We start from the raw sequence: 115,343 nt of genomic DNA on the forward strand, positions 1-115,343 counted from the left end.
GCTGTATCCGTCATCAATATCGAAGTGATCATCACTACACTCAGAAACATCTACATTTGTAAGGTTGACTGTACCGCCCCAGATCTCTATACAGTCGTCATCAGATTTGTTTACTGTGATATTTTCAACAACAGTGCCTGAACCAACACCAACCATAGACAAACCGTTCACCTCTTTATCTACTTCCATAGTAATACCGGAGTTAAGAATTTTTACATTTCTTAAAACACCTGAATTATCAGCCAAATCTGTAGAATCCGCAGTAAAAGCAGGATTTACTTCATATGGCTGTACTTGAGAATTTCCGGCTTTACCGATAAGTGTTAAACCACCCCATTGACCCCACTCGTCAGCACCACCGTCATAAGCAGTCTCACTCATAAATACAATAGGCTTGTCAAAAGTACCATCAGCAATAATTTTTGCACCTTTATCAATAATCATGTATGATGTAGCTGCACCTGTTCCTGACTTACCAATGATTACAGTTCCCGGCTCGATTGTCAATGTCGCTCCGTTTGTTACCGTTACAAGACCGTTGAGTCTCCATACTTTGTCTGCTGTTAAAGTCATATCTGCTGTAATGTCTCCTGAAAGATCCATCTTTGTTACTGTTGCAGTGTTCGGTGTTGTTGTATTCGCATCCGGTATTGTTGTGTCTGGAGCTGGTGTTGTTGTGTCTGGAGTTGGCGTTGTTGTATCTGTGGTACCGCCACCACCGCCACCACAACCACTAAAACCGATTGCTGTTGCTGTTACTAAACTAAGTGTTATCAATTTGAACTTGTTCATTGAAGAATCTCCGTAATTAAATTTATGAAATGATATACCTTCATGATTTCAGCAACATAACAATTTAGTAACGATTTGGTTACAGACTCTATTTATGCCGCATTAATGTAATAAAATTAAATGAAAATTCTTTTTGAGTAAGGTTGGAGTCAGAAGTGTCGGGACAGGTTTATGAACCAAACCCGCCCAGTATATCGTCCTGTACATCTTCAACAGGGACTTCTTTGTGATTGGAAAGAAAAAAGGACAAATCGTCAATATCCTGATCACTCAGTTTTTTCGCAAACTGAGCCATCATTTGCTGTGAAACACTGCTGGCCTTTCCTTCGCGAAAATCAATTAGTTTCTTTTTCAGGTAGCTGCTTTTTTTGTTTGCAAGTCTCGGATAGGTACTGCTTCCTTCGGCAGAGGGTCCATGACAACTTGAACAGGCATTGGCAAAGAAAAGCATTTCACCACGATTGTAAGCATCTGAATCTGCATATATTTTCGTTAGCAGGATAACAAATAAAAAAATAAACCTCATTCTCATCTCCTCTTTGCTATAATTGTATCAAAAAGTAGTGATAAATTGAATAATTTTACCTTTGAATATCCTTATGTTTTCATCCTTTTACTTTTGGTAATCTGCATATACAAATGTCCGCTTACGCTCAAAAAAATTATTTTCCCGCACATACATCTCTTTTCAAAAAAAACCTCTTTCATCAACAAGGAAAAACTGCTCTATTCTCTGATTCTCTCTTCTATGATTTTTGCACTTGCCTCACCGATTATATATGACCAAAAAAGTTCTTCAAAGCGAAAAGGAAGAGATTTGGTTTTTGCTCTTGATACCAGCGGTTCCATGGCACAAAGCGGTTTTGATCCGGACAATTCGCAAAAAAGAAAATTTGATGCACTCAAAGAGCTCTTAGCGTCATTTATATCCAAACGTTACAATGACAATGTCGGTGTAGCAATATTTGGAAGCTATGCCTACCCTGCCATTCCTTTGAGCTATGACATGAAGAGTGTTGCATTTTTACTGGATTTTTTTGATGTGGGCATTGCAGGAGAAAGCACCGCTATTGGAGAAGGACTGGCGACAGCTCTTAAAATACTCAAAAAAGGCAAAGCAAAAGAAAAAGTGATTATTCTAGTGACAGACGGCTATCAGAACAGTGGTGCTGTTTCTGTAAAAGAAGCAGTACAAAGAGCAAAAAAACAACATGTGAAAATTTATACCATAGGGATAGGAGACACCTCTTCTTTTGATGCCAATCTTCTCAAACTCATAGCAAAAAATACAAGTGCAAAAATGTTTGCGGCTAAAGATGTCAAGATGCTGCAAGAGGTTTATCAGGAAATTGACAAACTCGAACCAAGTGCCATTCGGTCAAAACATTATCTTCATAAACAAAACCTCTTTATCTATCCGCTTACTTTGGCATTGCTCCTGCTGCTGTATCTCATTGCAAAACAGAAAAAGGAAGTTTTATGACACTTTTGTATCCCTGGGTTCTTTCTTTTGTGATTCCACTCTATTTTTACTATAAGAATGATATAAAAGAAACACAGCAAAAGACAAAACGGCAAAAGAACCTGCTCTACCTTTCTCTGTTATTTATGCTCTTCGCACTCAGCCGACCGGTCATTATAAACAAACCGATCGAGCAAAAATTTGATGCACAGGATTATATAATAGCCCTTGATGCATCTTTTTCAATGCAGGCGGATGATCTGAAGCCAACACGTTATGAAGTGGCAAAAAAAAATATTGCCTCTTTGCTTAGACAACTGAATCAGGATCGGTTCAGTATTTTTGCCTTCACCTCCAATGCCATGCTCATATCACCGCCGACAACAGACAGTACCATCAGTATGATGGCCCTCAATTCTTTGGAGCCAAAATATATATTAACCAAAGGAACCTCCCTGCTCTCTTTGTTTCAAAGTATTGCCAAGACCTCCTATAAACAAAAAAATCTCATTATTTTCACTGACGGGGGCGAGGACAAAGATCTTGCCAGCCTCGTTGATATATGTAAAAAAAACACCATCATTCCCTATATCGTTGCAACAGGTTCAACAAAAGGGACCACACTGAAAAAGAACAACAAAGCTATTTTGGACAATAACGAGAACCTGGTCATCTCAAAGACAAACCCTCTTTTAAAACCATTGGCACAGGAGTGCGGGGGAAAATATTATACATTAAACAGTACAGATACAGATATTACACAAGCAATCATAAATGATCTTCAAAAACAGGACACTGCCGTACAATCAAAAACAAAAGTACTCAGCTATCAAGAACTTTTTGTTTTTCCTCTTTCTATGGCAATATTGAGTTTTTTTCTTTCTGTGACAAAACTACACCAACTTTTTGTTTTTCTGCCTCTGCTCTTCATACCTTATCCGGTTCATGCTGCATCACTGTTTGATTTTTATCATTACAAGAAAGCAAAAGAGGCATATCAACAAAAGAACTATACAGCAGCTGCACAGGAGTTTCTCAAACTCTCTCCCTCCGTAGAGAGCTACTACAACAGTGCGGTCGCGTATTGCAAAGCAAAAAACTACAAAAAAGCTGTTGCCCTTTTTTCACAGATTCACTCTCCTAATCCAAAGCTCAAACAAAACATTTTTTACAATCTCGGAAACTGTGCAGTTGCCTTAAAAAAATACAGCAGAGCTAAGCAATATTATCAAAAATCATTGGCGCTTGGATTCGACAAAGATACTTTTGACAATCTTATGCTTTTATACAAACTAGGCCTGCAGGATGAAAAAAAACTCGCACAGATGCTTCCAAAAAACAGCAAACAGCAAAAAGAGCAGCCAAAACAGAAACAGACACAGAAAAAAAATACAAATCAAAGCAGTGCATCAAATTCTCAGCAAAAAGCTTCTCAAAAAAGCAGTGGCAGTGGAAAAAACAGCAAAAAGAAAAGGGAGAACCAAAATCTTCTCCATGTAAAGAAGAAAAACAAATCAAAATACAAGCTGGGATACAGAGCTTATGAACTAATAAACAAAGGATATACAAATGAAAAACACCCTTGGTAAGATATTTTTGCTTTTTATACTTTTTGCCGTCTCACTTTTTGGTGCAGGCCAGTTGGCAACCTACAAACTTACAACCAATAAAAAAAGTGTCCATATCAAAGAACCTCTCCTCATTACCTTTGAGGCGGAGCAAAAAAACCACACTGATCATATGTTCTTTTCCTTTAATGTGCAAAAAAGCCCTGACTATGAAGTAAAACTTTTACAAAAAAGTATACAGGACAAAGGCTACCACAACACGAAGACAACCTTTAAGTTTGTTCTTTTTCCCCTCAAGGCAAAAACACTTCATATAAATTTTGATTTTATTATTCGTACCGCCAGTGACAAAGCTGTCAAGCAAAGTTACGTGGATGATCATGATGACAGTATAGCCATCAGCACCTATGATACAAAAATAGCACTCAAACCTTTAACACTCAAGGTGGAAAAATTTAAAAAACATGTTGACCTGGTAGGAGACTTTAAAATCAGCTCTGCAATTGACACCAATGAAATTGAGCAGTACGGGATTGTCAATCTGCATTATATACTCTCCGGTACCGGTTACAAAGAAACAGCGTTGAATATCCTCAAAACACAGATTGAAAATGTAAGCATATTTTCAAAAAGAAAAGACAAACTTTCCAGGCTTACGGAAAATGGGTATATTATCAATACAGAGTATATATATGCCCTCAGCGCAGCAGATGATTTTACAATCCCCTCTTTTGCGTTAGAAGTTTATTCCCCTCGCAAAAACAGCTATTACACCCTCCACACAAAAGCATATAAAGTCAAAGTAAAAAAAATCGATCCTGCACTCTTGTTAGACAAAACAAATGCACCAAAAAAAGAAACCTGGATAAATTTTACGCAGATTAAAACTTTTTTCATATACATACTGCTCTTTTTAAGCGGATTTCTTACTGCAAAGTTCACTCAAAAAAACTTTTTTTCAAAAAAACAAAAGGAAGAATTTGAAGATATTAAAGAAGCTAAAACAGCCAAAGAACTGCTGTTGCTTTTAATTATGCAGTATCCGGGCAAGGGAATGGATGAATATATTGCGAATCTTGAAGAAAATATTCATCAGAAGCATCCCCTTAATCTCAGCAAAATAAAAAAAGAGATACTCAAAAAACTTAGGTAAAAAACTCGATATAGACTTTATCAAGATATTTTTTTGCTTTTTCTGCCTTTTGAATTTTTGGTTCAAAAATCTCTTTCATTGCCGGGTAATTTTGCACATACTCATTGTATAAAGTACATTTCATATCCATATGCTTTTTAAACTGATCCACAACAGCAAGCATATCTTCGGGTGTAGCAATCCACTGCATAAAATTTTTAAACATTCTCTCACGAACATCTATTGCAAAAGATTCTCCCAGTTCAGCAGCTATGCGTTTTAAATCCCATCTTGAAAAATAGATACCGCTTTTTGCCGGAGGCATAATCTCTGCATAAATGGCCTTTAAATAGTCTGGATAGTCTTCATATTCATCTTCTGCGCAACTTCCGTCATCACAGGCAGCCTGCATTGCCTGTTTTTGCATCATTTCAAATTCGTTTCTTAATTCATTTAAATCTTTTATATCCATTATTATCTTCCTATCTTATATATTTTTCAAATATTTCTTTTGCTAAAGCTTCGCCAAGCAATGTATTGTTTTTCTCAAGATACGTTCCAATCAGTCGCTCACCGTCTCTTAGAACAAAATCACACTTGTTATACACCTGTACAAATTCATCTGCTTCGTCCAACAGTTCTACTGCACTCTCCTGGTATTCCTTTGCTATATATGCTCCGTTGACATGGGATTTTTTCATATTTGAAAGTGTATAATAAAAGTCATCTTCACGTATATTCATCGGTATCATCATGGCATCGGCATTATTTGCTTTTATCTCTTTGTTGAGTAAAACAAACAGTCTGTTTGGACTGGCATGTTCAGCAATAAGCCCAAAGAGTTTTGTCTCTTTTTTAATCCCGTCATCCGCATTCATTGTCTCGACTTCTGCCATTCTTTCACTCATTGTATCCCCCATAGTTCTTTTGCTTCTTCTTCTTCAATCCGGCATCTGTTACAGATTTTCTCTCCACCCTGATAGGCAAAAAAGTTCCCGCATTCATCACATCTTTTAATGTCAAAACGCACCAAAGTCTCAATTTTCGGTTCAAAAAAAGTGCTGAGCGAAAATGTTTTTCTCAGCGTTAAAGAATTTGGTTCACAAACATCATGACAGCTGTGACACTGTACACAGGCAAGCGGATTAAAATCAATTTTACTGCCTCTGTGATCTGAGCTTAGAGCACCGGTTGGACAGATTCTATAACACATCTGACAATTGGTACATGTAATCTCATCCAGATCCTTTTGTGAAATAAATGAGATGTCCTCTACCGAAATCGTATGATACATTTCGGGCACTTTGGCACGCTTCATAGCCATAAGCAGCAGGCTTCGCCTGTCCGGTATAGTCTTCTCTTTTATTTTCATGATATCTTTTGCTGTAACTGTATGTCTCTTTACGTTCGTATCACTCGCATCAACTTCATTTTGCAGTTGCTGTTTGATAGATATTGCAGTTTTAACACCCTCTTTTGAGAGCAGTTTGCGCCGGCTTAAAGTATCACTTTCTTTTTTTATTTCAAAATTCAATGCTGCAACACTCAGGCTTTTTTCCTGTTGCATCGCTTCAAGCAGGAAATTCACCTCCTCTGCTCTGTTGTTTATAACAGCAAGATTTGTTTTTGCTATTTCACACTCGCCACAGGGTCCCACATCCAGAGTGATTTTTTCTGCAGATATCAATGCAAGACTCAACAACTCTTCAACACTCAATGAGGCTATACAGGGAAAATTTTCATCTTTACATGTAAGCACACTCTTTTCATCTTCCAAAAACTGGAAAATATAATTCATTGGGTTAAAATCATCCAGTGTATATGCCGCAGTAGGGCAAACCGCATCACAGCCTCCACAGCCTACACATTCACTCGGTGTGAAGGAGATTGTAGAGTTTTCCAGATGAATTGTTTGGACAGGGCATGCAGTTACACATTTGTCACATATTGCAAACTTGTTTGAAGTATGCACACATTTGCTGACATCTAAAGTTAAAAGGCTCATGCTTGGTGATTGTATCCGCTGTTTTTTAATTCTGTGAGGTATTCAAAGTCACTCATAAGGAACTCCAAAGCCAAATCAGCCGCATCAAAATAAAAAGCTGTGCCTGCCTCACTTTTCACATTGAGCAAATACATTGGTGCCCACTCTAAAATATGGTCTCGCATAAAACCGTACTGAATTTGTGCAATCTCCTGTGCCACTTTGGAATTACCCTCTTCAAGTGCCTTTAGCTCTGCTCTGCAGAGTTCATACATAAATTCCAGCTCAATCGCTATATGATCTGCCGCCATAACACGTGCCTTGTCAAGCTGTACATTAAATTCAAAAGCATTAAAAATAGCTTGTACAGGGTTGTCTCCACCTGTTTCAAGCATCTGGTCATCTCTCGTGTAAAACGATTCATACGGAATAAGATGCAGTAGGAAAAGGTTAGTAAAATCAACATTCAAATATCTTTCTATCAAATCTTTTGAATCAAGCTCTTTTCTTTTTTTCCATTCTTTGAATGTTGGAAAAAAAGAGAGCATATTTTCGTCTTCTTCTATTGATTTTAATAGCCCTTCATCAATTTCACTCATCATAATTCTTGAGATAAGTGCATACAAATTTATTCTTGCAGTCTGCTCTTGTTTTAAATCATTATTCATTAAAAATGTGCCTTTTGGAAATTTTCTTATAACAGAAGTATAGTAAAGCCACACTTGAAGTGGGCTTTAACTTTGTTGTTAAACGTCTTTAATATTGAACTCGTAAGCCTTCTGGCTTGGTTTTACCGGACGTTTAATATGATATGGACGGCGTAGTTTGTCTGCCGCAGTCAACGGACGAGTCAATTGATCTCTCCATGCCTGATAGACTTTAAAGTTGTTTTCATAGTTAACTTTAATATCACCTATCTTGTCATCAGCACCTGCTTTGGTGATGATAACTTTTTGGTGCCAGCCATGATTTCCTGCAATAGGATCCGGATGACAAGGCGCTACAGCATTCTGCCATGCACCACTGAGACCATCCCACCAGATATTATCAAGATCTTTATTGTACTCTTTAAACTGCCATGCCTCATGTGGTTTGATACCCTCAGTCGGTTTCATTGTTCCGACTTTTCCGTCATCAGTCATTTCATACTTAGGAGAACCTAAGCTCATAATGCCTAACTGGTGCTCAAAACCTGGAATAGCTACAGAGTCTTTGAGTTTCCAACGACCGGCATGGTGTGAACATGCAAGAACACCAGGACGTGTTGCTTCAGTTGGTACAGCCATTGCAATAAAATAACCGCTTTTGATACCCGTAAGCGTATCCTGAATTTGAACCTTAATCGCATCACCACGTTTAATACCGAGTTTTTCGGCATCTTTTGTATAAATCCAGACAGGATTATGGTTTTGTGAAATCTCCATCAAGTGTTTGGAGTTCACAGAACGCGTGTGAATATTGTATGGCAGACGATAAATCGTATTTAATGCAAACTCATTATCCGCTTTCATGTGTTTGTGGTGTACCTGTGTTACAAGGTGTACCATTTTATCACTCTCTGCATCATTTCTTGGGTAGATTGGAATTGCATATTCCGGCCATTTCCACTCTTCTGCCAGCCACTCAGAGAAGAACTCAAGTTTTTTACTTAATGAATGAAAGCCTTCACGCAATTTTCCATCAGTTTCAATACCGATAGATTTTTTGAAATTACCGTCTTTTACCCATAATGCACCAAACTCATCTTTAGTTACTTCGTCTTTAGAATATTTATGACCGTGTGCATGGTAATATGTTCCATCAAATTCAAGTTCTTCTTCCTGAGGCTTATATACATCAGTTTTTTCTGTCCAGGCACCATGATCTCTCATATAGCTGTACACAGGAAACTCTTCTTTTGCATACAGTTTTGTCGCTTCGGCTTTTAATTTCGGTAAAAGACTCATCGCCGCATCAAAATACTCTGGAACAGTTACCGCACGAGACGGATCTTTTTTACTTGCCCAGTATTTTCTGATTCCCAATGAACCATCCGGATCTACATAATCTACGATTAGATTTGGCCAGAATTCACTCTCTTCCCATACTTCACCCAGACCAAATTTCATATGTGCTTCAAGTGTAGCACGTTCCGGTCTTTTTGCTTTCCACCCTGATTTTTCAGCAGCTACACGAAGAACAGCCTGACGGAACTCTATACGCTGTTCCGGTTTTGAAGGTGTTGACTGTTGATCATTTCTTTCACCCGCCAGTCCAACAGGCAGTACATAATCACAGTACCAGTTTGTTTCAGACCAGGTAGGAGACAGGTTAAATGACAATTCAAACTTATCTTCACGCTTGAGTGCTTCTATCCATCTGAATCCATCCGGATTAATCCATAAAGGATTGTGCATTCTTGGAATATAAACAGCCATAGACTTAGGAATCTTCAACCCACGTTTTGTCCATTTTTCATGCCACGCGTCATCCATCATGATTTGTGGCATCATATAACCCATTTCGTATGTTGAAATAGGATACTCCGGCGGCCATGCAATTTCATTCCATGCATCAGTTTTTTCAGGATGCTTCCCTGCAACTGTGGCTTTGTCACCTTTTCCTGCAACTGAAATTTCATGCCAGTGGTGCATACCCACTCCACCGATATCTCCACGCATAGCGCCAACAAAAACAAGAGGCAGGAAACCTGCACGTGTATTCATCCAGCCACCACGGTGACCAATCGGTCCTGCACGCCATAAATATGTAGCAACTTTAGCTCCTGCAGGTACAAACATTTCCCACAGTTCATCTAACTTATACTCCATGCCTTCAAGTTTACACTCTTTTGCAACAAACTCTTTTGTATACGGAGCATACAACTCTTTTGCCACTTCAATAAAAGACTCGTAACTGTCGTCTTTTGGCATTTTCGAAATATAACCATAACCAATCATCTTTTGAAGATAATCTTTGTTGGCCATCAGTCTGTCCCAGTTAACCCACTCTTTTACAAATTCATGATTGACAATATCCGAACCGTCTTTTTTCTTTTCATTTAAAATACGATTTGTCAAGTATAAGTAAAGCGCAGCTTCTGTTCCCGGCCAACATGGAATCCATAAATCTGCCATACCTGCAGAGTTACTCATTCTAGGGTCAATAACAACCATTTTTGCACCGCGTTTACGCGCTTCTGCAATCAAACCTGCTGATTGCTGGAAATAGTGACCTGCATCTGCCGCATGTGATGATTGTAAAAATATCAGATCTGCATTTGCCCAGTCTGGTGAGTTTCTGTCATCATTCGCCCATTGGATAGTTCCCTGACGGGCTCCTGCTGAACAGATATTTGTATGTGAATTGTATCCGTCAATCCCTAAAGACTGTGGTACACGCGGACCAAAACCATTTTCATTTGGACGACCGACATGATACATGATAGATTTTTTAGAAATCTCATCACCTTTTGCAAGTGTGTCATGCATTTTCTTACCAATGGCAGCCATCGCTTCATCCCAAGTGACACGAACCCACTTTCCTTCACCACGCTTGGAACCCGGCGCACGTTTAATAGGAAACGGAATACGATCCGGATCATACATTTGAGAAGTTACAGCATACCCTTTGGCACAGTTTCTACCGCGAGAACCTGTATGTAACGGATTACCCATATATTTTCTTACCGTCATAGTATCTTTGTTAACCCATGCAGTCAGACCACAACCTGCTTCACAGTTTGAACAAACTGTAGGAACGATTGTATAATTGTTTACCTGGATACCGTCAGGATTTTCAGCACTTCTTACACCATGGCGCTCAATACCGCCACGTTTCCAGTCATCTCCGTCAAGCTCCGCAAAATTGTCCCACTCTGATTGGTCAGGATAAAAAGAAATTGTATCAGGGGTGTTTGTAAACTTACTTTGGCTAACAGATTCGGCAATTGCATCTGTTGCAAATACCCCTTTAGCTATGGCTACACCAGCTACGCTGAATGCAGCACCTTTTAAAAATGTTCTTCTACTTTGTAAATACATTTATACTTTCTCCTTAACTCATTGGTAATAATTGTGGAATAACTAGCCAAACATGTTTAACTACCCACAGACCTACGATAGCCAAAATAGCTGCGAGGTTTAAAAGACTGCTACTATTACTCACTCGTGAAAGCGCAACCAGTATCATTGGTAAGATATATGCAACCCACTGTCCAATCCAGAACATTGTAGCATACTCACCATCGCCTTTAACATAGCCTAAGATAGCTGCAACTTCTTCAGCTTTCATAGCACCGAAAATGTACTCTGACATGTAAATGATAAATGCCATTAAGGCACTTAATCCTAAAATCGCTCCAAAGAAATTTTTTGTCTCATCGCTTAATTTAGAGCCGCCGAGAAGGATAATTGCCGCAGAACCGGAAAGTGTTGCTGCTAAAATCATTTGTGCTGATTCTGTCGGCATTTGCCATAATTCTCGTGCTGTTGCTTCAGCCATAATACCGGCAGTATAAAGTGTTACAGGAATTGCTAAAAGCGTCACCCAAAAAAGTGTTTTATCAAAGAACACAGTAGGTTGCTTTGTTAATAAACATTTTTCTTTTCTTATCATTACTGCAATCATAACAAATTCTAAACCTACGAACAGAGTTGCCATCCAGGCACCGACTGTAATTGCTGATGTCCAGTGAGGATAAAAGAATATATGCCACATTCTCCACATTTGGTGCAGATCCAACCATGTGAAAACCAGGAAAATATTCATAAAGATAAAAGAAGTAATCATAACAGGCGTTCTCAGTCCGTTCATTTCACTCGGATTTTTCTTCAATAAAAGAAAAAGCATAAATACCAGACCGGTACCGATACTTTTTGCCCACATATTCATTGTTACATACCAACCCCAGAATATATCAGGAATTGCAACATCTAGAGTTACTACAGCATTTGTTGCTGCTAAAGTTTCATGTACCATTAGTGATGCCCCCCTAGTGGAAGTGTTGTAATATTGTTAAACAGGTTATACCCTTCTTCTCTTCTTGATGCAAGAGGATTAAGACTCGCTTGTCCTGCTCCGACATAATAATGATGAGGATTTGTTCCCTTTTCAGGTTTACGAACCTGTACATCTCTGTGATCTTGAATATATCTTGAAATATTTGATGCAGGATCTTCCAAATCACCAAAAATATTTGCTTCTACCGGACAGGCAACCACACAGGCCGGCATCATCGACGATGCAATACGGTGTGCACAGTAGGTACACTTATCAGCAGTCTGCGTTTCAGGATCAATGTATATTGCACCGTACGGACAGGCCATAACACAACCGGCACAGCCGATACATCTCTCTTTGTCAATGTTTACAATACCATTGTCAATATAGTGAAGAGCCGATACCGGACAAATTCTTTCACATGGTGCATTTTCACAATGATTACATCTAAGAGGGGTGAATGTTCTCTTAGTTTCAGGGAAAGTTCCCACATCTACATATTTAACACGAAGTCTCCATGTACTCAGTGGAACTTCATTCTCCACTTTACATGCGATCTCACAACCTTTACAACCCATACACAGGTGTAAATCAACTAGGAAACCTAATTGCATATATTCTCCTTTGGCCTTCAGTGGCTTTTTTTAAGATTTATAACTACGACTTATTAACACTAAAAGAAGCCCTTATGCACGGCATTTCAGGCTTTTTTTACTGTAGATATATTAACGCATGAACCTTAAAGAAGTAATAAAAGAGTGATATATTTTTGATAATTTTTTCAGTATGGGTATATCGGGGAAATTAATATTTCAAAGATTTATATTAGTTATAAAATAAAATTTTATAACTAATATATTATAATCAGACTGCTTATTTATTTTAGGCGAACACGAACAGACTGTTCATGAGCGGTTAATCCTTCTGTATTTGCAATCAAAGCACACTCTTCTCCAATCTCATTGATAGCATTTTTACTAAATGAAATAATAGAACTTTTTTTCATAAAATTTTCAACACCAAGCGGTGAATAAAATTTTGCTGTACCCCCCGTAGGAAGCGTGTGGTTTGGTCCTGCAACATAGTCGCCTATAGCCTCAGGTGTGTTGTGTCCCAAGAATATTGCTCCGGCATGCTTGATATACGGCAAAAGTTCAAAAGGGCTCATCGTAGCGACTTCAAGATGTTCGGGTGCTATTTTGTTCATCAAATCAACCGCTTCATCCATATCTTTTGTCACGATGATTGCGCCTCTTTCTTCTATAGATTTTCGGGCTATCTCTTGGCGTGGAAGTTTTGTAAGCCATATTTCAATTTCGTCTTTTACAGCATCAGCCAGTTTTTGTGAAGGTGTAATCAAAATAGAACTTGCCATTTCGTCATGTTCTGCCTGAGAAAGCAAATCTATAGCCAGATGGTTGGCATTGGCACTCTCATCTGCCAAAATACCTATTTCACTCGGCCCGGCTATCATGTCAATATTGACTTCGCCGAAAACCATTTTTTTAGCCGTTGCCACAAAAATATTTCCAGGCCCTGTAATAACATCCACTTTCGGAATTGTCTCGGTTCCATACGCCATTGCCGCGATAGCACTTGCTCCACCCACTTTGTAGACCTCACGCACACCGCAAAGATGACAGGCAGCGAGCAAAAGCTCATTTGGTTCATTATCCGGTGTCGGCGTACAGATAACAATGTTTTCAACACCCGCAACCTGAGCAGGAATAACGTTCATAAGCAAAGATGAAGGGTAGGCTGCTTTTCCTCCGGGAATATAAAGCCCCGCGCTCTCAACCGGAGTCACCTGCTGTCCTAAAATCGTTCCGTTTGCTTCTGTATCAAACCATGATTTCGGTTTTTGCTTTTCATGATATGCTTTTATTCTGTCATAGGCAAGATGCAGGGCATCTTTAAGCTTTTTGTCAATATTTTCATAGGCTTTTTGCATAGATGCTGTCGTTATTTTTAAGTCTGCATCATTTTTTGGTGTCCAGTTGTCAAACTTGCTGATATGTGATCGCAAAGCCAGGTTTTTATCTGTTTTGATATCTTCGATAATATCACCTACTATGCCACTTACATGGGCAATATCCATCTTTCCGCGCGCTAAAAGCTCTTCAAACTTTCCGTCAAAATCATTATCAGTCGATTTTACAAATATCATTACTTCTTCACTCTCTTTTGGTTTGTATTAAATTCTTTTTGCACTATCTCTAATGCCTGTAAAAACACATCTTTTTTTGCATATCCTAAAAGTGGCTGAAACATGGGGTCACCGTTTGGTAACAAAAACCATATTCCCGGAAGCCCCGGAGTATTTTGTGCCAGGACAGCCGGAATATAATCTCTTTTGTCCGTCCATGAACGTACAGCAATAAAATTTTTATTTATCTTCTGCACAACTTTTTCATCTTTAAGTGTTGTTTTATCAAGGAGCAGACAATATTTACAAGAGTGACTTGAAATAATAAAAAGCACAGGCTTATGCTCTTTTTGTGCCTGAGCCATCCCCTCTTGATAATCTTTTGCCCAGTGTATCTCATCAGCCATCAAAGATGTTGTAAGTACAAATGCCAGTACCAATAATAATTTACCCATGTTTTTTTACCTTTTTTAAGAGTTCTTTTGCACATTCCTGTGCTGATTTTTCAGTCACATCTATGATGATATCTGCCAACTTCAGATACTGAGGTCGTCGTTCATCATAAAGTTTTTTTGCTTTTTTCAAATCAGCAAGCAACGGTCTTTTTTTCAACTTTCTTTTTGCATTGGGGTGTTCTTTTAATCGTTTAATGATAGCATCAAAAGGAGAATCCAATAAAACAATTGTACCTATTTTTTGTAAATTAGTCTGCTTATAAAAACCGCCGCCTGTAGAAATGAGTGTATCATGCACACTTGTTTCCAGCCATTTTGCAACCCGTTTTTCCAGTTTTCTAAAATACTCTTCACCGTTTTCTTCAAATATCTTTTTAATTTTTCTGTTTTCCATACTTTCTATAATGTCGTCAGTGTCTATCGTCATATACGAAGAATATTTGAGCGCTTCACGCGCTATGCTTCCTTTGCCTACACCCATGAAACCTATCAGTACAATGTTTTTCATTTGATATCCCATACAAATTTAAAATGATTTTATCATATTTAGCATAAAAGTTTTCCATTTATCAACTGTTGGTATAATATCTTCTTTAAAAAATCAACAGTAGGTTTATTATGAAAAACAAAAAGTTTATCACTCTAGGGTTTGCATCGGTTGCGACATCAATAGCGCTTATGTTTTCTTCTTCTTTATTTGCAGAAAGTTCCATAAAAGATGCACAGGCTTCTAGACTTCAGGCTTTGGAAAAATTCACAAAAGTCATCAGCATAGTACAACAATATGATGTTGATGATGTGACGATAGAAGAACTTATAGACAAAGCCCTTGACGGTATGATGAAAAATCTTGATGCCCATTCAAATTATCTGACAGAAAAAGATTACAAACGCCTAAAAGTACAAACAGAAGGTGAATTTGGCGGTCTGGGAATTACTGTTGGCATGAAAGACGGTGCACTCACAGTTATCTCTCCTATTGACGGAACACCGGCAGACAAAGCAGGGCTTAAAGCAGGTGATATAATTTTAAAAATTGATGACAAGTCAACCATCGGCATGACTATAGATGAAGCGGTATCCCTTATGCGGGGAAAAGTCGGAGAACCTATTGATTTACTGATAGTCAGAGAGGGAGAACTCAAGCCTCTTTCTATCCATATTGTCCGTGATATCATCAAAATAGAATCTGTACATGCAAAAGTAATTAATAATGATATTTTATACATACGCGTTGCCAGTTTTGACAAAAAAGTTGTAGAAGATGTTACGAAAGAGATAAACAAACGCAAAGCCTCCACGAAGGGTATTATTTTAGACTTAAGAAACAATCCCGGCGGATTACTCGACCAGGCAGTAGGTTTGGTTGACTCTTTTGTCGACAGCGGAGTGATAGTTTCCCAAAAAGGAAGACGAAAAATTGAAAACAAAACCTACAGCGCTCATGCGTCAAACACTCTCACAAAGGTTCCTTTGGTTGTTTTAGTCAATGGGGGAAGTGCCAGTGCCAGTGAGATTGTAAGTGGTGCACTGCAAGACCACAAACGCGCTGTGCTCGTAGGAGAAAATACTTTTGGAAAAGGAAGTGTACAGGTTGTCCTGCCTATTACAAAAACTGAAGCGATAAAACTCACAATAGCAAGATACTATCTCCCAAGTGGAAGAACTATTCAAGCCGTAGGTGTGAAGCCTGACGTAGTCGTTACTCCAGGTGAGCTTAAAACACATAAAAACGAATTTGCCATAAAAGAAGCTGACCTGAAAAAACACCTGCAAGAAGAACTTGAAAAAGTTGACGGAAAAAAAGAAGAGACTAAAGAAGATAAAAAAGATAAAAAAGATATAATTACGCCAGAAATGCTCAACAAAGACATTCAACTCAAAGAAGCCGTTGACATCATAAAAGCTCTTGTAATAATGAAAGGATAAAAAACGTGGAAAAAAAAGAATTACTTTACGAAGGTAAAGCAAAAAAACTATACGCGACAGAAGATGAGAATTTAGTCATTTCTGAATTTAAAGATGACTTAACAGCATTTAATGGCGAAAAAAAATCCAGCGAAGTCGGAAAAGGAGCACTGAACAATAAAATTTCTACAGAATTGTTCAAACTCTTAGAAAAAAATGGTATTCCTACCCATTTTGTGAAAATGCTCGATGATAATCATATGCTTCATAAAAAAGTTGATGTTATTCTCATAGAGGTCATTGTTCGCAATATTGCAACAGGAAGTCTTACTCGTAATCTTGGTATTGAAGACGGTACAGTTCTACCTTTTACTCTTGTAGAGTTTGACTACAAAAATGATGAGCTTGGTGATCCTAAACTCAATGACCAGCATGCACTGATTCTTGGACTGGTTGATTTTCAGGATGAGCTTGACAAACTTCGCCGTATGGCTCGACAGGTAAATGATATTTTAAAGCCTTATTTTGCCCAAAAAGGTTTAAATCTAGTCGATTTTAAACTTGAATTTGGAAAAGACAAAGAGGGAAATATCATTCTCATTGATGAAATTTCACCGGACAACTGCCGTTTTTGGGATATGAAAAGTGGTGAAAAAATGGATAAAGACAGATTCCGTCAAGGACTTGGTGGCGTTACAGTAGCTTACGAGCAAGTATTAAACAGAATATTAGGAAAGTAATAAATGAAAGCAATAGTAAATGTATTTTTAAAAGCAGGCGTATTGGACTCACAGGGAAAAGCTGTACACCATGCCCTTAACTCTCTACAATTTAGCAATGTTGAAGATGTTCGTGTAGGCAAACAGATCATACTCAAACTGAATGAAACAGACAAAGAAAAAGCAATGTCTGATGTGACAAAAATGTGTGAAGATCTTTTGGCAAACACCGTAATTGAAGACTATACTATAGAGCTTGTATAATGAAAGTTTCTATTTTACAATTTCCGGGAACGAACTGTGAATATGATACACAGTATGCTTTTGAAAAACTTGGTGCACAGACACAGATAGTATGGCACAAATCTACAACAATACCCGAAGACACCGATTTGCTTGTAGTAGCAGGAGGATTTTCCTATGGTGATTATCTCAGAAGCGGCGCTATTGCGAAATTCAGCCCTGTTATGTCTGCGGTAAAAGAGTATGCAGACAATGGCGGCAAAATTTTAGGTATCTGTAACGGTTTTCAGGTTTTGACAGAAGCGAGACTTCTTCCCGGCGCACTGAAGCGTAACGAAGGATTGCACTTTATTTCAAAACATCATTACCTAAAAGTAGAAAATAATGACAATGTGTTTTTAGAAAAACTAAACACTGGAGATATTGTAAATATTCCAATTGCTCACCATGATGGAAATTACTATATTGATGATGAAGGTTTGGCAGAGCTTGAATCTAATGGACAGATTCTTCTCAAATACACCGATGCAAATGGCGAAATACAAAATCCCAACGGAAGTGTTGCCGGCATTGCAGGTGTTTGCAATAAAGAAAAGAATATTTTTGGCCTTATGCCACATCCAGAACGCGCTATGGAATCTCTCTTGGGAAGCGATGACGGAATAAAAATGCTAGAAGGATTTTTAGCGTCGTGATCAAAGCACTTTTAATTGCTCTCATTTTCATCACATCACTTTTTGCAAATAAAGTGATTTATCTCAGCTATGATGAAATTCCGACAAGAGTTATTAAAGGTGAAATATTTCCCGTAACATACAAAACACTCTCAACAGTAAAAAACTTTGATGATGTTTTGTATGAGTTTTCAAATCATCAAGGTGTCAAAATCCTTGATGAAGCACCCCAGAGAGTGCAAAAAGGAAAGTATTATTTTGATACTTTCCATATGCAGGCAACACAAAAGCAGGCAAAACTGCCCGATATTGAAGCTTTTTTAATGGCACCCCATGATTACAACTCTACAACACTACAAGGTCTAAACCTTAATGTAATTACACTCAATCCCGGGGAAAACTTCTCCAATGTCATAGCAAATAGTTTTACTATTCAAGAGTATAAAACAACGGTCTATGACGATACACACAACATTGTTATATTTGTTGCCTCGGCACAAAATGCTGATCTGAATGAAATCCGTTTTAAACATGTATACAAGCAGGGGCTTGAATCAATCTCCGGTAATTATAAGGAAGGGAAGATTATATATTTTGTTATTATTGACAAAAAAATAGAAAATTTTTCTTTTTCCTATTTTAATTTGCTTAAAAATGATTATGCTTTAGTCACAATCCCGATTATAGTCAATGATGACAGTGTTACCACACAAAGTGACTTGCGACCGCGAGACCAGTCACATGATACAATCAAGATGTATACAGCAGCTGCTGTGGCATTCCTAGGTTTTATTTTAGTTCTTGTGCGTCGTAAATATTTCTATCTGATTTTTATTGTCATACCATTAATTTACATAATTTATCTGGCAATACCCCAGAAAAAAGTATGTATCAAAGAGGGAACACCTCTTTATCTGCTGCCGGTAGAGAACTCTACTGTATTTGAAACAACACAAACACAATACCATTTAACAAAAGAAGGACAGGTGCGAAACTTTATAAAAGTAAAACTGAAAAACAATAAAATAGGCTGGGTGAAAAATGAAGATACTTGCTCATATTAGTTGGGCTTATGCCACGTTCATTATCTTTACAGGGCTGACTTTTTCCATAATTTTATATCCGATTTTACCTCGTCCCTATGCAAGAAAAGCAGTAGCATGGTTTATCAGACTCACTACATTTTTCTCTACAACAGTCAAAGGAAAAGAGGATCCCGATGCACAGATGTTTTTAGTAAACCACCAAAGTGATTTGGATATCGGTATTTTGGAGACTGTTACAAATAAAGATATAACATGGGTTGCAAAAAAGTCTCTTTTTGATGTACCGTTTTTTGGTTTGGCAATGAGTATGCCGGAAGATATAGAAGTAGAAAGAGAAAGCAAAACATCTTTAATCAAACTGCTTCGTGCTGCCAAAGACAGGCTGAAGAAGAAAAGAGTCATTACAATGTTTCCCGAAGGCACACGTTCAAAAGGCAGCAAAATGCTCCCTTTTAAATCAGGAGCCAAAGTCATAGCAGATCAATACAAACTCAAAGTGCAGCCAATAGTTCTCGTAGAGACTGCAAAATGCTATGATTTGAAGCGTTTTTATTATGTTCCCCGAAATATAAAAGTAGTTTTTTTAGACTCTTTTGTCGCTGATAAAAATGATCCGGACTGGTTAAACAGACTAAGACAAAAAATGCAAAAGGTGTATGATGATGAGTTGGCAGACAATACTCGCAATAGGTAGCGGCGGATTTATCGGAGCAGTATTGCGCTCCTACATTAATGGGCTGATTTCCCACAGAGTACCACATGAACTCCCCTTTGGTACACTTGGAGTCAACCTTATAGGAAGTTTTATTATGGGTGCTCTTTTGGCATACTTCATGTATTCAACTTTTTTAACACCCCATATGAAATCTTTTCTCTCAACAGGAATTTTAGGCGCATTGACCACCTATTCCACTTTTGCCATTGAAAGTTTTTTGCTTTTAGAGGGAGGAAGTATCGCGCTTGGGCTTTTAAATATGGCACTGAATGTTTTTGGAACAGTATTTATGGCGGGAAGCGGATACTACCTTATCAACCATTTTTTCAAATCCTGATAACCTCATCTGCACACCAGGATGCCAAGTCCATGTCATGGGTAATCAAAAGCATTCCCATTGAGTCGAGATTTTTTATAAGCATTTTCATCACTTCAAGCTGAATCACATTATCAAGTGCCGATGTCGGTTCATCCAGTAACAGAAGTTGCGGTTGCATAAGCATAGCTCTTATGATAGATGCACGCTGAAGCTGTCCGCCTGAGAGTTCATGCGGCAGTTTTAAAAGCAGATCATACTCAAAACTCATATTTTCCATCAAACTGTTGAGATTATCCAAGGACGCCACATCTTTTATTTGGTGTAATAATGTATAGCTCGGATGAAAGGAACTGTAAGGGTCTTGAAAAATTTCAGATACCCTTGAGACTTTAATCGTACCGTTTTGTGGTTTGAGATTTCCAAGTATAAGTTCAAAAAGTGTACTTTTACCGGCTCCGCTCTCTCCGACTATAGCCTTTAACTCTCCCTGTTTTAAACGCAGTGAAAAGTTTTCAAAAAGGGGTTTTTTCTTTGTATAGCCAAAGCTTAGATTTTTTATCTCTAAAACAGTATTTTGCAAAAATCAGCTCTCACTTTCTGCAGGATAGGCCTGTTCAAGTTTTTTATACAGCTCATCAGGCGTCACATCAGCGTGCTCTTCCCATATTCTTTTCATTACAACGTTATCTTCTTCACCCTTCCATATTTTTATATAACTGCCCTCTTTGTATCCGTGATCCTGACGGAACTGGTTAAGTATGTTTTTTCCTACATAAAGACGATAAAGCGTCTCTAGATTCAGACCGCTCATACTGACCAAATCAAAAAATTCTGATACCAGCTCTTCTAAATCAATGCTCTCTTTTGAGACAGCAATGCGTATAAGATTTTCAATTTTCTGCATCACATCCTCCTGCGATGCAAATGCTGCAGCATCGGATTCTATACCACTGAGTGCTTTCAAAGCTGATATGTCTATCGCTATATCTTCGATGCCGCCTTTTAAATTTTTACTGTACTCTTCTATTGCCAGGCTCATAATAAAATGCCAGACATCTATAACTTCAATCTGGTGATTTTGCCAGTCAGGCTCGACATCTATACTTTTCCAATGCTTCCAGCCAAAACTGTCCACCATCTCTGCGCACTCCATATATATACAGCGTTTCCAGTTAATAGACTTGCCGTTTTTTGTTATGCCTTTTGTCCACTCTTCACCATTGGTTGCATCGTTGAGCTGATTTTGCAGTTGCAGCATCAAAAAAATTTTATTATTCATCTGTTTCCTTTTAATCTGGAAGAAATTTATTTCTTTATTTTATCTAATATGCTAGAATTAGTTACTTAAAAAGAGAGATTTATGAAAAGAATTAATTGTAGAAAATGTGAATATTATTATGTAACATGGGAGGCATCAAAACCACATGGATGCAAAGCGTACGGATTTAAATCCGTACAGATTCCCTCTATGGTGGTTTTAAACAGCAGTGGGGCTGAATGTTCTTTGTTTAAAGAAAAACAGGTTCGTAAATAGTCTTTTTCCCAAAACCCAATTTATTTTCAGTTAATTTAAAATAGCTCACTTTAATCTGCCAAAGTTTTGGCATCATAGCCAAAGCATAGGGAAAGTGCTTAAAATAGAGTTTTTTTAAAGAGCTCTCCTGCAGCTCCTGCATCTCTCCTTGAAACTGCAAACCCTCAATTTTTCCGACTTCTTGTGTCTCCAGTAAAATATTGCCTGCAATTTTTGGATTTTGTAAAATATGCTTTACATGTAAAGTATCTTCACTACTTGCTACAACAAAAGAGAACTTCTCTGCATCATAAGCATAAAAAAGGCTACAAGCACTCACTTGTTTACCATTACATGTAGCTAGACTCATAACATGATGTTTCTCTATAAAAGTAGTAATTTTTTTCAGCTCTTGGCTCATTAGTGTCTCAATATGAAATTTTCTAGCTTTTGCGCATCTGTAATCTTACGCTTGTCTAGCATCATTTTGGCAGTTTCATCATTACTCAACATCTCAAAAACTTCAAAAACATTGCTGATATTATAATAACTTTTTATAAAGTCTAAAAGTATTTCAAAGTTATCTTGTTTTGTTGTATATTTTTTATGCTCTTTATATTCCGCCCAATTTATCTCAGCCAATCTCTCTCCTTTGCAATGCCCTCTCAAGGCGCTGAACTATCTCTCTCATTTTAGCAGAGCTTACAGCAAAATTCAAGCGCATATAGCCACTCCCTTCCCTGCCAAAACTGATACCTGCGTTAAGTCCGAGCTTTGCTTCATTGATAAAAAAGGCTCGTAGTTCTTTGTCTTTTATGCCCATTCCACGACAATCTAACCATGCCAAATAGGTTGCTTCAATCGGTGTAACTTTTATATATTTTGAATACTTTTTGGCAATTTCATTAAGCATCAAATAATTGTAATACAAATGTATTTTAAGTGCTTCTAACCACTCTTTTGCCTCTCTATAAGCAGTCTCAAATGCCACATGAGACAAAACACACCCTTGTGCAAAATGTACTTTTTCATATGCCTTTTTAAACTGCTTACGTAACTCTTCATTTGCAATAGCCACCGTGCTCATGGCAAATCCGGCCATATTAAATGTTTTTCCAACACCCAGCGCCGTTACTGTAATATCTTTCGCTCTTTCATCCAAAGAGGCAAAAACAGTATGCTTAAATGGTTTATAAACTAAATCAGAATGTATCTCATCTGCAAAAACAACAATATTATGTTCTATACAAACTTCTAAAATCTCTTTGAGTTCCTTTTTTTTCCATACTCTGCCTACCGGATTATGAGGAGAGCACAAGAGTAACAGTTTTGTATTTTCATCAATTTTTGCTTTAAAATCTTCAATATCAAAGCTATATTCCCCGTATTTGTCTACATGTAAAGAGTTTTTTATCAACTTTCGGTTGAGTTGTAATACACTGTGGAAAAAAGGAGGATAGACAGGTGTTTGCACTATAACCCCATCGCCCTCTTTTGTAAAGGCTTCTATTGCTGTATGCATTGATGCTACAACTGAATGTGAATACAACATATCGTCTAAATAAAACTCCATACCATGCTCATGTTTCACCCAATCAATTTGTGCTTGGTAAGCGGATGCAGGTACTTCTTCATAACCGATTATGGGATGCTGCAGCCTTTTTTTAACAGCATCCAAAACACATGATGGGGTATCTATATCCATATCAGCTACCCAGACAGGTAAAACATCATCCGTTCCAAAAAGCTGTTTTCTCAGCACATACTTTTCTGCATTGGTGCCTTCACGCTCACTGGCTGTTTCAAAACTGTACTTCTTCAACGCTTTTTCCATACACTCACCTGTGAAACAGTATGTTGGTATTTTCTGGCTGTCTCTTTTATGACAAACTCCAAATCTTCTACATGTAAAAGCTCAAATTTATCATGAAGAATATCTTTGAGCCGCTCTATTGTTCTGACTGCATTGCCGTTTTCGTCTTTGTATCCGCCAAGCCAAAACTCTTTTTTTGTAGAGCTTTCCTGCCATGTATAGGGAGAGGTAAGCATCAGTATACCGTCTGCATTGAGTCTTTTGTCTACCGTGTCCAAAAAGAGTCTTGGGTTGTAGAGTCTGTCTATCAGGTTCGTCGCCATTATCAAATCATACGCGGTGAAACTGGGCTTCAGGTTACAGGCATCTCCCTGCCAAAAAGAGACTTTTTGCGCAAGTTCTTCATATCCCAAATCCTGCAGAGTCACTTTTTTATTGATGCTGAGTTCACCCTCTTCTTTACATGTAAACGCGACATAGCCTGCTTCTTGTAATTTGGAACCGACCTGAATGAAACGTACAGAAAAATCTATACCCTCAACTCTGTCAAATCTCTTTGCAAGCTCGAAACTGGCTCTTCCTGTTGCGCAGCCTAAATCCAGTGCTTTTGTTGTGTTTATTGCATATTTTGCAGCAATTTTTGCACAGGCTATGGCAAAATTTTCAACACCAAAATGCGTGTCACCATACTGAAATTCACAATACTGCGAAACAAGTTCATCACTCTCATAGACATCACCACTCTCATCTTTGCTGTTTTGTGTAATAACATAGCGAAAACCGGCATTTTGAAAAAAGTGTTTTCTAAATGCATACCGAGAATGTTTCATGATTAGATTTCCACTGCTGGCCCATGAAGAACCAAGTATCAAAGCATGCTTGTCATCAAAAGTAGGTACGGAAAAGTCGTCATAGGCCGCATGCACTTCAAAACCTTTAAAAGGGCGTATCGGTGTTCTGCTCCACTGCCATACATTTCCTATAACATCATAAATCCCGTTAAAACCGAATTCATCAACAGGACAGGAGGAAGCATAATGATAAAAATTGATATTTGCACGACTCTCATGCAGGGCAGGAACATCTTTAAGATTCGCTCTCTTGTATATCAATTCATATTCTGCCTCACTTGGAAGGAGGTACTCTTTGTTCTCTTTTTTACTTTTGTATCTGCAAAATGCTTCGGCCTCAAGAGCATTCACATCCACAGGCCAATCTTGCGGCATATCTATAATCTTGCTCAGGGCTCTGTACTTAAAAACTCCATTTTCTTTGACCCAAAAATGGGGATGCTTTGCATTTGATTTTTGTAAAAACGCCAACCCTTCTTCGTCCCAGTACTCTTTTGTTTCATACCCGCCGTCATTGACAAACTCCATAAATTCGCCATTGCTGACAAGGAATTGAGAAACCTGAAAATCTTTAACAACTTCTTCATAGCTGCCATATTCATTATCCCATCCATACAGATGATGATTCTTGGATTTTCCCAGAGCAACTCTGTCACCTCTGACTGTTACCATCTCATTTTGAGGCGCCTCTGCAGAGTGTGTACAGATATTGAATTCAGGGACATCTTTGATATACTCCAGAGGCATTTGACGATGCAGCACCAAAGATGTCTCTATGTGAATACGCTCATGCTCTATCCCCATCAGTATAATCCACATAGCAGAATCCTCTCGAATCGGCAGTGTAAAATCCAGGCGCATAATCAACTCATCCACAAGTTTGCGTACAGCATTTCGATAATTTCTTACTGCTGAGACTTCAGGCCATCTGTAGCGTGACTCTTCCAGATCATCCCAGCGCATTTCATCCACACCTACAGCGAACAGAGACTCAAATTCAGGATTTATTCTTTCATAAATTATTTGCATACTCATGAGTCTGTTTACAAAAAAAGTCGCTGTATGTCCAAAATAAAATATCATCGGATGACGGGTCGGTTCGCTCTTCTTGTAAAATACAGACTCATCTTGCAGCAATTCAAAAACTTTTTCAAACAGATCAAAGGTATTATGGAAGTAATCACGTATCTCTTTACGTTTTTGTTCAATACTTTGACCCTCAAGTGTAACCGGGTACATACTTATCTTACTCAATATTTTTCCTCTTTTTAGTTATAATCATTATATGAAATTTTATCAAAGTAAATTATTAAACAACTTTGCAAAACTCACACATCTCTTTACATGTAAGGAAAGCGGGAATTTAGCCTTTCATGTTCAGGATAATCCAAAAGATGTACTGAAAAACCATAAATCTTTGGCAAAAGAACTCCATTATGATTATAAAACACTTGTACATATGGAACAGTTTCACTCAAATATTGTCAAAAGAGTTGATGAAAACGACAACTTTTACAATCCTCCAGCCTGTGACGCAGTAATTACAAACAAAAAAAGCACACCTCTTCTGGTAATGGTAGCTGACTGTTCTCCTGTCCTTTTTTATGATCCCAGACAAAATGTCATTGCTGCAGCACATGCCGGCAGAGCAGGAGCCTTTGAAAATATTGTTCAAAATGTAATTAGGTGTTTTGTCAGTGATTTTTCATCTGATGTTAAGGATTTGCTTGTCACCGTCGGACCTGCAATATGTCAGAAGTGTTATGAAATAAATGAGCAAATTTACCAAGAGGCAAGAGAGAGAAAAGTCAGTTATGCGGTTGAGAAAAAAGGAAAGAAATTCTACCTGGATATCCGAGCAATACTCAAAGAACAGTTCCGTACAGCAGGTGTTTTAGCCAAGAATATTGAGATATCAGATATTTGCAACCGTTGTAACAATGATACTTTTTATTCCTACAGACATACCCGTAAAACAGGGCGCTATGGAGGCATTATCATGCTTTAGATCTCATAAAAATATGTTGCATAGGCCTTGTCAAGTTCAGAGAGCTTTACATGAAAAACAGCACGGACTTTCTCCTGAATATCTTTCCAAAAAGAGTCCAGCACAACACTTGCTCCAACATTTTGCCCTACTGCGAAAAGTTCTCCTTCCAAGGCTTCTATAATATCAAGAACGATAATATTAGAAGCATCTCTGGCCAGTTTATAACCACCGTTGGCACCTCTTATACTTACAACAAAGCCGTGCTTTTTCAAGTTTGAAAGAATTTGTTCAAGGTAACCGTGCGAAATTTGCGTCATAGCAGCTATCTCTTTTATCTGCATCAGCTTGTTTCTGGGAGAGTTGTACAACGCATGCATTGCTGCAACGCCATACAGGCTTTTTGTAGATACTCCTACCATTACACAAATCTTTTATATAAATAGTACATTTTGCATCCCAGACAGTAGTTAAAAGCAACTTCTAAAAACAAACATACAAGAAGAACACCACTCATAATATAAAACAGCACTTCTGCATGCAAGAGATCAAATAATAATATGAATACTAAAAATATCAACCCAAAATATGTAGCCAGCCTTTTAGCCGCAGCATCTTCAAATTTACTCTTTACATGTAACAGTTCTTTGGTTCTTGCAGACAGGAAATACAAAGGGCTGTAGTTTTTATTGAAAAAAAGCCGTATCATAAAATCGGCTATTAAAAAAAGCAAAATAAACTTATTGAATGTATTGAGATACAGACCAAAAAGTAAAAGAATATAAGATGCATTAATTCTGACAATATTAGCATCAACTTTGATAAATGATATAGGACAGGACTTTTGACTCATGCCGACTCCTTGTATTGATTGTTGGAATAATAATAAAGAAGTCGTTTAAAGTCAAGTAAACATAGTAGTTTGCTAGGGATTGTGATTTATGACTTTTTCTGCAAGTTGTTCAGGCAAGAGTTCTAAAGACTCTTCTACGACTCTGGTATTGCCGTGTGTGATAAATGCATCTTCGTATTCAAAGGAAACAACAGATATATTTAAAATATTTTCCTTCGCTAAAAACTCTAAAATTGCAGAACCTACACCGCCATGCTTAGCTGTATCTGAAAAAACAAACCATTTGTTGTACTTGTCTGACAAATCTCTAAGCATCTCTCCATCAAGCGGTTTTACAAAACGAAGATCGAGAATACTTACATCTTCTTTCATACATTTTGCTGTTTGATATGCCCGTCCGACACCATTTCCGTAGCCGATAAAAAGAATATTACTCTTTGCCGTTTGTAAAAGCTGAGATTTTCCAAGTTCAAATGGTGCAGATTCAGGCAAATCTGTTGTTATAAAAGAGCCCCTCGGATAACGCAAAGAACACGGATGCTCATATTTTGCGGCAAAACCCATTGCCTGATGAAAACTCTTCTCATCTCTAGGTGCAAACAGTGTCATATTTGGAATGGCCCGTAAATAACTGACATCAAATACACCCTGGTGGGTTTCTCCGTCTTCTCCGACAATTCCGGCACGGTCAAGCGCAAATACAACCGGCAGATCCATCAAACAGGTATCGTGAATTACCTGATCATAGGCACGCTGCAAAAATGTAGAATAAATACTGCAAAAAGGCTTAAATCCCTCTTTTGCCATTGCTGCCATAGAGGTCACGGCATGCTGTTCTGCAATAGCCACATCCCAAAAACGTGTCGGATACTTTTCTATCAAAGTGCTTAAACCTGTGCCACTGGGCATTGCTGCTGTAACACCGACAATCTTTTCATTTTTTTCACATAAAGAAAGAAGAGACTCGGTATATATCTGTGTAGCGCTTTTTGTTGCGGTTTTTTTGGCGGAACTTCCACTTGAAAGGTCAAACGGACCGACACCATGCCATTTTTCCTCTTTGCCTTCTGCGATTTCATACCCTTTTCCTTTAAGAGTCTGTGCATGAATTATAACCGGTTCATTGAGTTTTCTGGCTGTTTTCATAATATCTACAAGTTGTGCGATATTATGCCCGTCTACAGGACCGATGTAATTAATTCCCATCTCTTCAAAAAGTATACCCGGGGTAATAAGCTTCAAAGATTCTTCCATGCGCTTTGCGATATATCTGGCACCGTCACCAAAGTTATCTACAAAACTCTCCGTATTTTTTTTAAATCTTTGATAAAAAGGAGAGGCCATGGCAGAGCTGAGCATTCTGCTGATTGCACCAATAGGTTTTGCTATGCTCATCTCATTATCATTTAAAATAATAATCATCGGGTACTTTCTCTCGCCCAACTCATTTAATGCCTCATACACCATGCCTGCCGTCATAGAACCGTCACCGATAAGCACCACGGGAATGCGTTCATTTTGCTCACCCTTGAGTGCTATGGCTTTTGCAGCCCCTACACCTAAAGATATTGAAGTGGAGCTGTGTCCTGCCACAAAATAATCATCGCTGCTTTCGCTTGGTTTTGTATAACCGCATATTCCGTTAAACTGTCTGAGTGTGTCAAACTCTTCCCATCTTCCTGTAAGCAGCTTGTGGGCATACGCCTGGTGTGATACATCAAAAATAAAAGGGTCTTTTTGAGAATCAAATACTTTATGCATAGCCACAATTATCTCTGTAGCACCGAGAGTGGAACTTAAATGTCCGCCGTTTTTACTGACAACCTCTAAAATTCTTTTTCTGATATCTTCACTGAGAGCCTCAAGCTCTTTAACATTTTTCTCTTTTATATTCATTCTACTCACTTAAAGCTGCCTTTTTTACTCTCTCAAATCTTTTTGATATTTGTGCATCAATATTGCCTGCATCACTCAAAACTATAACACCGCCTTCACTTACTGCACTTTCAGGTACAACTTTTACATGCTCAAGTTTGCTAAAATGTTCTGCGATAGCGCTGTAATCTTTTGGATTGACCTTCAGTGTTATTTTAGAAGCACTTTGTAGTTCCTCTATTAATTCATCACTGAGTTTTTGAGCAATCTGTGAGGAATTTTCACTTACTTCAATCTGTACAACCTCTTTTGCAATGTCTATGGCCGCATGCAGCAGTTCGTTTTTTATACCTTCTAAAGCTTTTTCAAATTCACTCGCACTCTCTTCAAGTTTTTGTATGGAGTTTGTCAAAAGCTCGAGTTTGCTGCGCAGTGTTTTGTCAATCTCTTCTCTTGCTTTTGCCTCTCCGGCCTTCAAGCCTTCGGCAAAAGCCTCTTCCTTGGCTTTTTTCAGTTCTTCTTGAAACTCTTCTTCTTTGGCTTCGAGTCTCATTTGCAGTTTTATAAAGTTTGATGACATTTCATCTGTTTTTTTCATTAAAGACTCTATAAGTGAATCTTTTGAACTCGTACTCAGAGCACTCGAATCAACATCCGAAGCTCTCGCTTTTGGATTGTCTTCCTGTGTAAATACCTTATTTTCTTTTTTTTGCTCTTCTTTTGAGCCCATTGCGATAACTTTAAAACTGTATTTTTGCACATTATGCTCATTAATTTCATTTTCAGATATTATACTTGCCATTTTTTACTCTATCATCTCTTCGCTCGATCCCATTTGGATAGTTCCCGCTTCAGCCAACTGATTGACCACTTCAACAATTTTTCTCTGAGCCGCCTCAACATCTTTCATTTTAACAGCTCCCAGGAACTGCATCTCTTCTTCAAAGGCTTCACGGGCCCGTTCACTCATTGCAGAGAAAAACTTCTCTTTTAACTCTTCGGGAGCAGATTTGAGTGCCAGCATCAGTTCTGCTTTGTCTACAGCCTTTAAAACCTCTGCAATAGAATTCTTGTCCAAAGTCACAATATCTTCAAAAGTAAACATCATCTCTTTAATCTGTGTTGCCAACTCTTCATCGACCTGCTCAATATTTGCCAAAGTTGCTTTAGAGCTTTTTGCACCAAGGCGGTTAAAGATATCTGCAACCGCACGCGTTCCGCCAACTTCTACTTTGTAAGAAGCAAGAGATTCAAGTTTTGATTCAAGAACAGCAGAAACCCGTTTAATCACAGAAGGAGAGATATCTCCGAGTTTTGCCATACGCATCGCAACTTCACTTCGCAAATCATCCGGAAAATACTGCAATGTGTCAGCAGCCTCTGTAGGGTCCATGTGTGCCAAAATCAAAGCAATGGTCTGTGGATGTTCATTGATAATAAAATCGGAAAGCTGTTGCGGCTTGATTTTTGACAGGTAGGCAAAATTTTGTGTGTTTTGCATGCTTTTTGAGAGTTTGTCCAGAATCTTTTTTGCCTCTTCCGGACCGAGTGTTCTATACAGTAACTCTCTTGCATACTCCATACCGCCTGAAGTCATATACTGACCTGACTGAAATATTGCATGAAACTCTTCTAAAACAGCAGTTGCTATTGCCTTGTCAATGGTTTTGTTTGCTGCAATATATTTTGATATTTCAGTAATAGCCTCAACACCCATATTTGAAAATATTGCCGCCGTTGCGTCTTCGCCCAACTGCAGCAGAAGTATGGCAATTTTTTCTGCCATACTCATTTCATCAAGTGCGGCCTGTTGCTGCTGTGTTAAAGTAGACATACTTACTTCCTCTCTTTTGCGGGGACTTCAGACTCTTCACTCAAAAGAGCCTCCAGCAAAGAAGCCACCTCTTCGGGTGTATCTTCCGCCATAGTTTTTACTTTTTCCAAGATAACCTCATGTTTGAGGTCATCTTCATTAAAATTACTTCCCATACCAAGTTGCTCTTCAACTTTTTTACGCATTTTTTGTACTTTTTCTACCAAATCATCGCCCTCTTCTTCATCCAGCTCCAGTGAAGGGGCAACAAGCTCTTCTTCTTCTTTTGACACTTCGAGCATCTTGTCCGCAAAGGGAGCAATGACTTTTTTGTACAAAACAAACAACAGAATAAACACAAACAGATATTTCAGCAAACCGGAAAATGGCGCCAGATATGTTTCACTGAATGCGATGGCTTTATTGACGCCCTGAGCACCTCTGCTTGCAGACGCTCTTTCAAACTGCAAATTTTGTACACTGATTTGATCGCCTCTGTTTTGATCAATACCGATAGAACGGCTGGCAAGAGAGGTTAAGGCATTTATGTCCGCAGCATCCAAAGGCACATACTCCATCTCATCAGTCGGATTCCCCTCTTTGTCCAGTTTTGGTTTGTATTTTCCGTCAACGACAACTGCAGCCGTTATCCTTTTGATTCTTGCAAACTGGCTCTTTGTGGTGCTGACGGTTTTTCCGACTTCATAATTCGTTGTACCGGAGTTTTTTGAATATTTCTCTACCATTTTATTTGAGGCAAGCCCCTGTACCGGGCCGATGTTACTCACAGTTCCCGGAACTCCTCCGACTTCTTTTGGTGCGCTTCCTTCCCTTTTTTCTTCATTAACCTGTTCGCTTCGTACAACATTTTCAGGATCATATTTTTCGGAAGTAGAGTTTTTTTGCGAAAAATCAAATTCTATGGTTACCTGTGCCACAACCTTGTCACTGCCGCCTACAAAAGGTGCAATAACATCAATGATTTTTTCCTGCTTTTTTTTCTCTTCTTTTATTTTATATTTTTGCTGGGCAATGGAGAGTTCACTCATCTGTGCCATTTCATCATCATCACCAAGTGTTACGCCGTCACTGTCAATCAGCATTACATTAGAAGGTTTTAATTTTGGCACAGCTGCTGCGACAAGATTTTTAATTCCCCTTATTTGCTTGGAAGTAAGCATCCTTCCCTCAACCAACTGCACCATTACAGAGGCTGTCGGATCAACCTGTTTGGATACAAAGAGCGTCTCTTTCGGCAAAGCAAGACTCACTGTTGCTTTTTCTACAGGGGAAAGTGCACTGATAGTACGGGAAAGTTCGCCTTCCAATGCACGCAGATGCTTGATTTTTTGATCAAAGCTTGTAGCACCGAATTCCTGTTTGTCAAAAAGTTCAAATCCTACACCTCTGTTTTTTGGAATACCCAAAGAGGCAATGGAAATCCTCTCTTTATACACAATGTCACGAGGCACTTTGATAACATTGTTTGCTTCGATCTTATAAGGAATATTGTCTTTTTCAAGCTGTTCTACAACTTTTGCAGCTTCTGAGGGTGTCAAAGAATCAAAAAGTACTTCATATCTGTCAAGTGAAGTTTTTTTGGCAGTAAAAACAACTAAAAAAATCAAAAAAGCAACAATACCTATTACAGCAGCTGCTATAATCATTTTTTGCTGTTTTGTAAGTTTTGCATACAAAACTGATAATTGCGAAAAAAGTACTTTAAAATCCATCAACTTCCCATCTTAAATTTTATAATAACAGTGATGCAAGTTCAAAAAAACGGCTGTTTTGCTCTTTTGTTCCGACAGTTACACGAATTGCATTCATTCCATAACCACTTAAATCCCGTACTATCATTCCTTTACGCAATAAAGCATTAGAAATTTCTGTCGAATTTTGTGTGTTATTCAGACATAAAGTAACAAAGTTTGTATAACTCTCTATTATATCTATTTTTTGCTCATTTGCAAACTCTTCATAGCGTTTCATCTCCTGGAAATTTAAAGCGATACAATTATTTACAAATTCCTCATCTTCAAGTGCAACACTCGCAGCTTCAAGTGACAATGTCGTTATGTTAAAAGGCGGTCTCAGTTTATAAAGTTCTTTTATAATATTTTCTGACGAAATACCATACCCGACACGCATGCCTCCAAGTCCGTAGGCTTTTGAAAAAGTACCCAGATAAATGACATTTTCAAATTTTTCAACCAACTCTTGAGGCATGATTTTTTTACTTTCATCTTTATATGCGGCATATTCCATATAGGCACCGTCTACAACAACCAACGTGTCATTGTCGATCTTTTCTATAAACTCCATCAATTTGTCTGTATCTATCGCATCCCCTGTCGGGTTATTCGGTGTACACAAAAAAATTATCGCAGGATTTGTCGCTTTATAAAGCCCGTAAAACTCATCCAAATCATGCTCCTGTGATGCAGTTCTCACAATCTCTGCCCCGACATGTTTTGCATAAATCTCATACATTGCGAAGGTCACACTGTTCATCAGTATTTTGGAATTTTCATCAGCTTTTGCATGCATAATAAATTCTATAACCTGATCACTGCCACTGCCGATAATAAGATTTTTGTGTTCCAGTGCATATTTTTTTGTTAATGCATTTTTAAGTTTAAGCATACTGTCATCAGGATAAAGTGCCATATTCGGTATAATTTTTGCCACGGCGCTTTGCACTTTGGGGGAGCATCCGTACGGATTTTCATTTGAAGCAAGTTTTACAATATCTTTTGGTTCTATGCCGAATTCACGTACGACAAGTTCTATAGGCTTGCCCGCCTCATAAGTCTTGATATTTTGCAGTTTTTTATTAAATTTCACTCTTCACCCTTTACGTAACTTCCAAGCCAAGTGACTTCGTCTTTATGTTTTTGTATAACTTTTTGAATCTTTTCCTCATCTATGTGACCATAAAAGTCTATATAAAACCAGTAGCCAAAACCACCTTTGTCTCTTGAGGGACGAGACTCAATTTTTGAAAGATTTATCTTCTCTTCTTCAAAATCCTGTAAAAAACGCACCAGAGAACCAGCTTCAACAGCGTCTTTTAATCGTACCAGTATCGAAGTTTTATCATTTTCACTGACAGCATTTTTAAAATCACTTAAAATGACGAAACGCGTTGTATTGTCTATGGCATCTTCAATGTTTTCAAACAGAGTAGGCAGTCCATACAGTTTTGCTGCAATATGAGAGCATATTGCAGCTGAATTTGGCTCACGTGCCGCCAAAATGGCTGCTTTTGCCGTCGATTCTACCGGAATCAGTTCAACATTGATCAAACCGTGTTCATTTAAAAATTCCCGACACTGTCCAAACCCTTTGTCTTTTGAGTAGATTTTTGTAATATCCTCAAGTTTTTCTGCCTTTGTTGCAAAAGACATATGAATCGGCATATAAAGTTCTGCAACAATTTTCATAGAACTTTTTGCCAGCAGATCAAGTGTCTCTCCGACAATTCCGTCACGGGAATTTTCAATAGGCACAACGGCAAACTTGGCACGGCCAGATTCAAGTGTTTTAAATACAGAAGCGATAGAGTTTAAAGAAAGATAGTCACTCATAGCCCCAAAACGGCTCTCAGCCGCCTGATGCGTAAAACTCCCTTCAGGCCCCAAATAGGCTATACGTTCCGGCAGTTCCAAGTTTCTTGCCACAGCAAAAATTTCTAGAAATATCGCTTCTATCGCTTTGTAATTTAACAGTCCGCCCTCTTTTTCATTCAAAGAAACCAGTCTGTCAATAATTGCTTTTTCACGTTCGGGTCTATAGATTGCGCCACCGGTCTCTTTTTTAATTTCTCCGACTCTCTGGACAACTTTCATACGCTTATTCAGCAGTGTAAGCATCTCATTGTCTATTTCATCTATCGCTTCTCTACAGTCATCTAAAGTTTTCATTATTGCTCCATCTTGTGGCGGATTAAAATATCCTGCATATTTTTATATATAAAATCGGGGATGTTTGCTTCTTTTAAAAAAGGGACAATTTCCTCGGCACTTTTATATTTTCCGCTTGTTACAAAGAGTGTTTTCATACCAAGCTCTTTTGCTCCGCCCAGGTCACCTTTGACATCATCACTGATGATAGTTATGTTTTGAAAATCTGCGGCAGGATTTTGTCTTTTAATTCTTTTGAGGGCTTCATTGTAAAATGCCTGACTCGGTTTGCCTACAACATCATAAGAACAGCTTGTCGCAAATTCAAGCATCTTCAAAATAGCACCTACTCCAGGGTAGCGCCTGTTGTTTTTTGCATAAATAGATGTCTCATGCATACCGACAAGTTTCGCACCATCAAGTAAAAAATCTATCATTTGCGCATATTCATCCGCAGAAAAATTCTCTTTTATGGCAATCAGTACTGTTTTGGGATTTGTGTAGTCAAGTTTGTATCCCATACTTTGCAGTGTCTGCAAAAACTCTTGTGCCCCATATGCGGCTACAGCCTCTTTTTCTACACGGGATTCCAGAAGCATTAAAGGGTCAAGGTACTTTGTCGCGTCAAACTCAAAACCCAGTCTGTTCAGATATGCCAAAAAATCCTGTGATGCTTTTTTTGTATTATTCGTTATAATCATATAAGGGATATGCTCACGGTTGAGCATTTGTATAAACTCCCTGCTTCCGTCTATTGGAGATTTGTCTTCATCACTGATAAGCGTTCCCTGCACATCTATAAAATACATTTTAATCTACTAAAAATTCTTGTTCTAGACAGATAAGATCTTCAAAGCACTCTCTTTTTCTGATAAGTCTTGCTTTGGAGTTTTCAACAGCGACTTCCGCACTTCGTCCACGTGTATTGTAATTGCTTCCCATGCCAAAGCCATAGGCACCTGCACTGTGAATCACAAGCAGATCATTTCTCTTTAGCTCCGGCAGAGGATAGTTTTTCGCAAAAAAGTCACCGCTTTCACACACCGGACCGACTATGTCTACTTCTCTCACCGGATCTTTGTTCTCTGTAATCGCTTCTATCTTATGATATGCATTGTAGAGTGCTGGCCGAAGCAGATCATTCATCGCACCGTCAACAACAACAAATTTTTTGTCACCGTTTTGTTTTTCATAAAGAACTCTCGTCACAAAGTACCCTGCATTTGCCGTCAAAAACCTGCCAGGTTCACAAAGAATCGTCAAATCCAGTGCCGTAAGTGTTCCTAAAATTGCCTGTGCATAATCATATGGATTTATTGTCTCTTCATTGTCATATTTTATGCCAAGTCCCCCACCGATATCAAAAAACTTCAACTCTATATCAATAGCCTGCAGTGAACGTACCAAATCTGCAACTATTTCGGCAGCTTCTCTTATCGGCTGCAGCTGTGTCAGTTGTGAACCTATATGAAAATGAATACCGACAGGATCCAGATACTGGGAATTTTTAGCCTTGATATACATACGTTTGGCACTTGAGAGATCTACACCAAATTTATTGTCATGCAGTCCTGTAGAAATATAAGGATGTGTCTGCGGGTCAATATTGGGATTTACTCTGATACTTATGCGTGAAGGCTTGTCCAGTCTCTTTGCAATAGCCTCAACCCGCTCAAGTTCCGCTTCGCTTTCAACATTGATATATAAAATGTCTTTTTCTAGCGCTTCACGTATCTCTTCATCACTTTTGCCGACACCGGAAAATATAATTTTATAAGCGGGGATTCCTGCCAAAAGAGCACGACGCACTTCTCCGATAGAAACACAGTCAGCACCACTGCCCATTTTTGCAAAATGACGCACAACGCTTAAATTTGAATTTGCTTTTACTGCATAGGCAATAATAGACTTACGTCCTCTGAATGCCTCTTTTAACTCTGTATACTGTGCGGACATATAATCAAAATCATATACGTACAAGGGTGTTCCATACTCATCTGCCAATGCTTTAAAATCAATCATAAAAATTCCAAATATTTTTTAGATGATTTTATCTAAAATGTGCTTAGAAGTGCCTAAGACAGTAGTGCTCTGTGTCTATACCACTGAAAAAAGGCCAACAGAGCCAATATTGCAACAGGAAGGACTATCCCGATTTCACTCGGTATCACTTTATTATTTGCAAGCTTTATCAGAAAAAAGAGAATCCCCCAGGTGAGCAAAGTTGCCAGGATTGCACCAAATGTAAAAAGCGAAACATTCAAAAACCGTACACTCATTGGGACAAAGAAAAATATTATAACAATCAGACAGGGAACAAAAAAAGGATAGATAAATATTTTATAAAGTGCTGATTTGATATTATCCGTATTAATGTTTTGTTTATTGAGTAAAAGCATAGCATCAACGGCATCTATAATTGTAAAATTCACTTTTCCCTCATAAACCTGGTCAAGCATTTTAGGACGAAACCCTTCTAAAATTTTCAAATCTTTTGCTTTTGTGACTTGAATACCGGGTGAGGCAAGAGATAAATCATCAGGCTTTGTAATAATGTCAGCCTGTCTGATAAACCAGTAGTTGTCTGTGTATCTGGCTGACTTGGCAACAACGACCTCTTTTAAAGACTCATTGGTAACACTAAACACACGAATATTCTTCGCAGTTTCCTGCAGAGGAAGCAGTTTTGAAAAATATATGTACTTTCCCCTGTAGGCAAAAAAAAGATCGCGTGTGGGACTTAAATATTGTGAATTCTTTTTAATATTTCTGGAAAACTCTTCTGCTCTGGCAAAATTCGACCAGGCATGCAGCGCTATAAAAAGCACGATAACAGCGGTAGAAACAAGAACAAAGGGACGCAAAACATCTACTCTTGAATATCCCAAAGAAAAGAATGAAACAAGTGCATTGGAGCGGATAAGATATATTTTTGTAGATATCATCCCAAATACCAGTGCGATTGGCAGTAAAATATCTATGGCAGAAAATGATTTGTACACCAGATAAATCAAAATAAGATTTGCCGATGACTTGGATAAATCCTGGGCACTGCCCATATAGTCAAATCCGACAACAAACAGGACCAAAGCTGTCAGTATAATCAAAAAATATTTTATATAGTGCCATGAAATATATCTGAATGCTAACATTCCATTGCCTTTTGGGAGTATTTGCATCGTGTCTCTTCCAATGAATGTGTCAGTAAAAACTCCACTGCATCACAACATTTATCTATCCATTCCGGCAGACATTTTTGTTCTGTTGCACTAAAAGGACTCAATACATAAGAGGCGACTTCTCCCTTATTCGCTGGTTTTGCTATGCCCATTCTTACTCTGACATATTCACGGGATATTTTTGAATCTATTGATTTGAGACCGTTATGCCCGCCATGTCCTCCGCCTTTTTTAAAACGCAAGGCACCAAAGGGAAGATCCAAATCATCATGTATCACAACAACATCTTCAATTTTGTAAAACTGCTTTACTTTTACAACAGATTCTCCGGAAAGATTCATATATGTCAACGGTTTTAATAAAAAATGATTTTGAAATTTATAGAGTTCACCTTGAAATGATGAGGAGGAGATTTTGCTGGCATTATGACGACGAATCAGTTCATCTATAACCATAAAGCCGATATTATGGCGTGTAGCTTTATAGTCGGATCCAGGGTTTCCCAGCCCAACTATAAGCATATTGCTACTACTTAGCTTTGATAATACTTAGTACGGCAACACGGTCAGCATCTGTAAATTGTACATTTTCAGTTACTTCGATGTCACGAATAAGCTTAGCGTCACCAATATCCATATCTGTTACATCAATTGTAATTGCTTTTGGTAAATCTTCAATCTTGGCTTTGACTCTTAAACGTCTTTTTGAAATATTTACAAGTCCTTTGTTTTTCACACCGATTGAATCACCGACCGCTTCAACAGGAACCATATAATGTGTTACAACACCTGGCTGTGCCACCATTAAATCTACATGTAAAAGTTTTCCTGTTACCGGATGAGACTCATATGCCTGAACAACAACCTGCATCTCTTTTCCATCAATTGAAACCGGAAATGCCAATGTGTTTTTATTACGAACAGTACGGATATACTCATTTTCTTTAAATGCGGCATTGATATTTTCAAGCCCTTTTCCGTAAATATTCGCAATTAGATAACCATCACGGCGAAGCGCTTTTGTGCCCTTTTTGCCAATACTCTCTCTAACTATACCTTCTAACATATGAAGTCCTTTGTCTTTTAAAATAGGCGCAATTATACAGTTTTATGGATTAAACTTTACTTTAAATCAAAAATATCATCATCGTCAGAAGATATTTCAACTTTTGGCAGTTCATTTTCTTCAGCCATATCTGCCATTGTTCCGCTTATAAGTCCGTTCATTTTCAGCTCTACATCAGAAGCACTCGTCGCATTGTTAAGCGCTTCTTCCTTGGAAATGACACCTTCATTGTAAAGATCCAGGATAGCCTGATCAAAACTTTGTGATTTGTAATGCTCTTTTCCTGCTTCAATTGCATCACGAATTTCGTAATCTCTGTTTTCCAAAATGAGTTTTTCAATTGTCGGAGTGCGTACTAATACTTCAAGAGCAGCACGACGCCCTTCATTAAGTGCAGGGATAAGCCTCTGGGATACGACTCCCTGCAAAACACCTGCAAGTGAAAGACGCACACGGTTTTGTTCCTCTGTCGGAAACTGCGCAATGATACGGTTAACAGTTTCTTTTGCATCAACAGTATGCAGTGTTGAAAAAACAAGGTGACCGGTGTCTGCCGCATGCAGTGCAAGGTTTATCGTCTCCTGATCCCGCATTTCCCCTACCAGAATAATATCAGGATCTTCACGAAGTGCTGCACGCAGAGCCGTTCCAAAAGAGAGTGTATCCTGTCCTACAGAACGCTGATTGATGATACAGTTTCTGTCCTTGTGTACAAATTCAATCGGATCTTCAATGGTAATGATGTGCTTTTTCTTCGTAAGATTAATCTCATTGATAAGTGCTGCAAGTGTTGTAGACTTACCGCTTCCGGTAACACCCGTCACAAGAACCAGGCCTCTTTCTCTTTGTGTAAAACTTTTGACAATATCCGGCAAATGAAGTTCTTCAAATGAAGGAATTTTGATAGGAATCACACGAAATACTGCCGATACTCCGTCCATCTGAAAAAATATATTGACACGGAAACGATTGTTTTCATCATAAGGATATACCAAATCGAGCTCTTTTTTTGCAACAAACTCAGCAAAACGCCCTTTTAAAAGTTCTTTTGCAAATATCAGAGCATCCTCTTTTGTTAAAATACCACCGGAAAACTGAACAATATTTCCATTAATCCTGGCCCGAATTACAGCATTGGCCTTTACATGTAAGTCACTGCCTCCTACCTCTATCATCTTTTTAAGGTGCAGGCGTATTTTTTTTAACTGCTCAAATGTTAACTTACTGACATCAACCTCTGTATTCATAATGCCTCCAATATCTCTTGGAATGCTTTTTTAAATGCTTCAAGACCATCATCTATTTGCTTTTGCAGCACTTCATCCATTTTAACGCCGGTATCTTCTATCTGTGTAAAATGTCTGTTAATGATTTTTTTATCAATCGGCAAAGCTGCTTTTTTAGAACCATTATGTGCATGGAAAGCTTTAATGGTATCTACAGGGGCTGTATTGACACTGTTATACGCCAACAGTTTTTCGATGTAATAATAAGGCGGCAGGGAGTCGTCTTTTACTCCGGTACTGGCAAAAAGAGCTCGGCATCCCTCTACATTCATACTCTGAATCTCTTCATAGATGACAGAAGTATTGTATATGCCAGTCAATCCTGTTTCTATACCGTTTTCTTTTAAGAGTGTATCAAGTGCCCGGTCGATTCTGCTGACAAAAATACTGATAACAGTAGGCACACTTTTGCCATATGTTTCACTCCCTTTTTCAAAAGCCTGTGCACAGTATATAGCCTGAGATTTTTTAAAAATCAATGTTGCATTGACAGGAATTCCCACAGATGTCAATACCTGCATCGCTTCATACCCAGCTTCTGTGGCAGGAACTTTTATCATAACATTTTCTCTGTTGATTGCCTTAAAAAGCCTTTTTCCCTCTGCAGCAGTTGCCTGTGCATCATCACACAAAAAAGGATCAACTTCTATACTGACATAGCCGTCATCCCCTTTCTCATACAAAGGTTTTAAAATATCTGCTGCTTTTCGTATGTCATATATTGCCACTGCTTCATATTTTTCTTTTGGAGAGAGCGCATCAAGTGATGCAAGTTGCTCTTTGTACGCAGGAGAACTTAAAATTGCATTCTTAAATATAGCCGGATTTGAAGTGGCTCCGTTGATTATTTTTTTGTCTATAAGTTCTTTAAACTCTTTGTCCAGGTAATCTCTTTCTATAAAATCAGCCCATAATGAAAACTTCAAATCTTCTATATACATTTTATCTCCGCTCTTTTGTAATTTTTTTCAAAAACACCTTCACTGCCCCATTAGGTTAAGAAAATTAATGCTTTCTCGGAACCGGTACTTCAGTGCCGGCTGAGAGTGGCAAGACTATTGCAATAGCCGGCACTGAAGTACCGGTTCCAGTAAATACTTAACCTAATGGCAGTGAAGGTGCCATTCATCTATTATAACCCAATCAATCTAAAATTAAGCTAGTTTCTTTGGTACTTTAAAATGAAAGCACCACAATCCTCTAAAAACTCAATTTTAATATTTGAGCGATAGAGTCATCCAAATCCCATCTATTGTTGATGAGTTGTTCTTGTATAGATTTTGCACCATTAAGGTGTAAAATATTCAAAATCATACTTCTAAGAATAGTCATTAAAAATGGATTTAAATGACAATTATGAGCATCTTCTAAAAGTGAATTATCTTTGTATTGATGCATGGTTTCCACTTTCCAATGGTGTAAAATTTTATTGTGAAAGAATTCTGCACTTTCATGAAAATTTGCAATACAGAATTGAATTCTAGTGCTATTAGTAATCTCGCCAGTTTTATGATTTGTTGACTCTACTTTTTTTATAACTTTTATTATTGAGCGAATATGAGTTATGCCATTATGATAAAAAGTAGTTGGTTGATATACAAACACCTTCCTATTAATCCATTCATTAGATTGTTGGACAGGTTTAGCCTTGTAAATATTTGTCGGTTTTATATCTCTTGAAATTTCATCTATTTTATCAAGTAAGGTTTTTTGATTATCTTTTACCTTGGCAATATATTTTGAACCACTATTTTCGATAGCATCAAGAGTTTTTTTGGGTATTCATTGCATCAAAAGTAAAGATAAATTCATCTCCCAATTCCCCTATCATAGCCTGAAGGGCAGGTATTTCATTCGACTTCTCTGCTATTTGTTGATGAGCAATTATTACCCCTATCTCAGATAAAACAGCACCAACTACTTCTATTGATCTCTTATCTTTGTATTTGCTGCCATTCATAACCTTGCCATCTACGCTCAGGTGCTTTCCTCTTGTATCGACATAGGTTCTTATCCATTTCCTAAAAACAACTTCAACTTCTTGGCTATCAACTTTCGCTAACACATCAGAAACCAAACTTTTCTTTGGTGTTAATATAAACTCTACACCTAATAATCTTTTAACTTGTTCTTTTTGAATATGCTTCTCTATCCAAATAGATATTTGCTTATAGTCAGTTGCTCCCATCAATCCAGCCAATACTGAAAGATATAAAATATGTTCTAGTCGGTGTCTTTTACCTTGAGGTTTCCGATAGTCTGTCACCTCTGAAAACAATTTTAAAAGTTGATTTGATTGGGCTTGATCTGCATACCCTCTTATAGAACGCTTTTTCGCTAATTTTTCTCTTGTTTTTGTTGCCATATGTAATCACTTTAGTTTTTTAGAGTTTAAGCAATTATTGTTCTTCTTTTAAATTCCTGTTTTTTTAGGATTGGGGTGAAATGAAATACAGTACTGTTTTTTTCACTCTTCACCTCAATTGTTGTATGAAACTGTTTTTGCATTATCATTTGTGACATGTAAAGGCCAAGTCCTGTACCATTCTTGCCTTTTGTGCTGAAATAAGGTTCAAAAATAGCATCAATATGCTCCTTTTTTATCCCTCCCGCATTATCTTCAATTTCTAACTGCAAAGCATCTCCCAGGTTTTGAACACGAATAATTATTTTCGGATCTTTGATCTCTCTTGCAATAAGTTCATCAACGGCGTTATTTAAAATATTCAGCAGTACCTGAATAAGTTCATTGGTATATGTATTGATAACTGCACTGTTTTTTTGCATATATACAATTTTTATATATGTTTCTTTGAGTCTCGGTTTAGTAAAATTAATCGCTTTTTGTATCAACTCGTTTATCTCTATGGTACTGATCTCTTTTTTTGGATGAAAATAGGTCTGAAAATCATCAATCGTGGCCGAGAGATAAGCAATAGTATTGTTGATATCTTCAAAAGTGGTTTCATACTCTTTTTCTCTGATCTCTTTTCTCAACAGACGTTTTACCTGTAAATTTGATATATTGAGAGTAACAGTTGAGAGTGGCTGACGCCATTGGTGGGCTATCATGCTTATCATCTCGCCCATAACCGCCTGCTTGGACTGCACAGACAATATTTTATCTTTTTTCGTCAGTTCATCCAGCTGCTTTTTCAGCATATTTTTCTGCTCAATGATTAAACTTGCCGCTTCATTCATACGCTTTTGATAAAAATAGATAATGATACTTACAAGAATAAGCACAAAAGAGATATACGTCACCTGAAACAGAGAATATGATACATGTACAAAAGGCTGTAGTGGTGCAATGAGCAAGAAAAACACCATTGCCGTAACCCAAAAAAACACATGTCTGTCATTTCCAAAATAGAGCAGAACAATAGGATAGGTAAAAATCCATATATGTTTTAATTCTTCAGGCTTGCTCATATAGACCAGGAGTAAAAACAGTATACTGTACTGCAGAGTCATCATAAAAGATATGACTTTAAAATACTTTTTATTGATACGTAAAGCCAACATGAGTGCAACAGCACTCAACAATAAAACAGTTTCTACAGGAATAAGTGTCGGTGTTGCTCTGAGAATATTTGCACTGATTCCAAAAATCAATCCGGCAAAGGAGAGTAAAAAAACAATATTCACCATTTGAAATTTATTTTTCAATTCACTTTCATCTTCTTTAAAATCCCAGCCACTGGTAAAAAAGTTGTCTAACAGTTTGTTTTTCATGGTAAATATATCTTATCCTGTAGTTCTTTATACTCACTTTGCACATCGCTGTCCAAAGTAATTCCACCACCGCTTTTATAAAGATACCCCTCGGCACTCTTTTGTATAAAACGTATCATCACACCGCTGTCCAGGCTGTTCCCGTCAAACACACCAAAAACTCCACTGAAAAATCCGCGGGCATACCCTTCAATATCTTCAATAATATTGACGGTACTTTTTTTGGGTGCACCGCTGATACTCCCTGCCGGAAGAAGTGTTTGTAATATTGTACCGAGTTCTTCCTGCCAGTTTACATGTAAAGAACCGCTTATATGGGAGCTTATCTGTAAAAGTTTCTTCTCCCCGGCTTCTATGGTCTGTATATAACGAAATCTCTCTACTCTAACATCAGAAGCGACCATGGAAAGATCATTTCTGAGTAAATCCACTATCATAATATGCTCAGCCATCTCTTTTTCATCGGCTAATATTTTTTTCTCGGCATTGACTTTGGCAGCGTCAATAGTGCCTTTCATCGGAAAGGTATGAATCGTATTGTCGACAATCTGTATAAATTTTTCAGGAGAAAAGCAGAGAAATTCATCTTTATAACGCAGTTTATAATGCGCATTTGCCATCTTGAACATCTCTTTTAAAGTAAGATCTGTTTTTACAGGTGTCTGTTGGGTTAGGTTGAGGATATAGGTCTCGCCTGATTTAATCTTTTCAATAACAGCATCAAATTTTTTTTTATACTCTGAAAACTTTATGGGATCAGCTTCAAGGGTATGCAAATGTTTTTTGAAACTGTACTTTTCGTTAATACAAAATTCTATATCTTCTTTTTCCAGATCTTCAAGAAGAACTACCTCAACATTTTCCCCTTTGAAGTCGCTTATAAACAAAAACGGCTTTTTCTGTTTTGCCAAAACATTTATTTTCTCAAAACTCATGCAATCAGTTTTTTGAGTATAGCCATTCGTATATTAACCCCGTTACTCACCTGCTCCAAGACCTTGCAACGCTTGTCTTCAAGCATTGCATCACTGATATCGATATTTCGATGAACCGGCCCAGGGTGCAGGAGTATAATATCTCTGTCACCGACCAACTCTTCTGTAATACAAAAATCACTTGCATAATCTTTGAGTGAGGCATAACTTTGCGAGGAGTGTCTCTCTGTCTGTGTACGCAGACTCATAACAGCATCAACCTCATCAATAATTTCCTGCAGATAATGTGTCGTTCTCAACTGTGTTTTTGGTAAAAAATGCGGCGGTGCCACCAAAATCACCTCCATTCCAAAACGTGTTAGGAGTTCTATGTTTGAATTGGCTACGCGGGAGTTTTTAATATCTCCGACAATCGCGATTTTTTTTCCTTCAAGTGAACCAAAATGCTCCATCAGTGTATACAAATCCAAAAACGCCTGAGAAGGATGTGCATGGGCGCCGTCACCGGCATTGACAATGCTTGCCTTGGTATGCTTTGAAAGGATCTGGGGCACACCCGCATTTTCATGACGGACTATGATGGCATGCGGTCCCATAGCATCAAGATTCATTGCAGTATCTACAAGTGTCTCCCCTTTTTTTGTAGAACTTTTTGCAACATCAAGATGCACTATTTCAGCACCGAGTCTTTTTGCGGCTATTTCAAACGAACTTTTTGTTCGTGTCGAATTTTCAAAAAAAAGTGTAATAATAATTTTATCTTCTAAAATTCTTTCAAAACGGCCGTCACTGAATTTTTTTGCATCTGCCAACAACTCTTGTATCTCTTCTTTTGTAAAATCATCAGTGCGTATTAAATGCTGCATTTTTATCCTAAATCATATAATTTACAAATTATACAAGAGTTGGCTTATAGTGTCAATATCCTCTTGAATTTTCAACACACCAAATCCGCTTTTGTCAAAATAAGGCCGACTGATTTTATCAAAACCGGCCTCTTGATCCCTGCAGTTAAATCCAACGACATGCGCAATATTTTTATCTTCCAAAGCTTTTTTACTCAGCAGGGTATCATTTATGCAGCCCAAAGAGCAGTGTGTTACCAGGAGTGCGGGTGCTTCAAACTCTGCTATCAGGTCAATAATCATATATTTTTCATCCACAGGCACATACAGTCCGCCCGCCCCCTCAATTATTAATACATCACACAGTTTTTCAAGTTTTTGTACAGTTACATGTAATCTGCTCATATCAAGTGCCGTACCGCCTGATGCGACAAAAGGAGCAGCCGGAAGCTCATAAGATACAGGCACTATATCTTCTACATGTAAACCCAAAAATTCAGGATTCAATTCCTGCACTGTTTTTAACAATTCACTGCCATCAGGGTAAAAGCCATCAACAACACCCGTTTCTATCGGCTTCATCACACCAACACGCAAACCGCGTGAAGCAAATGACTCCAATAATAGTTTTGTAGTGTATGTTTTGCCTATATCGGTATTGGTGGCTGTCACAAAAATACGTTTTGCCAAATGTATCTCCTTTTTTCAAATTATATCATAGAAAACAAAACTCTATATTGATAACAACTATCAATATTAATATATATTTAAGAAAAAGCATGCTACAATTTCAAAAATTGATACTTATTATCATTAAAAAGGTTTCTTATGTCAGATACAATACTAAAATCAAAAATACAGGCCCTGCTGCATCAATCTGCTTATGACAAAAGTGTTAAACTCATTTGTCCTATTGTTAAAATACTTTCCATGAGATATCCATATCTTTCAAAAAATAAAATTTATACACTCACAAAGTCTCTTGTATAACATGAAGATAAAAGAATATATAGGTTCTATTATAGCAAATGAAAGGTATGGTGTCTGTTATGAGCCGATAATAGAGCTAAAAAATATGGAAATATTTGCTTATGAGGCATTAAGCCGATTTAAATACGGAAATACTATTATATCTCCCTGTGAATTTTTTAAGAGTATTCATCAAAATATTGAACTTTTTTTTTATGTTGAAACAGTTTTGAAAAAATTTCAGTTGCACCATCAACCTCTTGGGAAAAAACTGTTTTTAAATCTGGACCCTGATGTTGCAATCAGTGATCATCATGTTGCATTTTGGATTGATTTTTTTCAAAATACCAACAATATTGTTGTGGAAATTATTGAAAATTCTGACGAAGAAAATGCTCAGGATGTTGAAAATTTTATGGACTGGATGAATGAATATGAAATATCCTATGCCTATGATGACTTTGCCAAACCAAACAGTATATATTTTACCTCTCTGTTATGCAGAGCGGATGTTATTAAACTGGATATAGACGTTTTAAAGAGAATCAAACAGCATCCCGCATATATAGAAGTGATGAAAGGTGTTGTCAACTATGCAAAAATTTCATCCAAAAAAACGATTTTGGAAGGTATTGAAAACAACAACGATTTAAAAATAGCACAGGAGATGGGTGTTGACTATATACAGGGATATCTTTTTAAAGAGAAGTTTATAAATATTTGGAAAAATGACGAAAACAGCTGTAAATAATTAGAACTTCACCCAAAGAGAAGATTTAAAAGTTTTCACTGAATAGAGTCTTAAAAAACTCTCATAAAAACTAAAGATTTTTGTTTAATGTGCTTTAGATTTGAATGTTTTTGTAAAAGAGTCTACTGAAGTAGCTGACTGCACAAATCATTCAAAGATGAAGTGCAGTAAGCAAAAAGATTAGTTTTTATCTTGGTCTACTATTTTGTTGGCTGATATCCACGGCATCATTTCGCGTAGTTTCACACCAGTCTGCTCGATCAATGAAGCACGGGCATTACTTCTTTCGGCATTCATACGAGGGTATCCTGCCTGACCTTCAAGTATAAAGTCTTTTGCAAATCTACCGTCTTGAATCTCTTTAAGAATCTCTTTCATTGCTTCTTTTGACTCTTTATTGATAACACGCTTACCAGAAACATAGTCACCATACTCAGCAGTGTTAGAGATAGAGTATCTCATATCGGCAATGCCACCCTCAAACATCAAGTCAACGATGAGTTTGAGTTCATGAAGACACTCAAAGTAAGCCATTTCAGGAGCATATCCGGCTTCTGTCAATGTTTCAAAACCGGCTTGCACCAAAGAAGTCACACCACCGCAAAGAACAGCCTGCTCTCCGAAAAGGTCAGTTTCTGTTTCGTCTTTGAAAGTTGTCTCGATGATAGCAGTACGCCCGCCACCGATTGCAGATGCATAAGAGAGTGCCAACTCTTTTGTAGTCCCTGAAGGATCATTCTCAATAGCAATAAGATCCGGAATACCACCGCCACGTACAAATTCTGAACGTACAGTATGTCCCGGAGCTTTTGGTGCAATCATCGTAACATTGATATCTCGTGCAGGAATAATACTCTTATAGTGAATGTTAAAACCATGACCAAAAGCAATCGTATCGCCCGCTTTGAGGTTTGGCTCGATCTCTTCTTTGTAAATTCTTGCCTGATCTTCATCCGGAAGAAGGATCATAACAACATCTGCTTTTGCAGTAGCTTCAGCAACTGTTAAGACCTCAAATCCTTTTGCTTCGGCTTTTGCCCAGCTAGCGCCGCCTTTACGAAGACCAACAACAACATCTACACCGCTGTCTCTTAGGTTTTCAGCGTGTGCGTGTCCCTGAGAACCAAATCCTATCATTGCAACTTTTTTGCTTCTGATTATATTAATATCACAATCTTTATCATAGTAAACATTTAATGCCATTACATTTCCTTGAGCTTCATGGGGTTATCCCTTGAAAAATTTGTCGCATTATACTCTATAAATAGTAAAACTTTTATTATACTAAACTTATAACTTCTGTTAAATTATCTGAGTTAATCTCATACTCTGTATAATATGAAAAAATTTGGAGAAAAAATGAAAAAATTCAACCTTTTTAATGAGATTATTACAGTTGACAAAACGGAACTCCTACAAGCAATAAATTCTGCTAAAGAGTATGGCATCAATATAAGAGGAGCAATCAAATATGCGCCTTTTGACGAAAAAGAGATTCTTATTTATCAAGGAAAATACACACCACAGCCTGCAAACGCCCTTGTCAAAGCACAAGCACCAACACTTGCAGAGATATTTGGAAGAAATTATCAAATTATAGAAAATAAAAACAAAGTTCTTATTAAGGCATTTTCCAATTGGCAGGAGTTGATTAGAGTTAATACACCCCGTGCCTCTTATGATGATACCACAGGCGACGGTGTTGACAAGTTTGCTGATGAAGCACTTGAAGAGATAGGCTGGAATGCAACAGAATTTGACATAAACTACAGAACGCTTGTTGATGTCCTTGAAAAAGAGTGTGAGGGAACACTGCTGTGTATAGAGCAGGAAGATCCGTATAAATTTAGCGGACTGGGTTTTTTGGATGATGACACACATGCAAAAGAAGTGCTTTTTTCCTACTGTCAAAATGAGATTAAAAAATTAATGCGCGAAGATCCTTTATACACAACAGAAAAACTTACTGACGATGAAAAAGAAGCAGCTGAGTATTTCAAATGTCTTTAAACAAACAAAAGATTACTATAGAGTATAAATACAGAGGATCGATAGAGTTCCCCGATACTCCTGAAGCAAAAGATATTTTTTTTAAAACAAAGCAGGCCTATGCAAATCATGAAAAGATGAGTATAAACCTTCTGTTTTGTGATGCAAAGCTGGCAAAACTAAAAAAGTATCAAAAAGGCGGCGCAGAAAAAGAGCTGCTGAACCTGGATTTTTATATACACCTGGGGGAAATTCTGGGTTTTTTCACAAATGACGCCCAACAGTTAAAAAAGCGTATTCAAATTATCAACGATACGGCACATTCAAGTTTCAATATTACAAAAAGGCTCAAACTTATCAACAAAAAACAAAAATCACAGGCCGAACAAAGTTATCTTTTTTGGGATATAGAAAACTTTTCAAGTATTGCCTCGATTTTCAATGATATTATCGAGCCTTACAAAATTTCTGATACCAATGTTTTTTTAGCAGCAAACCCTGATTCCCTCTATCTTAAAAGAGCAGAGTGGGAGGCAAATTTATACGATTACGGCAAAACACTCAACTCATTTAATTTTATAAAGTGTGATCATGGAAAAAATGTGGCAGATGATGTTTTACTGCAGAATTTTCAAGATGCCGGATTAAGAAATACAAATGTCTTTATTTTGACTTTTGACAGAGAACTAAAAGAACGTTTCAGCGAAATAGCCCATCCAAGCAATAATCTTTTCATAATGGCTCAATAAGCTTTTCCTGTGGTTCACCAAGGTAGTACCCCTGCGCATACTCTATACCGATTTCTCTGACAACATCCAACACCTCGGCAGAGTGCACAAACTCTGCTATGACTTTTTTCCCAAGTTTTTTTGCAAATACAACAATTGTTTCGACAATCAATCGCGAATTTTGATCCTGATGGATATTTTTAATCAGTGAACCGTCTATTTTCATATAATCACATGAAATATTTGTCATGTATTGAAAATTGGCAAATCCGCTTCCAAAATCATCAATGGCAATGGATGCGCCTGATGCATAGACTTCTTTTGTAAAATCGTTTACGATATTTTCGTTCGTATACTCCTGTGTTTCCAGAATTTCTATTGTTAACTGCTTTGCTATATCATACTCTTTGATTTTTTCAAAAAGAAAATTTCGCATTTTTTCGCTGAATATGTCACTGAAAGAGAGGTTGATGCTAAAGTCCAAACCGTTGCCGGCAAAAAAAGAAAATGTTTTTTCTATCATAATTTCGGTTATTCGAGGATAGAGTCGTATTTTTTCACTGATTTCAAGGAAAAAATAGGGAGAAAGAATTTTTCCGTCAGCTTTTCTCAGACGCACAAGTGCTTCATATTTTTCAATTTTTCCTGTTGCTATATTAAAAATAGGCTGATAGTACGGAATAATGTCATCATTCTCTATCGCTCTTTTAATCTCATTTGCCATTTGCAGATTTGACTCATATTTTTTTGCAAGTTCTAAAGATTTATTGAAAATCAGATAGGGTTTATGTGCTTTTTTTGCAGCTTTGAGCACCATATCGGCATTGGCAAGACCCGTTTTTTTCTCATTGATATATGCTGCAGAAACAGTCACCGAGACATGAATAACCTGATCTTTTACCAAAAACTCTTTTTTTTCTATAGTGCTTATAAGCTGTTGAATTGTATTTTCTATAACGCTGTAGGTTTGCTCCTGATTTGAAATAATCGCAAATTCATCCGAAGGCAACTTAAACAACTCCATTCCTGCATTTTGGGTAAATTCATGTAAATACTGCGACATTTTTACCAATACAGCGTCGCCTACAGCATGCCCGTAAAAATCATTTATAGTAGTAAAATCATCAATATTTACCAAAAAAACTGTTTCACCCACACACTCATCTATCCTGTGAAGCAGACTCAATCTGTTTGGCATCTCTGTCAATTTGTCAAAATATGCCTGTTTGTAGATAAACTCCGCACTTCTTTGCACTCTTTTTTCAAGTTCGGCATTTAACTCAGCCAACTCCTGTGATACGCTGTTTGCCAGGTTTGCAAGGGCATATTCTGTACTCACTGCAAAATCTTTTTTGTGTATAACACTTTTTCTGTGGACACTCTCAAGTGTTTTATTGCTTTCGCTGAGACCAAGCAGCGTAATGGATTCATTAAGCAAATCACTTTTTTGATTAGAAAAAAATTCTCCATAGGTAAAAAAACCACTTATGCCACCAAGCGTAGAGAGCCCTTCTAATTCATACTCTATATATTTTTCCATAAAACGTCTTCTTGCCATACAGGAGTAAATAAATACAGCTTCGGGCTGGAATTGAAGTCTGTCAAATATTTTATCCAGCTGATATTCACCGCTTTTTAGCAGATTGTCAACATTGCCTACACCAAAACGGACCTTCTCACCCTCTTGCAGATTGCCGGCAAAGGTTAATGAACCGTCTTCATGTTTAAAGAGTACTGCCCTGCCTATGTTCACCCCGTCTTTTTCAAATATAAGTGGAAATTCTATACCGATTTGAGGAAGGTTTTGAGCCAGTTCTTTGCCCATATATTTTGCATACATATCTACGGCACTTATACCGTCTATCTCATATACTCTGTTTTTTACCGCTTTTGTAATTGTAAGCTTCTTGCCTATAGGTGTCCAGTCAAAACTGTAGTGGGTAAAAACATTCAATACATCAGAATTCAAAGTAACACCGACTGCTCCATTCTCGGTAATATGAGTATTGTTAAATACAAAAGTTTTTTTGAGTTCTCCGTTGTCACCGGCCAACCCGCCTGAAACCACGATGTCTGGATTAATACTGTTGATGCCTTTTAAAAACTCTTCCCCGTTTGTGTGGAGTCCGTCAGCAAAACTGATGAGTGCTTTTGTATTGGGGCGAAGAATTTTTCTTAATAATTTTTTACCGCAGATATAGCTCATTTGTGTAGAATCGGTATGTTCTACAATGGTAGAGTGCAACTCTGTCTTTTCAAATTTTGTAAAGGTTGCGACATGCTTTGATGCAATGTAAATATCTGTATTGTGCAAGGCACCGTCTGTTGTTGTCCCGATAATTGTAGCCTGGGGATAAGTTGCTGTAAAATAGTTTTGTATCTCTTTTATCTCTTGAAGATTATTATCTGCACAAAATATCTGTATAAGTGTTTGGGAGTCTGAAGCAAAAGGCTTCATTTTTTTTAATTCTGATATATTTTTAAAAGTTATAGTTTTATTTATCATTCTTATATTTTAGTGAACTGAAGCTTTAATATCATTGATACCATAGCAAAGCAGTAGGAATATTGCTGTTTCAGGCTTACTTTGTGTTAAGTTGTAAAAATCTTTGTAAAATAATCATTGCTGAAAGAGAGTCCACCCGACCATCACGAATATATTTTATTTTACCTTTCATCATTTGCTCCGCTTCAAGTGAGCTGCCGGCTTCATCCTGATAAAAGATTTCTCCCTCAAAATCAACCAGATTCATAAAATGCTCAATCCGTCTGCGCATCTCATCTTCACTGCTTCCGCCAAGAGGAATGCCTATGACAACCGCATCAACTTCCCACTCTTTTATGGCTTTTTTCACTTCTAAAGAAGCCTGGTTGCGGTTTTTTCTTATAATGGCGGGAAGAGGCGTAACGATCTCTTTATGTGCTGAATATGCCAACCCGATACGTTTGAGCCCCAAATCTATTGCAATATATTTCAAAACTATTTTCCAAGACAAAAAGAGCCGAACATTTTATCAAGCATTTCATCATTTTCAAACGGACGGGTAATGCCTGCCATTGCTTTTACAGCTTCATTGAGATGAAAAGAAAATATTTCCAATTCCTGATCTTTGAGCGGTTCAAAAGCCTCTTGTATATTTTGCATTGTCGTTTCAACTGCAGAAATTTGACGCTCAGAGATAAGCATAATCTCATCACTTACATTGTTTCTGTCCATAATTTCTTCAAGTTTTTTGACCAAAGCCGTCACATCACTCTTGGAATTCAGTGCCAAATCAAAAGTCAAACCCGGCAAGTCAAATTTTTCTTCCAGATCTATTTTATTTTTAACAACAAGTATCTCTTTTTTTTCTTTGTTTGACGCAATAAGTTTTACTATCTCTTTGTCCTGTGCATCTGCAACGCGCGAAGCATCAAACAAAGCTATAACAATATCACTTTCATGAATTGCCTCAAGACTACGCTGTATTCCGATACGCTCTATTTCATCGTTTGATTCACGTATACCGGCAGTATCTACAATGCGTATAAGATGTGTGCCTATTCTGACCTGCTCTTCGATTGTGTCACGCGTTGTACCAGCTATATCACTGACTATCGCACGATTGTAATTGAGCAGGGCATTTAAAAGTGAACTTTTTCCGACATTTGGCTTGCCTATAATAGCCACCTTAAATCCTTGCATCAATCCCTCTCTTGACTTTGAAGCTATAAGGGTTTTTTCGAGCAGTGCATAGAGTTGCTTAAGTTTTGACTCTATCTGTACTACCAAATCCTGAGGCAAATCTTCTTCTGCATAATCTATAGTAACCTCACTGTATGCCAGTATATGGATAATCTCATCTCTGACCTGTTCTATAAATTCTTTCAAAGAACCTTTCATCTGAGAAGCAAGAATTTTTGCCGCGTCTTCACTTTTGGCCTCTATAAGCTGTGCTATGGCTTCTGCTTCACTCAAGTCAATTCTTCCGTTTAGAAAAGCCCGTTTTGAAAATTCACCGGCATTGGCAAGACGAGCTCCTGCTTTGAGTGCTGCTCTGAGAATACTCTGTGCAACTATAAAACCACCGTGACACTGAATCTCTACAACATCTTCAGCAGTAAAAGAGTATGGTCCCTGAAAGTAAATAACTATCGCTTCATCAATAAGCTCATTTTCGTTATTGTAAATATTTGTGAGTGTGGCATATCTGGGGGTGAAATTTTCTTTACATGTAAGCTGTTTTGCTATACTCAGAGCTTTTTCACCACTCAGACGAATAATAGCGATAGAGCCTATGCCATTGGCTGTTGCAATGGCAGCTATAGTCTCATTCATGGTCTAGTTGTTGTGGTAGTCATTAATGATTATGTATTTCAGACCGTCTTTTGTGGAACGGATGACTACGTATTTGTCCGGATAGCGTTCACGCAACTCTTTGAGTGCAATTTGTACCAGCACACCGTCAAGTATTTTTGTCTGTGCCCGTCCGTCTCTGTCAATATTTTCATAAACATTCGTTAAGTATCTGCCAACTGATTCTTCCTGGTTTTTTAAAAACTCTGCTATCTCAAGACGTATCTGCAAACCATATTTTGTATTAATCCAATTAAACAGCATATAAGAGAGTGCCTTGTACCTGTAACCCTCTTTCCCTATAAGAAGCGCGGCATCTTCACCCTTAAACTCAATCAAAAGTGTTTCTTTGTCATAGGCGGAAACTTCAATTTTTTCTATATCAAAACAGATAAGAGCAAAGAGTTGGTTAATATCTTTTTCAATCTCTGTAACAATTGTTTCTATGTTTGGTGTCTCACTCACTTCTTCTATTGCTATGTCATCATATTCATCATCATAGTCTGCCGTATATGCAAGCCCACTCGCCAGATCTTCTTCAAGTTCATCTTCATCCTGATCACTCACAAACGACGCGGGCATAATTGTATCGTTGAGCATTGTATGCTGCTGTATATCATCATTTTTATCTGGCAAAATCTCCTGAGCCTTTTGAGAAGTCTTTTGTGGTTCTTTTTCTTCTTTGGAAATCTCATTTTTTATCGTCGCAACAATTATGGCTTTCTTTTTAAAAAAGCCTAAAAAGCCACTGCTTGGAGCCTGTACAACTTCAACAGCCAACTGCGTCACAGAGCAGTCCAGCGCAGTAGCGGCATCTTTGAATGCACCTTCCAGGGTTACTGCCTCAATCTTAATCATTATTTTTTCTCACTGCTTTTTTCAATTGCCGCTTTTGCATCTTTGGCATTTTTGAACTGCTGATTTACAATATACTGCTGTGCAATTGAGAACAGGTTGTTTGTAAACCAGTACAGCACCAGTCCCGAAGGAAAAGTTACAAAGAAAAATGTAAATATGACAGGAAGATATTTAAATACTTTTTCCTGCATAGGGTCTGTAAAGTTGTTTGGTGTCATTCGTTGCTGTAAAAACATAGACGCACCCATTAAAATCGGCAGCACATAGTACGGATCCATACGGGAGAGATCGTTAATCCACAGAATCCATGGCGCACCCTGTAACTCAACAGCATTCAAAAGTGTTCTGTAGAGCGCGAAAAACACAGGAATCTGCAATATCATAGGAAGACATCCGCCCAATGGATTGGCACCGTGTTTCTTGTACATTTCCATCGTAGCCGCATTGAGACGCTGCGGATCTTTTTTGTATTTTTCTTTGAGCTCTTTGAGTTTCGGTGCCAGTTCTTTCATTTTTTGCATAGAAACCATACCTTTGTATGTCAAAGGATAGAGTACAATTCTGATAATAGCCGTCAATGCAATAATAGCCCATCCCCAGTTGCCAAAAATTCCGTGCAGCCATGAAAGCAGTGCAAAAAGAGGTTTGGCAGCAAAAGTAAACCAGCCATACTCTATAGCATTTGTCAGCATCGGATCAATTGATTTGAGGACTTTATGCTCTTTAGGCCCTATGTATCCATGAATATTTTCATCTTTGTCTGCTTCAAAGTAGACAACAGGATTATCATCTTTTCCGCGTTCAACAATTACATTGGTCTCTTTTTTAAATCCATAGAGTATAATCGCAGTGTACTGGTCAAACGCAGAGGCAAGTTTCACACCCTGAAATACTTTTCTGCCCTCGGCATCACCGTCTTCGATAATATGCACCACATCATCATCTGTATATATCAGTGCTCCGGCAACTGCCATAAGTTTTTTAGAAACCTGCGGTCTGTCTCCGAGATAAACATAATGTCTGATATCCTTCGATGTAGATATTTTTGCATCATAATGCCCATCTGCATAAAATGTCAATACTTTGGTAACAGTAAGATTTGACAACTTTTGTGTCAGCGTAACAGTAACCGGCTTATTAGACAGTTCCACACTGCTTACATTTGCACTGTATGCCACTTTTGTAGCTTCATCATTAAGAGCATCATCACTGAAACGGATATAGAGCGGTTTTGTTCCAAATTCCGGAATAACCTGTGCGTGAAGATTGTCATCATTTCTGAATTTCTCTTCAAGCAACTCTTTTGAAGATATACGTCCGAGCGTATCAATCTTTAAAATAAAATTTTTGTTTGTAATTGTAACAATAGTATTTGAGGTACCGTTGTTGACTTTTTCCTGCTGAGAAACAGCATGTCCCGAAGCCTCTTCTACGCGTGATGCAACATCTTTGTTCTGTGTATCTGTTAAAGATGCAGCATTCTCTGTTTTAGCATTTTCTGCTACCTTTTGTTCTTTTGGCGGAAATATCGCAGTATAGCCTACGAAAAAAATTATTGACAATAGTACGGCGACTATCAGTCTTTGGTTTGGTGACATTTTGTCTAACACAAATTACCCTTTATATAAAAAATTTTTTATGATGTAATAGCGGTTTTTTTTATTTGGAACCAACCAATATTTTACAGTACCAATTTCAAGTTTAGCGGGGTCTAAAGAAAGCTTGTCCAGGAGTGGATACTCTATTCCGCCATCAAAAAATTGATTGCAACGTAGTATTCTAGTAAAAGAGTGGTAAAAAGCACTTGAAATTGAATTATTTTCGAAATTTATTCGTGCATATTCGCTACATGTAGGATAATAGCGGCATGATCCATAGCCGATAAGTGTAAAAAATTTCTGATAGAGCCATAAAAGCTTAAGTAAAAGTTTTCGCACGGGTTAATACTTTATGGAAATCACTGGTGAGTTTTTCAAATGGTGCATCAAAGATTGCCGCTTTTGCAACAAAAACATAGATACCGTCTTTTAGAGAATGGGAGTATTCACAAAAAAGCGCACGAAGACGACGCTTCGCCCGATTACGTTTTACTGCATTGCCAAGTTTTTTGGTAGCAGTAAAACCTACTTTGCGTACTCCTGGTTGAGGAAGGAAAAAGAGGACAACACTCTGAGAGTGTTGGTTTTTTCCTTTGTTGTAAACATATTGAAACTCTTTATGGAGTTTTAATGTGTTGAATCCGCCTATACTGTCAATTTTTTACGACCTTTTGCACGACGACGGTTAATGATATTACGACCATTTTTAGTAGCCATTCTGGCTCTAAACCCGTGTGTTCGCTTTCTAGGTGTATTATGTGGCTGGTATGTTCTTTTCATTCGACATATCCTTATCTGATTTAAGTTCGGAAGTTTACAAAAACTTTACTTAAAGCGTGGTTAAGGTTCCTAGGAAACCTTAACTTCCACCTCTCCATTGACGACAGTAAATTCAACGTGAGATCCCTCTTTCACTGTACCTTCAAGAATCAAGTCAGCCAAACGGTCTTCAACAATTTCGTATAATGCACGTTTTAGCGGACGTGCTCCGTATACAGGATCAAATCCGGCTTCTGCAATATACTCTTTTGCCTCTTCACTAAGAACAAGCTCAATATTTCTCTCTTTGACTTTGTTCACAATTTCATTAAAGAATATGTCAACAATGCCTTTAATCTCTTCTTTGCCAAGTGCATTAAATATAACAACTTCATCCAGTCTGTTTAAGAACTCAGGTTTAAAAGCCTTTCTGAGTTCAGACATAACCATACCTTCAAGTTCAGGACTTCCTGCATGTGTCATAATCTTGTCACTTGCAATATTTGATGTCAAGATGATAATAGTATTGCTAAAATCAACTGTAACACCCTTGTTATCTGTCAAACGACCATCATCAAGTACTTGAAGCAGCATGTTAAAGACATCCGGGTGTGCCTTTTCTACTTCATCAAAAAGTACAACAGAATACGGTTTTCTTCGCACTGCCTCTGTAAGCTGTCCGCCCTCTTCGTAACCTACATACCCTGGTGCTGCCCCGACAAGACGTGAAACAGCATGTTTTTCCATGTACTCACTCATATCAATTCTGATGAGTGCATCTTCAGAGTCAAACAAAAACTTCGCCAAAGTTTTTGCAGTCTGTGTTTTACCGACCCCTGTAGGTCCAAGGAACATAAAACTGCCTATCGGTCTGTTCTTATCACTCAGACCCGCTTTGTTACGCTTGATGGCACGCGCTACTGCATGTGTAGCCTGTGATTGTCCTACAACAGTTTCATTGAGCACATCTTCTACATGTAAGATCTTGTCTTTCTCACTTTGAAGCATTTTGTTTACAGGAATACCTGTCCATCTGCTGACAATAGAAGCAATTGATTCTTCATCAACAGAATTTTTCAAGAGAGTACCCTCTGCCTGCATTCTGTTCCACTGCTCATTCAGGGCTTTTTCTTCTTCTATGAGTTTTGGAATTTCTCCATACTCAATTTCTGCAGCACGGTTAAATTCGGAACGGCTTTTTGCAAGTTCTGCTTCACGGCGTTTTGCTTCTATTTCTGCTTTTATTGCGGAAATTTTCTCAAACACCTCTTTTTCCGTTTGGAACTGAGACTCAAGCTTTCTTACTTTTTCTTCAATGTCAGCCAACTCTTTTTCTATCTCTTCAAGTCGCTTTTTATTTGCCGGTGTCTCTTCCATTTTCAGTGCTTCTTTTTCAACCATCAGCTCTGAAAGTTTGCGTTTTGCCGCACTGAGTTCATTTGGCTCAGACTCTATTTGCATTTTAAGTTCCGCTGCCGCTTCATCAATAAGGTCAATCGCTTTATCCGGCAAGAATCTGTCTGCAATATATCTGTCAGAGAGTTTTGCCGCAGCCACCAAGGCACTGTCTGCAATACTCACATTATGGTGTGCTTCAAGTCTCTCTTTGATTCCGCGAAGAATTTGCAGTGATTGATTCACACTCGGCTCATCCACAGAAATCGGCAGGAAACGACGTTGCAGTGCAGCATCTTTTTCAAAATATTTTCTGTACTCTTTGAGCGTCGTTGCACCGATTGTATGCAGTTCTCCACGGGCAAGCGCAGGTTTTAGGATGTTTGCCGCATCCATTGAACCTTCAGATGCTCCGGCGCCGACAATAGTATGAATTTCATCAATAAACAGAATAATATTTCCGTTTTCTTTGACTTCATCTATAACCGCTTTGAGTCTGTCTTCAAACTCACCACGGTATTTTGCACCGGCTATCAATGCCGACATATCAAGCGCAACCACACGCTTGTTTTGTAAAGAAGTTGGAACATTGCCACTTTGAATTCTCTGTGCAAGTCCTTCAACCAGTGCTGTTTTACCAACACCAGGCTCCCCTAAAAGCATTGGGTTGTTTTTCGTTTTACGAATCAGAATCTGCATTGTACGCGCTATCTCTTCATCACGCCCAATTACAGGTGCCAATTTTCCCTCGGCTGCTTCTTTTGTTAAGTCAATACCATACTTCGAAAGTGCTTCTAATGTTTCATCCGCTGTTTGCGAATCAATTTTAGCACCTCCTCGTGCAGCTTCAAGCTCTTTGCTCAACTGCATGACATCAACATATTTTGGCAGTATTGTTGAAAACGGCTCTGTATTCAAGTTTGCCAATATATATGTATCTACGGCAAGATAAGAATCTCCGTTTTTTGTCATCAGACCTATACCGTTTTCAAGTGTTCGTACAAAATCCTGGGAAAGCTTGATATTCTCTTTTGTCACACTTGAAGATTTTGGCAGTTTTTCTGCCATACTTTTAATGTCTAATTCCATTGCAACTTTATCTATACCCAACTTGTTGAACATTTGGTTCAGTACAGAATCCGAATTTGTTAAAAGTGCCCACAAAAAGTGTACCGGTGTCACTTCCTGATTTTTGTTATGTAAAGCTAAAGACAACGCACTCTCAATCGCCTCTGTCATATTATGTGTTAATTTCTCAAAAATGTTATTCATCTCTCAATCCTTTTTTTTTATTTATGCTGGAATTATATACTTATCATGAAATTAATTTTGCTACTTAAGTTGCAAAATCAATTATACCTACCTGAGTCTCTGTTTGTCAAGAAATCTTAGCACAATCACTCACAAATCTTTTTTTTCTATAACGTTTCAGCATACTTTCATTGCCGCTTACTCCGCCACTGTGAATATAGATCATCTTTTCACTTGTCTGTTCAAGCAGTGCCTGCCACATTGCAGGAGCATACAAAAGATCAAACTCAATCCCCTTTACATGTAAAGCCTTGTATATCTCATAAAACTCTTTATAGGGTTTTGCAAAATGGTACTTTCTTTTTGGTTCCAGGATAACAAGATTGTTCGGAATTTCCGCCAAAGCACGCATTTGCGTTTTGAGATAGCTGCTGTCTCCTATGCAGGGTGTTGTATAAACTCTGTACTCAGGTAAAGCAAGTGCTAAAAAAAGTGCTGTTGTTCCTGTACCAGAAGGTGTTGCGACTGCCTTTACATGTAAGCCTCTGCTTTGTTCTTGTATCTCCTGCGCTAAAACTTTCAATCCTGCTTTTGCTTCTTGTACTGCGCCACCCTGATCAACAAAACAGGTTTTTGCATTTACATGTAAGCGCAAAGAAGCAATAAACTCTTTATAAAAATCATTTTCTATCTCTATGTGCTGCATACCTAATTTCAGGGCATGCGCATAGTTTCCGCTACCTCGTTCTTTTTGTGTTGCAGAGAGTTTTTTTGTATAGTAAAGAAATTTCCATTTTTTTTTCTGACATAAGGCGGCCAATGCCAGCATAGCATTAGACTGTGTTCCACCGTAGGATATCAGCGTGTCATAAATATTGTCTGGAGTATTTAGGAGTGTGTAGAGTTTTCTGTATTTGTTCCCCGCCAAACAGGGATCAATAAGGTCATCGCGTTTGACAAAAAACTCTCTCTCTTCTAAAATAATCTTAGAAAGAGGAGAGTTTTGCATGCATAACTACTTAATAGATGCTTTTTTCTGCAGTTCATCCATTTTTTTCTTCATAACAGTTTTGAATTTTTCCATTTTCAGACGCTGTTCTATAAATGCTTTGACCTCATCAAAACTTCTTGTCATTGACGGTTTTTTATCTTCCACATAAATAACATGGTATCCAAACTGTGTTTTAACCGGCTCTGATGTCACTTCGCCTTTTTTCATAGAAAAGACCTTGTCATTAAAAGCAGGGACCATTTGCCCTTTACTGAAATACCCAAGATCTCCACCTTTTGGTCCACTTGGTCCAGTAGACTCTTTTTTCGCCAATGCTATAAACTTTTCTTTGAGTTTTTCTCCGCTTAAATGTTTTAACTGCGCAATGATTTTTTCTGCTTCCTCTTTGGTTTTTACTAAAATATGACGGGCATGCACGCTCTCTTTTTCATTAAATTCTTCTTTGTTTTTGTTATAGTAATCTTTTAACTCTTTTGTTGAAATTTTAATGCCGTCGAGCAGTTTCTTCTGCCAAACCTGAATAGCAAGCTCTTTTTTCATTCTCTGTTCAAGCTTCTTGTATTCACTCTTGTACTCCGCAGAGTTGATGATACCGGATTTTTTGGCATCATCATAAATCAACTCTTTGCCTATAAGCTGTTGTAAAACCTGTTGTCTGAATGCAGCCTGACGATCAGCCGGTACCTGATTAAAACGCCCCTGTGTTGCCTGCATAAGCTCCTGGTCGACTTCTTCCTGGGTAATCGGTTTTCCGTTTACTGTCACTAGTGTTTTTGCACAGACGACTGAACCTGTCAACAACAGGGCAGATAATAGCATTGTAATTTTATTCATTATAGAGTTCCTTACTAAATTGATAAAGAGAAGTTTAATAACAATATATTAATAGTTATTAAACAGATTCATTTTCATAGCTTATTTTAAGGTATTTGTCTAAAATATACTCCAGCTTCTCTCTTGTGAGCGGCTTTGAAAGGTAATCATCAAGTCCCTCTTCCAAAAGCATCTCCTTGTCTCCTTCCATTGCCATTGCTGTCAGAGCAACAATCGGTGCCTGTGATTTTAAGAGCATCATATCTTTAATCTCTTTGGTTGCAACAATCCCGTTCATATACGGCATATCTATATCCATAAATATAATGTCATATTTTTTCTCTTTATACATTTTTACCGCTTCAAGCCCGTTAGAGGCGGTAGAAACATCTATGTTATACTCTTCCAGGAGTATTTTTATCAGACGCTGATTGATAAGATTGTCTTCCACAACCAAAGCCTCGGTTTTATCTTTGAGCGTAAGTTCATTTTTATCTTCATTGGTATATTTGTAGCTGTTTGCCATATACAGATGTTTGGCTATCACACTGGCTAGCAATGGTTTTTCTATCACTTCATCAACAATATGTGTCATCTTTGTTTGCAGCTTTTCATCTTCATCCAAAAGAAAAACAACAGGTGCCTGCTTTTTGTATGTCGCCAGATCCAGTATCCACGATGAATCACCCTGATCACCTACCACATAGAGTTCATCTATATCTGTATAAATATCATCATTGAGTTCAGAAGATTTTGTCACATTAATAGCAAAAGAACGCAAATAGGTCGTTAAGAAATTGGCATCATCCACTTTTTCTTTATCCAGTAAAAGCACTTTTGCTTTTTTATTTGGCATCATTTTGTAGTTTTGCCCTCTTGAAGCTTTAAAATCCAGAACAAAATTCACATAGGTACCATTGTCTAATTCACTTTTTATACGTAATTCTGATCCCATCAACCGTACCAGACCGCTTGAGAGGCTCAATCCTATGCCGAGTCTCTCATCTGCATGACTGCCTGCGGTAAAAGGTTCATCCATAAGGGATATTTGTTCTTGAGACATCCCCTGACCATTGTCTTTGACACTAAAACCGACAGAACAGGCTCCGTTTTGGAGTCGTTTTAAAAGTTTTACTTCTATAATAACCTTACCGCCATGCGGTGTAAACTTAATGGCATTTTGAATGATAGAACGCATAACCTGCAAAATTTTGTTTGCATCACCCTCTAGTTCCTGTGGCAATTTCGGGTCTATAAAACTCATAACCTGTACCCCGTTGTTGCTTGCTTTGTCAAAACATGTATATATGAGTTTCTCCATTGCAACAAGAAGATTGAAAGGTTCTGACTCCACTGTAAGACGTCCGCTTTGTAACTGCGCCAAATCCAAGAGACTTTCAATATTATTCATCAGGTTTTTAGAAGAATAGTCAATCATATCAAGGTATTCATTCTGATGTTCGTTGAGACTGGTCTCTTTGAGCAGCTCTATAAACCCGAGAATTCCATTCATCGGAGTTCTAAATTCATGTCCTATATTGGCCAAAAATTTTGTTTTTAGCTTTTCAACCTCTTTCACCTGCAAACGTGCTTTTTCCAACTCTGTCACATCTTTTAATTCTAATATATACAGCTTCATGTTTTTTGAATACTTGTGACACTTTGCTTCAATACTGAGAAGTTGTCCCTTTGCATCGGTCATATTTACCCTGTAACCATCGCTTTTGTACTTTTTAATATAATCCAGCCAACTTTTGTCAGACTCGGTAAAGATCTCTTCACTCTCACTCAAAAACATATCACGAATACTTTCATTGGCTCTTTTAAAATCTTTTATATCAAAATAATTCATTGTAGTGAAAAAAGTTTTATTCGCACCTATCCACCCTTCGCCTTGTAAAAAATAGAGCATCATAGTATCACTGCTGTCTGCCGCTTCAATAAAAAAATCTTTGTCCAATTGTGAAAAAAGAGTCTCCTTTTTTTTGCCTGTATCATACACATGCGTGTTTTTTTGTTTTGAAAACAGTGAAAATATGCCCATATTTTACCCCTTTTAAAAAGTTATTGCTTTGATTATAACATATAAGTTGCTAAAATACATTTATGAAAAAAGCAACAAAAAAAGAGATCCAAGAGATCCAAAAACGTTTTGTGGAGCGCTACAGTGATGCGGTCACAGAACTGCATTATAAAAATGCCTATGAACTGGTCATTGCCGTAGCACTCTCAGCACAATGTACCGACAAACGAGTCAACCTTATTACTCCTGCCCTGTTTGAAAAATATCCCACACCTCAAGATTTGGCAGATGCTGATATAGAAGAGGTGAAAAAGCTTATTAACACCTGTTCTTTCTTTAACAACAAAGCAAAAAACCTCATAGCCATGGCAAAACGTGTAGTAGAAGTGTATGACGGTGAAATCCCGATGAATGAAAAAGAGTTGCAGACGCTGGCGGGTGTGGGGCAAAAAACGGCTAATGTTGTCATGATAGAATACACCGGTGCGAATCTTATGGCAGTAGACACCCATGTTTTTCGTGTCGCACACAGACTGGGACTGAGTGATGACAAAACGGCCAAGGCAACAGAAGCCACTTTGGTAAAAAAATTTAAAACCGACTTACATGTACTCCATCAGGCAATGGTTCTGTTTGGAAGATATATCTGCACTGCCAAAAATCCAAAGTGTGAAAAGTGCTTTTTAACAGAATTTTGTAAAACAAAAGAGAGTTTTAAAGTTTAGGTATGCAAAATGCTTGGAAATCAATATGATAAAAATATATTTACTGATACTCTTTACTCTGCTTTTTAACGGCTGTGTAAACAAACACGGAATTTCCGCAAAATATTACAGTGACTGTAAAGAGTACTACGATTTTCAGGGCTATTACCACAAAGAGTGCGGAGATGATGACATCATCACTTACGAAACAATGGACAAAGAGCTGCAAAAAGCTACAAAAAAAGTAAAAAGCCTTTTTGTCAAAGAGAAGCCGCCGGTAGAAAAAAACGTCTGGTAGTGCTTACTCTTTAACAGCTATAAAGGTGGCGAAGTTTGCCCATCGCAACAACACTTCGCAGTGAGAAAAACCTGCATTTAATGCCATTTTTATATTTTCTTCTTCACTGTAAGGCACCAGTACATTTTCCAAAGCTTCGCGTTTTTGCATAATTTCATACTCGGAATAGCCCTGCTCTTTTTTAAAATCATAATAGCATTCAATCAACTCTTTATTAAGCTTCGGATGATGCGAAATAACTTTTTCGCTAAATATAAATACACCCTCTTTTTTGAGTGAAACGGCTATTTTTTTGACCAGCTCCTCACGAACAAGAGGACGAATAAACTGCAGAGTATAGTTACTGATAAAAACATCTGCCTCTTTGTAATCATAACTCAGTATATCTGCATTGCAAACTTCTATGTCGGCACCATACGCTTCACATTTTTTTCTTGCACGCGTGAGCATTGCTTCAGAATTGTCAAGACCGATAAGTTCTGCCTTGTTTGAGAGTTTTCTGTGAATACTCAGCAGTGTGGATGCGGTTGAACAGCCAAGATCATAGATTCTGCCGTTTTCATTCAAATTTTTCAGTGCAAAAAACTCAGTAATTTTTTGAGCCTCTTTGTAAAAGGGAACACTGCGCTCAAGCATATCATCAAAGACTGCTGCCACTTCTTCATCAAATTCAAACTGTTTTTTTATCGGTTTTGTAAATACTTTATCATTCATAACTGGAATTTTATCAAAATAAGCCTATAATTGAGCAAAAAAAGGATATTGATGGAACTTTCACTCTCTTCTTGGATGATGATTGCTTTTTTAGTCGGTCTTGGTCTGAGTGCATGGAAAATGTATAAATTTATGCCGACAAAACAACTCAAAGATGATGATACAACCCCTCAGGCACAGACAGAGTTAATGGATTTGATTTTAAAAATCATAAAAGGCAGTCACGGAGAACTCACAGAAAAAGAGTTGCATGAAATGGTCACACAGCACGAAGATTTTGACAAAGAGCATTTTTGGAGATTTAACGAGAACAAACTGAGACAGCTGTTGCATATACACTATGCAAAAAATCCTGATACAAAAAGTATCAAGGATATTCACAAGAAACTACACTCTTAGTTTCTATCCATTGCATTCAAGTCTTTATAGGCTTGAATAACTCGCTCGACCAGACCTTCCTGCCCGGCGCGCAGCCATTTTCTCGGATCGTAGTATTTTTTGTTTGGTTTGTCTTCACCTTCCGGATTTCCGATTTGACTCTGGAGATAATCATGATACTTTTCAATATACTGACGCACACCGTTCCATGTTGCCCACTGTGTATCTGTATCGATATTCATTTTTATGACACCATAGCTGATTGCTTCACTGATTTCTGAAGGCAAAGATCCCGAACCGCCGTGAAACACAAAGTTGACAGGTTTTTCTTTTGTATGCAGTTTCTCTTGAATATATTTTTGTGAATTGTCTAGTATTTTAGGCGTCAACTGTACATTTCCAGGCTTATACACACCGTGTACATTTCCAAATGAAGCGGCTATGGTAAAGTTTGGAGAAATTTCACTCAACTCTTTATAGGCAAGAGCCACCTCTTCAGGTTGAGTATATAAAAGTGCATTGTCAATGTTTGTGTTGTCTACACCGTCTTCTTCTCCGCCTGTACACCCAAGCTCTATTTCAATGCTCATACCGATTTTGTTCATTCTTTCAAAATAGGCTTTACATGTACCGATGTTTTCATTTAAAGACTCTTCTGAGAGATCAAGCATATGGGAAGAAAACAGCGGTTTTCCCTGTGTTTTGTAATAACTCTCCCCTGCTTCAAGCAGAGCGTTAATCCACGGAAGCAGTTTTTTTGAAGCATGGTCAGTATGTAAAATCACGGCAACACCGTAAGCCTCCGCCATCATATGGGTATGAATTGCACCGGCCACCGCACCAATAATTGCAGCTTTTTCACCATCATTGCTTAAACCTTTGCCTGCATAGTAGGAAGCGCCCCCGTTACTGAACTGTATAATCACAGGAGAGTTGGCTTTAGCAGCAGCTTCCAATACACCGTTGACAGAGTCAGTATTTACAACATTGACAGCAGGTATGGCAAAACCATTTTCTTTTGCATATTCATAGACTTTTAAAACATCATCACCAAAAAGGACCCCGGGTTTAACAATATCCAATACACCATTACTCATAATAATTCCCTAAAAAATTTAATTTTGCAATTATAATATATAGTTCATTTAAAAGAACTTTATGCTAAAATCGTAGCTCTAAAGGATACTGAAAATGAGTAATGAAGCAGAAATCAATACTGACATTGTTTTGATAGATATCATTAATTTTTCAATGCTTACTATACAGCAGCAGTATGAAATCATCAATTTTTTGACACGCAGTTACAAAAAAATCATACAACGTCTGCTTGAAAGTGCAAAACTTCCTGTAGAAGAACTTGTTTTGGGTTATATCCCGACAGGAGACGGGTTTTACTGCATACTCACACCAAAGTTCAGAGGCTACGGAACAATTTTAGGGCTGAGCTTTCATCATTTTTCGGAGCAGCTTTCAAAGAAATTTTCCTATTTCCATGGCTTGCGTATAGCAGTGCATACAGGCAAAATCAATAAATTTACAGACATTTTGGGGCATCAGAATTTTATAGGCACCGGACTTAATGACTGTGCCCGATACCTGGAAATCAAAGACTTCAGTATTTCAACAGTAATGATCTCTGATGAAGCATATTACAATTTTAAACGTTTCATTACTGTGCACAAAGAGTACAACCAACTCCTGCAGGAAAGGGAATTTAAAAAGTCCACCCTCTTTGCTTTTAAGGACAAGCATGGCAATGAAAAAAAAGGATACCGTGTATGGCTGAGAAAATCAGGTATAATTATTCCTCCAATTTATAAATTTTAACACCCGGTGTTTAAGAAAGGACAGTATATGAAACTTACACTCGATGAATATTCAAAAAAATTTAAAATGTCAAAAGAGATGATCAGTTCAAAACTCCGCAGCAAAAAGTTAAATTATATCGTTGAAGATGACACTGTTTACATAATTGTTCCTGATGAAGCCTCACCACAACCGCAACAAAACACTTCGCCTGCAAAACCACGCACAACTGTTGCCATGGTTTTATCATTGTACCAAAAAGAGAACCTGCAGCTCAAAGCAAAAATTGTCCAACTCGAAGAAAAAATAGACAAACTCATCAATGACAAAGAGCAGATGCTCCGTGATGAGATGAGTAAAATAGAAAAAGTTTATGCCACCAAAGACGAGCAGTTAAAGCAGGTTTTAGAACTGCTCAACACAAAACTTCTTGCCCAAAACAGCAACACGGTCCATGATGTCGAACCTTTGCCCCAAACACAAAAAGCCATAGAGGTGGAAAAAGAAAACCAAATTGTTGAGCTGAAAACCTATTTGAAAACACTTGATCTGGAACCCTACCAGAGAAAAATCATCAAAAAAAGATTTTTAGCCGTATATGACAGTGATATCAGAGTCATTAAGCAAAACGGTAAACTGTACCTCGATTTTGCGAAGTATGATTACAGTGATTTGCTAGAGTATTAATGAATGCCAAAAAAAACAGAACACAAAATCATAAAAACCCGTCATATCAAAGAAGCATTACAAACCTTTGCACAGGAGAATTTTATTCTTCCCTCAGAGTGTGACTTTGTTATAAACAAAACACAAACATATATAAAAAGCAATACAAACGCTTCTTTTGAACTCTACAGCAAAGAGATACAGGAAAAATACAAAGATAAAGAAAAAATACTCAATGAGCATGTGGAATTTCATCAACTCTATACCATTACCCTTATGAAAAAAGAAAAAAAAGATCTTGAACTTGAATATACTATAGATTTTTCAAAATTTTTCACACATCCTTTTTTGATACTGTCGCCGGATTCAAAAATTCCCTATAAATCACACCAGCCTGTTGAGTTGTTAAAAATACTCTTTAGAGAATGCAACAAAATCAAAGCGTATCATAAAATACTTGTGAACATCTTTGATGAAGAGATGAAAAAAGCTCTGATACACCACAATCCTCTAAAAACTCAATTTTAATATTTGAGCGATAGAGTCATCCAAATCCCATCTATTGTTGATGAGTTGTTCTTGTATAGATTTTGCACCATTAAGGTGTAAAATATTCAAAATCATACTTCTAAGAATAGTCATTAAAAATGGATTTAAATGACAATTATGAGCATCTTCTAAAAGTGAATTATCTTTGTATTGATGCATGGTTTCCACTTTCCAATGGTGTAAAATTTTATTGTGAAAGAATTCTGCACTTTCATGAAAATTTGCAATACAGAATTGAATTCTAGTGCTATTAGTAATCTCGCCAGTTTTATGATTTGTTGACTCTACTTTTTTTATAACTTTTATTATTGAGCGAATATGAGTTATGCCATTATGATAAAAAGTAGTTGGTTGATATACAAACACCTTCCTATTAATCCATTCATTAGATTGTTGGACAGGTTTAGCCTTGTAAATATTTGTCGGTTTTATATCTCTTGAAATTTCATCTATTTTATCAAGTAAGGTTTTTTGATTATCTTTTACCTTGGCAATATATTTTGAACCACTATTTTCGATAGCATCAAGAGTTTTTTTGGGTATTCATTGCATCAAAAGTAAAGATAAATTCATCTCCCAATTCCCCTATCATAGCCTGAAGGGCAGGTATTTCATTCGACTTCTCTGCTATTTGTTGATGAGCAATTATTACCCCTATCTCAGATAAAACAGCACCAACTACTTCTATTGATCTCTTATCTTTGTATTTGCTGCCATTCATAACCTTGCCATCTACGCTCAGGTGCTTCCCTGTTGTATCGACATAGGTTCTTATCCATTTCCTAAAAACAACTTCAACTTCTTGGCTATCAACTTTCGCTAACACATCAGAAACCAAACTTTTCTTTGGTGTTAATATAAACTCTACACCTAATAATCTTTTAACTTGTTCTTTTTGAATATGCTTCTCTATCCAAATAGATATTTGCTTATAGTCAGTTGCTCCCATCAATCCAGCCAATACTGAAAGATATAAAATATGTTCTAGTCGGTGTCTTTTACCTTGAGGTTTCCGATAGTCTGTCACCTCTGAAAACAATTTTAAAAGTTGATTTGATTGGGCTTGATCTGCATACCCTCTTATAGAACGCTTTTTCGCTAATTTTTCTCTTGTTTTTGTTGCCATATGTAATCACTTTAGTTTTTTAGAGTTTAAGCAATTATTGTTCTTCTTTTAAATTCCTGTTTTTTTAGGATTGGGGTGGCTCTGATAGGTAAATCCCACGAAAAATAAAACAAATCTTAATCAATATAGTTTGATTCAATCAATTGAACACTAAAATCATCACGATAAAGAGCATTTCTTTTAATATCTGCCATTGTAGTTTTACCGGTTAGGAGTACCTTTTTATCTTTGTTCTCATTTAAAAACAACTGATAAAGATTAACAGTAAAACTTCTAAGAATAGCTATAGAGAAAGGCTCTTTATATGCTATATGGTCATCTTCTTCAGTAAGCATATCTAAGTGATAGTGATATGTTTCCACTCTCCAATGTTGCAGTATCTTTTGAAGAAACTCTTTTGCAGTTGTTTTAAAGTTAGCCATTAAATATTGAGTTGAAATTGTAACTTCACCAGTCTGTGCATTTGTTAATGTTTTCGTCACTTTAATGAGTGATTGAATATTTTGAAAGTTCTCATGATACATAACTAAATCAGCACTTTTATTTTGAAAAACTTCTACTTTTCGAGAGACTCTTTTGTTGTTTTCAGTTAAATAGCTATCTTCATCATCAACTCTATCTGTAGGCTGATTAAACTCTTCTATGGTCTTTATAGCTTTCTCTTTGAGGTGTTTCTGGTTATCTTTGAGTTTTGCTATATATCTGTTACCTTGCTCATCAATAGTGTTGAGAATCTCTGATTGAGTAAGCAGTGCATCAAAGGAAAATATCTGTCCTTCATTGCTAAAAATATTATCGTTTAAAACCTCTTTGAGTGCAGTAATTTCGCTACTCTTATTTTTATCTAAAAACTTGTGAGCAAACACTATTTTTATATCTTTATCCAAGATATTTAGTATTGCTTTATGTCTTTCCTGTGTGTATTGACCATTCACGTCGCTACCTCTCAGCCACTTCCCGTCAATAGCAATATTTTCTTGTGCAATGAATGGAAAAAAGAACTCTCTAAATACTTTTTCCAAAGCATTATTATCTGTGTTTATCAATAAACGATGATATGTTGATTTGGAAGGAATCGTTATCTCTTCTTTATCAAAAATCTCTTTGAGTATTGCATTGTCTTTGTTATATATCATCCATGAAAATATATCCTTAAAAGTTGTATTTCCTTTGATAAGTGCAAAAAGTGTCATGAAAAGAACTTCGTGCAATGGATATTCTATCTTCCCTGTATCTACTCTATAGTCTGGGATACTTTTTAGCGATTCAAGTAAGGCTTTTGTGCGTGTTAATTTGATGGTAAACTCCTTGTTTTAGGAGTCTAAGCAATATTTCTTCCAGTTCTTTTGAATCTATTGATTAAGATTTATTTTATTTTTCGTGGGATTTACCTAAAGCTCTGAAAATTTTAGTGAAATACATATATGCCGGCAAATTTGTCAAACGTGTCAAAATTCCTCTGTTTGAGGGAATAGAGCCTGTCCTCACACGTCCTGGTAAACTTATTTTTTGGTTTAAAGAAAAAGAACATACAGGCGAAGTTATCGAAGTCGAGGAAAACGAACTTCTTGTGGAGTATAAAAAGCCTGTATACGGACAAAACGGGCTCAATGCTTTTGGTGAATATCTAGACGCAAATTTTGCCAACAACATGGATGACCTGCAGGCAGATGTTGATGAAAAATCTATTGCAATACAGGAAAATGCAACATCAAAAAAATACATAAGCAAGATACGCGGATATGTCCATTATGACGGCAAAGAACTTCTTGTTGACAATCGCATAAAAGTCAGTGAAATCACAAAGCACAAAGATCTTGTAGAAGATCTCGAAGACAATAATATTGAAATAGTGGTGACGCAGCATGATACGGCAAGGGATACCATCAAAGAAGGGGTGACGCTTGTTTCAGAGAGAATACATGTAAACGGTTTTGTGGGAGCAAAAAGCCGTCTTGAAGCGATAACCCTTGAAATTGAGGGAGCTACCCACCAAGACTCACTCCAGTATGCGAAATATGCAACCATTAACAGGCATAAAGGTACATTACGATGCCATGAGGGGAAAATTTCTCTGCTTGAAGGTGGTGTGGTACACGCAACCGCTGTAGAAATTGACTCTTCCATAGGGGGTGCTGTTTATGCCCAGGATGTTACCATCAAGCATGTGAAAAACAATTTAAAAGTTTACGCTTCTAATTCTATTACTGTCCGGCTTGTATCCGGGGAAGACAACCTCTTTAAAATAAACTACCGTGATGTCCCGGTAGTGCAAAGCAAACTGCAGTTTATAGACAAAGATATCAAGGAGCTCAGATATAAATTAGAAGGAGCAAAAAGACACAGCTTAGGTAAAGTTGAAGAGTTGGAAAAAGAGATTACACGCCTTAAAAAAGAAAAAGAGGCAATACACAACTCCTACAAAAATGCAAAAATTACTGTCCAAGAACCTTTCAAAGGTTTAAACAACATTATCTTTACCATTGACAATGCGCATGAAATAGCCTACAAAACAGAGGCAAAATCCTATCCTCCTTTTTATCTTGAAATACAAGAAAACATCATCACCCTTCATCCTGTCGCAAAATCCATAGTTATCGAAGAAAAATAGTATTTTTTAATTTTCTTTGTCTATTCCTCAAAACTCTATACTCTTTTTATACGGAAAACCGTATATAAAATACATTAAACATATTTTTACAATATATATACAGCATATAATACACATTATTCAATATTTACCATACGATAATTATCAATTTATATTATAAAAAATGTATATTTAAGTATTTATTCCGTATAATATTTTTTATGCAAATAAATGATTTATTTAACATCCTACATAACTCAATAGAGTCTCAATACAATGGGAAAAAGATTTCCCTTAAAGATATGGCTAAAAGTCTGGGGATTTCTATGCGTACATATCAGGACTGGAAACTGGGACGTGCCAAACCGCAGGCTGCAGCAACGGTTATAAAAATGTTAGGTAAATTAGATGATGATGAAATTATCAGGGCTGTAAGAAAAATCAACAGATTAGAGGAGTAGCGGAATGGGGATACTGACTAAAAATGAAAGAGATGGTCTTGAAGATGTGTTTTTATCAATACATACATCAACAAATAAATACAAAAAAATTAAAGATTTATCAGCTTTAATTATGACGCATGAAACGACTCTAAATTTCAAAAAGCTCTTAAAACAGGCTAAATATGGACTAAAAGAAACAAAAATTTCAGATTTTCTTCTTAAATTCACCAAAAAGAAGAAAAATTTAAGCAAATAAACTATAAAGTATCTGTAGCTGAATTATTTCAGGGCAAATCTTAATCCAAGGGTAAATTTATGAATAAAGCACAATTCGTTGAGTTAGTACAAGAACACGGAAACTACAAAACTAAAGTGGAAGCTGAAAATGCAATTAAAGCTTTCACTGAAGCAGTAATCGAAGCCTTAGTAAAAGGGGAAGATGTTTCTCTCGTTGGTTTTGGTAGTTTTGCAGCAGTACTTCAAAAAGGTAAAACCGGCAAAGTTCCAGGTACAGACAAAACTTATACGACTCAAGATAAAATGGTTCCTAAGTTTAAAGCTGGTAAAGGTCTTAAAGACAGAGTGGCCGCAGGGAAATAATAGTTCCTTTGCACCTTTACCTACCGGCTTTGAATTGAACTATTAAACAGTTCAATTATTTTAGTTTATTTTACACCTAAATATTATTATTTTTAGGTGTAAAATTTAGCTTCATTTTTTGTTTAAATTCCATCTCGTAAAGTGCAGTTCTCAGTTCTTCATTACTAAAAGTTAATTCATTTACTTTATCTTTTAATTTTTTATTTCTCTCTTTTATTTTTTTCATTTCTAGCTCTTTTTTCTTTAACTCTTTTTTTATATTTAACAACTCATCTGCCATTGAACGCTCTTGCACCGATGATGATACTGCTATAGCTTCATATTTTCCAATTCTAAGCTCAATCATTAAAGATTGAATATGTACAAGTTCTTTATTTCTAAAAGTAGCCTCGCTTATTCCTTTGCCTGTCTCATCTATCTCTTTGGTCTTTGCAGCAACAGCCTTAATGCTTTTCATTTCAAAAGTATTTTCCAGCTGTCTAACAGCTTCTCTAATAAGATACTCTGTACGCTCTTTACGACTTTTAGCGATTTCGGAAAGTTTTGGATTGCCTACTTTTGCCATTATTCAATACTCCCATTGCTATGTAATTTATTATATAATACAGCAAACAGGGTCGCTCTATGATGAGAATCTTTAGCATTTGTATTATCACCTAGCTCATATTGTTTTTCTGTTATTTTTAAATACCTATCTACTTGCTCAAGATAATATTCTTCAAGTTCTTTGTCTGGCACAAGGTCATCACAATCTAAGCATTCATAATGATTACCGCAACCTGCTGTATTTGGACAGTATCCAAGATCTGATATCTTATGTGCCTTTGGATTTTCAAGTAATTTTTTCTCAAACGCATCATCCATACCATTCACTATTCTACCTTTGAACATATATCGTGAGGTAATATCTTTATTTTCTAATAGTATCTTACGCTGCTCTTCTATCATAAAGCTCTCTGATGGTGCAGTATATGAATCTAATGATTCATATGTGCGATGATTTGCAAAATTCTTTAGTTGTGGTGTGCTCCATCCAGCTTCTAGTCGCATTGTAATCCCTGTCTTTTTTAAATCTCTTGGTATGGCACGGGCTTTTTCTGGTATCTTCAATTCTTTTTGTAGCTTTCTAAAATACTTTGACAATCTTTGATTTGAAAAATATTGTATCTTTTTATTTTGCGTATGCCTATATGTGAATAAAAAATCTTTCTTATCACTATCTTCTTGTAATTCTTGGCTTACCTCCTGCTGTTTTTTAATTAATTTATACAACATTTTTTGCATAGGCTCTTTAAGGTTCAAATACTCTATTTTATAATCAATTCCTCTTGCACTCTTAGAATTCTTGACAATAGCATGCTTAATTGTTCCCATATCTTTTGATAGTTTTTTTACACAGTCTAATGGATAGTTTAACGTATCAGTCGGTCTTGTAGCATACATTCTCATAATCCAGTAAGCCACTCTTATGTGAAGGGGTGATTCATCGGTCATAAAATGTGTATCAAGTTTTTCTAAAATGTTTTCATCAATAACTTTATACTTATCACTATTATTATTTTTGCTATAGTGATTTTCTATAGACTCAATCCCTTGTATATAGACTAAAGAAGAATGCATATTCATATAAGTATGAAATGTTAAAGCACTATCTAATAACTTATTTTTATATACAGATGCATAGCCTTCTCCATCTTCTTTTTTTTGAGAATCAAGCCAATAGCTGTAATATGAGAATATTTTCTTATTGACTTGCAAAAGGCTTATGTTTTCTTCAGATAGAAATTTAATATATCTATGCAAATATCGTATATAAACATATGAGCTATCTCTTTCAAATAAAACAATAGCAAACAATTTTATGAGTCTAACAGCTTTATCTCCCATCTTTTTAAACATATGAAATCTCACTCGATCACTATGAGATTTATTAGTTCCTCTGTTAAGTACCCATGAGTTATCAGAGAATGGCGAAGATGAATATTTTGATAGTTTTTTTATCAACATATCCTCTGCTTTTTTTTCATTAGGCTGTTGTTCCAGCAGTCCTTGAAAAGTAACTTTTAGGGAGAATTTTGATTGCTCTAATGCTGACATGCACTCCCCTTTAAACTTGCTATCAAACGGTTAACTAAATTGTCATATGCGTCTAAACGGTTTTTTTGAATAATATATTCACTCCATGTTTCATATTCATTCTTAGGGCATCCTTCGCTTTCTACTTTCTCTATGAAGGCATTTAAAATAGACTTTTGATTGTTACGTAACCTTTGCCATGAGCTAAGATATTTACTATCCGTAATAAGTCTAGCGCAATTTGCACAACTGTCTGCAGTTTGGAGCTTTCCACATTCCCCCATTATTGGATGCCTAACACATTCACCGTACTCCATTTGACGCTTATGAATATAAAGTTCTACAAACATCTGTTCTTTGTCTTTTTTTGAATATCCACTTAGTAAATTATTATCAAACTGAACTTTAAAATGATCCCTAAAAAAATCGGTATTAAGCTCTTCAGCTTTTTTAGTTCTTACATATGCATATGCTTTTTCACTTGTGTTTAATGTAAGCCAGCCAAAAAATGATTTAATTTCTTCTGGACTATGTCCGTCTTCAACCATAGTTGTAGCTATCATCGCTCTCATCTGATATGGAGTGTAGTGCCATAGATTACTATCAATATCAGCGCGTATATCATATTTTTCTATTAGAGCACTTATCTCTCTAATTAGCTCCTTAGATGAAACAATATGATATTTGACTTGATGTGCATAGTTGAGACTTTTACGGACAAATATAGAGTCAATTTTAGATTCCTTTCTAATATTCTCACTAATTAGAATTTGATTTTCTATCGCTTTTATAACATCATTATCATATAAAGGTATTTTTCTTATCGCCTTTTTCCCCTTTTTAGCATAAGCTTTAGCTTGTTTCTCTATGCTCAAAATTAAAATATGGCAATTTAATTTTTTATCAAATATTAAAGAATTTTGATTTATTGAAGCTAACTCGGATGGTCTGCATCCTGTAGATGATATAACCAAAAAAGCATTTTTAACATCAACTGAAACTTCATCTATATGATATCTTATTTGTAAATACACTTCCTCTGGTAGGGGCAAGGTAGATTCTTCTTCATTATCTATTATAACAATTTCCGATGAAAGGGTTTTCTGTATAACTTTTAACTTCTCTATATTTGCAGAACCGTTAAGTATCGCTCTATTTATTAGATATTTATAAAATGAGCTTATATCATTCTTTACACCTTTTAATTTTTTATCTTTTGATCTCTTATCAAACCAAGTAACTATATCGTCATATTCGATATCTGAGGCTTTTAGATTGAAACTTTTTTTTCTAGTCTTAACATATTTAAAAAATGATAAAATTTCTCCTTTTACCGATGTACCTTTAGATACACTATATATCGCGAATTCTTTAATCTCTCTTGCAATTGCATCATCACTAACAATACCTAAGCTTATCGTGAAAGTTCTCCATATATTTTGCTTTATGTAGCCTATGATATACTTTTTAGAAACCTTTGAAATAACTATTTTATTAAATACATCAAAATGTTTCACTTGAGTTTCTTGGTATTTGAATACAATTTTTCTTAATTCCGCATAAGCTTCAAGATGGTACTTCTTTACCTTATGCAATAAATTTGTATCTTGAGCAATATGAAACTGTAATGCCTTACTAAGCGATATCTCCTCGTTGTTAAGCATTTGATTTCTTAATATTTTTTTTATAGAATTATTAAATAGTTTTGGATGTATTGCAAGGGCATACATAATTATTATACCTGTACTTACTTCAAAATCTTGAGTTATTGAAGACAATGGATTATGATTAAGCAACTGCTCTTTAATTTTTGCGAGAAGCTTTTTTGTTTTTTTTACATTTTTTTCAAGCTTAAAATTATGTTTGCCATCTAATGAAATATTTTTCCATCCATTATTATTAATATTTATTTTTAGATCATATCTTGTTTCTGGATATATTCGCAAGGGAAGAGAATCATCTTTTACTCCAAAACCGATTATATTTAATATGTGATATTTGACATTTTCCGGCAAAGTGTCTATTCTATCTAACTTTGTTCTAAAAAAAACACCCTTTGTAATATCAAAACCATGATACTCAAAATAGGCATACCGATGTATCCAGTATTGAGAAAAACATAGTTTTGCATGATATTCAAAATATTCTTTTACACCCTTACTGTTCTCTTGCATTAGCATTTCCGTCATAACCCATATGGCTTTTTCTAATCCGACACTTCTTTCTTCACCAAAAATATCCTCTACTATTTCTAGCATTTTCATTTGTTTTTCAAAAACCAATTTTTTAAAATGTATCCAGCAACTTGTGTTAAATGAAACGTCTTTTAAAGCTGCTATTCCCTTCATTCCAATAATATATATACTCGAATCAACTTGAACATAAAATTGGCTATTTTTATTTTTACTATATTTAATCATGTAGTTTCTCTTGCAGTTCTAAAAGCTTTTTGTTTAAACTTTCTGCATGTTTCTTAGCAAAGTCTTTTGAAATTTCTTCATTTGCATGATCTACATATGGTCTAATCGATTCAGGAGATTTCCAACCCATAATATGTCTTATTATTTCATCGCTAAGATTTAGTTCTCCTCCAACCATTGCTTTTACAAGCTTTGTTGCTTTGTCAGAACGGCCAGAGTGTGTTCTCACATTCCCTTTTATTCCTGCATTTTTAGCTGCTCTAACCAATGAATCTCTGTATGAAGCGGCTTTATATTCATTAAATAAAATCTCGCCTTCTATAGCTTTAGTATTTACAAAGAGATATTCACTGCTCTTTTTAGACTTTACTTCTGCAGGGTTTCTCTCATTCAAGATATAGTTCTCAATAACTCCTATTGTCTGATCTCCAAAGAGAATAGTTCTTTTTCTACCTCTTCCTTTGCCTTTAGAACGAGATGGCTTAACGGTACACTCTCTAGGATTATAGTCCTTAAGCTTTATGGATAAAACTTCATCTATTCTCATCCCGTGTAATGTAGCTAAGAATATTGCGCGATTTCTATAGTTTCTAAAATTACTATATATTGCTTTAACCTCTTCATCCGTATATTCCAAAATATATTCTTTTGAACTAGTTTTGTGCTTTGTAACAAATAGATCTATCGTTGCATCAGCTATACTACTAATATCATTCCATCGCAACGTAAGAGCTGTGCTGTATTCAGAAAGTTTATTATTGTCCCATTTATTTATCTGAAGCACACTATGTTCAGAGTATTGCCATAAAAATTTATAAAACTTCACTATAGTTTCTTTATGTTTCTGAATTGTATGATATGTAATTTCTGGTTCAGATATTATCTCATTTTTCTTGATATCAAAATTAATAATATACAGCATATATGCTTTTACATCTTCATCTGATGCATTCCAATATTCTACATTCCTATCTAATAGAAAATTAAAATACTTCACTAATATATACCCTATTCCTTTGCCATAATCTAAAGAATTTTTCGATTTATTACTAACATAGAGACTTGAATAAAAATCAGGAATATTTGGTTTACAAATATGATAAAACTCATCCGCTCTACCATTTTTGTGTACCTTTTTTCCCTTTTGTAATTTATACATATTTTTTCCTAAATACTATCTACTGATTATATAATTGAATTAATATAGATTACCTAAAATAGAAATAAGTATATACTCATATTTTAAATTCAAAGATGAATTTACAATTGAATGTATATTTTTTTACAAAACTTTCCCTACTAACCACTTTTTTTTAATGCATGAAATAACCTTCCATTACTCCACCCCAACAGCCTTAAACACTGCATCAATTGGGTCTGAGTAAATAATAAGTTGAAACTTACTCATTAACTCTGGTGGGACTTTCGCCATTTGTGTCATATCAACAGCAGGAAGTAGTATTTTCTTTGCTCCACTATCACTTGCAATTTGTAGAGCATCTGGAAGACTTTCTGTACCTGTAATTGTTCCACCAATATTCATACTGCCAAGAACTACCATTTGAGATAGTAATGGTTTTTCAAGAACACCACTACATAAAGATACAAATATGGCTAACTCAATATCTTTTGCTTTACCTACACCGTTAAGGTCACTTGCTTTTAAGTGATAATCAAAATCTTTATATTTAACACCCAGTGACACACGATGTAAATTTGCTTGTATATAGTTTGCAGCTTCTTTTATCTCTTCTTTTATAGCTGTTCCACTAAATCCAGTAGTATCAAGTTTTCCACCACCTGCCATTACTTGCAAGTCTAATCTAAACAGACCTTTATGACCGTTATCTGGATTGTATGAAACAGTATATAATGAACCATTTGGAAGTTGTCCATCTGGAATAAGTGCATTTCCACCACTTTCGGGAACGGCTACTCTTATCTCACTATCATCTTCTATATCAATATAAGAGAAATTTACATCGTAAAATTCCATGCCACCTATCTTTTTCAGTTGCTCTTTTATGCGTCTTCTACCAACAAGTGCATATTCTAATGCCACTCTTACATCTTCTTTATCATATACACCATTTGGGTGCATAAGTTTTAGAAGACCACTTACAGTTTTTTTAACAGCACGGCTGTCTCTTTGGTTCAAGTCCTTACCAAGCTTAAAATACTTATCAATAGCATTGGAGTAGTTCATCTTTTGAAGCTCTCTCATCCACTCTGCCATAAAGTCCGTAATGAACCCATACTCATTAGTGAAAAACTCTGTTCTCATCTTAGGGATTTCCCACCCTGGGAGATAGTTGTGAAAACGGTCAAAAAATGCAGTATCTATCATCTCTTTTGGAAATGGAGAGAGCAAGTGAGAAGTTTTTATGATGTTCTCTATACTTCCATCAATATTTCCAACAAACACAAATGAAGCTTTGGCTTGTTTTTGCTCTTTACCCCTTGCAAATGAACCACTTTCCATATAATCTTTCATTATTTGTATGCCATCTTTATCTTTGAAGTTAATTCCTGCTACTTCATCAAATGCTACAATATCCCAATTACCAACAAGACCAATAGTTCTACTACTCATATTATAAAAGAGATTCGCAACAGTAGTTTGACCACCACTTACAAGTATGGAGTTAGGCGAAATCTCTTTATATACAAATGATTTACCCGTTCCTCTTGGTCCAAGCTCACACATATTGTAGTTGTTCTCTACAAATGGGATTAAACGAGCTAATAAGTGCCATTTAGTATTTATCTCAAAATTAGTTGGCTCCATTCCAGAGCTTCTTATAATTATATCCATCCATTCATCATTAGTGAATTTACCTCTTTGGGCTTGAAACTCTTCCATATCCATATTTGGCATTTGAATGGGTTTTAGGTCTTGTATATGAAAAGGAGATGCACCTTTGGCATTTTCATCATAGTAGTATTCAAGAGTAACTATGACCCATATACCACCTGCAAGTAACTTTTGGTATTTTTTTACATACTCTTCATTGATAACTATTTTTTTAATACCAAGGTTAGAGAACTCTGCTTCATACACATCATCTTTTTCATTGAGCTTTACAGAGACTTTATCTATAACTTTATAACGACCTTTCTCTTTTATACGAGATTTGACAACCTCTTTCTCATCTGGTCTTACATAGTTTTTAGCAAGTATATATTTAACCTTGGCAACACCTTCTTGTATGAGCTCTTCATTATCAGTTGCACAATACATACCAAGCAAATACTCTAATACATAAATAGGAACATTTGCTCCCTCTTTAATGCTTTTTGTCAAATCTTTTCTTACTACTTTACCTATAAACTCTTCATTTAGTTTGCTATTCAAATCCATATTAACCCCTAAAAATCATCATCAAAATCATTGAAAAATGATAATGCTAACTTCACTTCAAACTCTTTATATATTGGAGTTTCACTACTTCCCTCAAGAACTTTTTTCGTTACAAGTTTAATGTTCTGGTTATTATACTCATTTATGTTCTGCTTGAAAGTCATCTTAAATCTTGTTTCTCTATTTGTATCATACTGTTCAGTAGAGTTAAAGGTATGCTTGAACTCATCAGAGAGCAATACACCATCAAGACTTTGAAATGATATTTTAAGTGTTATCGGTTTAGTCTTATCATCAACTACTTCTGATTGGTAGAGCGATACATTAACAGTATTGGTAGATATATTTCTCATCGGTATAATATCTACATTTACATCTTTAATATTTGATGATTTGCCTTTTTTAATATTAACCTCGATGAGTGGTATTACCAACTCTTGAAGTGAAGCTCCACCGTGTATAAAACGATTGCCTCCACCTTGAACTCTTATTTTACTGATTGACTTTGGTATCAGATACTCATTATCTCCACTAATACCTAAATTATCACCGCTATATTTAGCCACACAAGTTCCATCTTCCAAATTTTTACCAATAATAAACCTTCTATTTATTTTTATAGCATTTTGTATCTCAACCTTGCAAAATTCACTATCAGCAGTTGCTTGGTTGGTATAAAGAAAACCGTGATCACTTGTGATTAATATATTTGATCCATTAAAGTTAGAAATTTGCTTAATGATTTTAATAATGCTCTTAAATGTACTTTGCACTGCATCAAATGTTTTTATTTCGTTTTTTTCTCCCATTTTATCAATCTCATCATGGTAGATATAAACAACACTTGCATTTTTTACTAACTCTCTACCTTCATCTCTTTTATATTTTAAGAAATCTTCATAACCAATAGCCATTGCATTTTCATCGTATGATTTTAGTATTTTATCTCTATTGGCTATCCCAGATGATGATTTGTCATCTACAAATACAATATCATTTTTATTTTTTATAGATAACTCTTTATGAGGTAATAGACTTGCCATTCCAAGCTGTGTATATGATGGTAACGAACTTAGCATGCTATTACAAGTTGCACTAAATCTATCTTTCTTTTTGTTCTCTGCTAAAATTTGTGAAGTTAGTTCGACTCCACACTCATAACGCAAAGCATCAGAGATAATGACAAATACTTTGTTTTTCCTTTGTAAGTATGGTTGCACTTTAGTGTTATAAAACTGTTGTTGATGTGCAATTGCTGAAGTGGTAGAATAAGTTTGGGCGAAACTTTGCCAGTTGTCATTTAACTCTCTTAAATAAGAGTTTAAATAAACATCTTCTACCTTAGAGTTAAGAGGCTTTAATAGTTCAAGGTGTTCAGCTTTGCTTGAATGTATAGAGTAATCTCTATAATATCTATCTGCTTTATACCAATGAGTAGAATACTCATTTATCCCATCTTGAAAACTTTTCATAGTAAGTTTGGTATCTTTTACAAAGTCAAAGAGTAGTGAAGCACTAAGAAGTGCCTTATAAATATTTTTATAGTTCTTAAACCAAAATGTATGCTCTCTAATATTAATAATTTTAGCCATTTCAGAAGAATTAATACTGTTACTATTTAACTTGCTAAGTAAATGCGATATAACTACTTGGTCGCACTTTTCATAAGTATCGCAAGAGATTATTTTTGAAATATCTATATCAATAATAATATTACCAATATTTAATTCCTCACTAATCTCTTTTGAGATTTGTTCAAAACTATCTTTGTGTTTGCTGCTATCCATCCAACTTTTAACAAAAATTCTTGCATCAGAGTTTAGTATGCTTTTGCTTTTGTCAAGTGAGTAATAAAAATGATTTTGAAAGAGTTTATGTAATAAATCTTTAACACTGTCTCCATCATAAGAGTATTTAGTTTTAACAGCTTTAAAAAATTCATCTGTAAGGTTATATTTGCTTAATGTTTCAAAGTGCTTGTCATTAGAGAATAGTTTTAGCATAATACTATCTATATTATCATCACACGATATGCTTGTAGCCATTATCTTAAGTGCAAGGCTATCTTGACTCTCTTTATCATTAAGCAAAGTTTTAAGGGTATTTAAATGAGTTTTAGAGTTAAAAAACTTATCAAACTGACTTACAAACTCTTTGAAACTGACATCAAGACCAAGATTTTGTAAAATTAGACTTATTTTATCTGCACTAAACATATAGTTAGCGATGTTCAAATCAAGTAGCCAATTATCCTCATCTTTAGGGGGTTTAATAGGAGAATATATAAGAAATTTATCATTTTTTTGCAAACTCAATACTTGTCGTTTTATGCCAAACTCATTGTTATCTATTTCAAGTTTAGTTACATCATCTAACTTTATTACTTCAAACTCATTTTTTAAAGCACCATTATCATCATACCAAAACACCAATCTCTCTTTTTGGAAGATTGTTTTTAATCTTTGTTGTATATCTATCATATTATTTTTTATACTCTTTTGGTATATCCTGAGTTATCGTTCCATCTGGTAACTGAAAAAATAGCTGTTTATTTTTACTATAAACATTCGCTATTCCTTTTTTAAAGCTATCTTTTTGAGCATCTTTAACTGCTTTTTTACCAATTTTAATTATCATCATTTCCAAATTACTCATTTTCTCCACCTTCTAAAAATAGATTTTTTAACTCTTCATCATAGAGTTCATCTTGATTTTCAACTAACTCAAAATTATCATCGCCATTAAAAAATAACATCCACTCATCACACAAATCTTTGTATATATTTTGAAACAATTTTCTACTTCTATAATATCGTCTTGCAATATCTTCCGCAGGAACATTGTGCCCACCTTTTAAGACTCTATTTTTAACACGATAAATATTTTCAGTATTTGTTTCTAAAAATAGATATATCAAAGATATTTTAAATCCTTGGTGTTTTGCCTTAGCTATTATTTTAATAAGATACTTACCAGATAGTGTTGTCTCGATGATAAAAGAGTTCTCCTCATCTAACGAGACATACAACTCTTCAAAAAACTTTTTCCCAGCTTTCATCTTATACTTTTGAATATCATTTGGATCATACTCTTTTGCAATTTCATCTGCATTTATAAATTTTAAGTTTTGAAGCTGTGCAAAATTCATAGCAAAGGTCGTTTTTCCACTCCCATTTGCACCTGCAATTATATAAAGTGTTTTCATTTACAAAGCCCTGTTATAGGATAAAGTATATCCCTAAATTTACAATAATTTACCTTAACTCCATCATCTAAGTCTATCTCTGTTGGATTTTGAGCAAAGTGCATCATTTTATCTCTATCAAACTCTATAATCTCTTTTAGTTTTGCATCTATAGCTTTCATTTGTTTATCTGCTGATTTTTTATCGGCATTAGATGCTGTATCTGACGAGGTTGTAAGAGTTAGCGTTTCTTTGTGTGCTTCAAGCTTTGCTATGTATTCTGTTAAGTAAGAGTTTCTTACTCTTGCAAATGTATCTGCTTCATATCTGTGCATATAGATTAAACTCATAAAGCCTTTTTTTGGAGATGCTACCATCCAATAGATTGGTCTTTTTTTGTATCTTTTTAGGTGGTCTTCATAGAAACCTTTTACAAAATACTTTCTTAGAGTTGTTCCAAGTGAGTTTTCTATAAACCTAATGTTCTCACTTAAATCTTCTTCTCCAAATGTAGCTTTGACAAACTGCACAAATCTTGAAGCTATATCGTCTTTGAAGTAGTCATCTTCAAGCACGGGGATAACATTGTCATCATCTATTTCAAATGTAGTAGATGGTGGCACTTCTTGACCAATATTTGCAATCAATAGTCCATCACTATCAAGTGAGTATCTACCGAACATCACACCAACACCATAAGAGATAAACTGCTTCATAATCTCATCTGCTTGAAATACTAACTCATTATCTATTATCTTAGTTTCATTTTTGAGTATCGTTATATCTTTTAGTTCTACATCTGGTGTAAGTTCATCTTGTAGCTCATATATATCTATGAAGAGTTTGTTTAGTTCTTCTTCATTTTGATGTAGTGTGTTAAACTTCTCCCTCCAATAGTCACAGTAGTTTGAGTATGCTGTTTCTATTTTACTGTCATTTTTATGTTTTATGAGTTCATTCTTTGTGAAGTCCCACGATATTTCTCTACTGTCCCATTCTTGTTTTGCAATAGAAATATTAGTTTTCACTATTGTATTTATTATTTCTTCTTTGTGCTTAATTAAAGGTATTTTAATTATGTCCCCAACCTTAAAATCCACAGTTGGAGCTAAAATTTCTAAAAACTTCATACCAACACAGCTATTAATCAATGCAATAAAGTATTCTATATTTTTATCACTGAAACCCATTGCCCCTTTTGAATCAAACATAAAACCATAATTAGAAAATCTTACAGAAATCTTAGAACTACTCAGTGCTGCCCAAGTCATTCCTTTTTGAAAAGCAAATTCACCATTATAATTATGAGACCTAAGTCGTCCAGTTTTTTGGTCAATATTATTTTTTACTCCATATCCATCATTCTGCCAATCAACAAGATATTCATTGTTTCCATACCATTTTCTAAATTCTCCCCCTTTGTTGTATGGGAACCACCTTTTATGTGATTTATTTGCTTCATCTATCGTTTGTAAGTTGAAACCTATATCATTAAAATTAGCTTCATTCCAATATCTTAGAAATCTATCATTATCAGCAGTTGCCATTCCTTCTCTTGTAATAACTTCATTACCTAAAAAAATATTTTTTGAAAAATGATTAATTACAGTATCACTTAACCAATAAGCAATATAATTTCCTGGGATATTAGAAAAATCTTCTTGTTTAGCTTTATATCTATTTTCAGGATTAAAAAACTCTTGCTCTTTTTCATCACTACTTTTGTAGTCTGTTAGTCTTATGTATGTTGCCATTTTATTCTCCATTATTATTGCCCATCATATACCGAAAAAGAAATATCATTTATATCTATTATTTCAGGTGTATTTTGAATTGAACTATGATTTACAATTTTATTTTTATTGAAAATTTCAACAATATTTGCTTGTAGCCAACAATTGTTCCATAACTTAATATCTTCTCCATTAACTAATCTACACATTTTTTCTTTTAATTGTAATTTTTGATAGTCTAATTTAATTATTGACCGTTGAAGCCATATCTCCATATAACCAGTATTGGGGATAGTTTGAAATTTCATTATTGTTTTCTCAGCGATTTCAATAACACTCTTATCCTCAATTAAAGTAAATAATTTATTAATAATTGCAATAGAAATAGTATAAGCTTTTGGATTATGAAAAGCTATATTGACAACTATACTAATTAAAACATTTATATTGTTTTTTTCTATAAAATTCTTTTTCTTCTTAATGTTAATTTTACATAATTTATCAAAATGGTATTGATAATCTTCAATAGTAAGAACTCTTTTTTTTATTGTATATTTGAAATTAATTAAAACTTTTTTTATAGTTTTATCTCTTGTCATTATATTAATATTAACAAGAATATTTTGAAGTTCTTTTTCTAATGTTCCTGAATTTGGATGTTTATTAGAAAATTGATGTAATACCAAAAGTTGTTTTTGAACTGATATAGATTTTTTACCTCTACTCATCCAATCAAGTTTATCAGGTTTAATTGAAGCACCTATTATATCATTTGACATAAATGTTTTATGAGAATTTAGTTTCAATCCTAATTCTATTAATACTTCTGTTAAATTTTTTATGATTTCATCTGCTATGTTTGGATTATTTACAAATATTCTATAATCATCCCTATATCTTAATATTCTAAAATCACTTTTATTGTATTTATTCTTTAATTTAACACTTAGAAGTAGGTCAGCATAGCTCAAGACTATTTCTGCAATAAAATCCATAAGAATACTACCTTGAGGAATACCATTTGTTTGACTATTGGACATTGCTTGTATATGTATATCAATATCATTACCAATAAAATATTTTTTTGATTTTTTAGTCCAATTATATTTGATGTTATTTTTTGAATGAATTGCCCAAGGAATTGAATGAGTATATATAGACCCATAGCAATCACTGATGTCTGTATGATATATAGAACTAAATTCAAGACTTAATTCTAAAGATTTTTGTTCTATATTCTCCCACCAAAATAATATTTGTTCTTTTTTTGAAGATTGTTTTGTTTCAGAAACGATTGGTAGGCTCATACATTCAACAATACTTCTTTTTTTTATTTGAAGAAACCTATCCTTTATTTTTTTCCAATTTTCTTCTTTTGTAATTTGATTTACTAAAGATACATATATTACGGGATGAATTAATTGTATCGGTCTCCAATCATGCTTCCCATTTTTATTAGTTAATAACTTATAGTTTATATCTTCATAGTTTTTAGGGTTTTCATTAGGATTGGCAAACTTAATAAACTTTTCTTGTTTCAATTCTTTAGATAGTTCCAAAAGTAAATTATTAAATTCAAAGTATTTAGGTAAGTTAGTTGTAATATAGCTTTCTTGCTTTAATAAAAAGTCTTTTGCCTCTTGAAAATTAAGAGAAAGAATATCCTTAGGCATTATTTATTTTTCTCCAAAACAAAAGCTACACTCTGAACAACTTCTCCACCAATCTCTTCAAATGCTCTTGCACCCAAATGAACCATAGTGTCTATTCTCTGCTTTTCAATGATTTTAATTCTAAGTTTCTCATAGCTACTCAGGAACATCCAAGAGTGTTGATTTATCATACTCATAAAACCGTGAGGTTTTGTAAGCTCTAATGTTCTCTCCATAAAAACTGCAAACAAATCAGACTTACTATCTGGGTATCTTTTCTTCACAAAATCACTAAGCTCTTTGTTCATACCCTTTGAACCCATATACGGAGGGTTTGTAACTACACAATGAAACTCAGATGAGAGTATCTTCTTTTGTATCTCATACTCTCTTGTAGATTGACCAAAGATACCATCATCAAATGAACTATCACTATAAGGAACTAAAAGAGAACCAAAGTTTTTAATCCCTGCAAACTCATCACTTGCATAATCTTCAAGCTCAACTATGTTTGGTTTTACATCTTTTTTGAAAAATCTTTTATGATACTGTCTTGCTTTCATAGTTAGAGCAAAATTAGCCAATACAGAAGCTCTTTTGTCTATATCGCAACCAAATAGATTATTTTGGAGTATGAGAGATGGGATTTCACTTTTGTTGTAGCCTTCCTCCTCATAGATTTTTGTTAGTAGATCAAAAGCATAAGTAAGTGTATGACCACTACCACAACAAGGGTCTAAAAAAGTTATCTCCTCTGGTGAGCTTACTTTTATAAATGTACTTGTTTCTTCTTCATTTTCTATATAGTATTTCATATACTCTTTTAGGTTTGAAGTTGGATTATTTAGCATCCACAATTTACCAAGAGAGTTTTCAACCATATACTTCACTATCCAGTGAGGTGTAAAGAGTTGTGTTGCTGCTGGTATATTACTTGGTGTGATTTTTTTGTTCTTTTTGAGCATTACAAATACATCATCTTTTTTCTCTGAGATGTAGAACTGATACAACCAACCAATCACTTCTATATCTTGACAATCCTCTTCACTCATAGAGCTTACAACTTTTGCTCTGATGGAGTTAGGACTTAACATATCTTCTGGAAGTAGTAGCTCTGTATAATCACTAATCTTTTCAAACATAGATGACATAAGGTTTGCATACTCATTACAAGTGGAGATAAAGAGCATTTTATAAGCTTCATTATCACTATCTTTTACACCAGACACCTTTTTATCTATGAGGTCAAAAAACAGCTCTCTGTTTAGATTTAGAGTATCTTCTATCGTTCCAGACTTAGCTTCTATAAACATTTGAGGTATTGGTTGTTCATCAGATGTAGATATAACTGAACTTGAAGTTATCTCATTAACATCCATAAACCTAAGAGCCACAAGACGGTTGAACCAAGTATAAGCAACTTCTTCTATGAAATCTTCACTATCCTTTGAGTATCTCTCTTCTATCAGTTGTATGTGAGCCTTGTTGGTGTTATAAACTGCTAAGTTCTCTTTGTAAGCATCTGAAAGTAAATAATCTATCTTAGTCTTAATCATAGAGATAAGTTCAAGTCTCATAGATGTGGCGAATTTTTTAAGTGCTGATTTGTTCATAGTTGGTTCTCCTAAAATTTATTATATTCTAAATGTACTGACTTGACATCAAATTGATCATTATAGCCCAAGAGTATTTTTAAGTCATTGAGCGATTTTATTACATCAGAGCGAGACATCTTCTTTTTTGAATATTTTGGATTTGATTTAATGCTTTCACCTATTCTTCTATGATGGCATATATCGTTACGAGCATTTCTAACTATTGAAAACAGTCCTTTCACTAAACCTTTGTTATGATACTTAGGCTTACCATCTTTTGTTAAGATAGCAGCAGTATGAAGCTTTGCTTGAAACACATTTCCAAACCTTGAACCATTGAGATACACCAGTTCTAATGTCCCAAAAGAGATACTATTTAATGCTTTGGATGGTTTATTTATTTGTTTCATTATTTTCGTTTGAAACTCAGTTAAATCCTGCATTATAGAGTGTTGATGCCATTTATTACCATATGCTTTAATCATTTTATGATTTATGTAAGTTCTTAAAAAGGCTTCAAATTGACTAATTTGTATATACATAAAGTAGTATTGATTTGTTATCTTATTAACTTCATCAATATATTGTTTAAGGGTATATTTACCATCTTCTGGAAGGATTGTCCTGTTATAAATAAGTGCATTAACTGCATCTTCCAAAATAAACTTCTCTTTTTGTGCGATAAGATTGAGAGCTATCTCTTTTTCCCTATCATTTTTAGGGATAATATTATTGCTTAGCAGTATACTATTGTAGTGTTTATTGTTCATTTTGTATTCTTATGGTATAATTCATCAACTCCTCAAAGGGTGCCGAATCGTTCAAGATATTTGGCTGTATCAACTTTAAGTTGAAATCCTTTGGGATTATTTCATTCTTCATTTATAATAATACCTGTTTCCCATTACCAATTTCATTTAATAGATTTTCTTTTAACTTTTCAATATACTCATTTACATCATCACTATTTTTTAGAGTAAGTTTATTACGAGGTGTTAGTTTTGCTATACGAACTGTATCTTGTTTTGGTGGAACAATTACATCTTGTGGGATTAGTTCAAATATTTTTTCAAGACCACGGTTTAGTTCATCAGCAAGTGCATCTGCATTACTTCTTTGTTTGATAGTATCTATACTTGAAGTGTGCTTGATAGTTTCTATTAACTCCTGTCTTGGTCTTATGACTTTATATCTATCTTCTCTTGGTATCTTTTCAAAGTTTTCATTCTCTTGTAGCTCTTTTATCACTGCTTCTATTTTAGTAATCGCTTCTGCTCTTGTTTGTTCTATAAGTGGTTGTAGCCACTCTTCTACATCTTTTAGTGCTTGTTTTGCTTTTGGTATAGTATTTCCATTATATGGCTTCTCTAAGGTTAGGAGTGTTTCTATAACAGCTTTTTGAGGACTATCTATATATCTGAGGTTGTTACTATTTTCATCTATAAACTTCTTTACACTGTCGTATATCTTTCGTTTGTCACCGTTCATAAATTCCATAACAGGGTCTATCAAGTCATCTTTGGCATCAAGTAAGTCATCTTCCATATTTGGAATTTCATCAAACAGAGTGTCTGTCGTTAATTTTTCTAATGGAGTTAAAACATCTATAATCTCTTGAAACACATCGTTAAATGGATAGTTCAAGTTCATAAAGTTTCTACAAGCAGATATAAGCTTGGTTGTTTCACTCTGGCACACATCGTAAATCTCTCTTGTAGATGTAGAGTTAAACGAAGCATTTGGATAAAGCTCAGTCAGTGTCTCTTTTGTTTTCTTTATCTTGTTGGCATCTACTTCTACTCGTGGTGCTACAATAGTGTTGAACTGTCTGTTATTTGTAAGAGCAGCTAAAATCTCTTTTTTATTGAGCGGTGTTGAGTTCTGCTTCAAATCAACTTTTTGTTTCATATACATAGAAGCTATTTGAGTGAGTATCGCATTTTGATACCATCCATACGGTCTAACAGAAAAGTATTCAAGTAAATCTGAAATAGTTAACGTTTTATGTGAAGCCTTTTGTCTCCGGATGTAAGTGTACATCTCTTGTTCAGCAGGAGAGAGTGCATCATCGCTTCCTGTAAGCAAATCATCGCTTTGATTGAGAACAACACTTATATCTCTCTCTTCATAAACTTTTGGAAGCAAACCAATGTAGGTATATGTGCTTGTGATAAGAGTTTCAAAAGCATTTTCTATTTTTGTTTTGACATCTTTTGTGGTAATCTCTAAGACTTTACCGTTATGATAAATCTTTGCTTCACTAATGAAATCTTTTAGATTATTTTGAAGTTTTTCTCTTCTTTTGTTGTTGTCATTAGATTTGTTAAACAGTAGATTTTTTTCATTATCAGAAACACCACCACCTTGTTTTTGAGGAATATATTTATTAGTCTTTACCCAGAGTTCCAAATCTGATGAAAAATCGTAAGAACCTGGAAGTGCCAATATCAGACCACTATCTGCAAGGGATTTATGGATCAATCTCTCTTCATCATAATCTTGTGAGTTTAGAGGAGTAATAATGTTAAGTACCAATTCCTCCTCTCTTCCTTTAACTATAGTATCATCAAGCTTTCTTGCAAATGGGTAGTTTTGCTTATTTGGTGCATATCTGATTTTATTGATCTTAATTATGTCATCATAAATCCAACTTACAAGCACACTCACAATCTCAGAGTTTTCAACATCAGTAGATTTAATCTCTTTTTCAATATCCTTTTCAACATCAGTTAAGAACTCATATTGTTCCCCAACCTTTTGAATATATGTTTGATTAATAAGAGTGTTTAATGCACTTTGAACTTGCTTTTTTAAATCACTTATATCTATGTCTATGATTGTTCCAACAAGTAAAGTCGTAATGTTATCTATATTTGGCGTAAATTCCTTGACATACTTAATCATAAAGAGAGTTTTTAATACCTTAGATTCAAACGGTTCAAGTGTATCTGTTGCTTTTTGTATCTGCGTTTGAACATCTCCACGAATGATAGAAGAGAGACCATCAAAAAACATATCAAATGTAGCTATTGCTCCTATCGTCTCTGATGATATTCTCTTTGCGATGTTTTGCACAACATCAAGCATACTTCGCTCACCCGTTGATTGGTGCTTCCCTTGAAATACACTGTGAGCAGACAGCCCTGTGATACAAGACTGAAATAAGTCCATCTGATAAGGAACAAATGGGTAGACAAGAGCAAAGTGTTCGCCATCTTTATAGTTTTGATATTGTCTGCTTCTATCTGAGAAGTGAATGATTGAAGAGAGAGAATTTTTGACTTTGTTGTAGATTACACCTAAGTCACTGTTTCCTCCATCTGTTTTTTCCAAGAGTCTCTTTTGAATAACTTCATTTGCATTTTGACTGGTAAGATTTAATTTTACCTTGAAACGACCCATAATCTTAGAGAAGTCATTTTGCATTTGTGAGTTGGCATTTACAAGCATATCAACAGCAGATTGAGAAGTAACAATAACCCAAGCTTGCCCATTACAAACAGTTGCAAGTGTTTCTACAATAGTTTGCAGGTTTAACATAAGCTTTGTGTTGTCTCCAATGTATTGACCAACTTCATCCACAAAAAATACTAATCTAAAATCTTTTTCTTTGGTTTGAATATATTCTTTAACTTCATTAGCAAACTCTTCAATACTGAGTGAATAATTCTCTTCATATCTATCTATTAAATCTTTTGCACTCTCTTGTGAAATATCATCTACACTTGAAAGTGCTTTGGCAAGATTATCACTCTCTAAAAAGATGGTCTCACGACCGCTTTCCCAACTCTCTCCACTAAGTTCTTGAAATTTTGCTTTGAAACTATCAAACTTCCCTCGTTTATCAAGGTCACTCTCAAATTTAGCGATATAGCCAAACTTAGGATAATACCCTCGCATCTCGTTAAATACTTTCATAAAAACACCAAGAATAGCATCATCTTGGTTCTTGCTTCCGATGTCTGATTTTTGGTCAATGTTAAACAGAATAGTCTCTGATGGCGTTACTAATGCTTTTTCAATATTTGCTTTTAACTCAAAGTCATCCGTATCAATCTTTTCAAGAAACAGCTCTCCTATTAGGTCTGAATGCTCTCGCTTGTTTGTAAGGATATAAGAAAGTATTTTTAAGAGGTGTGATTTACCAGAACCAAAGTGTCCAGAGATCCATACACCAATATTTTGAGTGCTCTTACCAATAGTAGCAGAATATTCTCCAAAAAATTCATCTAACTTTTTATTTAAGTCATTCGTAATAACATACTCATCAACCTCATTAAAAACAGCTTCGTCTGTTGTGTTGTCAGCTTTTACAACACCTTCAATATTTCTATGTATATCTTTTTTAAATAGTTTTTCAATCATTTTTTATCCTTACAAATTGAGAGTATCAAGATTAAATGCTCTATAATAGTTGTCATCTTTGAGTCTGCCAAACAAAGATAAGTCAGCGGTATAAGTTCCAGGAAAGAACATAATAGTGGGTCTGTCTTTGATGTAGTTTTGAAGATTGTTGAGTATTGTATGAGAACGAATAAATGGGAAGACTTGACCGATACCCGTTAAAAAAAGCATTTTTGACGGGTTCTCTTTTGCTAATGCTTCAATGCGAGGTATGAGTTTAGTCTCACTATCAAGCACACTTTGCAGTGTTTTGAAGAGTTTTGAATTAGAGAGAGTTTTCTCTTTTTCTATAAGCTTCTCAAGTATGCCTCTCTCTTCGAGTATATTAAGAGATAAATCAAATAGATTGATCTCAAATACGCTAACACCATCACGAGCTAAACGGTCTTTGAGCTGTTTTGTCTTTTTGACAACATCATTCTCTTGTTCAGGATTATATGGCACAATGTAAAACGGTATCTCTCCACCCAATGCACTCATAGATAAAAAGCTCTTTTTTTTGAGGTTATTAAAGAGTTTATCGTATTTCACTTCCAATGCTTCTAATTTCATTTATATCTCTTTATATGTTCATTTATCTCGTTGTCACTATATAAAAAACTACTAAGATATTTTGGGTCATCTTGGACTATTAGTTTTATAAGTTCTTCTGAAAGATATGGTTTTTGAATATTCTTACTTTTAACACTATCAATCAATCCGGCTTGCTCAAACATCTTAAACATCACTTGTTTGAGTTTGTATTTGGTTCCCTCAGAAATAGTATTGAGATTGTCGTATGCAATTCGTTTGCTGTCATAAAATGCTTCATAGTCACTGTTGATAAGTTGAAAATCAAAAAGGAGCAGTTTATTTCTCATAACCTCAGTTGCAAAATCAGAGATAAAAGCATAGAGCTTAAAGCAACTCAGCATCGTAAGATTTTTAACATCGCAACTTGTTGCCTCTTCATAATATGCCAGTTGTTCTGATGTTAAAGTTTGAAGTCTTTTTTTGAACTCAATGAATTCTCTTTTTCGTGTAGCAATTGTTCCTTTTTGCAAAGCATCATCATCTATAACACTCTTCGCAACACTGTCCCAATCAAGAGTCTCTTTGTAAAGTAAAGCAATAGTTTCAGCTTCATAAGCCTGTAGTGATACGGCTGTATATGATAAAAGATATTTTAATGTCACGACAATATTACCACCCATAGTTACTGTTTATAAATAATTTTATCTATTCTAGCATCAATTGAATGTGAAAATTGTTAAAACATAAAAAATATACTAATTACTGAAATTTATCAACTCACAAACATTCACTTCTAAAACAAAAGCAATCTTTACTAGGAGTCTGTCGGATACCCATCCAAAAATACTCCCTATAATCTCTCATATTTTTAAAAAACCATTTTTAGAGCGATAATGTAGAAAATATTCTCTAAAATCCTTCATATATTGCTCGATATATGCCATCCCTGTCTCCTGTTATCCCATTATCGTATGCAATCTCTTCAGATTGTATGCCATGCATACCAAACGCCACTCACCTTGTGCCTTTTGAAGCCCTCTGAGCATAAATTGCCTAAATCCAATTACCTGTTTGATGATACCGAAGATGGGTTCTATGACACATTTGCGTTGGGCATAAATAGCTTTACCCTCTTTGGTCTGAAGACGGTGTTTCATTTTTTCTACTTCAGTAGGATTATCAGGCAAAGGGTCTGCCTCTTTGAATCTCTCTTCAAGTGGCTGATTGTGTTGCTCTTTTCCAAATGAGATATAGGGTGTCATTTTGCTTTTTACACATAGCTTGATATTCTCTTCGCTGAAATAGCCTGCATCCGCATTGAATGCAGCGGAAGGTTTGAGTTTTGGATGTACCTCATACCATTGCAGTGTAGGCTTAACCTCCTGTTTGTCATTGGTGTTTTGTGTAACATGGGTATGGAGTATCAGACGGGAATCATGCTCTGCTGAGGCTTGGGCATTGTAGCACTGCTCAAACCCTCCGCCTGATGTTTTCATAATACGAGACTCTTCATCGGTCAGGTTGACCTGGTCTTTATCCAATACTTCTTCGACAGGCTCTTTTGGCACTTTGCCTTTTGTCTTCTTGTCTGTGAGCTTCTCTTTCTCCTTGCGTCTCTTCATCTTCTCATCATAGAGTGCTTTCTCTTTTGCATAGCGCTCTTTGGCGCGTTGCTCTATTTTTGCTTTGGCTTCCTTAATGACTTCAAGACGCTCTTCTCTTCGTTCCAGCTCCTCAGGGATATTCACTCCTTCATCGCTTTTACTGTTGTCTGCCTCTTGTGCTTTTTCAAGCAAGGCCTGCACTTCTGCTTCGAGTTGGGATTGCAGTTTTTTTATATGTCCGTAGCTCAGTGCCTTATGCTTGGAAGCGTTGGCTTTGACTTTGGTACCGTCAAGACTTACTTTGCCTACTTTAAGTACGCCCGACTTCTGTGCTACCTCAAGTATCTGCACAAAGAGATCGGATATCTGGGAAAGAAAACGTTTGCGGAAGTTGGCAATGGTATCGTGATCGGGATGAGTATTGACAGCAATATATCTAAATGGTACAGAATCGTAGGTAGCCTGTTCTATCTTTCTGCTTGAAAAGACTCCTGTTGCACCCCAAGAGTATTTCCTCGCTTCGCTCACCGCACATATCCGTAAAAGAGAAGCGAAAGCATTGCTTTGGGATCATAGGCATCTTTGCCACCTTCTTTGTAGTGTTTGTAGATATCATTGAGATCGAGTGTTTCGACTATCTCTACAATGAAGCGTGCCAAATGCCTCTTTGGAAGCCACTCTTCTATACTCGGAGGCATCAGGAATGGCTGATTTCGGTTAGCTGCTATGAAGGGTTTCATATCGTCAAAGCCTTATTAGAATATTCTCTTATTTATATTTATTATACCTGATTATTGGTTTTGAGTGGGTTAATCCGACAGGCTCCTAGTCGGTGTCTTTTACCTTGAGGTTTCCGATAGTCTGTCACCTCTGAAAACAATTTTAAAAGTTGATTTGATTGGGCTTGATCTGCATACCCTCTTATAGAACGCTTTTTCGCTAATTTTTCTCTTGTTTTTGTTGCCATATGTAATCACTTTAGTTTTTTAGAGTTTAAGCAATTATTGTTCTTCTTTTAAATTCCTGTTTTTTTAGGATTGGGGTGCAATAGTTGCACCACAATCCTCTAAAAACTCAATTTTAATATTTGAGCGATAGAGTCATCCAAATCCCATCTATTGTTGATGAGTTGTTCTTGTATAGATTTTGCACCATTAAGGTGTAAAATATTCAAAATCATACTTCTAAGAATAGTCATTAAAAATGGATTTAAATGACAATTATGAGCATCTTCTAAAAGTGAATTATCTTTGTATTGATGCATGGTTTCCACTTTCCAATGGTGTAAAATTTTATTGTGAAAGAATTCTGCACTTTCATGAAAATTTGCAATACAGAATTGAATTCTAGTGCTATTAGTAATCTCGCCAGTTTTATGATTTGTTGACTCTACTTTTTTTATAACTTTTATTATTGAGCGAATATGAGTTATGCCATTATGATAAAAAGTAGTTGGTTGATATACAAACACCTTCCTATTAATCCATTCATTAGATTGTTGGACAGGTTTAGCCTTGTAAATATTTGTCGGTTTTATATCTCTTGAAATTTCATCTATTTTATCAAGTAAGGTTTTTTGATTATCTTTTACCTTGGCAATATATTTTGAACCACTATTTTCGATAGCATCAAGAGTTTTTTTGGGTATTCATTGCATCAAAAGTAAAGATAAATTCATCTCCCAATTCCCCTATCATAGCCTGAAGGGCAGGTATTTCATTCGACTTCTCTGCTATTTGTTGATGAGCAATTATTACCCCTATCTCAGATAAAACAGCACCAACTACTTCTATTGATCTCTTATCTTTGTATTTGCTGCCATTCATAACCTTGCCATCTACGCTCAGGTGCTTTCCTCTTGTATCGACATAGGTTCTTATCCATTTCCTAAAAACAACTTCAACTTCTTGGCTATCAACTTTCGCTAACACATCAGAAACCAAACTTTTCTTTGGTGTTAATATAAACTCTACACCTAATAATCTTTTAACTTGTTCTTTTTGAATATGCTTCTCTATCCAAATAGATATTTGCTTATAGTCAGTTGCTCCCATCAATCCAGCCAATACTGAAAGATATAAAATATGTTCTAGTCGGTGTCTTTTACCTTGAGGTTTCCGATAGTCTGTCACCTCTGAAAACAATTTTAAAAGTTGATTTGATTGGGCTTGATCTGCATACCCTCTTATAGAACGCTTTTTCGCTAATTTTTCTCTTGTTTTTGTTGCCATATGTAATCACTTTAGTTTTTTTAGAGTTCAAGCAATTATTGTTCTTCTTTTAAATTCCTGTTTTTTTAGGATTGGGGTGCAATAGTTTAGGTAAATCCCACGAAAAATAAAATAAATCTTAATCAATAGATTCAAAAGAACTGGAAGAAATATTGCTTAGACTCCTAAAACAAGGAGTTTACCATCAAATTAACACGCACAAAAGCCTTACTTGAATCGCTAAAAAGTATCCCAGACTATAGAGTAGATACAGGGAAGATAGAATATCCATTGCACGAAGTTCTTTTCATGACACTTTTTGCACTTATCAAAGGAAATACAACTTTTAAGGATATATTTTCATGGATGATATATAACAAAGACAATGCAATACTCAAAGAGATTTTTGATAAAGAAGAGATAACGATTCCTTCCAAATCAACATATCATCGTTTATTGATAAACACAGATAATAATGCTTTGGAAAAAGTATTTAGAGAGTTCTTTTTTCCATTCATTGCACAAGAAAATATTGCTATTGACGGGAAGTGGCTGAGAGGTAGCGACGTGAATGGTCAATACACACAGGAAAGACATAAAGCAATACTAAATATCTTGGATAAAGATATAAAAATAGTGTTTGCTCACAAGTTTTTAGATAAAAATAAGAGTAGCGAAATTACTGCACTCAAAGAGGTTTTAAACGATAATATTTTTAGCAATGAAGGACAGATATTTTCCTTTGATGCACTGCTTACTCAATCAGAGATTCTCAACACTATTGATGAGCAAGGTAACAGATATATAGCAAAACTCAAAGATAACCAGAAACACCTCAAAGAGAAAGCTATAAAGACCATAGAAGAGTTTAATCAGCCTACAGATAGAGTTGATGATGAAGATAGCTATTTAACTGAAAACAACAAAAGAGTCTCTCGAAAAGTAGAAGTTTTTCAAAATAAAAGTGCTGATTTAGTTATGTATCATGAGAACTTTCAAAATATTCAATCACTCATTAAAGTGACGAAAACATTAACAAATGCACAGACTGGTGAAGTTACAATTTCAACTCAATATTTAATGGCTAACTTTAAAACAACTGCAAAAGAGTTTCTTCAAAAGATACTGCAACATTGGAGAGTGGAAACATATCACTATCACTTAGATATGCTTACTGAAGAAGATGACCATATAGCATATAAAGAGCCTTTCTCTATAGCTATTCTTAGAAGTTTTACTGTTAATCTTTATCAGTTGTTTTTAAATGAGAACAAAGATAAAAAGGTACTCCTAACCGGTAAAACTACAATGGCAGATATTAAAAGAAATGCTCTTTATCGTGATGATTTTAGTGTTCAATTGATTGAATCAAACTATATTGATTAAGATTTGTTTTATTTTTCGTGGGATTTACCTATGCAATAGTTGACATTACTTATAATATTAAGTTTTCTATAACTTTTATTCAGATAGAATTTACCAAGTCGATAAAGTAAATATGGTTACAGTTCAATTAAATGGCTATAAAACCATAAATAAGGGGATGATAAACATGATAAATGAACTATTAATATATAAAACACGTAGAATTCTTAAAGACCGCGTTGCAGCTGGTAAATAACCATTAAGAGTATTGCTAAATAACTGGCGATACTCTTTTCTTTCTTCTTCCCCATAATTTTTTATCAAAATACTCATTTTATACATAAAACTAAATATACTTGATATACTATAAAAAAAGTAAAGGAAATTTAATGAAAGTAACAAAAAGCGAAGATGAATGGAAAAAAATTCTGAGTCCTGAAGCTTTTTCGGTATGCCGAAAAAACGGCACGGAAGCCCCTTTTTCCGGAAAATATTATGATAACAAAAGTGACGGCATTTACAAATGTATCTGTTGTGGTGCCCCGCTTTTTGAATCAAGCACAAAATTTGATTCAGGAACAGGCTGGCCAAGTTATTATGAAGCAGTTGAAGGGGCTGTCACTGAAATAAAAGATATGTCACACGGTATGATTCGTACAGAAGTAAGATGCAGCAGTTGTGATGCTCATTTGGGACATCTTTTTCCTGATGGTCCTGAGCCTACGGGACTGCGATACTGCATCAACTCTGTATGTTTAGATTTTGAAGAAAAATAAGAAGCTTTTTAATGAAACGAATTTTACTGGCACTGGTATTACTCTATACGACGCTCTTGCTTTCAAGTGAAAACAATCCGCATGTTGTACTGCAAACAACACAGGGAAATATAGAACTTGAACTTTTTCCCGAAGCTGCACCTTTAGCCGTTGAAAACTTTCTTACCCATGTAAAAGAAGGCTATTACAATGGTATAGCATTTCACAGGATTATTCACAATTTTATGATTCAAGGCGGTGATCCGACTGAAAGCGGCAGAGGCGGTGAGAGCATCTGGCATAAAGAGTTTAAGGATGAATTCAAAGCAAATCTTGTTTTTGACAAACCCGGTATTTTGGCAATGGCAAACAGAGGCCCAAATACAAACGGCAGTCAGTTTTTTATTACAACGGCTCCAACGCCATGGCTCAATGGTGGCTATACAATTTTTGGAAAGGTTGCAGATCAAAAATCCATGCAAACTTTGCAAAAACTAAACAATGTCGCTACTTCAGGGCGTTCTGGCGGAAACAGACCGCTGGAACGTCAGGAAATAATCAAAGCATACATAAAATAGACACTTTATGTATGCAAGGCCTGCAACACTTTAAGGGCCTGAAGATGTTGGGCCACATCATGCACACGTAAAATTGAAGCACCGTTTTTGACGGCTTCAAGATGCAGTACCAATGTGCCTGAGAGCCTCTCTTCTACAGAAGAAGGTGAAATTTTATCTATCATGGATTTTCTGGAAGCTCCGACCAGCAATGGCTTACCCAGGGTTAAAAAGTGCTCAAGGCTGCTCAAAAGTTTTATATTGTCTTCTAATCTTTTTCCAAAACCTATGCCTACATCAAGCACAATTTTTTTCACCCCAAAACTCTCAGCTTTTTCTACTCTTTTGATAAAAAAATCATATACATCTTCTATGACATTTTCGTAATAGGGGTTTTTCTGCATCGTTTGTGGCGTTCCTCTCATATGCATGATTACCGCTGTTGCATTATAAGCCGCACAAAGCTTGCATACCTCATCGTTTTGCAAACCGGTTATGTCATTTACAATACCAAAACCGCTCTCCAGAGCCTTTTGTAAAACTTTGGGTTCATAACTGTCACAACTGAATTTTACCTTTTCATACAGTTTTTCTTCTTTTATAAGTCTCAAAAGCGGTTCTATTCTTGCCAACTCCTCTTCTACACTCACAGATGGAGCATTTGGACGAGAAGAGACAGCCCCGATATCTATTATATCTGCACCCTCTTCAATCATAGTCTCTATAGTTTGTATTGCTTCTTTTTCTTTGAGCCTGCTTTGTGCGTAGAAACTGTCATCATTCGCATTTATAATACCCATAATCTCTACTGCATCCGTCTGACGAACCTGTGCAAACTCTTTGAGTTTTTTTGCCAGTTCTTTGAGTCCAAAAGGCTGTGCCAGCTCTTTTTTTGCCAAAGTTTTCAACTGTTTTGTATTTGCAATAAGTATGCAGTCAACTTTTGGCCTGGCTGCGACAACTGTCCCCCGAGGAACAGCCAAATCAGCCCCGATGGAGAGAGCATCCTGTTTCAAAATATTGGCAGCCCCTACATGTAAATCATATATATGTAAAATATGCATTGTTGCTTTTGACGCCAAAATTGTAATACCGCCCGCATCAACACCAAGCTTTTGCAATGCCTCTTTTATATTTATCTCATTTGACAGTTTTTCTACTCTCATTGTCTCTCCTGAGCAAAACTCATAAGCAGCATTGCCAAAACACTTTGGGGGCGTGAATTCAGGTCAAGCAATCGATAGGCTTTGTCAAAATTATCCAGCTGTGATGGAGAGAGTATCAATTTCTCAACAACAGTAGAACGGTAAAAAAGAGCTTCAACCAAAGCTTTTGCTTCTGTTTTAGAGACTCTGGCATGTTGTTTTAAAAATGCAAAAACCTCTTTGTAGTCGAGTCGAGCCAGTGTAATATCCAACTCCATAACACTGTGATGGAGTTGATTTTTTAAAATTGGCAGTCGTGAGCGTACGGTAGGCAGCAAATTTGATTTCGTCGGGGAGATAATAATAAACTCTATATTTGTCGGCGGTTCTTCCAAAAGTTTTAGCAGAGAGTTTTGTGCCACATCAGTAAACTCAGAAGCTGCGATGATGATATACTTTGTCTGTGCTTCACTGATGTATGCTTCAGCCGTTACAAGTTTTGCATGTTCAATTTTAAAATTTTCTTCTATAAACTTTACAACTCTGAAGCCCTGCAGTTCATTTTCAAGTTTTTCAGCAGCTTCCTCCACATCATTTGCAATGAGGATATGCCCTTTTATTGCATCAGGAGCTTGCATCAACCTCTCCAAACATTGCAGCATTCAACGAAGCATCAAAAAGTTTGTAAAGCTGTAACAGTTTGATATCCAAATCCGTATCATAGGATTTGAGTGTAAACGCATTGTTGAAATCTTCATCAAAGATCCAAAAATAACTCTCATCTTTTCTTTTGGCAATATCGCTGCGTTTATCATCTCCTTTGCCAATGTACCAAAAAAAGTAGTCGCCCTTAAAAGAGAGTGATATCATATCATCTATAATATCTATCATTTCACCACTGCCTACACTGTTGTAATGCGTATAAATATTGTCAATACTGATGATAGGTATCATAGGGCGTTCAAGCAACACTCCGTTTAAAGAGCTCAAAATGTAATTTTCAAACCACTTTCTTTTTTCATCAGTAATTAAAATGATTGTTTTGCCATTGAGAATCTGCTCCAATGCGTATGCAGTTGTTTTGGACCACTCAAACCGGTGTTCTTCAAGCCAGCTGAGACTACCGCCCTTTTCTCTTATGGCATCCAGGCTCCATTGTGCAAAATCCGGCATGTAATTACTTATTTGTCTAACTCATAAGTATTATGTAAAGAACGAACAGCAAGCTCTGCATACTTTTCATCAATAACCATGGATACTTTTATTTCTGATGTTGAAATCATATTGATATTGATATTTTCTTTTGCCATCGTTGAAAATGCTTTTGCAGCAACACCTGCATGCGATTTCATACCAACACCCACTACAGAAACCTTACAGATATCTTCATTATAAGAGTCATCTTTGATTTCACCGCTTTGCACAAAGGTGTCTACAACAGATTTTGCGTCATGTAAATCACTCACAGGTACAGTAAAGTCAATATTTGTTGTATCATCAACCGCCTTGTTCTGAATAATCATATCCACATTGACCTCGGCATCTGCCAATGCATTAAAAATATCAGAAGCAATGCCCGGTCTGTCTTTGACACCCATTAAAGAGATGCGCGCCTGGTTTCTGTCTAACGCAATTCCGCTTACTAGTGGTTTTTCCATAATATTTTCTTCCTTTGTAATTAATGTTCCCTCATCATCGCAAAAACTGCTTCGTGTTACAAGATTGACATTGAGTTTTTTTGCCAGTTCAACAGAGCGGTTTTGCAATACTTTTGCGCCTAATGATGCAAGTTCAAGCATCTCTTCATAAGAGATTTTATCAAGTTTTTTTGCTTTTGGTTCAATTCGCGGATCTGTTGTAAAAATACCTGTCACATCCGTATAAATTTCACATAAGTCAGCCTCTAATGCACCTGCAATGGCAACAGCAGAAAGATCACTTCCTCCGCGTCCGAGTGTTGTGACATCTCCGTCAGAATTTACTCCCTGAAAACCGGCAACCACAACAACTTTGCCACTTTGCAACGCACTTTTCATGGCTTTGGGATCAATCTCTTCAATACGCGCTTTGGTATGCTGATTGTCGGTGACAATACCCGCTTTTCTCCCCGTCATTGCCACAGCATCAATTCCCATCTCCTGCAGTGCAATAGAAAGGAGTGCCGATGTCACTCTTTCGCCTGAGCTCAACAGCATATCCATCTCAGCCCGAGCCGGATTTTTTGAAAAATGTTCGGCATATCCGACAAGTTTGTTTGTTTCTCCACTCATTGCCGAAACAACAACGACTACATCATGCCCGGCTTCTTTTGTTTTTGCCACACGATTCGCTACATTTTGTATGCGTTCCAAATCACCAACACTGGTCCCACCGAATTTTTGAACTATTAGCATTTACAACAGCCCCTCTCTTTTAAAATGATTTATAACTTTTTCATATACAGACTGCTTAAAATGCGGTGTAAAGTCTAAAACATCCTCTATTGCCACAAATTTATAGTTTATAAACTCGGGATGCTTTGTATCCAGGTTTATTTTGGCATCTTTTGCAAGTTTGAGTAAAAAATATTTTTGTGTCTGTCCCTTATACGGCTTCATTTTATTCGCAATTTTAGGAGGAAAATCATAAGAAATCCACTCTGGATATTCTGCTATTATTTCAGCAGAGTCTGTCCCTATCTCTTCTTCCATTTCACGAAAAAGAGCCTCTTTGACCTCTTCGCCTTCATCAATGCCACCCTGTGGAAACTGCCAAATGTCAGTCAAATCATTTCTTTGTGCGATAAAAACATCTTTTTTTTGCGGATACTCATTTGAGACGATTATCATAGCAACATTGGGACGGTATATTTCTTCTTTACTCATATAAGCACCTGTAGTTAATTAGACTTCTTACATAACTCCTGTATGCCTCAGAGGATAAAGAAGTGATAAGATTGTGCAAGATTGCTGCTTCTTTATCCTTCCACAGGACACTTTATAGAGAGCTTTACTCTGCGTTAGACAACCCCAACCGTAGCTATAGCTACGCTTGAGAACATCTGCCTTGATTAAAACTCTCTATAAAATGCTGAAACATATAGGAGTTATGTAAGAAGTCTATTATCGCGATTATACAGCAATAGCAATTAAAATAAGTTTATCCGGCTATAATTTCACTATGTTAGTTTATATTCATATTCCTTTTTGCGATTCTAAATGTTCTTACTGTGCTTTTAACTCTTATGTTGACAAGTTTCATTTCAAAGAGAACTACATGTATGCACTTAAAAAACAGCTGCAGTATGAACTCAAAAGATTTCAAGCAAAAAAAGAGACCATAGAGACTGTTTTTATAGGAGGCGGTACACCTTCAACCGTCGTCCCGCAGCTTTATGAAGAAATTTTTGACCTGCTTAATCCCTATCTTATGAAAAACGCAGAAATAACCAGTGAAGCAAATCCCAACTCTGCAACAAAAGAGTGGCTTGAGGGCATGTATAATCTCGGAGTTAATCGTATCAGCTTCGGAACACAAAGCTTTGACAAAAAAAAACTTAAAATTTTAAACAGGGCACATACTCCACAAATGTCTGTAGATGCTGTTCACAATGCCGCTGCTGTTGGATTTGAAAACATCTCACTTGATTTGATTTATGCTACCTTGGGTGATACAAAAGAACTGCTTGCAAAGGATATTCAAACGGCTCTGTCTCTGCCAATCAACCACATCAGTGCTTATGCCTTAATGATTGAAGAGGGAACTGCATTTGAAAATCGTCCACACATGTCAAACGAACAGCTTTCTCTTACAAAATGGCTCTTTAAAGAGATTCAAGACCATGGGTTTTCACAGTATGAAATCAGTAATTTTGGAAGCTACCAATCTCTTCATAATCTAGGCTACTGGCAATATAAAGACTATATCGGGGCCGGGGTCGGAGCTGTCGGCAAACTTGGACTTACAAGGTTTTACCCCTTAACTGATATAGAAGCATATATCAGCGATCCCTTGTCAATCAGACAAGAGACGCTCACATTAGAAGACAAAAGACTTGAACAGATATTTTTAGGGCTGCGCTGTGTCATCGGAATAGATCAGGATATATTAAATACACAAGAGAGAAAAAAAGCGGAAATTCTGTTGCATGAACATAAAATAAAGTTAAAAAACAATACTTTTTACAATGAAGACTATCTTTTGGCAGATGAAATTGCGCTCTTTTTGACCTCTTGAAGATTTTTTAATGATTCTTTGGATAAAATCTCACTATCAATAAACTATGAAGGCTGAATATGTTTGGTATGGGTTTTACAGAGATGCTACTCATAGCAGTTGTCGCTATTTTATTTCTAGGTCCGGACAAACTACCTAGTACAATGGTCGAAATTGCTAAATTTTTTAGAAATGTTAAAAACACAATAGGCACAGTAAAAGATTCTCTTGAAGAAGAGATGAATTTAAGTCAGATAAAACAAGAAGCACTTGCCTACAAACAAGAACTTCTGAATGCCAGCGAAAGCCTGAACAAAGTTACAGATATTCCTGCACAGGCCGGTGCAAAACTTACAAGCCTCACAGATGATATTTTAGAAGATGATGAGAAAACAAAAGAAACACCCAAAGAACCGCAGGAAGTAACTTTCAAGAAAAAGAAAAAAGAAGATACTAAAAATGTTTGATGAATTAAGACCACACCTTGTAGAACTCCGAAAAAGGCTGGCTATTTCAGCAGCAAGTTTAATAGTTATGTTTTTTGTCATGTTTTACTTCCATGAACCTATACTTACATGGATGGTACAACCACTCAATGACGCTCTGACAGAAGTCGGAAAAGTCTCTGTCAATGCGGCAAACGGTATGATTACCACATCACAGGTTGGCGGCGCATTCTTTGTCGCATTAAAAGTTTCATTTTTTGCAGCGATTGTAGGTGCTTTACCTATTATACTTTCCCAAATCTGGCTTTTTATCGCGCCTGGACTCTATGCACACGAAAAAAAGATGATCATTCCTTTTATAGTTGGTGGTACAGTTATGTTTCTTGTGGGTGTTCTTTTTGCCTACTATATTGTGACACCTTTTGGATTTGACTTCCTCATTACCTTTGGTTCATTTAAATTTACTCCGCTTATTAACATCGAGGATTATGTCGGATTTTTTACAAAAATCATGTTTGGGTTTGGTCTTGCTTTTGAACTGCCTGTGTTTGCCTACTTTTTAGCTCTTCTTGGACTTGTTGATGACAGACAGATGACAGCATTTTTCAAATATGCAATCATTATTATTTTTATAGTTGCAGCCCTGCTGACGCCACCGGATGTATTGACACAACTGCTTATGGCCGGTCCGCTTGTGATACTCTATCTGCTTTCTATTTTGATAGTGAAAATGGTAAACCCTGCTCCACCTCTCGAAGAAGAAGAAGAGGATGATGAAGAGGAAGAAGATGAAAGCAGTTTAAGCGTTAAACATCATGACGAGTATGATGAGCTTACAGATAAAAAGGATAAAGATGAGTAACCAGGAGTTACTCACTGCAAGCTATGACTTCACTCTTCCCGATGAACTTATAGCAAACTATCCTGCTTCTCCCCGTGACCATGCAAAACTTTTAGTCTACGACAGAGCCACTGACACAATTACACACACCTTTTTTTATAATCTTGAAAACTTTCTTTCTGCGGAGTGTGCTCTCATTTTTAATGATACAAAGGTTATAAAAGCAAGACTTTTTGGAAAAAAACAGAGTGGCGGAAAAGTAGAACTTCTCATAAACAGAGCCATTACTGCACACAATATCAATGTATATATTCGAGGAAAAGTGAAGATAGACACAGAAATATTTTTTGATGAGAGTCTGATGGCAAAAGTGAAACAATTAAATGATGACGGCAGTCGTGAAGTAAACTTTTACCAAAACAACATACTGTTACGGTTTGAAGACTTGCTTCCTGTCATAGACAAAATAGGGCATATCCCTCTTCCTCCCTACATTCAAAGACCGGATGAGGATAAAGATGCTGATGAATACCAAAGCGTATTTGCTTCGCAAGAAGGAGCCGTAGCTGCACCTACTGCTTCGCTGCATTTTACATCCGAGCAGCATAAAAGGATTTGTAAAAAACATAAGCATGCCTATATTACTTTACATGTAGGCAGCGGTACTTTTAAACCGGTGGAAGCTGAAGTGATAACAAACCATCCTATGCATTCGGAGTATTATGATATTTCCCAAGAAGCAAAAGAGATTTTGGATTCTGATATTCCTCTCTTGAGTGTAGGAACAACATCGACAAGAACTATAGAATTTTATGCAAGGCATAAAGAACAAACGAGGGGTGAAGCAAATCTGTTTTTGCATCCAAACAACAAACCCTTGCGTGTCAACCATCTTTTGACAAATTTTCATCTGCCAAAATCAACACTGCTTATGCTGGTTGCATCTTTTGTCGGACTCGATAAAACACATCAGCTTTACGCTGAAGCGATAAAAGAAAAATATAGATTTTATTCGTACGGGGATGCGATGCTTATTCTCTAAGCACCGCTGTTTTTAGCTTCTTGTAATTAAATTATTCTCTTTGATTTTTTTGATAATACTGCTTAAAAAAGAGACTTTCTTCTCTTCATCAGCAAGCAAAGAGACTGCACCAAGATTGAATTTTTCCATTTTGGAATCCAAATAACCTGTATTAAATTTTCCTGCTCTAAACTCATCATCCCGTACAATTTCTCTGTGCAGGACTATATTTGTTTTGAATCCTTCAATATAGAACTCGTCCAGTGCTCTTTTGGCTTTTTTGACAGCACCCTCCCAGTCCAGAGACCAGACTATGAGTTTTCCAAGCATAGAGTCATAACATGTAGGCAGTTCATAGCCTGCATATAGACTGGTATCAAGACGCACGCCTGGTCCTCCTGGTGTCAGATATTTTGTAACCGTACCGGCAGTTGGCATAAAGTTGTTTTGCGGATCTTCAGAATTGATTCTAAATTCAATGGAATAGCCTCGAAATTTTATCTCTTCTTGTAAAAATTTTAACTTGTCCCCACCGGCAATCTCTATCATTCTTTGTATAATATCCACACCTGTAATCGTTTCAGTGACAGGATGTTCCACCTGAACCCTGGTGTTCATTTCTATAAAATAAATATTATCCTGCTCATCAACCAAAAATTCTACTGTTCCGACACTTTCATAACCCAGTCTGAACATTGCTTTGATGGAAACTCTGTAAAGCTCTTTTCGAACAGCATCATTAAGGAGTGGCGACGGTGCAATTTCAATAACTTTTTGATGGCGACGCTGAATCGAGCAGTCTCTCTCTCCCAAATGCACAATATTTCCGTATTTGTCGGCAACAATCTGCACTTCAATATGACGAGGGTTTTCAACATATTTTTCAATAAAAACATCGCCTTTGCCAAAATATTTCACCGCTTCATTTGTAGCAGATTCAAACATTTTAGAAAATTCTTTTGCCTGTTTGACAATCCTCATTCCTCTACCGCCACCGCCGAATGCAGCTTTGATGATTACAGGAAATCCTATTTCTTTGGCAATTTTTTCACCCTCTTTGACATCTACAACCGGTGTATCAGTCCCTTCTAAAACCGGAACACCGATTTTTTTCATAGCAACTTTGGAAGCCATTTTATCACCAAAGAGTTCAATATGCTCCGGCTTGGGACCTATGAAAATGAGACCGTTCTCTTCACAGGCTCTGGCAAATTCAGCACTTTCAGATAAAAATCCGTATCCGGGGTGTATGGCGTCACAGTTTGCTTTTTTTGCCATTGAAATTATTCTTTCATAGTTCAAATATGCTTCAATAGGATTCCCCATTATAGGGTAGCATTCATCTGCCTTGGCAACCCAGACACCCTCCACATCAACCTCTGAAAATACAACAACTGTTTTTATTTCCAACTCTTTACACGCACGAATAATTCTCAGCGCTATTTCGCCTCTGTTTGCGATCAATATTTTAGATATTTTTTGCTTCATGTGATTCTCCAATATTTTAAACTGCAGTATTATAAAGTTTTAAAAAATTTATCTCTATACTTTAATTGGCATTAAAGTTATCTATTTTTGTGATTTTTATTTTCTAATTTTGCTATAATAAGCATTATGAAGAAAACAACTTTAGAAAAAAAGATAAAAATTTCCAATTATATTATGTATTACATCTATACCAATATAGATACAGATATCAATATGGATGAACTTGCCCAAAACCTGAAAATCAACAAATTTTACATGCATAAGATTTTTAAAGAGATATTCAACCGAAATATATATGAAAGTATAAAATCCATACGCCTGCAAAAAGCTTCCAATCTGCTCTTAACCAACAAATACTCCACCATATCCGAAGTTGCAAACTCCTGTGGATATTCTTCGCAGACTTCTTTTATACGCGCTTTTAAAATCCGCTTTGCCATGACACCCAAAGAGTGGCGAAAAGGGGGCTACAAAAAGTATTCAAGCAAAATCCTCAAGCAGTCTCTCATAGCCACAAAATCAAAGGCACAGTTTCATACCATTACACCTGAAATTGTTAAGATGCCTGAACTTTCAGCATACTATATCAGACACAGAGGCTATAACGACAGCATAAAACAGACTTGGCAAAAACTCCAAACATGGGTATTTAGCAACAATCTCACCAATTACAAAGAGATTGCACTCCTGCATGACAATCCGGCGATTACACCGCTTGATGAGTGCCAGTATGTTGCTTGCATCGTAAATGAGGATCCAGATATTAGCGTAAATGACAGACTGCCAAACTTTAAAATTTCAGGAGGCGTGTACGCAAAATTTGACCTGCAGGGAGAATCCGGAGACTTTTTGAAATTTATTCATTGGGTGTATCATGAGTGGTTACCACAAAATGAATATGAAACAACCACAAAACCCCCTTATGTTATTTATAAGAAAAACAAGTATTTGTCCAAAGATAATACTTTTGACATAACCCTTTATCTCTCAATAAGTTATTAAGCTGCCCTTCAATTAAGAAGTGGGAAAAACTCTTGCGTTTTTTATAACAATTGTTCCTGCTAGTTCTGCTTCAAAAATTTTGGTCGGATATTTTTGTAAAGCGTCCTCATATGTTGGATTACTTTGACAATAGTACAAAAACTCATCCAAAGCCACTTCTTTACATGTAAAGCCTGCAAACTGCGCAACAAAAGCATCGACATTATAGATAGCTTTTGCCTCTCCTTTTGCAAGTAACTCATTTGTCGCTTCACTCTCTCCTATCCGGTGTGCTAATACATATACTTCTTTTCCCATTTTCAAAGCATACTCAACGCTGCGCATTGTTCCTGAGTTAAAATCTGCATAAGTCACTACAAGGACATCTCCCAAAGCAACGACTACTTCATTGCGCAAAGGAAAATGATACTTATGAGAAGGAGTCCCTTCTTCAAACTGACTGAGCACCAAACCCTTTGTCTCAATATCTGCAATAATATTTTTATTGATTGCAGGGTAGCGCTTGTCTAGCCCTGTTGCTGCAACCATAATGGTGTTTTTTGCACCGGCAGCCTTATGTGCAATGGCATCAACGCCCAAAGCACCGCCGCTAACTATGCAGACACCCGCTAAAGAAAGTTTGTGAGAAAGTCGGTGTGTCAGTTCTCTTGCATATTGATTTGGTTTTCTGCTTCCTACAATTGCAATTTTCTTTTTATGTAATAATCCACTGTTTCCTTTGTAAAAAAGTTTCTCAGGATAGTGCTTCATAGCATCAAGTTCGGGTATATGAAAATCTATTTGCTGCATTGCAAAGTCAATATATTTTATTTATCTGCACTAACTCAACATCTTTGAACAAAGCCTTTGATTCAGAGAGTGCCTGCAGTGTATTTTTATGTGGATGGCCTATCGCAATGGCACTGCCATGTGCCTTTGCAACTGCAATGGCTTTTTTTATCTGTTTTAAAATATAGGGCTTGTCCATGTGATGATCCAAAAAAACATCGCGTGCAACATATTTGAGTCCGAAATTTTTCAACACTTTGGGTGCCATTGTTTTTGCTGTTGTTCTGCTGTCTATAAAGCGTATGTGGTTTGCGTTTAAAGCAAAAACCAGTCTGTTCATGGCAATTTCATTTGAGGTAAATTTGCTGCCGGTGTGATTGTTGATATAGGCGACTTTTGGAAACAGTTTTTTGATATCTTTTATTTTTGCGGAAATTTTTTGCTGAGAATCATGTATGCGAAGAGTATGCGGTTCCTCAGCATTAAAGTGCATTGCTTCCATCGGTAAGTGCACCATATAAAACTTTTCATGTGCTGCAAGTTTCGCAGAGTCGGGCCTAGCTGCACGTGGTGGCAGAAAAGACATCGTAACATTGAGATGCAAACGTTTTACGGCTCTTACCTGTGATGCGGTCTGCATATCATCTATGATGATGGCCAATTTCGGTTTGGATGTATAAACCTGCACTTTTTTCGGTTTTTGCTTTGGAGGATTTGCCAGGGTTTCATTATCTATTTCATGTGCGGCAGAAACATATGTTTTTGTCTCTTTTTTCAGGACCTCCTGCAGTCTTTTGTTGACACTTACAGCCGGTGCTTTTGGAATTGTTTGTACTGACTTGTGCTTTGTGGTCAGCTTTTCTTTTTTATGCGTTTTTCCATCATTCGCCCCAAAATAATACCCTGTAATTAAAGATATTAAAACAAGGGCTATCAGTGCTAAAAACCATGCTGTATATTTTAATAAAGAAGAACCGGTTTTTTTCTTCGTTCTTCGTGTTCTTTTTTTTCTTTTTGCCATCTACTCTTCATCTTAAACTTAAATTTACTGAAACTATATCCTAAAAAAATAAAAATCTTAATTTTATTGCAGTTTGTCATAAAAAGCGGTACTGACTAAATAACCTTATTTACCAATATTTTTATTAACAAAGAACCAGGCAAGTCTATTATCAAGCCACTCATAACTTCTGGCATGGGCTTTTGTTCTTCTAACAAGATAAGAGATTTTATCTCTTATCTGAGAATTAAGGTTTTCAATCACATTGGTTATTTTGGATTTCTCCATACTTGCTTTAGATCCATAAATCTTATCATAGGAGAAACAACCGTCACAGTATATTTTATCTGTAGACGGGAGTTGTTGATTAAACTCAAAAAGTGCTCCTGCATTTTTATATCTTGAGAGATGATAAAAATAGAAATATTTTCCATGTTGTGTAACAGCTATAGATGCCCATAAATAGTATCTTTTTGCCTTTTTACCTATGAATGTATACAGTTCATCCATTATCATGTATGTAAAGACTACAGGTGCCGATTTGATTCTGTTCGCAAAGTCGATATAAAGATCTTTATATTCGTTGAGTTTTTTTTAAATGGTATTGTACTGTAGGTAAATCCCACGAAAAATAAAATAAATCTTAATCAATAGATTCAAAAGAACTGGAAGAAATATTGCTTAGACTCCTAAAACAAGGAGTTTACCATCAAATTAACACGCACAAAAGCCTTACTTGAATCGCTAAAAAGTATCCCAGACTATAGAGTAGATACAGGGAAGATAGAATATCCATTGCACGAAGTTCTTTTCATGACACTTTTTGCACTTATCAAAGGAAATACAACTTTTAAGGATATATTTTCATGGATGATATATAACAAAGACAATGCAATACTCAAAGAGATTTTTGATAAAGAAGAGATAACGATTCCTTCCAAATCAACATATCATCGTTTATTGATAAACACAGATAATAATGCTTTGGAAAAAGTATTTAGAGAGTTCTTTTTTCCATTCATTGCACAAGAAAATATTGCTATTGACGGGAAGTGGCTGAGAGGTAGCGACGTGAATGGTCAATACACACAGGAAAGACATAAAGCAATACTAAATATCTTGGATAAAGATATAAAAATAGTGTTTGCTCACAAGTTTTTAGATAAAAATAAGAGTAGCGAAATTACTGCACTCAAAGAGGTTTTAAACGATAATATTTTTAGCAATGAAGGACAGATATTTTCCTTTGATGCACTGCTTACTCAATCAGAGATTCTCAACACTATTGATGAGCAAGGTAACAGATATATAGCAAAACTCAAAGATAACCAGAAACACCTCAAAGAGAAAGCTATAAAGACCATAGAAGAGTTTAATCAGCCTACAGATAGAGTTGATGATGAAGATAGCTATTTAACTGAAAACAACAAAAGAGTCTCTCGAAAAGTAGAAGTTTTTCAAAATAAAAGTGCTGATTTAGTTATGTATCATGAGAACTTTCAAAATATTCAATCACTCATTAAAGTGACGAAAACATTAACAAATGCACAGACTGGTGAAGTTACAATTTCAACTCAATATTTAATGGCTAACTTTAAAACAACTGCAAAAGAGTTTCTTCAAAAGATACTGCAACATTGGAGAGTGGAAACATATCACTATCACTTAGATATGCTTACTGAAGAAGATGACCATATAGCATATAAAGAGCCTTTCTCTATAGCTATTCTTAGAAGTTTTACTGTTAATCTTTATCAGTTGTTTTTAAATGAGAACAAAGATAAAAAGGTACTCCTAACCGGTAAAACTACAATGGCAGATATTAAAAGAAATGCTCTTTATCGTGATGATTTTA

119 protein-coding genes and 1 pseudogene (2 of these 120 cut by a window edge) are annotated in these 115,343 nt (G+C 36.1%); 35 read left to right on the top strand and 85 right to left on the bottom strand.

What is annotated here, in order from left to right; translation table 11 throughout:
- Window positions 1-792 carry the beginning of a beta-helix domain-containing protein gene (locus tag FJR45_RS09260; protein ID WP_193150275.1) on the bottom strand. The gene continues 1,359 nt to the left of window position 1, outside the view, so 792 of the gene's 2,151 nt are visible here — the first part of the coding sequence; the start codon lies at window positions 790-792; its stop codon lies beyond the left edge, outside the window.
- Window positions 793-961: 169 nt separating this feature from the next.
- A complete protein-coding gene (locus tag FJR45_RS09265; RefSeq protein ID WP_193150276.1) occupies window positions 962-1,318 on the bottom strand; it encodes a c-type cytochrome in 357 nt (118 codons plus the stop codon).
- 45 nt (window positions 1,319-1,363) lie between these two features.
- On the opposite strand from FJR45_RS09265, the gene FJR45_RS09270 reads away from it, so the two are divergent.
- Genes FJR45_RS09270 through FJR45_RS09280 form a run of 3 tightly spaced genes read left to right on the top strand, consistent with a single transcriptional unit; the run spans window position 1,364 to window position 4,975 of the window.
- A complete protein-coding gene (locus FJR45_RS09270; protein WP_193150277.1) occupies window positions 1,364-2,275 on the top strand; it encodes a VWA domain-containing protein in 912 nt (303 codons plus the stop codon).
- Window positions 2,272-3,843: a vWA domain-containing protein gene (locus FJR45_RS09275; protein ID WP_193150278.1), complete on the top strand. Its 1,572-nt coding sequence runs from the start codon at window positions 2,272-2,274 to the stop codon at window positions 3,841-3,843. The genes FJR45_RS09270 and FJR45_RS09275 overlap by 4 nt, the downstream gene beginning before the upstream one ends.
- Window positions 3,824-4,975 carry a BatD family protein gene (locus FJR45_RS09280; RefSeq protein ID WP_193150279.1) on the top strand — a complete coding sequence of 384 codons (1,152 nt, stop codon included), beginning with the start codon at window positions 3,824-3,826 and terminating at the stop codon, window positions 4,973-4,975. The genes FJR45_RS09275 and FJR45_RS09280 overlap by 20 nt, the downstream gene beginning before the upstream one ends.
- Here FJR45_RS09280 and FJR45_RS09285 read toward each other — a convergent pair.
- From FJR45_RS09285 to FJR45_RS09330, 10 genes are all read right to left on the bottom strand, one after another.
- Window positions 4,968-5,426 carry a hypothetical protein gene (locus FJR45_RS09285; protein WP_193150280.1) on the bottom strand — a complete coding sequence of 153 codons (459 nt, stop codon included), beginning with the start codon at window positions 5,424-5,426 and terminating at the stop codon, window positions 4,968-4,970. The two genes, FJR45_RS09280 and FJR45_RS09285, sit on opposite strands and share 8 nt — an antisense overlap.
- A 10-nt stretch (window positions 5,427-5,436) precedes the next feature.
- Entirely contained in the window at window positions 5,437-5,862 is a 426-nt protein-coding gene (locus FJR45_RS09290; RefSeq protein WP_193150281.1) for a hypothetical protein, read from the bottom strand.
- Window positions 5,859-6,959 (bottom strand): 4Fe-4S dicluster domain-containing protein, encoded by a 1,101-nt coding sequence (locus FJR45_RS09295; RefSeq protein WP_193150282.1) that lies wholly within the window; start codon window positions 6,957-6,959, stop codon window positions 5,859-5,861. Before FJR45_RS09295 ends, FJR45_RS09290 begins: the two co-directional genes overlap by 4 nt.
- Window positions 6,956-7,606: a TorD/DmsD family molecular chaperone gene (locus tag FJR45_RS09300; protein ID WP_193150283.1), complete on the bottom strand. Its 651-nt coding sequence runs from the start codon at window positions 7,604-7,606 to the stop codon at window positions 6,956-6,958. Before FJR45_RS09300 ends, FJR45_RS09295 begins: the two co-directional genes overlap by 4 nt.
- 78 nt (window positions 7,607-7,684) lie before the next feature.
- Window positions 7,685-10,960, bottom strand: a complete 3,276-nt coding sequence (locus tag FJR45_RS09305; protein ID WP_193150284.1) for a molybdopterin-dependent oxidoreductase — start codon at window positions 10,958-10,960, stop codon at window positions 7,685-7,687.
- Between the two features lie 13 nt (window positions 10,961-10,973).
- A complete protein-coding gene (gene nrfD, locus FJR45_RS09310) occupies window positions 10,974-11,897 on the bottom strand; it encodes an NrfD/PsrC family molybdoenzyme membrane anchor subunit (protein ID WP_193150285.1) in 924 nt (307 codons plus the stop codon).
- Window positions 11,897-12,532, bottom strand: coding sequence for a 4Fe-4S dicluster domain-containing protein (locus FJR45_RS09315; RefSeq protein WP_193150286.1), 636 nt, complete (start codon window positions 12,530-12,532; stop codon window positions 11,897-11,899). The genes nrfD and FJR45_RS09315 overlap by 1 nt, the downstream gene beginning before the upstream one ends.
- 263 nt (window positions 12,533-12,795) lie before the next feature.
- Entirely contained in the window at window positions 12,796-14,085 is a 1,290-nt protein-coding gene (gene hisD, locus FJR45_RS09320; RefSeq protein ID WP_193150287.1) for a histidinol dehydrogenase, read from the bottom strand.
- Window positions 14,085-14,519, bottom strand: coding sequence for a thioredoxin family protein (locus FJR45_RS09325; RefSeq protein ID WP_193150288.1), 435 nt, complete (start codon window positions 14,517-14,519; stop codon window positions 14,085-14,087). The genes hisD and FJR45_RS09325 overlap by 1 nt, the downstream gene beginning before the upstream one ends.
- Window positions 14,512-15,027 (bottom strand): shikimate kinase, encoded by a 516-nt coding sequence (locus tag FJR45_RS09330; RefSeq protein WP_193150289.1) that lies wholly within the window; start codon window positions 15,025-15,027, stop codon window positions 14,512-14,514. Before FJR45_RS09330 ends, FJR45_RS09325 begins: the two co-directional genes overlap by 8 nt.
- A 110-nt stretch (window positions 15,028-15,137) precedes the next feature.
- Here FJR45_RS09330 and FJR45_RS09335 point away from each other — a divergent pair, with 110 nt between their 5' ends.
- From FJR45_RS09335 to crcB, 7 genes are read left to right on the top strand one after another with little or no spacing between them, the layout of a single operon-like run.
- The gene (locus FJR45_RS09335; RefSeq protein ID WP_193150290.1) at window positions 15,138-16,448 is read left to right on the top strand and encodes a S41 family peptidase; all 1,311 of its coding nucleotides are present in this window, start codon (window positions 15,138-15,140) and stop codon (window positions 16,446-16,448) included.
- 5 nt (window positions 16,449-16,453) lie between these two features.
- Complete coding sequence (gene purC / locus FJR45_RS09340) at window positions 16,454-17,167, top strand: phosphoribosylaminoimidazolesuccinocarboxamide synthase (RefSeq protein WP_193150291.1); 714 nt, start codon at window positions 16,454-16,456, stop codon at window positions 17,165-17,167.
- 3 nt (window positions 17,168-17,170) lie between these two features.
- Window positions 17,171-17,410 carry a phosphoribosylformylglycinamidine synthase subunit PurS gene (purS, locus tag FJR45_RS09345; protein WP_193150292.1) on the top strand — a complete coding sequence of 80 codons (240 nt, stop codon included), beginning with the start codon at window positions 17,171-17,173 and terminating at the stop codon, window positions 17,408-17,410.
- A complete protein-coding gene (purQ, locus tag FJR45_RS09350; protein ID WP_193150293.1) occupies window positions 17,410-18,084 on the top strand; it encodes a phosphoribosylformylglycinamidine synthase I in 675 nt (224 codons plus the stop codon). Before purS ends, purQ begins: the two co-directional genes overlap by 1 nt.
- Window positions 18,081-19,127: a hypothetical protein gene (locus FJR45_RS09355; RefSeq protein WP_193150294.1), complete on the top strand. Its 1,047-nt coding sequence runs from the start codon at window positions 18,081-18,083 to the stop codon at window positions 19,125-19,127. Before purQ ends, FJR45_RS09355 begins: the two co-directional genes overlap by 4 nt.
- Window positions 19,105-19,803 (top strand): lysophospholipid acyltransferase family protein, encoded by a 699-nt coding sequence (locus FJR45_RS09360; protein ID WP_193150295.1) that lies wholly within the window; start codon window positions 19,105-19,107, stop codon window positions 19,801-19,803. Before FJR45_RS09355 ends, FJR45_RS09360 begins: the two co-directional genes overlap by 23 nt.
- A complete protein-coding gene (gene crcB / locus FJR45_RS09365) occupies window positions 19,772-20,161 on the top strand; it encodes a fluoride efflux transporter CrcB (protein ID WP_151899813.1) in 390 nt (129 codons plus the stop codon). The genes FJR45_RS09360 and crcB overlap by 32 nt, the downstream gene beginning before the upstream one ends.
- Here crcB and FJR45_RS09370 read toward each other — a convergent pair.
- Together FJR45_RS09370 and FJR45_RS09375 are read right to left on the bottom strand one after the other, a co-directional pair.
- Window positions 20,151-20,723, bottom strand: a complete 573-nt coding sequence (locus FJR45_RS09370) for an ATP-binding cassette domain-containing protein (protein ID WP_193150296.1) — start codon at window positions 20,721-20,723, stop codon at window positions 20,151-20,153. The genes crcB and FJR45_RS09370 overlap by 11 nt on opposite strands.
- A gap of 3 nt (window positions 20,724-20,726) precedes the next feature.
- Complete coding sequence (locus FJR45_RS09375) at window positions 20,727-21,422, bottom strand: dUTP diphosphatase (protein ID WP_193150297.1); 696 nt, start codon at window positions 21,420-21,422, stop codon at window positions 20,727-20,729.
- A gap of 81 nt (window positions 21,423-21,503) precedes the next feature.
- Here FJR45_RS09375 and FJR45_RS09380 point away from each other — a divergent pair, with 81 nt between their 5' ends.
- On the top strand, window positions 21,504-21,677 hold the full coding sequence (locus tag FJR45_RS09380) for a uracil-DNA glycosylase (protein ID WP_193150298.1): 174 nt from the start codon (window positions 21,504-21,506) through the stop codon (window positions 21,675-21,677).
- Here FJR45_RS09380 and FJR45_RS09385 read toward each other — a convergent pair.
- The 4 genes from FJR45_RS09385 to ovoA are packed head-to-tail and all read right to left on the bottom strand — an operon-like array spanning window position 21,652 to window position 25,574.
- Complete coding sequence (locus tag FJR45_RS09385; protein WP_193150299.1) at window positions 21,652-22,077, bottom strand: PNPOx family protein; 426 nt, start codon at window positions 22,075-22,077, stop codon at window positions 21,652-21,654. The two genes, FJR45_RS09380 and FJR45_RS09385, sit on opposite strands and share 26 nt — an antisense overlap.
- Entirely contained in the window at window positions 22,077-22,298 is a 222-nt protein-coding gene (locus tag FJR45_RS09390; RefSeq protein ID WP_193150300.1) for a hypothetical protein, read from the bottom strand. Before FJR45_RS09390 ends, FJR45_RS09385 begins: the two co-directional genes overlap by 1 nt.
- Window positions 22,291-23,490 carry a pyridoxal phosphate-dependent aminotransferase gene (locus FJR45_RS09395; RefSeq protein ID WP_193150301.1) on the bottom strand — a complete coding sequence of 400 codons (1,200 nt, stop codon included), beginning with the start codon at window positions 23,488-23,490 and terminating at the stop codon, window positions 22,291-22,293. The genes FJR45_RS09390 and FJR45_RS09395 overlap by 8 nt, the downstream gene beginning before the upstream one ends.
- Window positions 23,475-25,574 (bottom strand): 5-histidylcysteine sulfoxide synthase, encoded by a 2,100-nt coding sequence (gene ovoA, locus FJR45_RS09400; protein WP_347402228.1) that lies wholly within the window; start codon window positions 25,572-25,574, stop codon window positions 23,475-23,477. Before ovoA ends, FJR45_RS09395 begins: the two co-directional genes overlap by 16 nt.
- A gap of 31 nt (window positions 25,575-25,605) precedes the next feature.
- Between ovoA and pgeF the strand changes: the two genes are divergently transcribed.
- A complete protein-coding gene (gene pgeF / locus FJR45_RS09405; RefSeq protein WP_193150302.1) occupies window positions 25,606-26,328 on the top strand; it encodes a peptidoglycan editing factor PgeF in 723 nt (240 codons plus the stop codon).
- On the opposite strand, the gene FJR45_RS09410 is transcribed toward pgeF, so the two are convergent.
- From FJR45_RS09410 to bioD, 21 genes are all read right to left on the bottom strand, one after another.
- Window positions 26,325-26,729 carry an RrF2 family transcriptional regulator gene (locus tag FJR45_RS09410; RefSeq protein WP_193150303.1) on the bottom strand — a complete coding sequence of 135 codons (405 nt, stop codon included), beginning with the start codon at window positions 26,727-26,729 and terminating at the stop codon, window positions 26,325-26,327. The genes pgeF and FJR45_RS09410 overlap by 4 nt on opposite strands.
- Window positions 26,729-27,160, bottom strand: a complete 432-nt coding sequence (locus FJR45_RS09415) for a DUF4395 domain-containing protein (protein ID WP_193150304.1) — start codon at window positions 27,158-27,160, stop codon at window positions 26,729-26,731. Before FJR45_RS09415 ends, FJR45_RS09410 begins: the two co-directional genes overlap by 1 nt.
- Before the next feature lie 72 nt (window positions 27,161-27,232).
- A complete protein-coding gene (gene dxs / locus FJR45_RS09420) occupies window positions 27,233-29,056 on the bottom strand; it encodes a 1-deoxy-D-xylulose-5-phosphate synthase (protein ID WP_193151938.1) in 1,824 nt (607 codons plus the stop codon).
- Between the two features lies 1 nt (window position 29,057).
- Window positions 29,058-29,837, bottom strand: coding sequence for a flagellar assembly protein FliH (fliH, locus tag FJR45_RS09425; protein ID WP_193150305.1), 780 nt, complete (start codon window positions 29,835-29,837; stop codon window positions 29,058-29,060).
- Between the two features lie 3 nt (window positions 29,838-29,840).
- Window positions 29,841-30,869: a flagellar motor switch protein FliG gene (gene fliG / locus FJR45_RS09430; RefSeq protein WP_193150306.1), complete on the bottom strand. Its 1,029-nt coding sequence runs from the start codon at window positions 30,867-30,869 to the stop codon at window positions 29,841-29,843.
- A 2-nt stretch (window positions 30,870-30,871) separates the two neighbouring features.
- Window positions 30,872-32,581 (bottom strand): flagellar basal-body MS-ring/collar protein FliF, encoded by a 1,710-nt coding sequence (gene fliF / locus FJR45_RS09435; RefSeq protein ID WP_193150307.1) that lies wholly within the window; start codon window positions 32,579-32,581, stop codon window positions 30,872-30,874.
- 19 nt (window positions 32,582-32,600) lie between these two features.
- A complete protein-coding gene (gene hisC, locus FJR45_RS09440; RefSeq protein ID WP_193150308.1) occupies window positions 32,601-33,695 on the bottom strand; it encodes a histidinol-phosphate transaminase in 1,095 nt (364 codons plus the stop codon).
- Window positions 33,692-34,774 (bottom strand): prephenate dehydratase, encoded by a 1,083-nt coding sequence (gene pheA / locus FJR45_RS09445; protein WP_193150309.1) that lies wholly within the window; start codon window positions 34,772-34,774, stop codon window positions 33,692-33,694. Before pheA ends, hisC begins: the two co-directional genes overlap by 4 nt.
- Complete coding sequence (locus tag FJR45_RS09450; RefSeq protein ID WP_193150310.1) at window positions 34,774-35,562, bottom strand: HAD-IIA family hydrolase; 789 nt, start codon at window positions 35,560-35,562, stop codon at window positions 34,774-34,776. The genes pheA and FJR45_RS09450 overlap by 1 nt, the downstream gene beginning before the upstream one ends.
- A gap of 1 nt (window position 35,563) precedes the next feature.
- The gene (gene lysA / locus FJR45_RS09455; RefSeq protein WP_193150311.1) at window positions 35,564-36,775 is read right to left on the bottom strand and encodes a diaminopimelate decarboxylase; all 1,212 of its coding nucleotides are present in this window, start codon (window positions 36,773-36,775) and stop codon (window positions 35,564-35,566) included.
- 53 nt (window positions 36,776-36,828) lie between these two features.
- Entirely contained in the window at window positions 36,829-37,905 is a 1,077-nt protein-coding gene (locus tag FJR45_RS09460) for an LptF/LptG family permease (RefSeq protein ID WP_193150312.1), read from the bottom strand.
- On the bottom strand, window positions 37,899-38,453 hold the full coding sequence (pth, locus tag FJR45_RS09465; RefSeq protein ID WP_193150313.1) for an aminoacyl-tRNA hydrolase: 555 nt from the start codon (window positions 38,451-38,453) through the stop codon (window positions 37,899-37,901). Before pth ends, FJR45_RS09460 begins: the two co-directional genes overlap by 7 nt.
- Window positions 38,454-38,460: 7 nt before the next feature.
- Window positions 38,461-38,997, bottom strand: coding sequence for a 50S ribosomal protein L25/general stress protein Ctc (locus FJR45_RS09470; RefSeq protein ID WP_151899794.1), 537 nt, complete (start codon window positions 38,995-38,997; stop codon window positions 38,461-38,463).
- A 56-nt stretch (window positions 38,998-39,053) separates the two neighbouring features.
- The gene (locus FJR45_RS09475; protein WP_193150314.1) at window positions 39,054-40,244 is read right to left on the bottom strand and encodes a type IV pilus twitching motility protein PilT; all 1,191 of its coding nucleotides are present in this window, start codon (window positions 40,242-40,244) and stop codon (window positions 39,054-39,056) included.
- A complete protein-coding gene (locus tag FJR45_RS09480) occupies window positions 40,241-41,224 on the bottom strand; it encodes a transaldolase (RefSeq protein ID WP_193150315.1) in 984 nt (327 codons plus the stop codon). Before FJR45_RS09480 ends, FJR45_RS09475 begins: the two co-directional genes overlap by 4 nt.
- Window positions 41,225-41,483: 259 nt before the next feature.
- Complete coding sequence (locus FJR45_RS09485) at window positions 41,484-42,065, bottom strand: transposase (protein WP_347402233.1); 582 nt, start codon at window positions 42,063-42,065, stop codon at window positions 41,484-41,486.
- Window positions 42,046-42,648 (bottom strand): ISAs1 family transposase, encoded by a 603-nt coding sequence (locus FJR45_RS09490; protein WP_193149934.1) that lies wholly within the window; start codon window positions 42,646-42,648, stop codon window positions 42,046-42,048. The genes FJR45_RS09485 and FJR45_RS09490 overlap by 20 nt, the downstream gene beginning before the upstream one ends.
- Window positions 42,649-42,674: 26 nt before the next feature.
- Window positions 42,675-44,018: a sensor histidine kinase gene (locus tag FJR45_RS09495; protein WP_226966420.1), complete on the bottom strand. Its 1,344-nt coding sequence runs from the start codon at window positions 44,016-44,018 to the stop codon at window positions 42,675-42,677.
- On the bottom strand, window positions 44,015-44,953 hold the full coding sequence (locus FJR45_RS09500) for an aminodeoxychorismate synthase component I (RefSeq protein ID WP_193150316.1): 939 nt from the start codon (window positions 44,951-44,953) through the stop codon (window positions 44,015-44,017). Before FJR45_RS09500 ends, FJR45_RS09495 begins: the two co-directional genes overlap by 4 nt.
- Window positions 44,950-45,819 carry an aspartate carbamoyltransferase catalytic subunit gene (locus FJR45_RS09505; RefSeq protein WP_193150317.1) on the bottom strand — a complete coding sequence of 290 codons (870 nt, stop codon included), beginning with the start codon at window positions 45,817-45,819 and terminating at the stop codon, window positions 44,950-44,952. Before FJR45_RS09505 ends, FJR45_RS09500 begins: the two co-directional genes overlap by 4 nt.
- Before the next feature lie 21 nt (window positions 45,820-45,840).
- Window positions 45,841-46,488 (bottom strand): dethiobiotin synthase, encoded by a 648-nt coding sequence (gene bioD, locus FJR45_RS09510; protein ID WP_193150318.1) that lies wholly within the window; start codon window positions 46,486-46,488, stop codon window positions 45,841-45,843.
- A 138-nt stretch (window positions 46,489-46,626) separates the two neighbouring features.
- Here bioD and FJR45_RS09515 point away from each other — a divergent pair, with 138 nt between their 5' ends.
- A complete protein-coding gene (locus FJR45_RS09515; RefSeq protein ID WP_193150319.1) occupies window positions 46,627-46,788 on the top strand; it encodes a hypothetical protein in 162 nt (53 codons plus the stop codon).
- Between the two features lies 1 nt (window position 46,789).
- Window positions 46,790-47,518: an EAL domain-containing protein gene (locus tag FJR45_RS09520; protein ID WP_193150320.1), complete on the top strand. Its 729-nt coding sequence runs from the start codon at window positions 46,790-46,792 to the stop codon at window positions 47,516-47,518.
- A gap of 180 nt (window positions 47,519-47,698) precedes the next feature.
- Here the strand turns inward: FJR45_RS09520 and ilvC are convergent, their stop codons facing one another.
- Window positions 47,699-48,721, bottom strand: coding sequence for a ketol-acid reductoisomerase (gene ilvC, locus FJR45_RS09525; protein ID WP_193150321.1), 1,023 nt, complete (start codon window positions 48,719-48,721; stop codon window positions 47,699-47,701).
- Window positions 48,722-48,877: 156 nt separating this feature from the next.
- On the opposite strand from ilvC, the gene FJR45_RS09530 reads away from it, so the two are divergent.
- Both FJR45_RS09530 and FJR45_RS09535 read left to right on the top strand, forming a co-directional pair.
- A complete protein-coding gene (locus FJR45_RS09530) occupies window positions 48,878-49,528 on the top strand; it encodes a hypothetical protein (RefSeq protein ID WP_193150322.1) in 651 nt (216 codons plus the stop codon).
- Window positions 49,519-50,256: a hypothetical protein gene (locus FJR45_RS09535; RefSeq protein WP_193150323.1), complete on the top strand. Its 738-nt coding sequence runs from the start codon at window positions 49,519-49,521 to the stop codon at window positions 50,254-50,256. The genes FJR45_RS09530 and FJR45_RS09535 overlap by 10 nt, the downstream gene beginning before the upstream one ends.
- Here the strand turns inward: FJR45_RS09535 and FJR45_RS09540 are convergent.
- The 12 genes from FJR45_RS09540 to FJR45_RS09595 all read right to left on the bottom strand — a co-directional run bounded on the left by FJR45_RS09540 (window position 50,240) and on the right by FJR45_RS09595 (window position 64,301).
- Window positions 50,240-52,741, bottom strand: coding sequence for a bifunctional diguanylate cyclase/phosphodiesterase (locus tag FJR45_RS09540; protein WP_193150324.1), 2,502 nt, complete (start codon window positions 52,739-52,741; stop codon window positions 50,240-50,242). The genes FJR45_RS09535 and FJR45_RS09540 overlap by 17 nt on opposite strands.
- A 76-nt stretch (window positions 52,742-52,817) precedes the next feature.
- Window positions 52,818-53,213, bottom strand: coding sequence for a Holliday junction resolvase RuvX (ruvX, locus tag FJR45_RS09545; RefSeq protein ID WP_193150325.1), 396 nt, complete (start codon window positions 53,211-53,213; stop codon window positions 52,818-52,820).
- Between the two features lie 2 nt (window positions 53,214-53,215).
- Window positions 53,216-54,553 (bottom strand): tRNA uridine-5-carboxymethylaminomethyl(34) synthesis GTPase MnmE, encoded by a 1,338-nt coding sequence (gene mnmE / locus FJR45_RS09550; RefSeq protein WP_193150326.1) that lies wholly within the window; start codon window positions 54,551-54,553, stop codon window positions 53,216-53,218.
- Between the two features lie 3 nt (window positions 54,554-54,556).
- Window positions 54,557-55,429: a Jag N-terminal domain-containing protein gene (locus tag FJR45_RS09555; protein WP_193150327.1), complete on the bottom strand. Its 873-nt coding sequence runs from the start codon at window positions 55,427-55,429 to the stop codon at window positions 54,557-54,559.
- Window positions 55,429-57,039: a membrane protein insertase YidC gene (yidC, locus tag FJR45_RS09560; protein ID WP_193150328.1), complete on the bottom strand. Its 1,611-nt coding sequence runs from the start codon at window positions 57,037-57,039 to the stop codon at window positions 55,429-55,431. The genes FJR45_RS09555 and yidC overlap by 1 nt, the downstream gene beginning before the upstream one ends.
- A gap of 3 nt (window positions 57,040-57,042) precedes the next feature.
- The gene (gene yidD / locus FJR45_RS09565) at window positions 57,043-57,366 is read right to left on the bottom strand and encodes a membrane protein insertion efficiency factor YidD (RefSeq protein WP_193150329.1); all 324 of its coding nucleotides are present in this window, start codon (window positions 57,364-57,366) and stop codon (window positions 57,043-57,045) included.
- Complete coding sequence (gene rnpA, locus FJR45_RS09570) at window positions 57,347-57,685, bottom strand: ribonuclease P protein component (RefSeq protein WP_347402240.1); 339 nt, start codon at window positions 57,683-57,685, stop codon at window positions 57,347-57,349. Before rnpA ends, yidD begins: the two co-directional genes overlap by 20 nt.
- Window positions 57,673-57,807: a 50S ribosomal protein L34 gene (gene rpmH / locus FJR45_RS09575; protein WP_013327469.1), complete on the bottom strand. Its 135-nt coding sequence runs from the start codon at window positions 57,805-57,807 to the stop codon at window positions 57,673-57,675. The genes rnpA and rpmH overlap by 13 nt, the downstream gene beginning before the upstream one ends.
- A 69-nt stretch (window positions 57,808-57,876) precedes the next feature.
- Window positions 57,877-60,453 carry an ATP-dependent Clp protease ATP-binding subunit gene (locus FJR45_RS09580; RefSeq protein ID WP_193150330.1) on the bottom strand — a complete coding sequence of 859 codons (2,577 nt, stop codon included), beginning with the start codon at window positions 60,451-60,453 and terminating at the stop codon, window positions 57,877-57,879.
- Window positions 60,454-60,559: 106 nt separating this feature from the next.
- Window positions 60,560-61,441, bottom strand: a complete 882-nt coding sequence (locus FJR45_RS09585) for a 1-aminocyclopropane-1-carboxylate deaminase (protein ID WP_193150331.1) — start codon at window positions 61,439-61,441, stop codon at window positions 60,560-60,562.
- A 6-nt stretch (window positions 61,442-61,447) separates the two neighbouring features.
- A complete protein-coding gene (locus FJR45_RS09590; protein ID WP_193150332.1) occupies window positions 61,448-62,278 on the bottom strand; it encodes a peptidylprolyl isomerase in 831 nt (276 codons plus the stop codon).
- Between the two features lie 58 nt (window positions 62,279-62,336).
- Complete coding sequence (locus FJR45_RS09595; protein ID WP_193150333.1) at window positions 62,337-64,301, bottom strand: response regulator; 1,965 nt, start codon at window positions 64,299-64,301, stop codon at window positions 62,337-62,339.
- A gap of 62 nt (window positions 64,302-64,363) precedes the next feature.
- Here FJR45_RS09595 and nth point away from each other — a divergent pair, with 62 nt between their 5' ends.
- Both nth and FJR45_RS09605 read left to right on the top strand, forming a co-directional pair.
- Entirely contained in the window at window positions 64,364-65,005 is a 642-nt protein-coding gene (nth, locus tag FJR45_RS09600; protein ID WP_193150334.1) for an endonuclease III, read from the top strand.
- A gap of 25 nt (window positions 65,006-65,030) precedes the next feature.
- On the top strand, window positions 65,031-65,282 hold the full coding sequence (locus FJR45_RS09605) for a hypothetical protein (RefSeq protein WP_193150335.1): 252 nt from the start codon (window positions 65,031-65,033) through the stop codon (window positions 65,280-65,282).
- 3 nt (window positions 65,283-65,285) lie between these two features.
- Here FJR45_RS09605 and cmoA read toward each other — a convergent pair whose 3' ends face one another.
- Complete coding sequence (gene cmoA / locus FJR45_RS09610; protein WP_193150336.1) at window positions 65,286-65,996, bottom strand: carboxy-S-adenosyl-L-methionine synthase CmoA; 711 nt, start codon at window positions 65,994-65,996, stop codon at window positions 65,286-65,288.
- A 51-nt stretch (window positions 65,997-66,047) separates the two neighbouring features.
- On the opposite strand from cmoA, the gene FJR45_RS09615 reads away from it, so the two are divergent.
- A complete protein-coding gene (locus tag FJR45_RS09615; protein WP_193150337.1) occupies window positions 66,048-66,395 on the top strand; it encodes a hypothetical protein in 348 nt (115 codons plus the stop codon).
- On the opposite strand, the gene fbaA is transcribed toward FJR45_RS09615, so the two are convergent.
- Entirely contained in the window at window positions 66,392-67,471 is a 1,080-nt protein-coding gene (fbaA, locus tag FJR45_RS09620; RefSeq protein ID WP_193150338.1) for a class II fructose-bisphosphate aldolase, read from the bottom strand. The genes FJR45_RS09615 and fbaA overlap by 4 nt on opposite strands.
- 94 nt (window positions 67,472-67,565) lie before the next feature.
- Between fbaA and FJR45_RS09625 the strand changes: the two genes are divergently transcribed.
- The 3 genes from FJR45_RS09625 to FJR45_RS09635 are packed head-to-tail and all read left to right on the top strand — an operon-like array spanning window position 67,566 to window position 69,374.
- Window positions 67,566-68,201 carry a hypothetical protein gene (locus FJR45_RS09625; RefSeq protein WP_193150339.1) on the top strand — a complete coding sequence of 212 codons (636 nt, stop codon included), beginning with the start codon at window positions 67,566-67,568 and terminating at the stop codon, window positions 68,199-68,201.
- Between the two features lie 27 nt (window positions 68,202-68,228).
- Window positions 68,229-68,867, top strand: coding sequence for a hypothetical protein (locus FJR45_RS09630; RefSeq protein ID WP_193150340.1), 639 nt, complete (start codon window positions 68,229-68,231; stop codon window positions 68,865-68,867).
- A 3-nt stretch (window positions 68,868-68,870) separates the two neighbouring features.
- Window positions 68,871-69,374 (top strand): hypothetical protein, encoded by a 504-nt coding sequence (locus FJR45_RS09635; protein WP_193150341.1) that lies wholly within the window; start codon window positions 68,871-68,873, stop codon window positions 69,372-69,374.
- Here FJR45_RS09635 and FJR45_RS09640 read toward each other — a convergent pair.
- The 3 genes from FJR45_RS09640 to FJR45_RS09650 form a co-directional block, all read right to left on the bottom strand.
- The gene (locus FJR45_RS09640) at window positions 69,357-69,938 is read right to left on the bottom strand and encodes a transposase (protein ID WP_347402233.1); all 582 of its coding nucleotides are present in this window, start codon (window positions 69,936-69,938) and stop codon (window positions 69,357-69,359) included. The two genes, FJR45_RS09635 and FJR45_RS09640, sit on opposite strands and share 18 nt — an antisense overlap.
- On the bottom strand, window positions 69,919-70,521 hold the full coding sequence (locus FJR45_RS09645) for an ISAs1 family transposase (RefSeq protein ID WP_193150342.1): 603 nt from the start codon (window positions 70,519-70,521) through the stop codon (window positions 69,919-69,921). Before FJR45_RS09645 ends, FJR45_RS09640 begins: the two co-directional genes overlap by 20 nt.
- Before the next feature lie 116 nt (window positions 70,522-70,637).
- Window positions 70,638-71,819, bottom strand: coding sequence for an ISAs1 family transposase (locus FJR45_RS09650; protein ID WP_226966519.1), 1,182 nt, complete (start codon window positions 71,817-71,819; stop codon window positions 70,638-70,640).
- Window positions 71,820-71,932: 113 nt separating this feature from the next.
- Here FJR45_RS09650 and FJR45_RS09655 point away from each other — a divergent pair, with 113 nt between their 5' ends.
- The 4 genes from FJR45_RS09655 to FJR45_RS09670 all read left to right on the top strand — a co-directional run bounded on the left by FJR45_RS09655 (window position 71,933) and on the right by FJR45_RS09670 (window position 74,154).
- Window positions 71,933-73,132, top strand: a complete 1,200-nt coding sequence (locus FJR45_RS09655) for a flagellar assembly protein A (RefSeq protein ID WP_226966421.1) — start codon at window positions 71,933-71,935, stop codon at window positions 73,130-73,132.
- Window positions 73,133-73,332: 200 nt separating this feature from the next.
- The gene (locus FJR45_RS09660) at window positions 73,333-73,572 is read left to right on the top strand and encodes a helix-turn-helix domain-containing protein (protein WP_151899763.1); all 240 of its coding nucleotides are present in this window, start codon (window positions 73,333-73,335) and stop codon (window positions 73,570-73,572) included.
- Between the two features lie 4 nt (window positions 73,573-73,576).
- Window positions 73,577-73,810 (top strand): hypothetical protein, encoded by a 234-nt coding sequence (locus FJR45_RS09665; RefSeq protein WP_193150343.1) that lies wholly within the window; start codon window positions 73,577-73,579, stop codon window positions 73,808-73,810.
- A 59-nt stretch (window positions 73,811-73,869) separates the two neighbouring features.
- Window positions 73,870-74,154, top strand: a complete 285-nt coding sequence (locus FJR45_RS09670; protein ID WP_151899761.1) for an HU family DNA-binding protein — start codon at window positions 73,870-73,872, stop codon at window positions 74,152-74,154.
- A 76-nt stretch (window positions 74,155-74,230) separates the two neighbouring features.
- Here the strand turns inward: FJR45_RS09670 and FJR45_RS09675 are convergent, their stop codons facing one another.
- From FJR45_RS09675 to FJR45_RS09765, 19 genes and pseudogenes are all read right to left on the bottom strand, one after another.
- Entirely contained in the window at window positions 74,231-74,719 is a 489-nt protein-coding gene (locus FJR45_RS09675) for a hypothetical protein (RefSeq protein WP_193150344.1), read from the bottom strand.
- Window positions 74,719-76,251 carry a site-specific integrase gene (locus FJR45_RS09680; RefSeq protein WP_193150345.1) on the bottom strand — a complete coding sequence of 511 codons (1,533 nt, stop codon included), beginning with the start codon at window positions 76,249-76,251 and terminating at the stop codon, window positions 74,719-74,721. Before FJR45_RS09680 ends, FJR45_RS09675 begins: the two co-directional genes overlap by 1 nt.
- A complete protein-coding gene (locus FJR45_RS09685) occupies window positions 76,239-78,650 on the bottom strand; it encodes a tyrosine-type recombinase/integrase (protein WP_193150346.1) in 2,412 nt (803 codons plus the stop codon). Before FJR45_RS09685 ends, FJR45_RS09680 begins: the two co-directional genes overlap by 13 nt.
- Window positions 78,643-79,809: a tyrosine-type recombinase/integrase gene (locus FJR45_RS09690; RefSeq protein ID WP_193150347.1), complete on the bottom strand. Its 1,167-nt coding sequence runs from the start codon at window positions 79,807-79,809 to the stop codon at window positions 78,643-78,645. Before FJR45_RS09690 ends, FJR45_RS09685 begins: the two co-directional genes overlap by 8 nt.
- Window positions 79,810-79,986: 177 nt before the next feature.
- On the bottom strand, window positions 79,987-82,011 hold the full coding sequence (gene brxL, locus FJR45_RS09695) for a protease Lon-related BREX system protein BrxL (RefSeq protein WP_193150348.1): 2,025 nt from the start codon (window positions 82,009-82,011) through the stop codon (window positions 79,987-79,989).
- A gap of 8 nt (window positions 82,012-82,019) precedes the next feature.
- Window positions 82,020-84,491 (bottom strand): BREX-1 system phosphatase PglZ type A, encoded by a 2,472-nt coding sequence (pglZ, locus tag FJR45_RS09700; protein ID WP_193150349.1) that lies wholly within the window; start codon window positions 84,489-84,491, stop codon window positions 82,020-82,022.
- Between the two features lies 1 nt (window position 84,492).
- Window positions 84,493-84,666: a hypothetical protein gene (locus FJR45_RS09705; RefSeq protein WP_193150350.1), complete on the bottom strand. Its 174-nt coding sequence runs from the start codon at window positions 84,664-84,666 to the stop codon at window positions 84,493-84,495.
- A complete protein-coding gene (locus FJR45_RS09710; protein ID WP_193150351.1) occupies window positions 84,659-85,216 on the bottom strand; it encodes an ATPase in 558 nt (185 codons plus the stop codon). The genes FJR45_RS09705 and FJR45_RS09710 overlap by 8 nt, the downstream gene beginning before the upstream one ends.
- Entirely contained in the window at window positions 85,213-86,949 is a 1,737-nt protein-coding gene (gene pglX / locus FJR45_RS09715; protein ID WP_193150352.1) for a BREX-1 system adenine-specific DNA-methyltransferase PglX, read from the bottom strand. Before pglX ends, FJR45_RS09710 begins: the two co-directional genes overlap by 4 nt.
- 14 nt (window positions 86,950-86,963) lie before the next feature.
- Window positions 86,964-88,601 (bottom strand): RNA-directed DNA polymerase, encoded by a 1,638-nt coding sequence (locus FJR45_RS09720; RefSeq protein WP_193150353.1) that lies wholly within the window; start codon window positions 88,599-88,601, stop codon window positions 86,964-86,966.
- Entirely contained in the window at window positions 88,601-90,193 is a 1,593-nt protein-coding gene (locus FJR45_RS09725; RefSeq protein WP_193150354.1) for an Eco57I restriction-modification methylase domain-containing protein, read from the bottom strand. The genes FJR45_RS09720 and FJR45_RS09725 overlap by 1 nt, the downstream gene beginning before the upstream one ends.
- A gap of 11 nt (window positions 90,194-90,204) precedes the next feature.
- Window positions 90,205-90,945: a hypothetical protein gene (locus FJR45_RS09730; protein ID WP_193150355.1), complete on the bottom strand. Its 741-nt coding sequence runs from the start codon at window positions 90,943-90,945 to the stop codon at window positions 90,205-90,207.
- A gap of 112 nt (window positions 90,946-91,057) precedes the next feature.
- Window positions 91,058-94,540: a BREX system P-loop protein BrxC gene (brxC, locus tag FJR45_RS09735; RefSeq protein ID WP_193150356.1), complete on the bottom strand. Its 3,483-nt coding sequence runs from the start codon at window positions 94,538-94,540 to the stop codon at window positions 91,058-91,060.
- Window positions 94,541-94,549: 9 nt separating this feature from the next.
- Window positions 94,550-95,131, bottom strand: a complete 582-nt coding sequence (locus FJR45_RS09740) for a DUF1788 domain-containing protein (protein WP_193150357.1) — start codon at window positions 95,129-95,131, stop codon at window positions 94,550-94,552.
- A complete protein-coding gene (locus FJR45_RS09745; protein ID WP_193150358.1) occupies window positions 95,128-95,772 on the bottom strand; it encodes a DUF1819 family protein in 645 nt (214 codons plus the stop codon). Before FJR45_RS09745 ends, FJR45_RS09740 begins: the two co-directional genes overlap by 4 nt.
- 276 nt (window positions 95,773-96,048) lie before the next feature.
- Window positions 96,049-97,436 (bottom strand): annotated as a pseudogene (locus FJR45_RS09750) (transposase).
- Window positions 97,437-97,477: 41 nt separating this feature from the next.
- Window positions 97,478-97,663, bottom strand: a complete 186-nt coding sequence (locus FJR45_RS09755; RefSeq protein WP_193150359.1) for a hypothetical protein — start codon at window positions 97,661-97,663, stop codon at window positions 97,478-97,480.
- 99 nt (window positions 97,664-97,762) lie between these two features.
- On the bottom strand, window positions 97,763-98,344 hold the full coding sequence (locus FJR45_RS09760) for a transposase (RefSeq protein ID WP_347402233.1): 582 nt from the start codon (window positions 98,342-98,344) through the stop codon (window positions 97,763-97,765).
- Window positions 98,325-98,927, bottom strand: coding sequence for an ISAs1 family transposase (locus tag FJR45_RS09765; RefSeq protein WP_193149934.1), 603 nt, complete (start codon window positions 98,925-98,927; stop codon window positions 98,325-98,327). Before FJR45_RS09765 ends, FJR45_RS09760 begins: the two co-directional genes overlap by 20 nt.
- Window positions 98,928-99,110: 183 nt before the next feature.
- On the opposite strand from FJR45_RS09765, the gene FJR45_RS09770 reads away from it, so the two are divergent.
- From FJR45_RS09770 to FJR45_RS09780, 3 genes are all read left to right on the top strand, one after another.
- A complete protein-coding gene (locus tag FJR45_RS09770; protein WP_226966519.1) occupies window positions 99,111-100,292 on the top strand; it encodes an ISAs1 family transposase in 1,182 nt (393 codons plus the stop codon).
- Window positions 100,293-100,660: 368 nt separating this feature from the next.
- Window positions 100,661-101,047: a peptide-methionine (R)-S-oxide reductase MsrB gene (msrB, locus tag FJR45_RS09775; protein ID WP_193150360.1), complete on the top strand. Its 387-nt coding sequence runs from the start codon at window positions 100,661-100,663 to the stop codon at window positions 101,045-101,047.
- 11 nt (window positions 101,048-101,058) lie between these two features.
- Entirely contained in the window at window positions 101,059-101,604 is a 546-nt protein-coding gene (locus FJR45_RS09780; RefSeq protein WP_193150361.1) for a peptidylprolyl isomerase, read from the top strand.
- A 5-nt stretch (window positions 101,605-101,609) separates the two neighbouring features.
- Here the strand turns inward: FJR45_RS09780 and folP are convergent, their stop codons facing one another.
- The 5 genes from folP to FJR45_RS09805 are packed head-to-tail and all read right to left on the bottom strand — an operon-like array spanning window position 101,610 to window position 105,592.
- Complete coding sequence (folP, locus tag FJR45_RS09785; protein ID WP_193150362.1) at window positions 101,610-102,749, bottom strand: dihydropteroate synthase; 1,140 nt, start codon at window positions 102,747-102,749, stop codon at window positions 101,610-101,612.
- On the bottom strand, window positions 102,746-103,366 hold the full coding sequence (locus FJR45_RS09790) for a DNA polymerase III subunit delta' (protein ID WP_193150363.1): 621 nt from the start codon (window positions 103,364-103,366) through the stop codon (window positions 102,746-102,748). The genes folP and FJR45_RS09790 overlap by 4 nt, the downstream gene beginning before the upstream one ends.
- Window positions 103,353-103,901 (bottom strand): HobA family DNA replication regulator, encoded by a 549-nt coding sequence (locus FJR45_RS09795; RefSeq protein WP_151899756.1) that lies wholly within the window; start codon window positions 103,899-103,901, stop codon window positions 103,353-103,355. Before FJR45_RS09795 ends, FJR45_RS09790 begins: the two co-directional genes overlap by 14 nt.
- A gap of 8 nt (window positions 103,902-103,909) precedes the next feature.
- Entirely contained in the window at window positions 103,910-105,121 is a 1,212-nt protein-coding gene (locus tag FJR45_RS09800) for an aspartate kinase (protein ID WP_193150364.1), read from the bottom strand.
- The gene (locus FJR45_RS09805) at window positions 105,122-105,592 is read right to left on the bottom strand and encodes an RNA pyrophosphohydrolase (RefSeq protein WP_193150365.1); all 471 of its coding nucleotides are present in this window, start codon (window positions 105,590-105,592) and stop codon (window positions 105,122-105,124) included.
- A 295-nt stretch (window positions 105,593-105,887) separates the two neighbouring features.
- On the opposite strand from FJR45_RS09805, the gene hemW reads away from it, so the two are divergent.
- Genes hemW through queA form a run of 4 tightly spaced genes read left to right on the top strand, consistent with a single transcriptional unit; the run spans window position 105,888 to window position 109,251 of the window.
- Entirely contained in the window at window positions 105,888-106,943 is a 1,056-nt protein-coding gene (gene hemW / locus FJR45_RS09810; RefSeq protein WP_193150366.1) for a radical SAM family heme chaperone HemW, read from the top strand.
- Between the two features lie 59 nt (window positions 106,944-107,002).
- Window positions 107,003-107,389, top strand: a complete 387-nt coding sequence (gene tatB / locus FJR45_RS09815; protein ID WP_193150367.1) for a Sec-independent protein translocase protein TatB — start codon at window positions 107,003-107,005, stop codon at window positions 107,387-107,389.
- Window positions 107,382-108,230 (top strand): twin-arginine translocase subunit TatC, encoded by an 849-nt coding sequence (gene tatC, locus FJR45_RS09820; protein ID WP_193150368.1) that lies wholly within the window; start codon window positions 107,382-107,384, stop codon window positions 108,228-108,230. The genes tatB and tatC overlap by 8 nt, the downstream gene beginning before the upstream one ends.
- A complete protein-coding gene (gene queA / locus FJR45_RS09825) occupies window positions 108,223-109,251 on the top strand; it encodes a tRNA preQ1(34) S-adenosylmethionine ribosyltransferase-isomerase QueA (protein ID WP_193150369.1) in 1,029 nt (342 codons plus the stop codon). Before tatC ends, queA begins: the two co-directional genes overlap by 8 nt.
- Before the next feature lie 12 nt (window positions 109,252-109,263).
- On the opposite strand, the gene FJR45_RS09830 is transcribed toward queA, so the two are convergent.
- Window positions 109,264-110,718, bottom strand: coding sequence for an acetyl-CoA carboxylase biotin carboxylase subunit (locus FJR45_RS09830; RefSeq protein WP_193150370.1), 1,455 nt, complete (start codon window positions 110,716-110,718; stop codon window positions 109,264-109,266).
- Between the two features lie 126 nt (window positions 110,719-110,844).
- Here FJR45_RS09830 and FJR45_RS09835 point away from each other — a divergent pair, with 126 nt between their 5' ends.
- The gene (locus tag FJR45_RS09835; RefSeq protein ID WP_193150371.1) at window positions 110,845-111,720 is read left to right on the top strand and encodes an AraC family transcriptional regulator; all 876 of its coding nucleotides are present in this window, start codon (window positions 110,845-110,847) and stop codon (window positions 111,718-111,720) included.
- A 12-nt stretch (window positions 111,721-111,732) separates the two neighbouring features.
- Here FJR45_RS09835 and FJR45_RS09840 read toward each other — a convergent pair whose 3' ends face one another.
- The 3 genes from FJR45_RS09840 to FJR45_RS09850 form a co-directional block, all read right to left on the bottom strand.
- Window positions 111,733-112,509: a DNA-processing protein DprA gene (locus tag FJR45_RS09840; RefSeq protein WP_193150372.1), complete on the bottom strand. Its 777-nt coding sequence runs from the start codon at window positions 112,507-112,509 to the stop codon at window positions 111,733-111,735.
- A 7-nt stretch (window positions 112,510-112,516) separates the two neighbouring features.
- On the bottom strand, window positions 112,517-113,509 hold the full coding sequence (locus FJR45_RS09845; RefSeq protein WP_193150373.1) for a divergent polysaccharide deacetylase family protein: 993 nt from the start codon (window positions 113,507-113,509) through the stop codon (window positions 112,517-112,519).
- 105 nt (window positions 113,510-113,614) lie between these two features.
- Window positions 113,615-113,998, bottom strand: coding sequence for an IS1 family transposase (locus FJR45_RS09850; RefSeq protein WP_193150374.1), 384 nt, complete (start codon window positions 113,996-113,998; stop codon window positions 113,615-113,617).
- Window positions 113,999-114,196: 198 nt separating this feature from the next.
- Between FJR45_RS09850 and FJR45_RS09855 the strand changes: the two genes are divergently transcribed.
- A protein-coding gene (locus FJR45_RS09855; RefSeq protein WP_226966519.1) for an ISAs1 family transposase crosses the window boundary here: on the top strand, window positions 114,197-115,343 show its 5' portion. The gene runs 35 nt beyond the window's last position; 1,147 of the gene's 1,182 nt are visible here — the first part of the coding sequence; its start codon is at window positions 114,197-114,199; its stop codon lies beyond the right edge, outside the window.

Source organism: Sulfurimonas sediminis (assembly GCF_014905115.1).
GTDB classification, from domain to species: Bacteria; Campylobacterota; Campylobacteria; order Campylobacterales; family Sulfurimonadaceae; genus Sulfurimonas; species Sulfurimonas sediminis.

Coding starts and splice junctions, on each gene's coding strand:
- FJR45_RS09500 (WP_193150316.1), bottom strand. CDS start 44,953: ATGAGTTTTGAGAAAATAAATGTTTTGGCAAAACAGAAAAAGCCGTTT.
- FJR45_RS09625 (WP_193150339.1), top strand. CDS start 67,566: ATGAGTAATGAAGCAGAAATCAATACTGACATTGTTTTGATAGATATC.
- pgeF (WP_193150302.1), top strand. CDS start 25,606: ATGAAATTTTATCAAAGTAAATTATTAAACAACTTTGCAAAACTCACA.
- FJR45_RS09690 (WP_193150347.1), bottom strand. CDS start 79,809: ATGTATAAATTACAAAAGGGAAAAAAGGTACACAAAAATGGTAGAGCG.
- FJR45_RS09780 (WP_193150361.1), top strand. CDS start 101,059: ATGAAACGAATTTTACTGGCACTGGTATTACTCTATACGACGCTCTTG.
- FJR45_RS09385 (WP_193150299.1), bottom strand. CDS start 22,077: ATGAGCCAAGAGCTGAAAAAAATTACTACTTTTATAGAGAAACATCAT.
- FJR45_RS09505 (WP_193150317.1), bottom strand. CDS start 45,819: ATGCAGCATTTAATACGCACTGATGATTTTACAAAAGAAGAGATACAA.
- FJR45_RS09605 (WP_193150335.1), top strand. CDS start 65,031: ATGATAAAAATATATTTACTGATACTCTTTACTCTGCTTTTTAACGGC.
- FJR45_RS09410 (WP_193150303.1), bottom strand. CDS start 26,729: ATGGTAGGAGTATCTACAAAAAGCCTGTATGGCGTTGCAGCAATGCAT.
- hisD (WP_193150287.1), bottom strand. CDS start 14,085: ATGATATTTGTAAAATCGACTGATAATGATTTTGACGGAAAGTTTGAA.
- msrB (WP_193150360.1), top strand. CDS start 100,661: ATGAAAGTAACAAAAAGCGAAGATGAATGGAAAAAAATTCTGAGTCCT.
- FJR45_RS09675 (WP_193150344.1), bottom strand. CDS start 74,719: ATGGCAAAAGTAGGCAATCCAAAACTTTCCGAAATCGCTAAAAGTCGT.
- FJR45_RS09765 (WP_193149934.1), bottom strand. CDS start 98,927: ATGGCAACAAAAACAAGAGAAAAATTAGCGAAAAAGCGTTCTATAAGA.
- FJR45_RS09300 (WP_193150283.1), bottom strand. CDS start 7,606: ATGAATAATGATTTAAAACAAGAGCAGACTGCAAGAATAAATTTGTAT.
- pth (WP_193150313.1), bottom strand. CDS start 38,453: ATGCTTATAGTTGGGCTGGGAAACCCTGGATCCGACTATAAAGCTACA.
- FJR45_RS09285 (WP_193150280.1), bottom strand. CDS start 5,426: ATGGATATAAAAGATTTAAATGAATTAAGAAACGAATTTGAAATGATG.
- FJR45_RS09740 (WP_193150357.1), bottom strand. CDS start 95,131: ATGAAATTAGAAGCATTGGAAGTGAAATACGATAAACTCTTTAATAAC.
- FJR45_RS09680 (WP_193150345.1), bottom strand. CDS start 76,251: ATGTCAGCATTAGAGCAATCAAAATTCTCCCTAAAAGTTACTTTTCAA.
- FJR45_RS09745 (WP_193150358.1), bottom strand. CDS start 95,772: ATGGGTGGTAATATTGTCGTGACATTAAAATATCTTTTATCATATACA.
- pglZ (WP_193150349.1), bottom strand. CDS start 84,491: ATGATAGATATACAACAAAGATTAAAAACAATCTTCCAAAAAGAGAGA.
- fbaA (WP_193150338.1), bottom strand. CDS start 67,471: ATGAGTAATGGTGTATTGGATATTGTTAAACCCGGGGTCCTTTTTGGT.
- FJR45_RS09375 (WP_193150297.1), bottom strand. CDS start 21,422: ATGAATAATAAAATTTTTTTGATGCTGCAACTGCAAAATCAGCTCAAC.
- rpmH (WP_013327469.1), bottom strand. CDS start 57,807: ATGAAAAGAACATACCAGCCACATAATACACCTAGAAAGCGAACACAC.
- FJR45_RS09830 (WP_193150370.1), bottom strand. CDS start 110,718: ATGAAGCAAAAAATATCTAAAATATTGATCGCAAACAGAGGCGAAATA.
- FJR45_RS09265 (WP_193150276.1), bottom strand. CDS start 1,318: ATGAGGTTTATTTTTTTATTTGTTATCCTGCTAACGAAAATATATGCA.
- FJR45_RS09685 (WP_193150346.1), bottom strand. CDS start 78,650: ATGATTAAATATAGTAAAAATAAAAATAGCCAATTTTATGTTCAAGTT.
- FJR45_RS09790 (WP_193150363.1), bottom strand. CDS start 103,366: ATGCAAGCTCCTGATGCAATAAAAGGGCATATCCTCATTGCAAATGAT.
- purQ (WP_193150293.1), top strand. CDS start 17,410: ATGAAAGTTTCTATTTTACAATTTCCGGGAACGAACTGTGAATATGAT.
- FJR45_RS09335 (WP_193150290.1), top strand. CDS start 15,138: ATGAAAAACAAAAAGTTTATCACTCTAGGGTTTGCATCGGTTGCGACA.
- FJR45_RS09475 (WP_193150314.1), bottom strand. CDS start 40,244: ATGAATACAGAGGTTGATGTCAGTAAGTTAACATTTGAGCAGTTAAAA.
- FJR45_RS09615 (WP_193150337.1), top strand. CDS start 66,048: ATGGAACTTTCACTCTCTTCTTGGATGATGATTGCTTTTTTAGTCGGT.
- queA (WP_193150369.1), top strand. CDS start 108,223: ATGAGTAACCAGGAGTTACTCACTGCAAGCTATGACTTCACTCTTCCC.
- FJR45_RS09710 (WP_193150351.1), bottom strand. CDS start 85,216: ATGAAAACACTTTATATAATTGCAGGTGCAAATGGGAGTGGAAAAACG.
- nth (WP_193150334.1), top strand. CDS start 64,364: ATGAAAAAAGCAACAAAAAAAGAGATCCAAGAGATCCAAAAACGTTTT.
- FJR45_RS09725 (WP_193150354.1), bottom strand. CDS start 90,193: ATGAACAAATCAGCACTTAAAAAATTCGCCACATCTATGAGACTTGAA.
- FJR45_RS09660 (WP_151899763.1), top strand. CDS start 73,333: ATGCAAATAAATGATTTATTTAACATCCTACATAACTCAATAGAGTCT.
- FJR45_RS09705 (WP_193150350.1), bottom strand. CDS start 84,666: ATGAGTAATTTGGAAATGATGATAATTAAAATTGGTAAAAAAGCAGTT.
- FJR45_RS09645 (WP_193150342.1), bottom strand. CDS start 70,521: ATGGCAACAAAAACAAGAGAAAAATTAGCGAAAAAGCGTTCTATAAGA.
- FJR45_RS09800 (WP_193150364.1), bottom strand. CDS start 105,121: ATGCTAATAGTTCAAAAATTCGGTGGGACCAGTGTTGGTGATTTGGAA.
- nrfD (WP_193150285.1), bottom strand. CDS start 11,897: ATGGTACATGAAACTTTAGCAGCAACAAATGCTGTAGTAACTCTAGAT.
- dxs (WP_193151938.1), bottom strand. CDS start 29,056: ATGAATATAAAAGAGAAAAATGTTAAAGAGCTTGAGGCTCTCAGTGAA.
- tatB (WP_193150367.1), top strand. CDS start 107,003: ATGTTTGGTATGGGTTTTACAGAGATGCTACTCATAGCAGTTGTCGCT.
- FJR45_RS09840 (WP_193150372.1), bottom strand. CDS start 112,509: ATGCAGCAAATAGATTTTCATATACCCGAACTTGATGCTATGAAGCAC.
- pglX (WP_193150352.1), bottom strand. CDS start 86,949: ATGGCAACATACATAAGACTAACAGACTACAAAAGTAGTGATGAAAAA.
- FJR45_RS09585 (WP_193150331.1), bottom strand. CDS start 61,441: ATGCAAAACTCTCCTCTTTCTAAGATTATTTTAGAAGAGAGAGAGTTT.
- FJR45_RS09315 (WP_193150286.1), bottom strand. CDS start 12,532: ATGCAATTAGGTTTCCTAGTTGATTTACACCTGTGTATGGGTTGTAAA.
- fliH (WP_193150305.1), bottom strand. CDS start 29,837: ATGGCAAGTATAATATCTGAAAATGAAATTAATGAGCATAATGTGCAA.
- mnmE (WP_193150326.1), bottom strand. CDS start 54,553: ATGAATGAGACTATAGCTGCCATTGCAACAGCCAATGGCATAGGCTCT.
- FJR45_RS09540 (WP_193150324.1), bottom strand. CDS start 52,741: ATGATAAATAAAACTATAACTTTTAAAAATATATCAGAATTAAAAAAA.
- FJR45_RS09720 (WP_193150353.1), bottom strand. CDS start 88,601: ATGCCTAAGGATATTCTTTCTCTTAATTTTCAAGAGGCAAAAGACTTT.
- FJR45_RS09280 (WP_193150279.1), top strand. CDS start 3,824: ATGAAAAACACCCTTGGTAAGATATTTTTGCTTTTTATACTTTTTGCC.
- pheA (WP_193150309.1), bottom strand. CDS start 34,774: ATGAAAACTTTAGATGACTGTAGAGAAGCGATAGATGAAATAGACAAT.
- hemW (WP_193150366.1), top strand. CDS start 105,888: ATGTTAGTTTATATTCATATTCCTTTTTGCGATTCTAAATGTTCTTAC.
- FJR45_RS09845 (WP_193150373.1), bottom strand. CDS start 113,509: ATGGCAAAAAGAAAAAAAAGAACACGAAGAACGAAGAAAAAAACCGGT.
- FJR45_RS09580 (WP_193150330.1), bottom strand. CDS start 60,453: ATGAATAACATTTTTGAGAAATTAACACATAATATGACAGAGGCGATT.
- FJR45_RS09470 (WP_151899794.1), bottom strand. CDS start 38,997: ATGTTAGAAGGTATAGTTAGAGAGAGTATTGGCAAAAAGGGCACAAAA.
- FJR45_RS09460 (WP_193150312.1), bottom strand. CDS start 37,905: ATGTTAGCATTCAGATATATTTCATGGCACTATATAAAATATTTTTTG.
- FJR45_RS09670 (WP_151899761.1), top strand. CDS start 73,870: ATGAATAAAGCACAATTCGTTGAGTTAGTACAAGAACACGGAAACTAC.
- FJR45_RS09595 (WP_193150333.1), bottom strand. CDS start 64,301: ATGGGCATATTTTCACTGTTTTCAAAACAAAAAAACACGCATGTGTAT.
- cmoA (WP_193150336.1), bottom strand. CDS start 65,996: ATGAATGATAAAGTATTTACAAAACCGATAAAAAAACAGTTTGAATTT.
- fliG (WP_193150306.1), bottom strand. CDS start 30,869: ATGTCTACTTTAACACAGCAGCAACAGGCCGCACTTGATGAAATGAGT.
- FJR45_RS09305 (WP_193150284.1), bottom strand. CDS start 10,960: ATGTATTTACAAAGTAGAAGAACATTTTTAAAAGGTGCTGCATTCAGC.
- FJR45_RS09635 (WP_193150341.1), top strand. CDS start 68,871: ATGCCAAAAAAAACAGAACACAAAATCATAAAAACCCGTCATATCAAA.
- FJR45_RS09325 (WP_193150288.1), bottom strand. CDS start 14,519: ATGGGTAAATTATTATTGGTACTGGCATTTGTACTTACAACATCTTTG.
- FJR45_RS09520 (WP_193150320.1), top strand. CDS start 46,790: ATGAAGATAAAAGAATATATAGGTTCTATTATAGCAAATGAAAGGTAT.
- ilvC (WP_193150321.1), bottom strand. CDS start 48,721: ATGGCATTAAATGTTTACTATGATAAAGATTGTGATATTAATATAATC.
- FJR45_RS09850 (WP_193150374.1), bottom strand. CDS start 113,998: ATGGATGAACTGTATACATTCATAGGTAAAAAGGCAAAAAGATACTAT.
- lysA (WP_193150311.1), bottom strand. CDS start 36,775: ATGATTGATTTTAAAGCATTGGCAGATGAGTATGGAACACCCTTGTAC.
- FJR45_RS09490 (WP_193149934.1), bottom strand. CDS start 42,648: ATGGCAACAAAAACAAGAGAAAAATTAGCGAAAAAGCGTTCTATAAGA.
- FJR45_RS09395 (WP_193150301.1), bottom strand. CDS start 23,490: ATGGAAAAAGCGTTGAAGAAGTACAGTTTTGAAACAGCCAGTGAGCGT.
- FJR45_RS09535 (WP_193150323.1), top strand. CDS start 49,519: ATGTCTTTAAACAAACAAAAGATTACTATAGAGTATAAATACAGAGGA.
- FJR45_RS09480 (WP_193150315.1), bottom strand. CDS start 41,224: ATGTATATAGAAGATTTGAAGTTTTCATTATGGGCTGATTTTATAGAA.
- FJR45_RS09415 (WP_193150304.1), bottom strand. CDS start 27,160: ATGAGTCAAAAGTCCTGTCCTATATCATTTATCAAAGTTGATGCTAAT.
- FJR45_RS09730 (WP_193150355.1), bottom strand. CDS start 90,945: ATGAACAATAAACACTACAATAGTATACTGCTAAGCAATAATATTATC.
- brxC (WP_193150356.1), bottom strand. CDS start 94,540: ATGATTGAAAAACTATTTAAAAAAGATATACATAGAAATATTGAAGGT.
- FJR45_RS09795 (WP_151899756.1), bottom strand. CDS start 103,901: ATGCCGGATTTTGCACAATGGAGCCTGGATGCCATAAGAGAAAAGGGC.
- FJR45_RS09330 (WP_193150289.1), bottom strand. CDS start 15,027: ATGAAAAACATTGTACTGATAGGTTTCATGGGTGTAGGCAAAGGAAGC.
- FJR45_RS09380 (WP_193150298.1), top strand. CDS start 21,504: ATGAAAAGAATTAATTGTAGAAAATGTGAATATTATTATGTAACATGG.
- FJR45_RS09555 (WP_193150327.1), bottom strand. CDS start 55,429: ATGATTAAGATTGAGGCAGTAACCCTGGAAGGTGCATTCAAAGATGCC.
- FJR45_RS09530 (WP_193150322.1), top strand. CDS start 48,878: ATGAAAAAATTCAACCTTTTTAATGAGATTATTACAGTTGACAAAACG.
- brxL (WP_193150348.1), bottom strand. CDS start 82,011: ATGGATTTGAATAGCAAACTAAATGAAGAGTTTATAGGTAAAGTAGTA.
- purS (WP_193150292.1), top strand. CDS start 17,171: ATGAAAGCAATAGTAAATGTATTTTTAAAAGCAGGCGTATTGGACTCA.
- FJR45_RS09295 (WP_193150282.1), bottom strand. CDS start 6,959: ATGAGCCTTTTAACTTTAGATGTCAGCAAATGTGTGCATACTTCAAAC.
- tatC (WP_193150368.1), top strand. CDS start 107,382: ATGTTTGATGAATTAAGACCACACCTTGTAGAACTCCGAAAAAGGCTG.
- FJR45_RS09275 (WP_193150278.1), top strand. CDS start 2,272: ATGACACTTTTGTATCCCTGGGTTCTTTCTTTTGTGATTCCACTCTAT.
- FJR45_RS09805 (WP_193150365.1), bottom strand. CDS start 105,592: ATGAGTAAAGAAGAAATATACCGTCCCAATGTTGCTATGATAATCGTC.
- FJR45_RS09495 (WP_226966420.1), bottom strand. CDS start 44,018: ATGAAAAACAAACTGTTAGACAACTTTTTTACCAGTGGCTGGGATTTT.
- FJR45_RS09290 (WP_193150281.1), bottom strand. CDS start 5,862: ATGAGTGAAAGAATGGCAGAAGTCGAGACAATGAATGCGGATGACGGG.
- FJR45_RS09450 (WP_193150310.1), bottom strand. CDS start 35,562: ATGTATTTTATAGATGTGCAGGGAACGCTTATCAGTGATGAAGACAAA.
- FJR45_RS09360 (WP_193150295.1), top strand. CDS start 19,105: ATGAAGATACTTGCTCATATTAGTTGGGCTTATGCCACGTTCATTATC.
- FJR45_RS09755 (WP_193150359.1), bottom strand. CDS start 97,663: ATGGCAACAAAAACAAGAGAAAAATTAGCGAAAAAGCGTTCTATAAGA.
- fliF (WP_193150307.1), bottom strand. CDS start 32,581: ATGGATTTTAAAGTACTTTTTTCGCAATTATCAGTTTTGTATGCAAAA.
- FJR45_RS09590 (WP_193150332.1), bottom strand. CDS start 62,278: ATGAATAAAATTACAATGCTATTATCTGCCCTGTTGTTGACAGGTTCA.
- FJR45_RS09665 (WP_193150343.1), top strand. CDS start 73,577: ATGGGGATACTGACTAAAAATGAAAGAGATGGTCTTGAAGATGTGTTT.
- crcB (WP_151899813.1), top strand. CDS start 19,772: ATGAGTTGGCAGACAATACTCGCAATAGGTAGCGGCGGATTTATCGGA.
- FJR45_RS09515 (WP_193150319.1), top strand. CDS start 46,627: ATGTCAGATACAATACTAAAATCAAAAATACAGGCCCTGCTGCATCAA.
- FJR45_RS09835 (WP_193150371.1), top strand. CDS start 110,845: ATGAAGAAAACAACTTTAGAAAAAAAGATAAAAATTTCCAATTATATT.
- FJR45_RS09630 (WP_193150340.1), top strand. CDS start 68,229: ATGAAACTTACACTCGATGAATATTCAAAAAAATTTAAAATGTCAAAA.
- folP (WP_193150362.1), bottom strand. CDS start 102,749: ATGAGAGTAGAAAAACTGTCAAATGAGATAAATATAAAAGAGGCATTG.